At 62.3% G+C, this 109515-nt stretch carries 114 protein-coding genes, 4 tRNA genes, 25 pseudogenes and 1 riboswitch (2 of these 144 only partly in view); of the genes and pseudogenes, 93 read left to right on the top strand and 50 right to left on the bottom strand.

Translation table 11 applies throughout. The features are described 5' to 3' along the window. The 12 genes and pseudogenes from L0A91_RS09150 to L0A91_RS09095 form a co-directional block, all read right to left on the bottom strand. Window positions 1-227 carry the 5' portion of a hypothetical protein gene (locus tag L0A91_RS09150; protein WP_235244019.1) on the bottom strand. It extends 94 nt beyond the left edge of the window, so the window shows 227 of its 321 coding nt (coding positions 1-227); it begins with the start codon at window positions 225-227; its stop codon lies off the left edge, out of view. Further along, window positions 143-439, bottom strand: a complete 297-nt coding sequence (locus L0A91_RS09145) for a hypothetical protein (protein ID WP_235244018.1) — start codon at window positions 437-439, stop codon at window positions 143-145. The genes L0A91_RS09150 and L0A91_RS09145 overlap by 85 nt, the downstream gene beginning before the upstream one ends. A 128-nt stretch (window positions 440-567) precedes the next feature. Then, window positions 568-864 (bottom strand): hypothetical protein, encoded by a 297-nt coding sequence (locus tag L0A91_RS09140; protein ID WP_235244017.1) that lies wholly within the window; start codon window positions 862-864, stop codon window positions 568-570. Between the two features lie 67 nt (window positions 865-931). Beyond that, on the bottom strand, window positions 932-1819 hold the full coding sequence (locus L0A91_RS09135) for a hypothetical protein (RefSeq protein ID WP_235244015.1): 888 nt from the start codon (window positions 1817-1819) through the stop codon (window positions 932-934). Continuing rightward, a complete protein-coding gene (locus L0A91_RS09130) occupies window positions 1816-2439 on the bottom strand; it encodes a hypothetical protein (protein WP_235244013.1) in 624 nt (207 codons plus the stop codon). The genes L0A91_RS09135 and L0A91_RS09130 overlap by 4 nt, the downstream gene beginning before the upstream one ends. A gap of 176 nt (window positions 2440-2615) precedes the next feature. Further along, a pseudogene (locus L0A91_RS09125) lies at window positions 2616-2831 on the bottom strand (PDZ domain-containing protein); the annotation flags it as partial. Next, window positions 2774-3631: a S1C family serine protease gene (locus L0A91_RS09120; RefSeq protein ID WP_235246585.1), complete on the bottom strand. Its 858-nt coding sequence runs from the start codon at window positions 3629-3631 to the stop codon at window positions 2774-2776. The gene L0A91_RS09120 and the pseudogene L0A91_RS09125, both read right to left, overlap by 58 nt. A 175-nt stretch (window positions 3632-3806) precedes the next feature. Next, window positions 3807-4607 carry a cell wall metabolism sensor histidine kinase WalK gene (locus tag L0A91_RS09115; RefSeq protein WP_235244011.1) on the bottom strand — a complete coding sequence of 267 codons (801 nt, stop codon included), beginning with the start codon at window positions 4605-4607 and terminating at the stop codon, window positions 3807-3809. Window positions 4608-4654: 47 nt separating this feature from the next. Beyond that, window positions 4655-4825, bottom strand: a pseudogene (locus L0A91_RS09110) (HAMP domain-containing protein); the annotation flags it as partial. Window positions 4826-4890: 65 nt separating this feature from the next. Next, complete coding sequence (locus tag L0A91_RS09105) at window positions 4891-5394, bottom strand: hypothetical protein (protein ID WP_235244009.1); 504 nt, start codon at window positions 5392-5394, stop codon at window positions 4891-4893. Further along, window positions 5391-6095 (bottom strand): response regulator transcription factor, encoded by a 705-nt coding sequence (locus tag L0A91_RS09100; protein ID WP_235244007.1) that lies wholly within the window; start codon window positions 6093-6095, stop codon window positions 5391-5393. The genes L0A91_RS09105 and L0A91_RS09100 overlap by 4 nt, the downstream gene beginning before the upstream one ends. 53 nt (window positions 6096-6148) lie before the next feature. Continuing rightward, window positions 6149-6967 carry a pseudouridine synthase gene (locus tag L0A91_RS09095; RefSeq protein ID WP_235244005.1) on the bottom strand — a complete coding sequence of 273 codons (819 nt, stop codon included), beginning with the start codon at window positions 6965-6967 and terminating at the stop codon, window positions 6149-6151. A 133-nt stretch (window positions 6968-7100) separates the two neighbouring features. Here L0A91_RS09095 and L0A91_RS09090 point away from each other — a divergent pair, with 133 nt between their 5' ends. Further along, entirely contained in the window at window positions 7101-7835 is a 735-nt protein-coding gene (locus tag L0A91_RS09090) for a hypothetical protein (protein WP_235244003.1), read from the top strand. Continuing rightward, on the top strand, window positions 7751-7978 hold the full coding sequence (locus L0A91_RS09085; RefSeq protein WP_311197752.1) for an EamA family transporter: 228 nt from the start codon (window positions 7751-7753) through the stop codon (window positions 7976-7978). The genes L0A91_RS09090 and L0A91_RS09085 overlap by 85 nt, the downstream gene beginning before the upstream one ends. Here the strand turns inward: L0A91_RS09085 and L0A91_RS09080 are convergent. The 4 genes and pseudogenes from L0A91_RS09080 to L0A91_RS09065 form a co-directional block, all read right to left on the bottom strand. Further along, window positions 7975-8935: pseudogene (locus L0A91_RS09080) on the bottom strand (IS481 family transposase). The gene L0A91_RS09085 and the pseudogene L0A91_RS09080 sit on opposite strands and share 4 nt — an antisense overlap. A gap of 59 nt (window positions 8936-8994) precedes the next feature. Further along, window positions 8995-9777 (bottom strand): DEAD/DEAH box helicase, encoded by a 783-nt coding sequence (locus L0A91_RS09075; protein WP_235244001.1) that lies wholly within the window; start codon window positions 9775-9777, stop codon window positions 8995-8997. After that, a complete protein-coding gene (locus tag L0A91_RS09070) occupies window positions 9753-10085 on the bottom strand; it encodes a DEAD/DEAH box helicase family protein (RefSeq protein ID WP_235243999.1) in 333 nt (110 codons plus the stop codon). Before L0A91_RS09070 ends, L0A91_RS09075 begins: the two co-directional genes overlap by 25 nt. Window positions 10086-10331: 246 nt before the next feature. Beyond that, on the bottom strand, window positions 10332-10562 hold the full coding sequence (locus L0A91_RS09065) for a helicase-associated domain-containing protein (RefSeq protein ID WP_235243997.1): 231 nt from the start codon (window positions 10560-10562) through the stop codon (window positions 10332-10334). 464 nt (window positions 10563-11026) lie between these two features. After that, a riboswitch (FMN riboswitch) is annotated at window positions 11027-11157 on the top strand. Here L0A91_RS09065 and L0A91_RS09060 point away from each other — a divergent pair. The 6 genes and pseudogenes from L0A91_RS09060 to L0A91_RS09035 all read left to right on the top strand — a co-directional run bounded on the left by L0A91_RS09060 (window position 11140) and on the right by L0A91_RS09035 (window position 14961). Further along, window positions 11140-11804 (top strand): annotated as a pseudogene (locus L0A91_RS09060) (bifunctional diaminohydroxyphosphoribosylaminopyrimidine deaminase/5-amino-6-(5-phosphoribosylamino)uracil reductase RibD). It overlaps the preceding riboswitch by 18 nt. Beyond that, window positions 11702-12271 carry a RibD family protein gene (locus tag L0A91_RS09055; protein WP_235243995.1) on the top strand — a complete coding sequence of 190 codons (570 nt, stop codon included), beginning with the start codon at window positions 11702-11704 and terminating at the stop codon, window positions 12269-12271. Before L0A91_RS09060 ends, L0A91_RS09055 begins: the two are co-directional and overlap by 103 nt. A gap of 15 nt (window positions 12272-12286) precedes the next feature. Next, on the top strand, window positions 12287-12901 hold the full coding sequence (locus L0A91_RS09050; protein WP_235243993.1) for a riboflavin synthase: 615 nt from the start codon (window positions 12287-12289) through the stop codon (window positions 12899-12901). Continuing rightward, window positions 12882-13547, top strand: coding sequence for a 3,4-dihydroxy-2-butanone-4-phosphate synthase (gene ribB / locus L0A91_RS09045; protein WP_311197749.1), 666 nt, complete (start codon window positions 12882-12884; stop codon window positions 13545-13547). The genes L0A91_RS09050 and ribB overlap by 20 nt, the downstream gene beginning before the upstream one ends. After that, window positions 13544-14011 (top strand): annotated as a pseudogene (gene ribH, locus L0A91_RS09040) (6,7-dimethyl-8-ribityllumazine synthase). Before ribB ends, ribH begins: the two are co-directional and overlap by 4 nt. Window positions 14012-14030: 19 nt before the next feature. Further along, window positions 14031-14961: pseudogene (locus L0A91_RS09035) on the top strand (hydroxymethylglutaryl-CoA lyase). 13 nt (window positions 14962-14974) lie between these two features. Here L0A91_RS09035 and L0A91_RS09030 read toward each other — a convergent pair. Next, a complete protein-coding gene (locus L0A91_RS09030; RefSeq protein ID WP_235243991.1) occupies window positions 14975-15268 on the bottom strand; it encodes a GPP34 family phosphoprotein in 294 nt (97 codons plus the stop codon). 162 nt (window positions 15269-15430) lie between these two features. Between L0A91_RS09030 and L0A91_RS09025 the strand changes: the two genes are divergently transcribed. The 4 genes from L0A91_RS09025 to L0A91_RS18910 all read left to right on the top strand — a co-directional run bounded on the left by L0A91_RS09025 (window position 15431) and on the right by L0A91_RS18910 (window position 17687). After that, window positions 15431-15598 (top strand): hypothetical protein, encoded by a 168-nt coding sequence (locus tag L0A91_RS09025; protein WP_235243989.1) that lies wholly within the window; start codon window positions 15431-15433, stop codon window positions 15596-15598. Window positions 15599-15718: 120 nt separating this feature from the next. Next, the gene (locus L0A91_RS18920) at window positions 15719-16387 is read left to right on the top strand and encodes a hypothetical protein (RefSeq protein ID WP_311197748.1); all 669 of its coding nucleotides are present in this window, start codon (window positions 15719-15721) and stop codon (window positions 16385-16387) included. Then, the gene (locus tag L0A91_RS18915) at window positions 16312-17052 is read left to right on the top strand and encodes a hypothetical protein (RefSeq protein WP_311197747.1); all 741 of its coding nucleotides are present in this window, start codon (window positions 16312-16314) and stop codon (window positions 17050-17052) included. The genes L0A91_RS18920 and L0A91_RS18915 overlap by 76 nt, the downstream gene beginning before the upstream one ends. After that, the gene (locus L0A91_RS18910; RefSeq protein WP_311197746.1) at window positions 17052-17687 is read left to right on the top strand and encodes a M13-type metalloendopeptidase; all 636 of its coding nucleotides are present in this window, start codon (window positions 17052-17054) and stop codon (window positions 17685-17687) included. Before L0A91_RS18915 ends, L0A91_RS18910 begins: the two co-directional genes overlap by 1 nt. A gap of 74 nt (window positions 17688-17761) precedes the next feature. On the opposite strand, the gene L0A91_RS09015 is transcribed toward L0A91_RS18910, so the two are convergent. The 9 genes from L0A91_RS09015 to L0A91_RS08985 form a co-directional block, all read right to left on the bottom strand. Further along, window positions 17762-18427: an HNH endonuclease signature motif containing protein gene (locus L0A91_RS09015; protein ID WP_235243987.1), complete on the bottom strand. Its 666-nt coding sequence runs from the start codon at window positions 18425-18427 to the stop codon at window positions 17762-17764. Then, window positions 18424-18696 carry a hypothetical protein gene (locus L0A91_RS09010; RefSeq protein WP_235243985.1) on the bottom strand — a complete coding sequence of 91 codons (273 nt, stop codon included), beginning with the start codon at window positions 18694-18696 and terminating at the stop codon, window positions 18424-18426. The genes L0A91_RS09015 and L0A91_RS09010 overlap by 4 nt, the downstream gene beginning before the upstream one ends. A gap of 90 nt (window positions 18697-18786) precedes the next feature. Next, window positions 18787-19347, bottom strand: a complete 561-nt coding sequence (locus tag L0A91_RS17450; RefSeq protein WP_260115172.1) for an amino acid permease — start codon at window positions 19345-19347, stop codon at window positions 18787-18789. Continuing rightward, on the bottom strand, window positions 19304-19606 hold the full coding sequence (locus L0A91_RS17445; protein ID WP_260115332.1) for a hypothetical protein: 303 nt from the start codon (window positions 19604-19606) through the stop codon (window positions 19304-19306). The genes L0A91_RS17450 and L0A91_RS17445 overlap by 44 nt, the downstream gene beginning before the upstream one ends. Beyond that, complete coding sequence (locus L0A91_RS17440) at window positions 19519-20205, bottom strand: APC family permease (RefSeq protein ID WP_260115171.1); 687 nt, start codon at window positions 20203-20205, stop codon at window positions 19519-19521. Before L0A91_RS17440 ends, L0A91_RS17445 begins: the two co-directional genes overlap by 88 nt. A gap of 114 nt (window positions 20206-20319) precedes the next feature. Beyond that, a complete protein-coding gene (locus L0A91_RS09000) occupies window positions 20320-20826 on the bottom strand; it encodes a hypothetical protein (RefSeq protein WP_235243983.1) in 507 nt (168 codons plus the stop codon). Continuing rightward, window positions 20801-21691 (bottom strand): TrpB-like pyridoxal phosphate-dependent enzyme, encoded by an 891-nt coding sequence (locus tag L0A91_RS08995; RefSeq protein ID WP_235243981.1) that lies wholly within the window; start codon window positions 21689-21691, stop codon window positions 20801-20803. Before L0A91_RS08995 ends, L0A91_RS09000 begins: the two co-directional genes overlap by 26 nt. Before the next feature lie 41 nt (window positions 21692-21732). Beyond that, window positions 21733-23733 (bottom strand): helicase-associated domain-containing protein, encoded by a 2001-nt coding sequence (locus L0A91_RS08990; protein ID WP_235243979.1) that lies wholly within the window; start codon window positions 23731-23733, stop codon window positions 21733-21735. Then, a complete protein-coding gene (locus L0A91_RS08985) occupies window positions 23682-23990 on the bottom strand; it encodes a hypothetical protein (RefSeq protein ID WP_235243977.1) in 309 nt (102 codons plus the stop codon). The genes L0A91_RS08990 and L0A91_RS08985 overlap by 52 nt, the downstream gene beginning before the upstream one ends. Before the next feature lie 83 nt (window positions 23991-24073). Here L0A91_RS08985 and menD point away from each other — a divergent pair, with 83 nt between their 5' ends. Both menD and L0A91_RS08975 read left to right on the top strand, forming a co-directional pair. After that, the gene (gene menD, locus L0A91_RS08980; RefSeq protein WP_235243975.1) at window positions 24074-24913 is read left to right on the top strand and encodes a 2-succinyl-5-enolpyruvyl-6-hydroxy-3-cyclohexene-1-carboxylic-acid synthase; all 840 of its coding nucleotides are present in this window, start codon (window positions 24074-24076) and stop codon (window positions 24911-24913) included. Next, complete coding sequence (locus L0A91_RS08975; protein ID WP_235243974.1) at window positions 24870-25775, top strand: 2-succinyl-5-enolpyruvyl-6-hydroxy-3-cyclohexene-1-carboxylate synthase; 906 nt, start codon at window positions 24870-24872, stop codon at window positions 25773-25775. The genes menD and L0A91_RS08975 overlap by 44 nt, the downstream gene beginning before the upstream one ends. Here the strand turns inward: L0A91_RS08975 and L0A91_RS08970 are convergent, their stop codons facing one another. The 4 genes from L0A91_RS08970 to L0A91_RS08955 form a co-directional block, all read right to left on the bottom strand. Next, complete coding sequence (locus L0A91_RS08970) at window positions 25776-26444, bottom strand: sterol carrier protein domain-containing protein (RefSeq protein ID WP_235243973.1); 669 nt, start codon at window positions 26442-26444, stop codon at window positions 25776-25778. Continuing rightward, window positions 26441-27082 carry a GNAT family N-acetyltransferase gene (locus L0A91_RS08965; protein WP_235243972.1) on the bottom strand — a complete coding sequence of 214 codons (642 nt, stop codon included), beginning with the start codon at window positions 27080-27082 and terminating at the stop codon, window positions 26441-26443. Before L0A91_RS08965 ends, L0A91_RS08970 begins: the two co-directional genes overlap by 4 nt. An 8-nt stretch (window positions 27083-27090) precedes the next feature. Then, window positions 27091-27402, bottom strand: a complete 312-nt coding sequence (locus L0A91_RS08960) for a hypothetical protein (protein ID WP_235243971.1) — start codon at window positions 27400-27402, stop codon at window positions 27091-27093. 136 nt (window positions 27403-27538) lie between these two features. Next, on the bottom strand, window positions 27539-28081 hold the full coding sequence (locus L0A91_RS08955) for an RNA polymerase sigma factor (protein ID WP_235243970.1): 543 nt from the start codon (window positions 28079-28081) through the stop codon (window positions 27539-27541). A gap of 149 nt (window positions 28082-28230) precedes the next feature. On the opposite strand from L0A91_RS08955, the gene L0A91_RS18905 reads away from it, so the two are divergent. From L0A91_RS18905 to amaP, 4 genes are all read left to right on the top strand, one after another. After that, window positions 28231-29028, top strand: coding sequence for an Asp23/Gls24 family envelope stress response protein (locus L0A91_RS18905; protein WP_311197744.1), 798 nt, complete (start codon window positions 28231-28233; stop codon window positions 29026-29028). 502 nt (window positions 29029-29530) lie between these two features. Then, window positions 29531-29950, top strand: a complete 420-nt coding sequence (locus L0A91_RS08945) for an Asp23/Gls24 family envelope stress response protein (protein ID WP_235243969.1) — start codon at window positions 29531-29533, stop codon at window positions 29948-29950. A 64-nt stretch (window positions 29951-30014) separates the two neighbouring features. Next, complete coding sequence (locus L0A91_RS08940) at window positions 30015-30473, top strand: DUF6286 domain-containing protein (RefSeq protein ID WP_235243967.1); 459 nt, start codon at window positions 30015-30017, stop codon at window positions 30471-30473. Then, window positions 30470-31054 carry an alkaline shock response membrane anchor protein AmaP gene (amaP, locus tag L0A91_RS08935; RefSeq protein ID WP_235243966.1) on the top strand — a complete coding sequence of 195 codons (585 nt, stop codon included), beginning with the start codon at window positions 30470-30472 and terminating at the stop codon, window positions 31052-31054. The genes L0A91_RS08940 and amaP overlap by 4 nt, the downstream gene beginning before the upstream one ends. Before the next feature lie 134 nt (window positions 31055-31188). Here amaP and L0A91_RS17435 read toward each other — a convergent pair. Both L0A91_RS17435 and L0A91_RS17430 read right to left on the bottom strand, forming a co-directional pair. Further along, window positions 31189-31676: pseudogene (locus tag L0A91_RS17435) on the bottom strand (chorismate-binding protein). After that, a complete protein-coding gene (locus L0A91_RS17430) occupies window positions 31673-32509 on the bottom strand; it encodes a chorismate-binding protein (RefSeq protein WP_260115170.1) in 837 nt (278 codons plus the stop codon). Before L0A91_RS17430 ends, L0A91_RS17435 begins: the two are co-directional and overlap by 4 nt. A 37-nt stretch (window positions 32510-32546) precedes the next feature. Between L0A91_RS17430 and L0A91_RS08925 the strand changes: the two genes are divergently transcribed. The 18 genes and pseudogenes from L0A91_RS08925 to L0A91_RS08840 all read left to right on the top strand — a co-directional run bounded on the left by L0A91_RS08925 (window position 32547) and on the right by L0A91_RS08840 (window position 51588). After that, on the top strand, window positions 32547-33299 hold the full coding sequence (locus L0A91_RS08925; RefSeq protein ID WP_235243965.1) for a demethylmenaquinone methyltransferase: 753 nt from the start codon (window positions 32547-32549) through the stop codon (window positions 33297-33299). Between the two features lie 220 nt (window positions 33300-33519). After that, the gene (locus tag L0A91_RS08920) at window positions 33520-33882 is read left to right on the top strand and encodes an NADH-quinone oxidoreductase subunit A (protein WP_220121707.1); all 363 of its coding nucleotides are present in this window, start codon (window positions 33520-33522) and stop codon (window positions 33880-33882) included. A 73-nt stretch (window positions 33883-33955) separates the two neighbouring features. After that, window positions 33956-34510 (top strand): NADH-quinone oxidoreductase subunit B family protein, encoded by a 555-nt coding sequence (locus tag L0A91_RS08915; RefSeq protein WP_220121706.1) that lies wholly within the window; start codon window positions 33956-33958, stop codon window positions 34508-34510. Between the two features lie 154 nt (window positions 34511-34664). Next, window positions 34665-35363, top strand: a complete 699-nt coding sequence (locus L0A91_RS08910; protein WP_397333870.1) for an NADH-quinone oxidoreductase subunit C — start codon at window positions 34665-34667, stop codon at window positions 35361-35363. Next, window positions 35363-36703: an NADH-quinone oxidoreductase subunit D gene (locus tag L0A91_RS08905; protein WP_235243963.1), complete on the top strand. Its 1341-nt coding sequence runs from the start codon at window positions 35363-35365 to the stop codon at window positions 36701-36703. Before L0A91_RS08910 ends, L0A91_RS08905 begins: the two co-directional genes overlap by 1 nt. Window positions 36704-36861: 158 nt before the next feature. Beyond that, a complete protein-coding gene (gene nuoE / locus L0A91_RS08900; RefSeq protein ID WP_235246582.1) occupies window positions 36862-37521 on the top strand; it encodes an NADH-quinone oxidoreductase subunit NuoE in 660 nt (219 codons plus the stop codon). Next, window positions 37518-38830: pseudogene (nuoF, locus tag L0A91_RS08895) on the top strand (NADH-quinone oxidoreductase subunit NuoF). The gene nuoE and the pseudogene nuoF overlap by 4 nt, the downstream one beginning before the upstream one ends. Further along, a pseudogene (locus L0A91_RS08890) lies at window positions 38827-41286 on the top strand (NADH-quinone oxidoreductase subunit G). The pseudogenes nuoF and L0A91_RS08890 overlap by 4 nt, the downstream one beginning before the upstream one ends. Then, entirely contained in the window at window positions 41283-42686 is a 1404-nt protein-coding gene (nuoH, locus tag L0A91_RS08885; RefSeq protein WP_235243962.1) for an NADH-quinone oxidoreductase subunit NuoH, read from the top strand. Before L0A91_RS08890 ends, nuoH begins: the two are co-directional and overlap by 4 nt. A gap of 124 nt (window positions 42687-42810) precedes the next feature. After that, window positions 42811-43437, top strand: coding sequence for an NADH-quinone oxidoreductase subunit NuoI (gene nuoI / locus L0A91_RS08880; protein WP_235246580.1), 627 nt, complete (start codon window positions 42811-42813; stop codon window positions 43435-43437). Beyond that, entirely contained in the window at window positions 43434-44228 is a 795-nt protein-coding gene (locus L0A91_RS08875; RefSeq protein WP_235243961.1) for an NADH-quinone oxidoreductase subunit J, read from the top strand. Before nuoI ends, L0A91_RS08875 begins: the two co-directional genes overlap by 4 nt. Next, window positions 44225-44524: an NADH-quinone oxidoreductase subunit NuoK gene (gene nuoK, locus L0A91_RS08870; protein ID WP_235243952.1), complete on the top strand. Its 300-nt coding sequence runs from the start codon at window positions 44225-44227 to the stop codon at window positions 44522-44524. The genes L0A91_RS08875 and nuoK (L0A91_RS08870) overlap by 4 nt, the downstream gene beginning before the upstream one ends. Window positions 44525-44632: 108 nt before the next feature. Next, a complete protein-coding gene (gene nuoL, locus L0A91_RS08865; RefSeq protein WP_235246579.1) occupies window positions 44633-46492 on the top strand; it encodes an NADH-quinone oxidoreductase subunit L in 1860 nt (619 codons plus the stop codon). Next, window positions 46492-48026 (top strand): annotated as a pseudogene (locus L0A91_RS08860) (NADH-quinone oxidoreductase subunit M). The gene nuoL and the pseudogene L0A91_RS08860 overlap by 1 nt, the downstream one beginning before the upstream one ends. Continuing rightward, entirely contained in the window at window positions 48026-49555 is a 1530-nt protein-coding gene (gene nuoN, locus L0A91_RS08855; protein WP_235243950.1) for an NADH-quinone oxidoreductase subunit NuoN, read from the top strand. The pseudogene L0A91_RS08860 and the gene nuoN overlap by 1 nt, the downstream one beginning before the upstream one ends. Before the next feature lie 89 nt (window positions 49556-49644). Beyond that, window positions 49645-50583, top strand: coding sequence for a polyprenyl synthetase family protein (locus tag L0A91_RS08850; RefSeq protein WP_235246578.1), 939 nt, complete (start codon window positions 49645-49647; stop codon window positions 50581-50583). A gap of 10 nt (window positions 50584-50593) precedes the next feature. Beyond that, entirely contained in the window at window positions 50594-51379 is a 786-nt protein-coding gene (locus tag L0A91_RS08845) for a hypothetical protein (RefSeq protein ID WP_235243948.1), read from the top strand. Further along, on the top strand, window positions 51346-51588 hold the full coding sequence (locus L0A91_RS08840; protein ID WP_235243946.1) for a hypothetical protein: 243 nt from the start codon (window positions 51346-51348) through the stop codon (window positions 51586-51588). The genes L0A91_RS08845 and L0A91_RS08840 overlap by 34 nt, the downstream gene beginning before the upstream one ends. A gap of 175 nt (window positions 51589-51763) precedes the next feature. On the opposite strand, the gene L0A91_RS08835 is transcribed toward L0A91_RS08840, so the two are convergent. Genes L0A91_RS08835 through L0A91_RS08820 form a run of 5 tightly spaced genes read right to left on the bottom strand, consistent with a single transcriptional unit; the run spans window position 51764 to window position 55975 of the window. Continuing rightward, window positions 51764-53794, bottom strand: a complete 2031-nt coding sequence (locus L0A91_RS08835; RefSeq protein ID WP_235243944.1) for an MMPL family transporter — start codon at window positions 53792-53794, stop codon at window positions 51764-51766. Then, window positions 53748-54341, bottom strand: a complete 594-nt coding sequence (locus L0A91_RS08830; RefSeq protein WP_235243942.1) for a hypothetical protein — start codon at window positions 54339-54341, stop codon at window positions 53748-53750. Before L0A91_RS08830 ends, L0A91_RS08835 begins: the two co-directional genes overlap by 47 nt. 39 nt (window positions 54342-54380) lie before the next feature. After that, a complete protein-coding gene (locus L0A91_RS17425) occupies window positions 54381-54506 on the bottom strand; it encodes a hypothetical protein (protein WP_260115169.1) in 126 nt (41 codons plus the stop codon). After that, on the bottom strand, window positions 54503-55003 hold the full coding sequence (locus L0A91_RS08825) for a TetR/AcrR family transcriptional regulator (protein ID WP_235243940.1): 501 nt from the start codon (window positions 55001-55003) through the stop codon (window positions 54503-54505). Before L0A91_RS08825 ends, L0A91_RS17425 begins: the two co-directional genes overlap by 4 nt. Window positions 55004-55060: 57 nt before the next feature. Further along, a complete protein-coding gene (locus L0A91_RS08820; RefSeq protein ID WP_235243938.1) occupies window positions 55061-55975 on the bottom strand; it encodes a glycosyltransferase in 915 nt (304 codons plus the stop codon). Between the two features lie 126 nt (window positions 55976-56101). Between L0A91_RS08820 and L0A91_RS17420 the strand changes: the two genes are divergently transcribed. Beyond that, window positions 56102-56236, top strand: a complete 135-nt coding sequence (locus L0A91_RS17420; RefSeq protein WP_260115168.1) for a hypothetical protein — start codon at window positions 56102-56104, stop codon at window positions 56234-56236. 98 nt (window positions 56237-56334) lie between these two features. Here the strand turns inward: L0A91_RS17420 and L0A91_RS08815 are convergent, their stop codons facing one another. The 4 genes and pseudogenes from L0A91_RS08815 to L0A91_RS08800 all read right to left on the bottom strand — a co-directional run bounded on the left by L0A91_RS08815 (window position 56335) and on the right by L0A91_RS08800 (window position 60256). Beyond that, a complete protein-coding gene (locus L0A91_RS08815; RefSeq protein WP_235243936.1) occupies window positions 56335-56874 on the bottom strand; it encodes an EamA family transporter in 540 nt (179 codons plus the stop codon). Between the two features lie 60 nt (window positions 56875-56934). Then, window positions 56935-57312, bottom strand: a complete 378-nt coding sequence (locus L0A91_RS08810; RefSeq protein WP_235243934.1) for a hypothetical protein — start codon at window positions 57310-57312, stop codon at window positions 56935-56937. Then, window positions 57309-58382 (bottom strand): annotated as a pseudogene (locus L0A91_RS08805) (2-oxoacid:ferredoxin oxidoreductase subunit beta). The gene L0A91_RS08810 and the pseudogene L0A91_RS08805 overlap by 4 nt, the downstream one beginning before the upstream one ends. Then, window positions 58379-60256: pseudogene (locus tag L0A91_RS08800) on the bottom strand (2-oxoacid:acceptor oxidoreductase subunit alpha). The pseudogenes L0A91_RS08805 and L0A91_RS08800 overlap by 4 nt, the downstream one beginning before the upstream one ends. A 94-nt stretch (window positions 60257-60350) precedes the next feature. Here L0A91_RS08800 and L0A91_RS08795 point away from each other — a divergent pair. From L0A91_RS08795 to htpX, 18 genes and pseudogenes are all read left to right on the top strand, one after another. Beyond that, window positions 60351-60854: a low molecular weight protein-tyrosine-phosphatase gene (locus L0A91_RS08795; RefSeq protein ID WP_235243933.1), complete on the top strand. Its 504-nt coding sequence runs from the start codon at window positions 60351-60353 to the stop codon at window positions 60852-60854. Further along, window positions 60851-61030, top strand: coding sequence for a hypothetical protein (locus L0A91_RS08790; RefSeq protein WP_235243931.1), 180 nt, complete (start codon window positions 60851-60853; stop codon window positions 61028-61030). The genes L0A91_RS08795 and L0A91_RS08790 overlap by 4 nt, the downstream gene beginning before the upstream one ends. Window positions 61031-61053: 23 nt before the next feature. Further along, complete coding sequence (locus tag L0A91_RS08785; protein ID WP_235243928.1) at window positions 61054-61713, top strand: fructosamine kinase family protein; 660 nt, start codon at window positions 61054-61056, stop codon at window positions 61711-61713. A gap of 88 nt (window positions 61714-61801) precedes the next feature. Next, entirely contained in the window at window positions 61802-62158 is a 357-nt protein-coding gene (locus L0A91_RS08780) for an NADH-quinone oxidoreductase subunit A (RefSeq protein WP_220121688.1), read from the top strand. A gap of 3 nt (window positions 62159-62161) precedes the next feature. Beyond that, window positions 62162-62819, top strand: a pseudogene (locus L0A91_RS08775) (NADH-quinone oxidoreductase subunit B). Next, complete coding sequence (locus tag L0A91_RS08770; RefSeq protein ID WP_235246683.1) at window positions 62722-62943, top strand: hypothetical protein; 222 nt, start codon at window positions 62722-62724, stop codon at window positions 62941-62943. Before L0A91_RS08775 ends, L0A91_RS08770 begins: the two are co-directional and overlap by 98 nt. A gap of 100 nt (window positions 62944-63043) precedes the next feature. Next, entirely contained in the window at window positions 63044-63364 is a 321-nt protein-coding gene (locus L0A91_RS18900; RefSeq protein WP_311197743.1) for a hypothetical protein, read from the top strand. Between the two features lie 38 nt (window positions 63365-63402). After that, window positions 63403-64261 (top strand): annotated as a pseudogene (locus L0A91_RS08760) (NADH-quinone oxidoreductase subunit H). Then, window positions 64258-64749, top strand: a complete 492-nt coding sequence (locus L0A91_RS08755; RefSeq protein WP_235243926.1) for a 4Fe-4S binding protein — start codon at window positions 64258-64260, stop codon at window positions 64747-64749. The pseudogene L0A91_RS08760 and the gene L0A91_RS08755 overlap by 4 nt, the downstream one beginning before the upstream one ends. After that, a complete protein-coding gene (locus L0A91_RS08750) occupies window positions 64736-65257 on the top strand; it encodes an NADH-quinone oxidoreductase subunit J (RefSeq protein WP_235243925.1) in 522 nt (173 codons plus the stop codon). Before L0A91_RS08755 ends, L0A91_RS08750 begins: the two co-directional genes overlap by 14 nt. Further along, on the top strand, window positions 65254-65607 hold the full coding sequence (nuoK, locus tag L0A91_RS08745; RefSeq protein ID WP_235243924.1) for an NADH-quinone oxidoreductase subunit NuoK: 354 nt from the start codon (window positions 65254-65256) through the stop codon (window positions 65605-65607). The genes L0A91_RS08750 and nuoK (L0A91_RS08745) overlap by 4 nt, the downstream gene beginning before the upstream one ends. Window positions 65608-65713: 106 nt before the next feature. Beyond that, window positions 65714-66199, top strand: a complete 486-nt coding sequence (locus L0A91_RS08740; protein ID WP_235243922.1) for a hypothetical protein — start codon at window positions 65714-65716, stop codon at window positions 66197-66199. Next, window positions 66130-67608 (top strand): proton-conducting transporter membrane subunit, encoded by a 1479-nt coding sequence (locus L0A91_RS08735; protein ID WP_235243920.1) that lies wholly within the window; start codon window positions 66130-66132, stop codon window positions 67606-67608. The genes L0A91_RS08740 and L0A91_RS08735 overlap by 70 nt, the downstream gene beginning before the upstream one ends. Continuing rightward, window positions 67596-68129, top strand: coding sequence for a hypothetical protein (locus L0A91_RS08730; RefSeq protein WP_235243918.1), 534 nt, complete (start codon window positions 67596-67598; stop codon window positions 68127-68129). Before L0A91_RS08735 ends, L0A91_RS08730 begins: the two co-directional genes overlap by 13 nt. Before the next feature lie 11 nt (window positions 68130-68140). Next, a complete protein-coding gene (locus L0A91_RS08725) occupies window positions 68141-69100 on the top strand; it encodes a NuoM family protein (RefSeq protein WP_235243916.1) in 960 nt (319 codons plus the stop codon). 27 nt (window positions 69101-69127) lie between these two features. Then, window positions 69128-69544: a hypothetical protein gene (locus L0A91_RS08720; RefSeq protein ID WP_235243914.1), complete on the top strand. Its 417-nt coding sequence runs from the start codon at window positions 69128-69130 to the stop codon at window positions 69542-69544. Continuing rightward, on the top strand, window positions 69514-70575 hold the full coding sequence (locus L0A91_RS08715) for an NADH-quinone oxidoreductase subunit N (RefSeq protein WP_235243912.1): 1062 nt from the start codon (window positions 69514-69516) through the stop codon (window positions 70573-70575). Before L0A91_RS08720 ends, L0A91_RS08715 begins: the two co-directional genes overlap by 31 nt. A gap of 46 nt (window positions 70576-70621) precedes the next feature. After that, window positions 70622-71487, top strand: a pseudogene (htpX, locus tag L0A91_RS08710) (zinc metalloprotease HtpX). Here htpX and folP read toward each other — a convergent pair. Beyond that, on the bottom strand, window positions 71472-72452 hold the full coding sequence (gene folP, locus L0A91_RS08705; RefSeq protein ID WP_311197741.1) for a dihydropteroate synthase: 981 nt from the start codon (window positions 72450-72452) through the stop codon (window positions 71472-71474). The pseudogene htpX and the gene folP overlap by 16 nt on opposite strands. 93 nt (window positions 72453-72545) lie before the next feature. On the opposite strand from folP, the gene L0A91_RS08700 reads away from it, so the two are divergent. The 5 genes from L0A91_RS08700 (at window position 72546) to L0A91_RS08680 (ending at window position 75312) form a co-directional block, all read left to right on the top strand. Then, window positions 72546-72779, top strand: coding sequence for a hypothetical protein (locus L0A91_RS08700; protein WP_235243910.1), 234 nt, complete (start codon window positions 72546-72548; stop codon window positions 72777-72779). Then, on the top strand, window positions 72743-73750 hold the full coding sequence (locus tag L0A91_RS08695; RefSeq protein WP_235243909.1) for a M1 family aminopeptidase: 1008 nt from the start codon (window positions 72743-72745) through the stop codon (window positions 73748-73750). The genes L0A91_RS08700 and L0A91_RS08695 overlap by 37 nt, the downstream gene beginning before the upstream one ends. Continuing rightward, window positions 73747-74520, top strand: a complete 774-nt coding sequence (locus tag L0A91_RS08690) for a hypothetical protein (RefSeq protein WP_235243908.1) — start codon at window positions 73747-73749, stop codon at window positions 74518-74520. Before L0A91_RS08695 ends, L0A91_RS08690 begins: the two co-directional genes overlap by 4 nt. A gap of 8 nt (window positions 74521-74528) precedes the next feature. Beyond that, window positions 74529-75041 carry an ERAP1-like C-terminal domain-containing protein gene (locus tag L0A91_RS08685; RefSeq protein WP_235243906.1) on the top strand — a complete coding sequence of 171 codons (513 nt, stop codon included), beginning with the start codon at window positions 74529-74531 and terminating at the stop codon, window positions 75039-75041. 133 nt (window positions 75042-75174) lie between these two features. Further along, window positions 75175-75312 (top strand): hypothetical protein, encoded by a 138-nt coding sequence (locus tag L0A91_RS08680; protein WP_235243904.1) that lies wholly within the window; start codon window positions 75175-75177, stop codon window positions 75310-75312. Window positions 75313-75337: 25 nt separating this feature from the next. Here the strand turns inward: L0A91_RS08680 and L0A91_RS08675 are convergent, their stop codons facing one another. The 3 genes from L0A91_RS08675 to L0A91_RS08665 all read right to left on the bottom strand — a co-directional run bounded on the left by L0A91_RS08675 (window position 75338) and on the right by L0A91_RS08665 (window position 77803). Next, window positions 75338-76636 carry a hypothetical protein gene (locus L0A91_RS08675; protein ID WP_235243902.1) on the bottom strand — a complete coding sequence of 433 codons (1299 nt, stop codon included), beginning with the start codon at window positions 76634-76636 and terminating at the stop codon, window positions 75338-75340. Further along, the gene (locus tag L0A91_RS08670; RefSeq protein ID WP_235243901.1) at window positions 76633-77175 is read right to left on the bottom strand and encodes an RNA polymerase sigma factor; all 543 of its coding nucleotides are present in this window, start codon (window positions 77173-77175) and stop codon (window positions 76633-76635) included. Before L0A91_RS08670 ends, L0A91_RS08675 begins: the two co-directional genes overlap by 4 nt. Before the next feature lie 130 nt (window positions 77176-77305). Continuing rightward, the gene (locus tag L0A91_RS08665; RefSeq protein ID WP_235243900.1) at window positions 77306-77803 is read right to left on the bottom strand and encodes a YajQ family cyclic di-GMP-binding protein; all 498 of its coding nucleotides are present in this window, start codon (window positions 77801-77803) and stop codon (window positions 77306-77308) included. 82 nt (window positions 77804-77885) lie between these two features. Here L0A91_RS08665 and L0A91_RS08660 point away from each other — a divergent pair. The 3 genes and pseudogenes from L0A91_RS08660 (at window position 77886) to rocD (ending at window position 80714) form a co-directional block, all read left to right on the top strand. Next, window positions 77886-77968: transfer RNA gene (locus L0A91_RS08660), tRNA-Tyr, on the top strand. 79 nt (window positions 77969-78047) lie between these two features. Beyond that, window positions 78048-79382 carry an MFS transporter gene (locus L0A91_RS08655; protein ID WP_235243899.1) on the top strand — a complete coding sequence of 445 codons (1335 nt, stop codon included), beginning with the start codon at window positions 78048-78050 and terminating at the stop codon, window positions 79380-79382. Window positions 79383-79490: 108 nt separating this feature from the next. After that, window positions 79491-80714 (top strand): annotated as a pseudogene (gene rocD / locus L0A91_RS08650) (ornithine--oxo-acid transaminase). 183 nt (window positions 80715-80897) lie between these two features. On the opposite strand, the gene L0A91_RS08645 reads toward rocD, so the two are convergent. Genes L0A91_RS08645 through L0A91_RS08635 form a run of 3 tightly spaced genes read right to left on the bottom strand, consistent with a single transcriptional unit; the run spans window position 80898 to window position 83601 of the window. After that, window positions 80898-81494 (bottom strand): acyl-CoA dehydrogenase, encoded by a 597-nt coding sequence (locus L0A91_RS08645; RefSeq protein WP_235243897.1) that lies wholly within the window; start codon window positions 81492-81494, stop codon window positions 80898-80900. Continuing rightward, window positions 81491-82852, bottom strand: coding sequence for an acyl-CoA dehydrogenase family protein (locus L0A91_RS08640; RefSeq protein WP_235243896.1), 1362 nt, complete (start codon window positions 82850-82852; stop codon window positions 81491-81493). The genes L0A91_RS08645 and L0A91_RS08640 overlap by 4 nt, the downstream gene beginning before the upstream one ends. 38 nt (window positions 82853-82890) lie before the next feature. Beyond that, window positions 82891-83601, bottom strand: a complete 711-nt coding sequence (locus L0A91_RS08635; RefSeq protein WP_235243895.1) for a TetR/AcrR family transcriptional regulator — start codon at window positions 83599-83601, stop codon at window positions 82891-82893. A 123-nt stretch (window positions 83602-83724) separates the two neighbouring features. On the opposite strand from L0A91_RS08635, the pseudogene L0A91_RS08630 reads away from it, so the two are divergent. The 12 genes and pseudogenes from L0A91_RS08630 (at window position 83725) to L0A91_RS18875 (ending at window position 89901) form a co-directional block, all read left to right on the top strand. Then, a pseudogene (locus L0A91_RS08630) lies at window positions 83725-85052 on the top strand (acetyl-CoA C-acetyltransferase). Beyond that, a complete protein-coding gene (locus tag L0A91_RS08625) occupies window positions 85052-86572 on the top strand; it encodes a 3-oxoacyl-ACP reductase (RefSeq protein WP_311197740.1) in 1521 nt (506 codons plus the stop codon). The pseudogene L0A91_RS08630 and the gene L0A91_RS08625 overlap by 1 nt, the downstream one beginning before the upstream one ends. An 11-nt stretch (window positions 86573-86583) precedes the next feature. Then, window positions 86584-87069 carry a hypothetical protein gene (locus L0A91_RS08620; RefSeq protein ID WP_311197739.1) on the top strand — a complete coding sequence of 162 codons (486 nt, stop codon included), beginning with the start codon at window positions 86584-86586 and terminating at the stop codon, window positions 87067-87069. Beyond that, window positions 87066-87353, top strand: a complete 288-nt coding sequence (locus L0A91_RS08615; protein WP_235243893.1) for a MaoC/PaaZ C-terminal domain-containing protein — start codon at window positions 87066-87068, stop codon at window positions 87351-87353. The genes L0A91_RS08620 and L0A91_RS08615 overlap by 4 nt, the downstream gene beginning before the upstream one ends. A 66-nt stretch (window positions 87354-87419) precedes the next feature. Beyond that, window positions 87420-87492, top strand: a tRNA-Thr gene (locus tag L0A91_RS08610). Window positions 87493-87529: 37 nt separating this feature from the next. Next, window positions 87530-87603 (top strand) — tRNA-Met (locus L0A91_RS08605). Between the two features lie 49 nt (window positions 87604-87652). Then, on the top strand, window positions 87653-87823 hold the full coding sequence (rpmG, locus tag L0A91_RS08600; protein WP_220121666.1) for a 50S ribosomal protein L33: 171 nt from the start codon (window positions 87653-87655) through the stop codon (window positions 87821-87823). Between the two features lie 102 nt (window positions 87824-87925). Next, window positions 87926-88365 (top strand): annotated as a pseudogene (locus L0A91_RS19850) (MaoC family dehydratase N-terminal domain-containing protein); the annotation flags it as partial. Continuing rightward, window positions 88329-88805, top strand: coding sequence for a MaoC family dehydratase (locus L0A91_RS08590; protein WP_235243892.1), 477 nt, complete (start codon window positions 88329-88331; stop codon window positions 88803-88805). The pseudogene L0A91_RS19850 and the gene L0A91_RS08590, both read left to right, overlap by 37 nt. After that, window positions 88802-89314 (top strand): FAD-binding protein, encoded by a 513-nt coding sequence (locus L0A91_RS18885; RefSeq protein ID WP_311197738.1) that lies wholly within the window; start codon window positions 88802-88804, stop codon window positions 89312-89314. Before L0A91_RS08590 ends, L0A91_RS18885 begins: the two co-directional genes overlap by 4 nt. 43 nt (window positions 89315-89357) lie before the next feature. Beyond that, entirely contained in the window at window positions 89358-89663 is a 306-nt protein-coding gene (locus tag L0A91_RS19845) for a hypothetical protein (protein WP_397333689.1), read from the top strand. A 28-nt stretch (window positions 89664-89691) separates the two neighbouring features. Continuing rightward, window positions 89692-89901: a hypothetical protein gene (locus L0A91_RS18875; RefSeq protein ID WP_311197736.1), complete on the top strand. Its 210-nt coding sequence runs from the start codon at window positions 89692-89694 to the stop codon at window positions 89899-89901. Here L0A91_RS18875 and L0A91_RS08580 read toward each other — a convergent pair. Beyond that, window positions 89898-90927 (bottom strand): annotated as a pseudogene (locus L0A91_RS08580) (adenosine deaminase). The gene L0A91_RS18875 and the pseudogene L0A91_RS08580 sit on opposite strands and share 4 nt — an antisense overlap. Before the next feature lie 37 nt (window positions 90928-90964). Between L0A91_RS08580 and L0A91_RS08570 the strand changes: the two are divergent. The 7 genes and pseudogenes from L0A91_RS08570 (at window position 90965) to L0A91_RS08545 (ending at window position 94393) form a co-directional block, all read left to right on the top strand. Continuing rightward, window positions 90965-91893: pseudogene (locus tag L0A91_RS08570) on the top strand (ABC transporter ATP-binding protein). Next, window positions 91886-92044 carry a hypothetical protein gene (locus L0A91_RS08565; RefSeq protein WP_235243890.1) on the top strand — a complete coding sequence of 53 codons (159 nt, stop codon included), beginning with the start codon at window positions 91886-91888 and terminating at the stop codon, window positions 92042-92044. The pseudogene L0A91_RS08570 and the gene L0A91_RS08565 overlap by 8 nt, the downstream one beginning before the upstream one ends. Further along, on the top strand, window positions 92041-92166 hold the full coding sequence (locus tag L0A91_RS17410) for a hypothetical protein (RefSeq protein ID WP_260115166.1): 126 nt from the start codon (window positions 92041-92043) through the stop codon (window positions 92164-92166). Before L0A91_RS08565 ends, L0A91_RS17410 begins: the two co-directional genes overlap by 4 nt. Window positions 92167-92329: 163 nt before the next feature. Next, window positions 92330-92764 carry a hypothetical protein gene (locus L0A91_RS08560; protein WP_235243889.1) on the top strand — a complete coding sequence of 145 codons (435 nt, stop codon included), beginning with the start codon at window positions 92330-92332 and terminating at the stop codon, window positions 92762-92764. 67 nt (window positions 92765-92831) lie between these two features. Beyond that, window positions 92832-93185, top strand: a complete 354-nt coding sequence (locus L0A91_RS08555; RefSeq protein WP_235243887.1) for an ATP-binding cassette domain-containing protein — start codon at window positions 92832-92834, stop codon at window positions 93183-93185. A gap of 82 nt (window positions 93186-93267) precedes the next feature. After that, window positions 93268-93702: an ABC transporter-like protein gene (locus tag L0A91_RS08550; protein WP_235243885.1), complete on the top strand. Its 435-nt coding sequence runs from the start codon at window positions 93268-93270 to the stop codon at window positions 93700-93702. Next, entirely contained in the window at window positions 93671-94393 is a 723-nt protein-coding gene (locus tag L0A91_RS08545; protein WP_235243884.1) for an ABC transporter permease subunit, read from the top strand. The genes L0A91_RS08550 and L0A91_RS08545 overlap by 32 nt, the downstream gene beginning before the upstream one ends. 80 nt (window positions 94394-94473) lie before the next feature. On the opposite strand, the pseudogene L0A91_RS08540 reads toward L0A91_RS08545, so the two are convergent. Beyond that, window positions 94474-95691 (bottom strand): annotated as a pseudogene (locus L0A91_RS08540) (pyridoxal phosphate-dependent aminotransferase). A 162-nt stretch (window positions 95692-95853) separates the two neighbouring features. Between L0A91_RS08540 and L0A91_RS08535 the strand changes: the two are divergent. The 11 genes and pseudogenes from L0A91_RS08535 to rpsL form a co-directional block, all read left to right on the top strand. Beyond that, window positions 95854-95926: transfer RNA gene (locus L0A91_RS08535), tRNA-Trp, on the top strand. Between the two features lie 72 nt (window positions 95927-95998). Beyond that, window positions 95999-96247, top strand: coding sequence for a preprotein translocase subunit SecE (gene secE / locus L0A91_RS08530; RefSeq protein WP_397333686.1), 249 nt, complete (start codon window positions 95999-96001; stop codon window positions 96245-96247). Between the two features lie 103 nt (window positions 96248-96350). Next, a pseudogene (gene nusG / locus L0A91_RS08525) lies at window positions 96351-97103 on the top strand (transcription termination/antitermination protein NusG). 19 nt (window positions 97104-97122) lie between these two features. Then, window positions 97123-97587: a 50S ribosomal protein L11 gene (gene rplK, locus L0A91_RS08520; RefSeq protein WP_235246576.1), complete on the top strand. Its 465-nt coding sequence runs from the start codon at window positions 97123-97125 to the stop codon at window positions 97585-97587. Between the two features lie 94 nt (window positions 97588-97681). Next, window positions 97682-98395 (top strand): 50S ribosomal protein L1, encoded by a 714-nt coding sequence (gene rplA / locus L0A91_RS08515; protein WP_235243882.1) that lies wholly within the window; start codon window positions 97682-97684, stop codon window positions 98393-98395. A gap of 263 nt (window positions 98396-98658) precedes the next feature. Then, entirely contained in the window at window positions 98659-99531 is an 873-nt protein-coding gene (locus tag L0A91_RS08510) for a type IV toxin-antitoxin system AbiEi family antitoxin domain-containing protein (protein WP_235243880.1), read from the top strand. A gap of 449 nt (window positions 99532-99980) precedes the next feature. Further along, a complete protein-coding gene (gene rplJ / locus L0A91_RS08505) occupies window positions 99981-100583 on the top strand; it encodes a 50S ribosomal protein L10 (RefSeq protein WP_220121653.1) in 603 nt (200 codons plus the stop codon). 73 nt (window positions 100584-100656) lie between these two features. Next, complete coding sequence (rplL, locus tag L0A91_RS08500; protein ID WP_220121652.1) at window positions 100657-101037, top strand: 50S ribosomal protein L7/L12; 381 nt, start codon at window positions 100657-100659, stop codon at window positions 101035-101037. A gap of 457 nt (window positions 101038-101494) precedes the next feature. Further along, window positions 101495-104977: pseudogene (rpoB, locus tag L0A91_RS08495) on the top strand (DNA-directed RNA polymerase subunit beta). Window positions 104978-105112: 135 nt separating this feature from the next. After that, window positions 105113-109023, top strand: a pseudogene (locus tag L0A91_RS08490) (DNA-directed RNA polymerase subunit beta'). Between the two features lie 435 nt (window positions 109024-109458). After that, a pseudogene (gene rpsL, locus L0A91_RS08485) lies at window positions 109459-109515 on the top strand (30S ribosomal protein S12) (it continues 317 nt past the right edge of the window).

Below are 109515 nucleotides of genomic sequence, written 5' to 3'. Positions count from 1 at the left end.
GCAGCCTTCTTAGCGCTCTTGGCAGCCGACTTGGCAGCACCAATGGCACCCTGGGTAGCCAGCGTGACGCCAGCGGCAACCAGCCAGGTGTCCTTGGCGATGCCAAGGCCATCCTGTGTTGGGCGGATGCCGTCTTCACGGGTCAGGCCGGGGACACGCAGGTAGACGCCGACCAGGCCGGTGCCAAAGGCAGCCAATGCGGTGCCAGCGACGGCAGAGGGGACCATCGGTGCCAGCAAGGCTGCGCCGAGAGCAACCTCGGGTAAGCCAGGACCTCGGTGAAGTCCTTGGGCTTAACGTTCTTCAAAAACGGGTAGGCCGTTGCAGCCATGCCGTGGGTGCCCTCGGCAGTCTCCTTATCGGCGCCGATCTTGCCCAGGCCCGAGTTGAGGATGAATGCGCCGGTAGCGACGCGAAGCGGGATGTGAGTGGGGTGCATGTGCGGCTCCTCTATAGAACATGGTCAGGTCTGATCGGGTCACGGCGATGCCGCCAGGTGACTCGTCTGCTCTGATCATCCCTATAGAGCGCCGATGTTTCCACTCCGGGGCCACATTCGGGGTGTCGCTAGGGCGTCAATTCGGCAGGCAAATCTTCGGTATGCAGCACGCTGAGCCCCGAAACGGCTCGCGTCAGCACGACATAAAGTCGGCGCAACCCGGTGCGTTGGTCTGGCTCAGCGCTGACAATATTGGCCGGCTCAACCACGATGACCTGGTCAAACTCCAGACCTTTCGACAGTGAGGCAGGCACGAGATGCAACCTGGGGGCAGGCTCTGCGCTTTCTTCTCGCCCAAGAATGTCGAACGAGCGGTCGCCGAGCGCGATCGCCAAGGATTCGATCTGTTGATCGCTGGCAATCACCCCAACGTGCCTTCGTGCTGCAACACGGCATCGACTTCGTCGGCCAGAGCATCGGTCAGAGTGCTCACTAGCCGGACATCGAGGCGACCGCGGTCCTGCCGCACCGAGATCGGCGACCCCAACTCTGGAGCAATCGTCGGCAACAGCTGAGCGGCATAGTCGATGACGGCCCCCGGCACTCGAAACCCCGATCGAGGACTTCAATATGTGCCTGTGGTGCGCCAAGGTGACCGAGTGCTTGTGTCCACGATGAGGTGGCCCACGGCGTGGTGCCTTGGGCTATATCGCCCAACACCGTCAACGACCCAGATGCAGCTCGCCGGCCGACAGCCCGCAATTGCATCTGGGACAGATCCTGAGCCTCATCGACGATCACGTGGCCCAAACTCGGGGTGCGGTCAATCAGGTCGGCCAATTCATCGAGCAAGACGGTGTCGGCTGCGCTCCATTTGGCGGCACCGGGTGTCTTGGCGGGTTTGGCCCACAGCAGCATCATCCGCTCTTCGGCGGTCAACACCTCGCCAGCGGCTTCGGCTAGTGCATCGCCATCCGCAAATAGGCGATGCAGCACGGCAGCGGGAGTCACTGTGGGCCAATGCTGGCCCACATAGTCACGCACTGGTTTGCTGCGGGCCACGGCCTGCTGCACTCGGTCATCAGGAGAGTCGCCCGCCTGCTCCATCTTGCGCAACACAGCATGGGCCAAACGCTGCGGAAACATCTCACGCGCAGCGTTGTAGGCGACCTGGCGCCCGGTGAGTTCGTCCATCACCTCAGCCACCGCATACGTCGGGACGCGCCATTTGCGCACGCCACGCGGCGCGACGAGGGGCTCTTGTGGTGTTTGCAGTCGTGACCAGAGGGCTTTGCGCAAAACGGCGGCCATTCGAGCATCGCCTTTGAGCGTCGCGACGGCTGGTTCGTCAACGCTGCGGACCGGTGCCAGTGCAGTCAAACCCTGCACGGAGGTATGCCGCACGCTGGCTTCGCCAAGGAGGGCAGGACGGCGCCGATATGGGCCAAGAACGTGTCATTGGGCCCGACGACCAGCACCCCGGATCGGCTCAATTTGTCACGGAACGCATAGAGCAGCCAGGCGGCTCGGTGCAGGCCAACGGCGGTCTTGCCGGTGCCCGGGGCGCCCTGAACGCAAACGCTCATCGAGGCATCGGCGCGGACGATGCTGTCCTGCTCAGGCTGGATCGTGGCGACGATGTCGCGCATCGGGCCTGAGCGGGGGCGCTCGATCTCGTGGGCCAGGATTTGGCTGTGCAGCGGCCCAGGCTGCTGGGGTTCGGCCTGGGCAGGATCGGCTAGGGGTTCATCTTCAAAGGCGGTGATGTTGCCGCCCTCGAGGCCAAACCGGCGGCGCAGCGCCACACCCATCGGCGCTTGCGGGCTGGCCCGATAAAACGCTGTCGAGACGTCAGCGCGCCAGTCGATGACCAGCGGGTCGCCGGCAGCATCAGAGACGTAGCGACGACCGACATACCAACGATGTTGCGGTTCTACATCGTCCAGGCTCGCGCCCGCCGCCACATCTAGCCGCCCAAAAGAGTGCGGTGCCAGGGTCATCGATCAGCGACTTTGCCCGAGCAGCAAGGATGATACCCAGCTGCTCCTCGGCGATTGCATCGCCGCCGCTGGCCTGCAGCGAGAGGGTGTGCTCACGCATTCGGGCTAGCTCAGCGCGAGCTTGCCGCAGATAGTTTGCTCGCTTTTCAGCTCTGCGGCAAAGGACATCCGCCTATTTAACCCTCGTCAGGCCGCGCATCCAACGTCACGGTGTAAGCATCCTCTTCACCGTCGCGGATGACGCCCAACTCGATCTCGTCACCCGTCGAGCGTTCGCGCACCTGAGCGACCAGGCTTTCAGCGCTGCCAACGCGCTCGCCATCGATGCGCACGATCACGTCACCCGTCTGCAGGCCGACCGACTCCGCGGGAGTGCCGGGCTCAACCGAGGTGACGCCAGCGCCGGCGAGGGTGGCACCGTCAACCTGCGAGCTGGCGTTGTTGAGACCGACTCCAGGAAGGCGTGCTCAGCCGTGCCGGTCTCAATGAGTTGATCAACGATGGAGTCCACTGACCGCATCGGGATCGCAAACCCAATGCCAATGCTGCCGCTCTGGCTCGAGCCATCTGAGAGCGAGGCGATTGCTGAGTTGATGCCGATCAACTCACCATCGTTGTTGACCAGCGCGCCGCCCGAGTTGCCAGGGTTGATCGCGGCACTCGTTTGGATGGCGTTGGTGACAGTGGCGCTGTTGGCCGAGGCAGACTGCGTCGACACCGGGCGGTCCAGCGCGCTGACGATGCCGGTGGTGACGGTGCCGGACAGGCCAAGCGGATTGCCGATCGCCATCACCGGGGCGCCAACGGCAATGTCGGTGCCGTCATTGGTTTCGATGGGGCGCAGATCTGCTGGCGGATCCGTGATCTGCAAGACCGCGAGGTCTGTGGATTCGTCTTCACCGGTGACTGCGGCGGCATACGTGCGGCCATCGGCCAACGTGATGGCCACTTCGGTGGCGCCAGCGATCACGTGTGCGTTGGTGACGACATGGCCCTCATCGTTCCAAATGACGCCCGAGCCAGCCCCGGCGCCCTGCTCGGAGGCGACATCGATGGAGACGACGCTAGGGCTGACGTTGGCCGCGACACCGTCCCAATCGCTGCTGCTGGTGTAGGAGGCAGGAGTCGCAGTGTTCGTCGAGCCGTCTGCTTCGACCACGACAGGCCCTACACCTGGGTCATCAAAGTTCATCACGGCATAGGTTCCACCGGAAGCCATCAGCGCCGAAAGGACACCAACGGCGGTGATGTCGAGCCAACGGCTGCGGGGGCGAACACCCTGGGGGTATGTCATCTGGTCCTCCTTGTGGAACAAGTCGCTTTCGGTTGGTCGGGGCCATCAAGGCACCGCCTGACCGTTAACTTCATTAGAACGTGGGGAGTTCTGTTTGCTCTGTGCTTCGCCTGTGATGTGGCTGGGTGGCGCGACGAAGCTGCGAGGGCAGGTGACTCAGCGAGGTGAGCGCAACGCTGCAGCGAGAGGCGGGCTTGCGCTGTGCAGCGGGCAGCTCGATCCGGAAGGTTGCGCCGCCACCGAAGGTGGGGATGTGCCGCACGGTGCCGTTGTGTCGGCCCATGATCGAGGCCACAATCGCAAGGCCTAGTCCGGTGCCGCCGTTGCCGCGGCTGCGGGCGGGGTCAGCCCGGAAGAAGCGCTCGAAAACTCGCTCGGCAGTCTCTGGGGTGAGGCCCTCACCATGGTCAATGACCTCAACGACGCCGCGACCGTTTTGCACACCAACGGCAACCTCAACGGGCGTGCCCGGATCCGTGTGCGCGATGGCATTGGCCACCAGATTGATCAGCACTTGGCGCAGCGCGTCGTCATCGCCATTGACCAGGGGTTGGCCGCCGCCAGTGCTCAGCGGCTCCATCCGGACCTCGCGGTCGGGAGTGCGCACTCGAGCATCCTGGACGACATCCGACACCAGCACATTGAGGTCGACCGGTTCGTTGGGCAACTCCGGGCCAGTGTCCCAGCGGGTCAGCGTGAGCAGGTCTTCGACCAGGCTGGTCATCCGGGTGGCTTCACTCTCGATGCGCTGCATGGCGCCAGCGACATCTTCGGGTTTGGTGACGCCACCGACTCGGTACAACTCCGCATACCCACGGACGGTGGCGAGCGGGGTGCGCAATTCGTGGCTGGCATCGGCCAAGAACTGACGCATCCGGCTTTCAGGTCTTTGCGGACGGTGAAGGCGCGCTCCAGGTTGGCCAACATGGCGTTGAGCGAAGTGGACAGGGATGCCACTTCGTCGTTTGCTTGCGACTCGTCGATGCGTCGAGTGAGGTCGCCGGCAGCGATCGCGGCAGCGGTGTCTTCGATTCGAGTCAATGGCCGGAAGGCGCGACGGACGGCGATCCAACTGAGCAGTGCAACGGCCATCAGCGTCGCGAAGCCGGTCAGGATGGTGAGCACCCACAACTGGGCAACGGTGCGATCCACGCTGTTCAGGGGTAGAGCGATAACGATCGTGCCGACTGTGCTGCCGGCATCAGCGGAGCTGGTTTGCACCTCGGCGCCAACGACGCGCCACCGGTCGCCGCCGTTGGTGACCATCGTGAAGGGGACTGCCCGATGCGCTCGTCATCAGGCAAAATGCCGGTCAGGTCAGGGCGGTCCAGTTGGCTATTTTGCTCAATGGCGATCTGGGAGCCGCCGCCCACCGGCGTGTAGAGCCCGACATAAGTGTTGGGCAGGTTGTAGGTCAGCGAGGAGCCGCCGCCGAAGGCCGACTGGTTGTAGGCCGCGTTGCCCAGCGGAGCCAGATATTGCTCCAGCTCAACGTCGACGCGATCAGTCAGGTAGTCGCGCAACAGGAATGTCGTCAGCGACGTGGTGATCAAATAGGCCACCAACACCATCAGCACCACCACAGCCACTAGCCGTTTGGTGAGCGACAGGGCGTGGAGGCGCTGGTAAGTGAACTTTTTTGCCGACCCGAGGCGGCTCATACGTCAGCTCCGGGAGCGCGCAGGACGTAACCGACGCCGCGTTTGGTGTGGATCAGCGGCTCGCCCTGGGTGTCGATCTTGCGACGCAGGTAGGAGATGTAGGACTCAACGATCCCCATCTCTCCGCGGAAGTCGTAGTCCCAGACATGGTCCAGGATTTGCGCCTTGGATAGCACGCGACCCGGGTTGAGCATCAGGTAACGCAGCAACTTGAACTCAGTGGGGGAGACCTCGATGACCCGGCCAGCGCGGCGCACCTCGTGGCTGTCGTCGTCCAACTCCAGGTCAGCAACGACGAGCGTGGTCTCTTCGGCTGGCTCAGCGTCCTGGGTGCGACGCAGCACGGCGCGGATGCGGGCCACGACCTCTTCGAGGCTGAATGGCTTGGTCACGTAGTCGTCGCCGCCGACAGTCAAGCCCTTGAGTTTGTCATCGAGGGAGTCACGCGCGGTGAGGAAGACGATGGGCAACTCGCGGCCACGTTCGCGCAAGCGGCGCGTCACGGTGAAGCCGTCCATGTCCGGCAGCATCACGTCCATGACGGCCAAATCTGGGTCGTGCTCTTCGGCGAGCTTGAGGGCTGTCGCGCCATCAGCGGCAGCGTGCACCTCAAACCCAGCAAACTTCAGGCTGGTAGCAAGCAGGTCGCGGATGTTGGTCTCATCCTCGACGACTAAGAGGGTCGCTTCAGTAGCACTCATACCCCCAGTGTGGACCTGTTGTCTGGGAGTCGTCTGGATGTCTGCTGGATGCGCTAGCGACTGAGCGGAAGTCGCCGTGTGCTCATGAAGCGCCGCTGAGTCCCATTAATCGGATCCGTGAAGGAGATCTCGGCTGCTAACAATTGCAGGGGCTGGCTGAAGTCGTCAACCGCTAACTCCAGGTCGACGGGATAGAGCGGATCGCCAACGATCGGGATGCCGAGACCGTTGAGATGCATCCGCAATTGGTGCGTGCGACCGGTGCGAGGGGTGAGGCGATAGACGCCAAAGTCATCGAGATGAGACTCCAGCGCAACATGCGTTTCGGCATTGATCAGGGCGCCCGGGAGGACCTGAGCGCTCGGCGCTCCACGAGGCTTGCTGATGTGATTGGCCACCGTGATCGGCAGCTCAAGGTCGTCGTGGATTGGCGCTAGCGCTCGGCACGTCTTTGTCATCCCGCCGTTTTGAAATAGCGATTGATAGGGCCCACGCCAGCGCTGCTGCGTCGCACAAACCAGCAACCCCGACGTGATCCGGTCGAGGCGATGCAGCGGGGTTAACTCGGGCAGTAATAGGTTGTCGCGCAGTCTGACCACGACGCTCTCGCGGATGTGTTGGCCACGAGGGATTGAGGACAAAAAGGCTGGCTTGTCGATGACAACCAGGCGGTCATCGCGATGCACGATCTCGATCTGGCCAGGCACCGGCGTCTCGTCCGGCAGATCCCGGTGGAACCAGACAAAGGTATGCGGTGTGTAGGGGGCGCGGTCTCGCACCGGCGAGCCATCGGCATACACAAATCGCTCTTCGCGCAAGAGCCGGGTGACCTCAACGCGCTCGGTTAGCTTGTCCCGGAGCCAGGCGCCCATCGATGGCCACGGCTGCGGCTGGGAGACGTCGCGATCAGGAGTGCAAACCCACGCCGCGGACAAGCCATAACGGGTTGGCAAAGGGGAGGGCGGCGGCATCGCTAAAGTATGAACCGACATGTTGTAGATACCCGTGACCGTAGCTGCAGCGCTGTTTCAGATTCTGCGCACGTCGCGGCAACACGAGTTGCGCGGGGTGCTCGACACCACGGCTGCCGGCTTCGTCCGCTTTGCGTATGGGGTGCCGCTGGCTCTGTTGGCCAATGTGATCTTCTTTGGGGTGCTGGGGCGCACGCTGCCGGGCATACCCGCCTCGTTTTGGCCGACCATCATTGCTGCGGGCATCTCGCAGATATTGGGCACGGTGGCCTTGCTGCAGGCGTTCAAGATGCGCGATTTTGCCGTGGGCACGGTTTACAGCAAAACCGAGGTGTTGATTGTCGCGTTGATGGGAGCCGTTGGCTTCGGCATTGCGCTGCGGCCTGGCGGCTGGATTGGCGTCATCTTGGTGACGGTCGGCGTCCTGATGCTCGCGGCCAAAGGCTCCTGGCGCACGATCATCGCGGGCTCGGGGGACCCGGCAGCCTGGATGGGCCTGCTAGCGGCAGCCGGGTTTGCTGGGGCAGCAGTCGGCATCGGCGCTGCCTCGCAATCGCTGACTGGAGCGCCAGCCTTTGACCGTGCGCTGTTCACCATGGCGATCCTTCTGACGACCCAGACGCTCATCAACGGGGCCTGGCTTGTCTTCACGGACCCATCTCAGTTGAGGCGAGTCGCGCGAGCTTGGCGACCGGCCATCTGGGTCGGGCTTTTAGCCTGTTGGGCTCCTTGTGCTGGGCGTGGGGGTTCACGCTGGAGAGCGCGGTAAAGGTGCGCACGTTGGGCCAGATCGAGCTGATCATGGCGTTTGTGATCGCCCGATTCACCCTGAACGAAAAACACCAACGCGCCGACTACATAGCCAGCGCGTTGGTGTTGATCGGGGTCGTCTTAGTCACGCTGTTGGGCTAGCTGTTCTTCCCCGTGAGGTTGTGAACGCGGTCTGAGGGTGTTTGGCCGTCGATGCCGGTGTGGGGTCTGTGGTGATTGTAGTGATGGATCCAGTCTTGGTAGGTCGCTGCTCGGTCTTCGTCGCTCGCGTATGAGGCGGCGTAGGCCCACTCGGCAGCGAGGGTGCGGTTGAAGCGTTCGACTTTGCCGTTGGTCTGGGGCCGGTAGGGCCGAGTCCATCGGTGTTTGATCGTGCCGAGCGCAGCAGCGAAGTCGCGGGAGCGGTAGCAGGAGCCGTTGTCGGTCATCACGGCCGTCACCGTGATCCCCGCGGCTGGAAGAACGCGTTGGCGCGTTCCCAGAACGCGGAGGCGGTCTCTTTGCGTTCGTCGTCGAGGATCTCCGAATAGGCCAGCCGGGAGTGGTCGTCGACGGCGTGGTGGAGGAACGCGTAGCCGCGTCCCTTCTTCTTGTTGTTGCGGTTCCCGGCTTGCCGCCCCAACATGCGATGCCCGCCCCCGTCGGGGATGCGGCCCTGCTTCTTGATATCCACGTGCACGAGCTGACCCGGCTCAGCGAGCTCGTAACGGATCGGCTTCGCCCTCCGCACCCGGACACCGCTCGACTGATCGATATGGGTCAGCAACGGCATCCGAAAGCGGGCGAGGACCCGTCCGACAGTTGATCGATGCAGCCGGAGATGAAACGCGATCCGGTGCGGTCCCCACCGGCGGTTGACCCGCAATCCGACGATTCGCCGTTCGACGCGCTGCGGGAGACGCGAGGGCGACGTCCGGGGTCGGGAGCTGCGATCGACCAAGGATGCCCCGACCCGATAGCGGTCGGCCCACCGTTTCGCCGTCGCCGGTGAACACTGAAACCGTTCCGCGGCCCGACGAAGGGACCAACCCCGATCAACGATCAGGACCGCGAGACGACGACGCCCTTCCGGCGTCAAGGAGCGTTAGCGTGAGTCACGAAGACCTCCGTGTTTGGACAGTGAGTGTGGTAACCCACATCCTGCACGGAGGTCTTCGCTATCTCAGACGTTCACAACCTGCCGGGGAAGAACAGCTAGCACCCGGCTTCAACGTGTCGAGATCGTCAGCGTCGATGATCCGATAGGCATAACCCTGCTCGGCCAAGAAGCGCTGGCGGTGCGCCGCAAACTCAGAGTCCACGGTGTCGCGCGCGACGATCGTGTAGAAGTGCGCGGTGCGGCCATCACCCTGGGGCGAAGCACGCGTCCCAAGCGCTGTGCTTCCTCCTGGCGGGAGCCAAAGTGCCCGAGACCTGGATGGCCACCGAGGCTTCTGGCAGGTCAATCGAGAAGTTGGCGACCTTGAAACGACCAGCAAGCTGATCTCCCCGGTGCGGAACTCCTGGAACAACTTTTGTCGCTCGGCCACCGTCGTTGCTCCGGTGATCATCGGGGCGCCCAGCGACTCGGCCAGCTTGTCGAGTTGATCGAGATATTGACCGATCACCAAGGTCTGCTCGCCTTGATGCTTCTTGACGAGCTCGGCCACGACGCCATCCTTCACCGCCGCAGTCGAGGCAAACCGGTAGCGCTCTTCCGGCTCAGCCACCGCATACGCCATCCGCAGCGCATCGGGAAGTGAGACCCGCACCTCGACACAGTCGGCCGGCGCAATGTAGCCCTGCGCCTCAATGTCCTTCCACGGTGCGTCAAACCGCTTGGGGCCAATGAGGGAGAACACGTCGGACTCGCGGCCGTCCTCGCGCACCAGCGTCGCCGTGAGGCCGAGGCGTCGACGTGCCTGCAAATCAGCCGTCATCCGAAAAATCGGGGCCGGCAAAGGTGCACCTCGTCATACAAAACGAGGCCCCAGTCGCGAGCATCCAGCAGGTCAAGGTGGGGGTAGATGCCCTTTCGCTTCAGCGTGAGCACCTGATAGGTCGCAATGGTGACGGGGCGAATTTCCTTGCGAGCGCCGGAGTATTCGCCGATCTCGTCCTCGGTCAGCGAAGTGCGCTTCAGCAACTCTTCGCGCCACTGGCGAGCCGAGACCGTGTTGGTCACCAAGATCAGCGTCGTAGTCTTCGACTTGGCCATCGCCGCCGCACCGACCAGCGTCTTGCCAGCGCCACAGGGCAGCACGACCACGCCGGAGCCACCGTCCCAAAACCGTTAACTGCCTGCTCTTGGTATGGCCGCAGTGCCCAACCATCCAGGTCAAGGGAGATGTCGTGGGCTTCGCCGTTGACGTAGCCCGCGAGGTCTTCGGCGGGCCAGCCAATCTTGACGAGCTCTTGTTTGAGGTGGCCGCGCTCGGAGGGTGCACGCGCACGGTGTCGTCGTCGATCCGGTCGCCGATCAGCGGCTTGATCTTCTTGTGGCGAAGCACCTCGGTCAACACAGCGCGATCAGTAGTGCGCAAATTAACGTCGACTCGCCATTGACCTCTTCGCGGTCCATCGTGAGTCGGCCATAGCGGGCCATCGTTTCGGCGACATCGACCAGAAGGGCGTTCGGCACTGGGAAGCGCGAGTGCTTGACCAGCGCGTCGACAACTTGCTCGGCATCGTGGCCGGCCGCGCGGGCGTTCCAGAGGCCAAGCGGGGTGATGCGATAGGTATGCACGTGCTCGGGGCACGCTCCAACTCGGCAAACGGCGCAATGGCGCGGCGGGCCGGCTCAGAGTCGGGGTGGTCAACCTCGAGCAGAAGGGTCTTATCGGACTGGACAATCAGTGGGCCATTCATCAGGGGTATAACGCTATCTGCTGGTCTGCCTGTTCCCACCATGTGCCTTTCATCTGCCATATAACGCGAAATTTTGGGCACATGGCAGATGAGTCGGCACATGTGGCGCCATCGCGGCACACCGCAAAGCAGCCGCAAAGCAGAGCGCAAAGCAGCCGCAAAGTGCGATTCGCACTAATGAGCCCGATACGCGTGTTTGAACCCGCGAATCGAGCGCAAAAGTGCGAATCGCGATTTTGGTGGGCGGGGCTGGACGCGAGCGGGCGGGCTAGACGCGAGTGGCCGGCTCGCAGCGAAGGGGGATCGACTCAGATCGGCCACTGGGCGTATGGTTTAAGTCAAGAACGCGCTCCGGGGTCGGTGTAAGTCCGAACCGGTGGTGATAGTCCACGACCCAATCGCAGCCAGCGGTTGGTTGACCTGGTGAAACTCCAGGACCGACGGTTAAAGTCCGGATGGTAGGTAGCGCGAAGAGTGGCGACAGGTGTGGTCTATCTGCACCCGCGGTCACTCTTGGCACCTATGTGCAGACCCCGGGTGAGATGACTCCTTCGGAAGGTTGGCCGGTGACCACAGACACCTCCTGGCTTGAGCAAGCCCTTGATGCTGCCCTGCTGGGCCCTGAATCCGACCCCAACCCTCGCGTCGGCGCCATCGTCCTCGACGCCGAGGGCCAAGTCGCTGGGGTTGGCCACCACCGTGGCGCTGGCACCGTGCATGCCGAGGTCGACGCTTTGCGGCAGGCGGGCCGCGGGCAGCCGGGGGCACCGCATACATCACGCTTGAGCCCTGTGCCCACCACGGCAGGACCGCACCGTGCGCCGAGGCGTTGCAAGAAGCGGGCATTGCTCGAGTTGTGTATGCCGTCTCTGACCCCACGGCCGAGGCTGGCGGAGGTGGCGTCAAGCTCCAGCACAGTGGTCTAGAGGTCGAGCAAGTGCACTTGCCAGCGGCCGAAGAACTCGTTGAGCACTGGGCGCTCGCAGTCCGGCTGGGGCGCCCTGGGTCACCGTCAAAATGGCGAGCACGCTCGATGGCCGCATCGCCGCAGCCGATGGCAGCAGCGCCTGGATCACCTCGCCCGAAGCTCGCGCTGATGGCCACAAACTGCGGGCCGTGAGTGGCGCGATCATGGTGGGCACGGGCACGATCGCTGCCGACAACCCCTCACTCACTGCCCGGTATGACGACGGTGACCTGCTCGAACGCCAACCGTTGCGGGTGGTGATTGGGCAGCGGCCTCTCACCGGAGACGTCAAGGTCGTCAACGAGGATGCGCCAACAAAGCACTTCCAGACTCACGATGTGGCTGCGGTGCTGCGGGAGCTGTTTGGCAATGGCATCCGACGGGTCTTAGTCGAAGGCGGCCCCACCCTCATCGCGGCGCTTTGGCAGGCCGGGCTTGTCGATGAAGTCGTTAACTACATAGCCCCGGCGCTGCTCGGCGACGGCCCAAGCGCCATCTCCGGCCTAGGGATCGACTCAATGGACGGCATCGCTCGGCTCGACCTTGTCGATGTCCAGCGAGTCGGCTCAGACGTGCGCCTCACCTCGCGCCCGCGCTCAGCACACAACCACCAGCACTGAATCTCGGAGTGGCTAATGTTCACCGGCATTGTTGAAGAACTTGGCGAAATCGTGGCGATCACGCCGCACGACGACTCAAGCCAAATCCGCATCCGCGGGCCGTTGGTCACCAGCGACGCAGGCCACGGTGAGTCGATCGCCGTCAACGGCGTCTGCCTGACCGTCACCGAGCACGGCGATGGCGAGTTCAGCACCGACGTGATGGCCGAAACACTCAACGCCAGCAGCATCGGTGACCTGACAGTCGGCTCGCCGGTCAACCTCGAGCGGGCCCTGCGCAGCGATGGCCGGTTTGGCGGACACGTCGTGCAAGGCCACGTCGACACGACCGCGCAACTACTCAGCCGAGTGCCCGGCGACCGCTGGGAAGTGCTCACCTTTGCTCTGCCAAGCGATATTGCTCGGTATGTGGTGCGCAAGGGCTCCATCACGCTCGACGGCGTCTCGCTGACGGTTGCAGACCTGACGGAGGGGACCTTTTCCGTCTCACTGATCCCGACCACCCTGGACTTGACCACCCTGGGCAAACGCGAAGTCGGCGAACGCGTCAACGTTGAGGTCGACGTGCTGGCTAAATATGTGGAACGGCTGATCAGCCAGGAGGCCAATCATGACTACGCAGATCGTTGAGCAGGCGCTGCAGTCTCTGCGTGAAGGGCGACCGGTGCTCGTCCTTGACGATGCCAGCCGCGAAAACGAAGGCGACGTCATCTTGGCCGCCCAGACGATCACGCCAGCCTGGATGGGGTGGACGATCCGGCATACCTCGGGATATGTGTGTGCTCCGATGCCGGCGAGTTGGGCTGACCGATTGCAACTGCCGCTGATGGTCGTCAACAACGCCGACCCGTTCCGCACGGCCTACACCGTCACGGTGGACGCGGTCGTGGGTGTGAGCACCGGCATCAGTGCTACCGACCGCGCTCGCACCGTGTCGCTGTTGGGGGCGTCCGACACTGTCGCCGGTGACCTGATCCGGCCTGGCCACGTCGTCCCGTTGCGGGCCCGCGACGGTGGAGTGCTCGAGCGCCCCGGACACACCGAGACGGCCGTTGACCTGTGCCGACTGGCGGGGCTGACCCCGGTTGGTGCTATCGCTGAACTCGTCGATGACGAAGGCGAAATGCTGCGCGCCCCAGAGGTTGAGGCCCTCGGCCGGGAGTTTGACCTCGTGGTGCTCACCGTGGCAGATCTCATCAACTATCGGCGCCAGCGCGAGATGCCGACAGCAAAGACCCAAACACCGCAGCGTGACAGAGCAGGGAGCACAGTATGAGTGGAGCAGGAGCACCAACCTTCGCCGTCAGTGGACATGATCTGCGAGTTGCAGTGGTGTCCGCCTCATGGCACACCGAGGTCATGGATGGCCTGCGCGCCGGGGCTGATCGCGGCCTTGAGGATGCCGGCGTCACTGAGGTCACCCGCGTCGTGGTGCCGGGCAGCTTCGAGTTGCCAGTGGCTTGCGCGCGGTTGGCGAAGAGCGGCAATTTGACGCCGTTGTCGCCCTCGGGGTCGTTATCCGTGGCGGCACGCCGCACTTTGAGTATGTCTGCCAAGCAGCCACTCAGGGGCTGACGCAGGTCTCGACCGACACCGGCATACCCGTTGGTTTGGCCTTTGACCTGCGATGACGAGCAGCAAGCGCTTGACCGTGCTGGCTTGCCCGACTCGCGCGAGGACAAGGGCCACGAGGCAGTGACGGCTGCCGTCGCCACGGCCGTGACGCTGCGCGATCTCTAACAAGTGGCAGGCTGAGGCTATGACGCTGCCAATGGTGGAGCCGCAAGCCGGGATGCCCGATGAGGTCACGATCTATGAGGTCGGGCCGCGCGACGGGCTGCAAAACGAGTCACTGGCGGTGCCGACTGAGGTCAAAGCCGAGTTCATCAATCGGCTGATCGCGGCTGGCCTGCAGACGGTGGAGATCACCTCGATGGTGCCGCACAAGTGGGTGCCACAACTGGGGGACGCCGAAGAACTGCTGGCTCAACTCGGCTCGGCTGGTTTGGGGCGGCAACGGCCTGTGCTGGTGCCCAATGAGCGTGGCCTGGACCGGGCTCTCGAGCGAGGGGTGAGTGCGATTGCTGTCTTTGGTAGCGCCACCGAAACCTTTGCCCGCAAAACCTGAACCGCAGCGTCGATGAGTCGCTGGAGATGTTCGCACCGGTTGTTCGGCGGGCGCTCGATGGTGGGGCCTGGGTCCGCGGCTATGTCTCGATGTGTTTCGGCGACCCGTGGGAAGGGCCAGTGCCGATCGATCAGGTCATTGACGTCTGCTCACGCCTGATGGATCTGGGTTGTGACCAACTGTCTTTGGGGACACCATCGGTGTCGCGACGCCTGGGCATGTGCTGCGACTGCTCGATCGACTGGATGATGCAGGCATCGGGCCAGATCAAGTCGGGGTGCACTTCCACGACACCTACGGGCAGGCGCTCTCCAACACGTACGCGGCGCTCGGCCGTGGTGTGCGGGTGTTCGATGCGTCTACTGGCGGCCTGGGCGGATGCCCCTACGCCAAATCAGCCACTGGCAACCTCGCCAGTGAAGACCTGGTGTGGATGCTCGATGGTCTTGGTATTCGGCATGGGGCTGACCTTGCCGCCCTGGTCGAGACCAGCACCTGGATGTCCACGAAGCTCAACAAGCCACCTGCCAGCCGGGTCGTGAAGGCGCTCGCCGGGAGTTAGCCCGGCGTTGGGTCTAGGGCCAGGCGCTCAGGATGTCGCCGACTCCCTCGACAATCTGTGCGCCAGCACTATCGAGAACGCCTCGCGTCTTGGGAGCCTTCTGAATCCAATGGTCCTTGGCGATTTCCTCGGCCCGGGTATATATAGCGGCTGAGTCTTCGGCCGGGAAGAGTGTGGCCAGTTTGCGGACCGTCAACAACAAGGCGATCAGCGTGGCCTCGCGATAGTCCGGCTCACGCTGATCGCGCAGCACTTGCAGTAGCCCTGCACGCACCTGGCTCTCGTGCTCGCCGTTGAGTTCTGGCATTCGAGAACTGAGTGGTTGGCGAGTGACGTAGCCCCGGCCGCTAACCGCTTTGCCAGGGGCTTCTGGTGCTTTGTCCGGCGCAACCGCAGAATGGCTGGTTCAGGTGCATGGCCGTCGGCTGCATTTCGCGGTTTGATCAGGATCGGGTCAAGCCCTGGGGAGATGGCGCGCGCACGCAGTAAGAAGGTCGACGGATTGACCGGATTGTCCACGGCTTCCATAGCACCCGAGAGCACGAGATCAACGATCATCGCTGAGGCGATGATCCTGGTTTGCTCTGAGTCGTTGACGAGACTCTTCCCGTTGGCCTCGTTGAGGATGAGCAGGTAGACATCTTCAGCGACCAGCGTCTGTGGTGGTAGCAGCGAAGGGTTCATGGCATTCCGACGCATCCTCAACGGTAGCGGTTCCCGGCCCATGCCTGTCAGTGCCAGGGCTTACGGTGGGGTTATGGATTCAGGGATTAACCGCGAACATATGGACACCGCAGTCCGGCCAGCCGATGACCTCTTTGGGCACGTCAATGGTGGATGGATCGCCAACACTGAGATTCCGAGCGACCGGGGGCGCTACGGGTCATTCGACATGCTGCGCGAAGCAGCCGAGAGCAACGTCAAGCAACTTATTGAAGAAGCGGCTGCAGCCTCGCCTGACCCGCAAAGCGCTGCGGGCAAGGTGGGGGCGCTCTACGCCAGTTTTATGGACACCGACAGGCTGGCTGAGTTGGGCGCTGCACCGCTCACGGCTGACCTTAAGCTGATCAAGTCAGTCGCTTCGCCCAGCGATGTCGTGCGCACCTCGGCCATTCTGCAGCGGCACGGCATTGGCGGGCTGGCGCACATGTGGGTGACCGCAGACGCCAGCAGCCCCGAGGACTACGTCGCCTACCTGCACCAGGGCGGCATCGGCCTGCCCGATGAGGCGTATTACTTCGACGACGAGCACGCCGAGGTTCGTGAGGCATACAAGAAGTTCGTCGCAGAGCTCTTGGAATTGGCTGCCCCGGCGCTGGAGCAAGCCGGTCTCGACCTGGGGAAGACCCTGTGGGTCGTGTGTATGCGTTACAGGAGCGCATCGCGAAGTCGCACCGAGACCGCGTCGCTTCACGAGACGCAGTGAAGTCCTTCAACAAGGTCAGTGCGTCGGAGTTAGCTGATCTGACACCTGGCTGGGACTGGGCTGCCTGGGCGGAAGGCTTGGGCGCACCAGATGGCGCGTTCGCTCACGTGGTGGCGCGTCAACCTGAGGCGCTGACGGCGATTGCTCACGAGGTGACCAACACCCCGGTGGCCGACTGGCAGGCCTTCTTCGTGGTGGACCTGCTGGAGTCAGCTGCTCCCTTCTTGAGCGATGACTTCGTCGAGGTCAACTTCGACTTCAACGGTCGCACGTTGAGTGGCACCCCGGAGATCCGTGCCCGCTGGAAGCGCGGCGTTGGCTTGGTCGAGGGACACCTTGGTGAGGCTGCCGGTGAGATGTATGTCGCTCGCCACTACCCGGATGAGGCTCGTGAGCGGATGCAAGAGCTGGTGACCAACGTGCTGGAGGCCTTTCGGCGCCGGATCACTGACATGGAGTGGATGGGTCTCGAAACCCGCGAGCGAGCACTCGAAAAGCTCGATGCTTTCCGACCCAAGATTGGTCACCCGCCGACCTTCCGCGACTACTCCGACCTGGCTATCGAAGCCGACGACCTCTGGGGGAACGTCAAGCGTGGCAACGCCTTTGAGAACGCGCGTGACTTGGCCAAATTGGCGGTGAGATCGACCGTGATGAGTGGCTGATGACCCCGCAGACGGTTAACGCTTACTACCACCCGATGCTTAACGAGATCGTCTTCCCCGCGGCCATTCTGCAGCCACCGTTCTTCAACGTTGATGCCGATGACGCGGTGAACTATGGCGGCATCGGTGCGGTGATTGCGCACGAGATCGGTCACGGCTTTGATGACCAAGGCTCGCGCTATGCCGGTGATGGGTCACTCACCGACTGGTGGACTGAGGCAGACCGTTCGGCTTTTGATGAGCGTGCGCAAAGGCTGATCGCGCAGTTCAGCGAGTTGTCACCCCGTGAGGTGCCAGGCTCCACGGTCAATGGCGGGCTGACCGTCGGCGAAAATATTGGTGACCTATGCGGGCTGGAGATGTCGCTTTCGGCCTACCTGCTGGCAGCGGGCGAGGAAGCGCCACAGATTGACGGCCTCACCGGCGTGCAGCGCTTCTTTATGGGCTACGCCGCCGTCTGGCAGGGCAAGGCACGCGTCGAAGAGGCCAAGCGACTGCTCTCAGTTGACCCGCACGCGCCCGCAGACCTGAGAGGCAACACCGTCCGCAACGTCGATGCCTTCCACGAAGCCTTTGAGACAGCGCCGGGCGATGGGCTCTGGGTTGAGCCAGCTGACCGGGTGCGCATCTTCTAGAGCACGAGAATCTCTAGGTAGCGGTTGGGCTGGGCGGCATTAACGCTCACCCCAGCCGCCACGCGTTCCTAGGCCTACTGGCCTCGATGTTCAGTCCAGTGCTTATCGAGCCACTTGACCTGGCTGTCCCGAAGGCGCAACTGCAGCGGTTCATCGTGGAGTTGAGCATATTGAGGAAATTTCTCCAGCCACGGGGCAACGTCGATCCGCAAACTGCGCGGTCGCACCGCCAGCATGCCGTCGTCGAATAGTCGGTGGATGTCGCGGCGAAGCATCAAGCCACCATGTTCAAAGTGCGTGCCTAACTGGGCATAGCTGTAGAGGTGACCGGCTTCTAACACCTGGGCGGGTGCGGCACCGGTAAACGCACACAGGTTGCCCTGGGCCTTGAGTAGGTGCTCACGGAATCGCATTTGGCCTCGACGGACCCGGACCAATTCCTCAGTGAATCCTTGCGGTGCCAGGTTTAGAAGAGTCTCAGGTCGCCAGTGGAAATCAACACGGGCAGTTACACGGTCGACCGCATGAGTGACGCGCTCGTGCCCCAGGGCCCGACGAAGCGCGTCCCAATTCAGCGGACGCATGGCGTTGATGTCCCCACTGTTGACCGCGCACGCACGCAGTGCTTGTTCGTCCAGGACTCCTTCCAGCGAAACCCATGCCGCGTCATACCTTGCTCGGTATAGCTTCACCTCGGTGGTGCTACTGACTGGCTCGTTGAACTCGACGTTGCACTTCATGCAGCGGTACTTGGGGATTTTGTCTTGCGTGGGCTGATCCGTGTCCGGTTGCAGTTGGGGCAGCGGTGGAGCAGTTTGGGCCCGGATGAAGTCTCGATGTCCTCAATGACCGAGATCCCCAGCAAGCGCCGTTTATCCCACAACGCGATGGGGTCGCCAATCTCGACCTTTGAGTAGTTCGGAACGTTGCTGTCCCATGAGTAATACGCGTCGTGCTGGTCGTCATAGCCAGCATTGCCGCCGTGGCCGCGGTTGTCTCCCGCAGCCATGAGTAGCCACGCTCGTTGTGGCTCCCTGCTGTCCATACAGGCCAGCTTGGCACAGGCTGGCTAGCTCAGTTGAGTAAACCCTCACCCGTGTTAGGACGAGCGGCGCACAATCTTGTGGTCTTCGCCCAGGATCAGATACTCCATCTCCTCATCGCTGACCTTGGCCGAGGCGCTACGTCGCGATGCGAAGAAGATGAGACCCAGCACGACCCATACGCCGAGCGCCACCAAGGAGGGAGTGCTCAAGTGTGCAGGTGATCCGGGCACCATCAGCAACAGGAAGAATGACGTGCCGGTCATGGCTCCCAGAGCGGCAAGCACCTTCTTGGTTGTTGAACGCACTTCAGCCGGCACGCCCGGTTCTGCCGGGGCATTCGACCAGCGGAACAGTTTGAAGGCGGCCAAACACGTGTAGGTGTAGGCGATGGTCACGCCGATTGAACTCATGTCGACGACCCACAGCAGCGCCTCGCGGCCAAACCATGGGGCGATCAGGGTGATGGCGCAAACAAAAATGATGGCGGTCACGGGTGCTTTGCCTGGGCCACGTAGCGTCGAGAAGGCACCAGGGATGGCCTTGGCTCGCCCCATCGCAAAGAGCAGCCGACTAGCCGAGACATAGAAGCCGTTGAGTCCAGTCGAGACTCCCATCGAAACGCCGACTGCCAGAGTCAGTAGGCCGAGGTTGCCAAAGTGAGGCCAACCCGTCCGCCGTGCCCCAGGCTGGCTCGCTGGCGACCAGTTCCGTCCACGGGATGGCCGCCGCCGTGGCCAACACCATCGCGACATAGATAGCGGCCGCAGCCAAGATGGCCATCACGATCAGGCCGAAAGCCTTAGCTGGCGGGAAGTCGAACTCTTCGGCTGCCTGCGGGACGTTGTCGAAGCCGACGTAGGCCCAGGGCGCGATGGCGACGATAGCCAGGATGGCCGATACGGGCGCGACTTGCGTCGGGAAGGACGGCGACAGGTTAGACAGGGTGTGCCGGGGTGGAGCAAGACGCCGGCCACGATGAAACCGACAGCGATCAACATGACGACACAGAACGCATATTGCAAGCGCCCCGACATCGAGGAGCCACGAGTGTTGAGCAAGGCAAAGCCGATGAGAGCCAGGCTCGCGACAAACACCTCGCCTAGATACACCTGCCAGCCGGCGATCTCCCATAGCGGCACCCACTCAACGAGCCACGGGACCATGCGACGAAACAGCAGCGCTAGTGCCGAGGCGTTGAGCGCGACAATCGAGGTGTAGCCGAGCGTCAAAAACCAACCGCAAATGAACGCGTGAATGCGGCCGAAGGCCGTGAACGTGTAGGCGTATTCGCCACCGGACACCGGGAACGTGCGGATCAACAGCCCATAACTGACGGCGATCAGACACATCAGCGCGGCTCCGATGAGAAGCCCGAGGATGGTTCCCATTGGCCCCGCGGTCGCGAGCCAATCGGTCGGCAGGACGAAAGCGCCCCAACCTACGGCTGACCCCAAGCGATCGCCCAAACCCATTGAGGTTTGAGCGATCGCGTGAGTTGGTCTCGTTCTTGAGTGGTTCCACCCCAGCAGTCATAGGTGTAGACGTTAGCGGCTGACCTGGACGTCTGCTAGGGCTACTCTCCGATCTCAGCCCAGGACCGGCACCGACTTCATCGCTTCGGCGATCGCGTCATCGGAGAGATCGAGGTCCGTCATCGTGCCAGCCAAGTAGGTCTCGTATGACGCAAGATCCAGGTGGCCGTGACCGCACAGGGCCGTCAAAATGACTCGCTCTTCGCCAGCCTCCTTGGCTGCCAATGCTTCTCGCACGGCAGCGGCGATGGCGTGGGTCGGCTCCAGGGCCGGCACGATTCCCTCAGCGCGAGCAAACTGAATCGCGCCTGCGAAGCACTCGGTCTGCGGGATCGAGATTGCTTCGACCAAGCCTTGGTCATAAATGTGCGACACCAACGGGCTCATCCCGTGATAGCGCAAACCACCGGCGTGAATCGGCTCCGGCACGAAGTCGTGACCCAGCGTGTGCATCTTCATCAGCGGGGTCAGGCCAGCCGTGTCGCCAAAGTCGTAGCGGTATTCGCCCTTGGTCAGGCTCGGACACGCGGCAGGCTCAACACAGCGAATCGTCGGGTTCATCTTGCCGGCCAACTTTTCCCGCAAGAACGGGAGAAGCCAAGCCGCCAAAGTTCGACCCACCACCCGTGCAGCCCACCAACACATCGGGGACATCACCCACCTTGGCCAACTGCAGCAAGGCCTCCTCACCAATGATGGTTTGGTGGAGGAGCACGTGGTTGAGGACGGAGCCCAGCGCATACCGCGTCTTGGGGTCAGCGACGGCCTCACTCACTGCCTCAGAGATCGCAATGCCCAACGAGCCGGGGTGGTCGGGGTTTTCGGCGAGCAATTTGCGACCGAACTCGGTCAACTCCGAGGGGCTGGCGTGCACGCTGGCACCCCAGATCTCCATCATGGTCCGGCGATAGGGCTTGGCTCGATACGAAGCGGCGACCTGCCATACCTCGCACTCCATGCCGTATTGCGCCGTGGCAAACGCCAGGGCGCTGCCCCACTGGCCGGCGCCAGTCTCGGTGGTCAGCTTGGTGATGCCTTCTTGGTGGTTGTAGTAGGCCTGCGGCACCGAGGTGTTGGTCTTGTGCGACCCCGACGGGCTGACGCCTTCGTACTTGTAGTAGATCTTGGCGGGGGTGTCGAGCAACTTTTCCAAGCGGCGGGCCCGATAGAGCGGGCTGGGGCGCCACAGTTTGTAGACGTCCAACACGCCACCGGGGATATCGATGTAGCGCTCGGTCGAGACCTCTTGCTCAATCAGGGCCATCGGAAAGAGCGGCGCGAAGTCTTCTGGGCCGGCGGGCTCATGAGTGCCAGGGTGCAGCGCGGGCGGTGGTGGCACCGGCAAATCAGCCACGATGTTGTACCACTGCGTGGGCATCTCTGACTCATCGAGCAGGATTTTTGAGGCGGTTTCAGGGTTCACCATAAAGGGAACTTAGCGCCTGAAACGCGTTTTGGGAGGGCCAATCACAGACAAGTGGATTGGCTGCGGTGGATGCTATTTAGCTGGACGCGCACCTCGTATGCGGTGCAACAACAGCGTGCGCATGACGTCGCTATCGCCGACCGTGCCACGCACTCGGCCAGCCTCAACATGCGCCGGTCGGAACAGCGTCCGCTGCACTCCGCCCACATCATCCACATAGCCAATCCAGACGGACATCCCCTCCGCAGCGGCCTCGCGCAGCAGCGCAAGAGTGACGACCGGGTCAGTGCTGGTGGGCACGTCGTCTCGCTTTCGGCGCGGCGAGCGGTCTCGCCGTTGCGCATCACAGCAACGATTTGGCTCGCCACTTCTGCATCGACGCCCGCCGCAGCGATGCTGGGGCGCGCTGAACGAGAAGTGCGGTGGTGGCGACCGGAGGCCACGGTGATTCCACCATCAGCTCCTTCGGCGACCGGCCCATACTGGCGCTCGCGCAGCAGGTCCAAAACAGTGGTGGCTGGGACAGGAGTCACCACCACAGTCGGGGCAATGCGGCGGAACTGCAGCAGGTTCAAGCCGCGGTCAGCCTCCAGTCGGTCAAGCAACGCCTCGTCGTCGGAGCGCACATAGGCCGCGCACGAACCAACCCGGGCCACGCCATGGCGCCGGGAGATGTCACGCACCAGATATTCCAAAGGCTGAGGTATGCCGGTGCGACTGATCGCCGATAGCTCCGTCATCACTCGGTCGGCTGTCCAGCCGGAATCGAGCGCGCGGCGCAGGCTGGATTCGGTGATCCGATGCACGGTGGCGCCACCCCGTGACTCCACGTCGGCGAGCAATCGCATCACCTGACGGGCGGGGCCATCGAGGCGGCCGGGGGCGATTGCCGTGAGGTCCGCCTGCAACAGCACATAGTCGACGGCCTCGGGGATGTGCGTGGCCATCGCGGACCCAGCCTGCGTAAAGTCGCCGCTGACCAGAGCGCGACCAGCGGTGCTAGGCTCCACGCCCCAGCACGCCAGCCCATTCGGCTTCGCGCAACACGACATCGACACCGGGCGTTGAGCCACTCGCCCCGGCTCGGGCCATCCGGATGGGGTGATGCCAGCGGACCAATTCGACGAGGTCATCGGGCGCTGGGGCTTGGCCCATCGGCAGAGTCGACAGGGCGTGCAAAACATCCCGACGTCGAGTGCGTCCAGCTGGCCAAGAGGTGTTGACGCTGAGGGCGTTGATGCGACCGCTCTCGCTAGGTCCCACGAGCGAGGGGCTGCAGGCATCGTCCACCAGGCTTTGGCTAGGTCGGCCCAGCGCTGGGCGGGAGGCAGGTCCACCCAGTCGTCAGCCTCACCAGTCGGCATCCAGGTGGCATCGTCGGTGTCCTCGCGGGCGATCAAGCCGGCATGCTGCATCACCTCGACCAGCCAAGCGGTCTCGTCAACCGGCATCTCGAGGTGGTTGGCCAGTTTGCCAAGGTCACGCACCGATAGCCCGCCAGAGCGCAGCACCTTCGCTGGCTCGGCGCCCCATAAGTCGATCAGTTCGGCGCTGTGCACCAGCAACTCTGCGGCTCGCCCGCCAGCGGTAGCATCCACGACGTCGACATCGACCTCGGCTGCTTCTACCTCACTCGCGGCTAGAGACGGGCGCTGGTGAAGTTGACCCTCGCGCAGGACCAAACCAACCTGGCGGGGCAGGACGACGTGTGACGCGTCGACACGATGCAGCAACCCCTGCTGGATCAGGCTGCGGGCCGCTGACCCAATCGCAGTGTCGCCCTTGCTCACTGCTTCAGACAAGACCCCGGTCGCTGGCCCCCAGGTCAGCGCGTCCAACAACGCGCGACCTTGCCGGTTGACATCGCCTAGCGCTTCTTTGATCACTGCGGGCTTGGGCACATCGGGCAGCACAGGGCCAAGGCCAGCCGGGTCGCCGATCACGTCTGAGACGGTGCGCGGGACCCGCATACCCTCTGGGCTTTCCCAGGTCAGCGCCAGGTTGCTAAGTCGGTGACCATTTTTGACCAGGGCTGAGCGCACTGGCTGGCCGAGTAAGCGGGCGATTTCGGCGCGGCTGGCGGGTGCCCCACAACAACTGCTTCAAGGGTATGCAGGTGTGCCAGGTCGAGGGCGTCCAGCGCACGCTGCACGCTGGAACGGGTCGTCGCCCGTGCCGCTAGCGTCGTGACATCGGTCGGTGTGGGGCGGCCAATCAGGCCGAGCGACCAGCAACATCGCCAGATCGGCATCGCTGCGAGCGCGCAGATCATCGGCAAGGAGCGGGGCTGGTCGGGCATTCTGCCTAGGCTATCTTGACCGGGTCCCCACTTGGTGCCTCGCGCCAAGTGCAGGGGTATTTCGCTAATGGCAGGATTGGGGCGTGAATCCCGCTGAGCTGTTGGCAAGCGTCGTCGTCGACGAGATGATCCGGTGCGGCGTTCGGCACGTCGTGCTCAGCCCAGGGTCGCGCTCCGCGCCCTTGGCGTATGCGGTGGAGCAGGCCGAGCGACAAGGTCGCCTGCAACTTCACGTACGCGTCGACGAGCGATCGGCGGGATTTCTGGCGCTCGGCCTGGCCAAGGTCACTCGAGTTCCAGCCGCGGTCATCATGACGTCAGGCACGGCGGTGGCCAATCTGCACCCAGCCGTCCTAGAGGCAGATCACGCGGGTGTTCCGCTCATCGTCTTGTCTGCCGATAGACCCGCTCAGCTGCGGGGGACTGGGGCCAACCAGACAACCACGCAGCCGGGGATGTTTGGCGGCTGTGTCCGCTATGAGTTCGATCTGCCCGCCCCGGTTGGCGAGGCCAGCGAAATGCCACTGTGGCGCAGCACAATCTGCCGTGGCTACGCAGCCGCGACCGGCTCAGTCGGCACGATGGCTGGCCCAGTCCACCTAAACATTGGTTTCGCTGACCCGCTCTCGCCATCGCAGCCTGGCAGTGAATTGCCGTCGGACTTTGCTGGTCGGCCCGAATCAAAGCCATGGGTCGCTGTGGCGCAGTCAGCCGCTTCGGCACCTGAGCGGACAAAACGCCCCGAAAGGGAGAGCAAGACTCTGCTGGTCGTGGGCGATCTGCCCGACTCAGCCGACGTCGCTCGCGTGGTCAGGCACGCCGCCCGGGCTGGCTGGCCGATCATCGCCGAGCCCTTCGGGGCAGGACCCCGGAGAAGTTTTGCCGCACGGCAGCCTGTTGCTGGCCAACGAGTCGCTGCTTGAGGCCCACCCCACCCGCCGAGTCGTCACCGTTGGGCGGCTCACCCTCAGCCGCGACATCGCCACCCTGACGCGCCGGAGCGACATTCGGGTCGAACACGTGAGCGCCACCAACACCTGGGCAGACCCGGGCCATGTGGTTGAGCGGGTCACGGCGCTCAACTCTTGGCTCGCTGCCGAGCCCGCGCCTGTCGATGTGGCCTGGGCACAGGCCTGGCAATCGGCTGGCGATCGACTCGCCCGCCGACTGGCCGACTCAACGGCGGTGTCGGACGCGCACAGTCCAACCGGAGTTGATATTGCTGCGGCCACTCGCGACGCTGTCCCCGAAGGCGGCATCCTCGTCGTGGGCTCAAGCAACGCCGCCCGTGACTTGGACTACGCCCGCGCCCCGCATACCGAATCTGTGACGGTGGTCGGCAACCGCGGGTTGGCCGGGATCGACGGCACAACCTCCACGGCTGTTGGCATCGCGCTCAGCACCAAGGCGCCGACGACGCTGCTGCTCGGCGATCTCACCTTCCTGCACGACATCAATGGCCTGCTGATCGGTCCAACCGAAACGCGCCCAGACCTGAGGATCGTGGTGCTCAACGATGATGGCGGTGGCATCTTCAGCACCCTCGAATATGGCGCGGCGCGAGACGACTCATTCCAGCGACTCTTTGCCACGCCAACCGGGGCCAAACTCAGCGCCCTGTGCGCGGGCTATGGTGCCCGGCACCAGCGCGTCGGCACGGTGGCTGACCTCACTGCAGCCTTGGCCCAGGAGGCAGCGGGCATTCGAGTCATCGAGATCACGGTTGACCCGGCGCAACACCGGCAACGGCGCGCGGATCTGCGCTCTGCCGCTCAGCTCGGCTGACTAAAAGCCGATGGCGCCCATAGGCTCGATGTCGCTACGCATTGCCCGCGACAACCGAGTCAGGGCGCCGGGCGTGTGGTCCACAACTCCGTGAATCGGCGCCTGGCTCACCAACGAACGACCACCGAGGTATGCGGCAGCGAGCGCCTGGACCGGCAACTCCAGATCTGCGTCATCTTGCGTCCGCGAGCAGTGCGCTTGCCCCGCATCGTCAATCGTGAGGCGCCAACGCCCAGAGTTCCACGGGCAATATGCGTCGGCAATCCCCAAGACCACATCAACGGGAGACGCATAGCCGCGCTGAGCCAGCGCCCTCGGCACGTCGACAAGGCGTAGCCACGGTGAGTCACCTACGCGCACGTTGATGTTGCGCGGCCCACCGGCCCACCACAGCAATGGGTCGTCCATCCGGCGATCCCAGATTTTGATGCTGGTGGTGAGGTCCAGCGTCGTCAGCCGACGGGCCAGTGCAAGCAGCGCGGCGTCGCTTTCGGCAAAGATCTCGCGCATCGTCACTGAACCCGAGGCCACGCCAAGGTCAGACCAGTCCGAATCTCGGCGGAACGATGCGTAGCCAATTGGCTGCCCGTCCTGCAACACAAAAATGACCTGGACCTTTTCCTTGCTGCCCCGGGCCTTGGGGAAGTCTCGGTAGTCGTTGTTGGTCAAGCCCGCGGATCGAGTCGCGGCACCGAGCGAAACGCCCCTGCCCGCTGATGCGCTTGGTGAATCGCATCCAGCACGCCAGGCCCATCGGAAGGCAGCAAAGTCGTCTCGAGCGCGTCGGCCGCGTCGCTGATGGCTTGCGGTGCCTGCAGCGTGGCCCCATGGCTCAGTTTGTACTGCGCATCAAAGCTGGCTACCTCATAGCCAAAGCGTCCGTAGATACCGGGGTCGGACGCGTGCAACCCAGCCACCGCATACCGGCCCTCGTCGTGAACGCGATTGAGGTAGTCGCTCATCAGCGCTCGCAGCACACCACGGCGGCGCATGTCGGGATGGACGGCGACCCAGGTCAGTCCTGACATCGGAATGGGGGCCACGCCCTGGGCCATCGGCACGGTGACGCTCATATCGAAGGCGCCATAAACCCCGCCGAGCGGCGTCGCTTGCGAGGTTTGGCCGAACTCCGCCCGCGCAGGCATTTCGACAGCGCCAGTGGAATTGAAGTCGAGCGCCCCAATGGCATCGGCCGCTGTCCCGCCAGCGGTGGGGGAGAACCAGGTGGCATGTTCTAGATGCGCGAGACGATCAAGGTCGCGCTCTTCGCTGAGCCGGATCACTTCGTGCTCAGTTTTCTTGCTCATGAGGCTGTCTACACCGTCCTGATATCGCAGATGTGGACTCGAATGCTGGTGGTGGGGTTCCAGCCGGGCAACGGGCCGAGAAGCTTGGTGATGGTGCCGTCAATCCGCTGGCGAGTTTCGGCGCCGACTTCGCGCAGGTCGTCCCCATAGGTCGCCACGATCTCGACAGACACGTGGGTTAGCTGCCGTTCTTCGATGGTGAAGTCGAGCCGATCAGGCATGGCACGGAGATTGGTCAATTCTTGCCGCAGCGCCGCCCGCAGGATGCGGGAAGAAAGCCACACCTGTGACTGCTGCGCGTCGTGCTGTTGACCACGCAACGGGGCAACAAGGATCGGGCGAGCTGGGACTGTCATAGTGCGCACGCGGGAGCGCACGGACGCAGCGATCTGCGGCCACTCTTGTGAGGAGTCCTCCCGCAGGGCTTAGGTTGCCGAGCAACTGGGTCGCCCTGGTCTATCGCCATGCTTGCATCCTCTCCGTCACGGTGGCGCGGCCGCGAGCCAACATGCCTCGCACTTGATCGACTGGCAGCGCCAGCGTGTCGCCAATCTCGGCATAAGACATACCCTCTACCTCACGCAACATCCATACAGATCGCTGCCCCTCAGGCATGCCAGCCAGGACAGCGCGTAGCGCGGCTAGGACTTCGGAGTCCTCGGCGGCCCGGTCTGGATCGTGTCTGGTGGGTGCGGTCAGCTCGGCGAATTCATCGACATCAACCGGTTGAGGGCGGCGTCGACGCAAGAGGTCCATTGCTCGGCGGTGAACCAGTCGATAGAGCCACGTCTTGAGCGCGGAATCGCCGCGGAAGGTGTCGAGTGAGCGCCAGGCCGACAAGAGAGCCTCCTGCACGACATCAGCGGCGTCGTGATGGTTGCCCACCAGGCTGTGCGCATAGCCGACCATGCCGGGGCCGAATTCAGTGGTGATCTCTGCGAAAGCTGTCTGGTCCCCGAGACGGGCAGCGCGTAGCAGCCCTCTTGGTCCCTCTGCCATGCCGCCATCGCTGCCATCATGCCCAGGACCATCGTTTTTTGTGGGGTAAGGCTGTCTGTGATCTAGATCACAGAAACTTTAGCGTGACGATTTTTGTGGTCGTTGCGACTAAGCCCATGTCAGTTGAGTTGAGCCTAGAAAGGCACACAATGAGCGAGCAGCAGAAGCAGGCCAAGAACAACGAGGTCGCCAGCAAGAACGACGGACCCCTGGTCACCGAGAAGGGCAAGACCTCCATCGCTGGAGTCGTCGTGGCCAAGGTTGCTGGCATTGCAACCCGTGAGGTTTCCGGCGTCTACGACCTCGGTGGCGGCACCGCCCGTGCCCTGGGCAGCCTCCGTGAGCGCATCCCGGGCTCCAAGACCAACCTGAGCCAGGGCGTCGCAGTTGAGGTCGGCGAGAAGCAGGCCGCTGTGGACCTAGAAATCGTTGCCGATTACGGCGTCGCAATCGCCGACTTGGCCGCCGGTATCCGTCGCAACGTCATCGACTCGGTCGAGCGTATGACCGGCCTTGAGGTCGTCGAGGTGAACATCACCGTTCACGATGTGCACCTGGAGACCGAGAAGGACGACGAGCCCGCGAAGGAAGAGCAGGTCCAAGAGCCTGCCCCCGCCCCCGTGTCGAGTGATCGACTAGAGGCGACCAACGGTCAACAGCAGGACAAACCCGAGCAGCAAGCCGACCGCGTCGCCCGCACAGTATTAGCGGTTGATGGCGTCCACTCGCTGCACGGTGGCGCGATGGGTGAAGTGGGTACTTACCTGCCTGGCCGTCGCGTAGCAGGCATTCGCATTAAAGATCAGGCCTGTGAAGTGCACGTTTCACTGGAGTGGAATTCTAATATCCACGCTACGGCCCAAGCGGTCAGAGATGCGTTGCGTCCAGAGTTTCCTGGTGCCGTGGATGTTTTCATTGAAGATGTCCTGGAGCCCGAAAACGCCTGATCGGCAGGTTTATGCCTCGCGATAGCAACACTGATGCAGACCTGGCGGCGCGCCGCGCACTGCGCGCCGCCGCCAGGATGCACCATCCAGACCTTGGGGGTGACCCCGAGGTTTACATGGCGGCTGCTCAAGATATTGAACGCCGCTCTGGTTCGTCGTCTCGGACCGACGCTGGCCGAGAGCAAATCTTTGTTGTCCCCCGTCGCTTTGACCGAATCCGCCGTTTGCCGCGTACGGCTAAACGAGCGGTTACAAAGGTTCGTTCGACCCTCCCACGTTCAGTCCGGGCTCACGCCGATACGGGAACTTGTGAATTTTCTTTCCTTAGGAGCACGTATGTCTTCTGCCCTCAATGGTCTACTCATCGGCCTTCTCCTCGCCCTCGTCGTTTTGATGGGTGGCTGGGTCGGCCTTCTGCTCGCACTTGTCTTCGGTGGAGTGGGCTTCGTAGTCGCTGGTCACCTCTCTGGTGAGATCGACTTGAAGGCGCTCCGAGGCTCACGTGGCTGAGGGCGAGGCCCCGCAGGAAGCTACAGACGAAAAGACCGTCGCACTGGCCGAAGTAGAAACGCGTGGCACCCTCACGGTTAAGTCCGCGGTTGTCACCCACGTTGTCGAGCACTTGGCTCGTAAGGTGAACGGCGTAGTTTCCCGCGCTGGCACGTTCAGCGCCATCACTGGCAGTCGCAGCCCGCACGCCGACATTAGGCACAGTGGGCGCACTGCGCACGTCACGATGAACGTTGAAGTGCAGTGGCCGGCCCCCGTGGCGAGCATTGCCGAAGAGATTCGGTCCCAAATATTGACCGAAGGTGCCCGGTTGACGGGGACTGACATTCGCCAGGTCGATGTTGAGGTTGGCGTCGTCGCGCCGCCTGAGCCCGAAGCTGAGCCGGAAGCACCAGCGAGGAGGGTCCTGTGAACCAAGCTCCATCCCCCGAGCCCGTCCAGGGGCCAGTTGGCTCGCCATTCTGGTCGCCCTTAGCTTGATCGCACTCGCCGTTGTGGCAGTGCTTGATGCGCTCATAGATCAAGGCCTGATCTCGGGTGATATGAGGCTGCCCAAGGCTGTCGCGGCATTTGATGGCCTTGAGCCGACGAATACCGTCGTCGCGATTGCAGTGGTCCTCGTGTTGGTCGGTTTGTGGCTGACCATCGCCGCGTTGAAGCCAGCTAAGTTCACGCACACCGCAACGTCTGGCAATAAATCCGTTTGGATCTCTCGCACAGCCCTTGAGGGTTCCGTACGTGACGCTGCCGGGCACACCCGCGGCGTGTCTTCAGTCGGTGAGGTTTCGGCAAGAAAGTCGAAGATCACCGTCAGCATCAACACCACGGCTGACACCCAAACGGTTGCTAAGGCAGTAGAGGCAGAAGTGGTCGAGCGACTGCGTGGCCTCTCGGACGTCAAGGTTGTCGTGCGCACCCGAAAGGATTCCGCATGAGTCGAGGTCTAGCGGCTTTTGACCGCATCGTTGTCCTCATCATTGGTTTGGGCCTCATTGTCCTAGGGCTTTTTGCTCTGGACTGGCGCTATCAACTGGTTTTCGATAACTACGCAAATGATCTGAACACTGCCCCGGTCGAAGAGTTCGCGACTCAGTCGTGGTTCCCCATTGTGGCCGCAATAGTCACGGTGATCTGGGCCATCTTGGCTTTGATTTGGGTGGTGTCCCACATTCGCGCACCACGTTCCAAGCAGTACCGACTTGAGAGCAGTGACCCGACCGGTCAGCTCAAGATCGACTTACGCAGCATCGCGTCACTCGTGGCGAAGGACTTCGACGAAGTTGCCCCGGTGGCCAACGTTCGTGGTGCTGCTATTGCTGGCGAGAAGGGCTCCTACGTCCGCCTTAACGCCGACCTTGAGTCGGGCGCCTCCGGTGAGGCCGTTCAGTCGGCCTTCAGCGAGATTTCGCGCCGAGTGGACCGCTCGATGGGCAAGGAGTCCATCCCGGTTCAGGTGCTGATTGATGGAGTGAACCAATCCGTTGGCGAGCGTAAGAAGGAAGTGCGCGTCCAGTAAACCCTGGGTGCGTGGAGATAGCCCTCCACGCACCCAGTGGGGGCACATGTCCCCAAGACCAAGCCGGCGAGGTGCCGTTGACCGCCTCGCCGGCTCCGAGGTGGAGAGCCCTTCACCGTGACAAGGGTTTTCCTTTAAGGGGTGCCCAGGGCGTGCCGCATGGCAGCGAATTTAATTTCTGTCTCGGCTAATTCGGCATCGGGGTCCGAGGCAGCAACAATTCCTCCGCCAGCGAATAAGCGGATCTTCGTCCGATTTTCGCAGAATTCGCCGCAGCGCAGGGCAATGCCCCAGTCGCCGTCGCCGTTGGTGTCCATCCAGCCAACCGGTCCCGCATACCGACCCCGGTCCATTTCTTCGAGCTCGGTGATGAGTTCTGCGGCGATATTCCGTGGTGTTCCGCACACGGCGGCTGAGGGTGCAGGGCCGCAGCCAAGCGCAACGATGTCGCACCAGTCACAGCGTCGCCGATTAAGTCGCTGGCCAGGTGGTAGACGTCGGGCAGTTCCAGGACGAAAGGCTCAGTGGGGACGTCAAGGTGCGTGCAGTGCGGGCCGAGCGCTTCGGCGACCGAGCGGACCGCATACTCATGCTCCTCCAGGTCTTTGTCGCTCGAGATCAACCGCAGGCGAGGATCGGTGCTGTGGTGCCCTCCAGCTCCGGGTGTGCCTCTGGGCGTGAAGGGCCAGGGTGACTGTCGCGCCGCACCGTGCCCGCCAACACCCGGGAGCGAGCCTGAGCGTCGCGTAGTCGAACCAACATCTCTGGCGTCGCGCCGACGATGCCATCAACGGCGAAAGTCCAGGTGGCGGCATACCGAGAGTTAAGGCGACCGACCAGGGTACGGACATCAATATCGTGCTCGGCTTGGGCAACGATGTCTCGGGCCAAGACGACTTTTTCAACGTCCCCGGACTGAATGCGGCTGACCGCTTTGGCTACAACCTCGGGCCAACCCTGCGCAGTGATGGAGCCGTCAGTGAACTGGACTTCTCCGGACTGGGGGCTCCACTGGTGTGGCGCGAGGTCAGCGCGTTTGATTTCGGCGTCACGAACGGTGAGCCCGATGTCGGTGCGCCAGACTGCCCCATCGCGTCGTCCAACGATGACCTCGGGGACCACGAGGACGCTTTCGTGCTCAGAGTCATCAGCAAAAGAAAACGTCCCGAAGGTGACCAAGCCAGAGCCGAAGACGCGCACTGCGTCGCTGACATCGGCCCGAGCAACGATGTTTTTCCACCACGTCTCGGCCTCGGCAAAGCGGTCGGGGCCGGTGCCTCGGAACTCAAGGCAGCGGCCCCAGCCCACGAGGCCATGGTCTTCTCGCAGCCACGCGCTGATTGACTCGCCCGGGATGTCGGCGGGAATCAGTGACAACAGATCCACGTCAGCGCCCACGACGTCAGAGATATCAACGGTCTGGGCGTACACGGTGGGCGGAGGTGTTGCGGTCACAACCCACCACTCTAGGCCGGAGTGAGATGATAGTTGCATGCAGCGTGCCAGCCTCGACAAACAACCAGCCGAAGTCGCCTCGATGTTCGATGATGTGGCCTCGAAATATGACCTGACCAACGACGTTCTCTCGATGGGCCAAGCCCGGCTCTGGAGGCGTGCAGTAGTGAAGGCCGTGCAAGCAAAATCGGGTGAGCGAATCCTCGACATTGCTGCCGGGACAGGCACTAGTAGTGAGCCCTTTGCTGATGCGGACATCGAGATCTTGCCCGCTGACTTCTCTATTGGCATGCTGCGCGAGGGCCGTCGTAGGCGCCCTGATATGCCGTTCACCGCCGCAGATGCGCTCAACTTGCCCTTCGCTGACGACAGCTTTGATGTAGTCACGATGTCTTTCGGCCTGCGCAACGTCGCCGATGTCGATGCTGCTCTGCAGGAGTTCTCACGGGTCACCAAGCCCGGTGGACGCCTGGTTATTTGCGAGTTCAGCCAGCCGGTCATCAAGCCGTTCCGGGTGGTTTACACCGAATATCTGATGCGCGCGCTCCCCGCGGTAGCCCGCAAGATCAGCAGCAACCCCGACTCTTATGTTTATTTGGCCGAGTCGATTCAAGCCTGGCCCGACCAGCAAGCCCTGGCGGCAAGGGTCGATTTGGCTGGCTGGACCCAGGTCAGTTGGCGCAACCTCACCGGTGGGATCGTTTCGATCCACCACGCGATTAACCCTAGGCCGGGAAAGCGTGGTCATCGACCGCGTGACCGGTTGAGGGCAGGTGCCAAGTCAGGGTGACCTATCTCGACAGCGCTGCCAGCCGCCAGCGTAGAATCCGGACGCATAGTGAAATGCTTCACAGTCGGTGCCGCAGGGGTATTGAAACCCGACCGCGACCAAATCGTGATCGACCCTGCAAGCGCGCTGAGAGTGGACGGCCCTAAGATTGGGGCAGTCATGACCAGATCGTCCGGTATTACCGCGTCGATGTACCGGCACCGAAAGGAGGGTGGCAAGGATGCACGATCCTTACCTCCCGTTGCTGTTCTTCTTTGCTTTGGGTTTGCTCTTCGCCGGGGGTTCGGTGGGGGCCGGGGCTCTCATCGGCCGCAAGACGTACAACCGGGCTAAGGCCGAGGCATACGAATGCGGCATCCAGCCGACGCCACAGGCCGTCGATGGCGGGCGTGTGCCGATTAAGTACTACCTGACGGCCATGCTCTTCATCGTCTTCGACGTGGAGGTCTTGTTCCTCTACCCGTTCGCCGTAGCCTTCGACCAGGTTGGGCTCTTCTCGGTCCTCGCGATGCTGCTCTTCCTTACCGTGGTCTCCGTGCCGTTCATCTATGAGTGGAGTCGGGGCGGTCTCGAGTGGGACTGACCACCACTGCGTTCACCACTGACATGTGTATGCCGCACGTTGCACAGCGTGCTCGAAAGGACGGTTGAGAAGCATGGGTCTCGAAGAAAAGCTCCCCTCAGGCTTTCTGCTCACCTCGGTTGAAACCATGGTCGGCCAGATGCAGTCGCGGTCGATTTGGCCAGCGACCTTCGGTCTCGCTTGTTGCGCGATTGAGATGATGGCGGTCGGCACCCCCGACTACGACATCGCTCGATTCGGCATGGAGCGCTTCGCCGCTACGCCGCGTCAGGCCGACTTGATGATTGTTGCCGGCCGGGTGAGCCAGAAGATGGCCCCGGTCGTTCGTCAGGTCTATGACCAAATGCCTAACCCCAAGTGGGTTCTGTCCATGGGCGTCTGCGCCAGCTCCGGCGGCATGTTCAACAACTACGCCATCGTGCAGGGCGTCGACCACATCGTGCCGGTCGACATTTATTTGCCCGGTTGCCCGCCTCGCCCGCAGATGCTCTTGAACGCCATCTTGGAGCTCCACGAGCAGATTCGCTCCAGCAAGATTGGTGTTGACCGCGTGAAGGCTGCTCGTGCCGCCGAGGCCGCAGCGTTGAGCGCGACGCCGAAGCACGAGATGAAGGGGTTGCTGGCGTGATGACAGGGACGCGAGGAAACGCAGCGGAGCGAGCGCGGAATCGCGCCGAAGGGAGCATGGCCTGATGGGCAAAGAGAAGACGAACAAGAACAGCCCCGACAAGGGCACTCTGGGTGAGAGCCGCGAGAGCGAAGACCTCAAGACAACTGAGGCCATCAACAAGCATGAAGAGCAGGTCCCGGCCGACGCGCCAGAGCCCAGCGCGACCGTTGTTGCCCAAAAGCAGGGCATGTTTGGCTCATCGCTCGGCAACGACACTTCAGGCTATGGCGGTCTCAACCAGCCGGTGCTCTTCCCTCCGGCCAGCCAGCGTCCGTACGGCGGCTACTTCGACGAGATCGTTGACTTCCTCGCCGCCGGTGTCAGTGACTTCGACGCTGCCGTGCCTAAGGTCGTTGTGGACCGTGGCGACCTGACCCTGCACGTGAGCCCGCAGCACCTGCGCGAGGTCGCCACGGTGATGCGTGATGACGCAAACCTGCGCTTCGAAATGTGCTTGGGCGTCAGCGGCGTCAACTACCCCGAGTTGGTCGGCGAAGAGTTGCACGCTGTTTATCACTTCGCGTCAATCACGCACAACATGCGTCGCGTGCGCCTTGAACTCAGCTGTTCAGATGACCACGCGGTGCTGCCATCAATCGTGGATGTCTACCCGGCCATTGACTGGCACGAGCGCGAGACATACGACATGTTTGGCATTGTTTTTGAGGGCCACCCCGGTTTGACCCGCATCTTGATGCCGGACGACTGGCCGGGTCACCCGCAGCGCAAGGACTACCCGCTGGGTGGTATCCCGGTGGAATACAAGGGCGCATCGATTCCGGCCCCCGACCAGCGTAGGAGTTACAGCTGATGTCGACTGAAACCCAAGCAAACCAGGACCTCTTCGGTGACGACGAGACCGCTGGCGCAGTGTTCAACGCCGCTGGCGGCGACTGGGACCAAATCACCGAGGACATTGCAGCCGTTGGCGAAGAGCGCATCGTCGTCAACATGGGCCCGCAGCACCCCTCAACCCACGGAGTGCTCCGTCTCATCCTCGAACTCGATGGCGAAACTGTCCGTGAGGCCCGTGCCGGCATTGGCTATCTGCACACCGGCATCGAGAAGAACATGGAGTTCCGCACCTGGGTGCAGGGCACCACGTTCGCGACCCGGATGGACTACCTGACGCCGATCTTTAACGAGGCGGTCTACTGCCTCGGTATCGAAAAGTTGCTCGGTATCGAGGTTCCCGAGCGCGCCAGCGACATCCGCGTGCTGATGATGGAGCTCAACCGCATCGGGTCGCACCTGATCGCGATCGGCACCGGTGGCATGGAGCTCGGAGCTACCACCGTTATGACCACGTGTTTCCGTGAGCGTGAGCGGATCTTGCGTTTCTTTGAGGCAACGACCGGTCTGCGGATGAACCACGCATACATCCGCCCCGGCGGCGTCGCCCAGGACATCCCCGAGGGTGGCCTGGAAATGCTCGAGAAGGAGCTCGCCGACCTCAAGGGCGGCTTGCGCGAGCTTGAGTTGTTGCTCAACGAAAATCCGGTCCTGAAGGCCCGCACGGTTGACGTTGGCTACTTGAGCTTGGCCGGCTGTATGGCACTGGGTATTACCGGCCCGATCTTGCGCTCCACCGGCTTGCCGCATGACTTGCGCAAGTCGGAGCCGTACTGCACCTACGAAAAGTACGACTTCGAGGTCAAGACCCGCGACGACATGGACGCGTACGGACGCATTCGCATCCGGATCGACGAGATGTGGGAGTCCATCAAAATCTCCGAGCAGGCGATTGCATTCTTGCGCGAGTCCGAAGGCCAGCCCGTCATGGTTGAAGACAAGAACATTGCCTGGCCCGCTCAGTTAAGCATTGGGGCAGACGGTCAGGGCAACTCCCTTGACCACATTCGCGAAATCATGGGCACGTCCATGGAATCCCTCATTCACCACTTCAAGTTGGTGACCGAAGGTTTCCGCGTGCCACCTGGCCAGGTCTATAGCGCCATTGAGTCGCCGAAGGGCGAACTGGGCGTGCACCTGGTTTCGGATGGCGGGACGCGTCCCTTCCGGGCGCACTTCCGTGATCCCTCATTCCACAACTTGCAGGCAGCCTCGGTGTTGAGTGAAGGCGGCCTGGTGGCCGACGTCATTGTCGCTGTTGCTTCGATCGACCCCGTGATGGGAGGCGTGGACCGATGAGCCAGCACGAGCAGGAGGACATGCGCAGTCAGTTGGACGAAGCCACCGAGCGTCGCGTCCACCACAGCGTTCCGGGCTATTCCGATCACGGCCCGTTGCACCACCACACGCCGTTGCATCCCTCGGACGAGGGCTACCCGGCTGAGGTCCTGGCCAAAATGCAGGCAGACGCTGCTGACTTGATCAGCCGCTACCCGCAAAAGCGTTCGGCGCTGTTGCCGCTGTTGCACCTCGTGCAGTCAATTGATGGCTACATCACCGGCCGTGGAGTCCAGTTCTGCGCTGAGCAACTCGACCTGTCGACCGCCGAGGTTAGCGGAGTTGCCACCTTCTACACCCAGTACAAGCGCCACCCCAATGGTGAATACACGGTCGGCGTGTGCACCAACACCTTGTGCGCCGTGATGGGTGGTGACCAGATCTTTGACGAGGTCAGTGATCACCTGGGCATTGGCCATGATGAGACGACTGAAGACGGTTCCATCACCCTAGAGCGCGTTGAGTGCAACGCGGCTTGTGACTACGCCCCAGTCGTGATGGTCAACTGGGAGTTCTTCGACGACCAGACGCCAGACTCAACCAAAAAGTTGGTTGATGACCTACGGGACGGCAAAGACGTCGTTCCGACCCGTGGCGCCTCAAAGGTTTGCTCGTTCAAGCAGGTGTCGCGGGTGCTGGCTGGCTTCACTGATGGTCGAGCAGACGAAGGTGTTGGCGCCGGACCGGCCTCCCTTGAGGGCGTCAAGGTTGCCGCAAAGAACGGCTGGACTGCCCCGGCAGCCCCGACCACGTCGGATGATGAAGGAGCGGAGAAGTGAGCACCGAGCTGACACCGATCCTGTCCAAGTTCTGGGATCACCCCCAGTCCTGGACATTGGAGACCTACGAAGCCAACGACGGCTACAAGGCCCTGCGCAAGGCGCTGGACCAGCCGGCCGCAGACTTGGTCGACATGGCCAAGGGCTCCGGCTTGCGTGGTCGTGGTGGCGCAGGCTTCCCCACCGGTCTGAAGTGGGGCTTCTTGCCTCCGCCAGACGGTGGCCCCCGCTACCTCGTCATCAACGCTGATGAGTCTGAGCCCGGGACCTGCAAGGACGTGCCACTGATGATGGCCGCCCCGCACTTCCTGATCGAGGGCATGATCATCACCTCGTATGCTATTGGTTGCGAGCACGCGTTCATCTACGTGCGCGGTGAAGTCGTGCACGTCTACCGCCGCCTGATGAAGGCCGTCGAAGAGGCCTATGCGGCCGGCTACCTCGGCAAAGACATCATGGGCACCGGCCTGAACCTGGACATCACCGTCCACTCTGGTGCCGGCGCATACATCTGCGGTGAAGAAACTGCGCTGCTCGACTCCCTTGAGGGACGTCGTGGCCAGCCACGCTTGAAGCCTCCGTTCCCAGCCGTCGCCGGTCTGTACGCCCGACCCACTGTGGTCAACAACGTTGAGTCGATCGCGTCGGTTCCGCCGATCGTGTTGAACGGCAAAGACTGGTTCACCGGGATGGGCACTGAGAAGTCGCAAGGCTTCGGTTTCTTCAGCCTCTCCGGGCACGTCACCCGGCCCGGTCAGTATGAAGCGCCGCTGGGTATCACGCTGCGTGAACTGCTTGACATGGCTGGCGGCATCCGCGAGGGCCACCAGTTGAAGTTCTGGACCCCGGGCGGCTCATCCACCCCGATCTTCACCGACGAGCACCTTGACGTGCCCCTGGACTTCGACTCGGTCGCTGCGGCTGGCTCGATGTTGGGCACCCGTGCGCTGCAGATCTTCGATGAGACCACCTCGGTGGTCCGCGCCGTCTCGCGTTGGACGGACTTTTACGCTCACGAGTCCTGCGGCAAGTGCACCCCTGCCGCGAAGGCACCTTCTGGTTGAAGCAGATCATGGAGCGCCTCGAAGCAGGCCGCGGCAGCCAGGACGACATCGACAAGTTGGTCGATATCTGCGACAACATCTTGGGCCGTTCGTTCTGCGCCCTCGGTGATGGTGCGACAAGCCCCATCACCTCCGCTGTCCAGTATTTCCGCGAGGAATTCGAAGCCGGTATGCATACGCCAGCCTCCGAATTGTTCCCGCCCCAGCGTTCAACGCTGTTTGCGAAGGAGACACTCTCCGCATGAGTGAAGACAAGGTCAACCTGACTATTGACGGTCAGGAAATCAGCGTTCCGAAGGGCACGCTGTTGATCCGCGCCGCTGAAGAACTGGGTATCCAGATTCCGCGTTTCTGCGATCACCCGCTGCTTGAGCCGGTCGGCGCATGCCGTCAGTGCTTGGTCGATGTGGCGATGCCAGACCGCGAGGGCAACGTTCGCCCGATGCCCAAGCCGCAGGCCTCCTGCACGATGGCCGCCAGCGCAGGCATGGTGGTCAACACGCAGGAGTCGTCCAAGGTCGCCGAGAAGGCACAAGAGGGCGTGATGGAACTCTTGCTCATCAACCACCCCTCGACTGCCCGGTCTGCGACAAGGGTGGCGAGTGCCCGCTGCAAAACCAGGCGATGAGGAGCAACCGCTCGAAAAGCCGCTTTGAAGATGTGAAGCGCACCTATCCCAAGCCGATCAACATTTCGGCTCAGGTGCTGTTGGACCGTGAGCGCTGCGTGCTGTGTGCGCGTTGCACCCGGTTCTCCGATCAGATTGCCGGTGACCCGTTCATTGCTTTGATCGAGCGTGGCGCCCTGCAGCAGGTTGGTATCTACCAAGAGAAGCCCTTTGAGTCTTACTTCTCCGGCAACACCGTGCAGATCTGCCCCGTGGGCGCACTGACCGGTTCGGCATACCGTTTCCGCTCGCGTCCATTCGACCTGGTTTCGACCACGAGCGTCTGTGAGCACTGTGCAGCCGGTTGCTCGATCCGCACCGATCACCGCCGCGGCACGGTTTTGCGCCGGATGGCCTTGGAAAACCCAGAGGTCAACGAAGAGTGGAACTGTGATAAGGGCCGTTGGGCTTTTGCCTATGCAGCCGCTCCCGACCGTCTGCGTGACCCAGTCGTCCGCAACGCTGATGGCAACTACGAGGTTGCCGCATGGCACCAGGCCTACGAAGCCGCCGCTGCAGGTATGGCCGCAGCCAAGGTTGCTGGGGGAGTTGGAGTGCTCGTCGGTGGTCGTGCGACCGTCGAGGACGCTTACGCATACAGCAAGTTTGCTCGCGTTGCCCTGGGCACGAACGACGTTGACTTCCGCGCTCGCCCACCTCTGATGAAGAGGAGCAGTTCCTCGCATCGGCAGTCTTGGGTGCCCCTGACCCGGTGACCTATGCAGACCTGGAGAAGGCCGCTTCGGTCCTCTTGGTCGGCATTGAGCCCGAGGAAGAGAGCCCCATTGTCTTCCTGCGGTTGCGCAAGGCAAACCGGAAAAACTCAACTCAGGTCTTCAGCATTGCGCCGTTCGCCACTCGCGGATTGGAAAAGTTGGAAGGCACCTTGCTTCCAGCGGCTCCGGGCACTGAGGCCGAGGTCATCGAGGCGTTGGCTAACTTCCGCGCCACCCAGGGCGAGGCCAACGACGCTGTCGCTGAGCCCCTGCCACAGGCCAACCCGCTGCAGGTCGCTTCTGATTCGCTGACCTCGGACGCCGTGATCATGGTCGGCGAACGACTCGCCACGTCTCCTGGGGCCTTGAGCGCGATCGCATCGCTGGCCGCCCAGACCGGTGCCCGTATCGCCTGGATCCCTCGCCGTGCGGGTGAGCCGGGTGCTGGCAACCGGCGCGCTGCCCAACTTGCTGCCCGGTGGACACCCGGTCGCTGATGAAGGTGCGCGCGCACATCGGTGGCAACTGGGGCGTCGAGCTCAGCGGCAACGCTGGTCGCGACACGACCGCTATCTTGCAGGCGGCCGCAAACGGCGAATTGGCCGGTCTGGTTGTTGGCGGTGTTGACCCCAACGACCTGCCGGACCCAGTTTTGGCTCGGGCCGCGCTGGAACGTGCCTTTGTGGTCTCGCTGGAGATGCGCGAAACCGCCGTCCACGAATACGCCGATGTCATTCTTCCCGTTGCCCCGCAGCAGGAAAAGGCTGGCACCTACGCTGACTGGGAAGGCCGCCTGCAGAGCTTTGACAAGGCGATCGACTCGGCAGCGCTGAGCGACTTCGCGGTCCTTGACCGGTTGTCCTCGGCAATGGGAGTAGCGCTTCAGGCCACCTCGGTGACTAGTTTGAGGCGTGAAATGACTGGCCTTGGCACCTTCGACGGACCGGTTGCTGGCCCAGAGGTTGCCGCACCAGCCCCTGCTGACCTGGCTGCTGGACAGGCCCTGTTGTCGACCTGGCACCACCTGCTGGACGCTGGCTCTATGCAGGACGGCGAGCCGTTCTTGGCTGGCACTGCACCCACGGCGCAGGCACGCGTTTCCGCTGAAACCGCAGCCTCGATTGGCCTGGCTGATGGCCAGCACATCGTGGTGAGCAAGGGTGCCGGTTCGATCGAACTCCCTGTTGCGCTCACTGAGATGCCCGATCACGTGGTGTGGATCCCGACAAACTCGGCCGATTCGCGAGTCCGTCCAACTTTGGGCGCTGACTCTGGATCGGTTGTATCGATCGCAGCCAAGCAAGGAGGCCAGGCATGAGCTTCGCGCACCTAGCGGCATCAATGCCCGAGGTGATGGTGTCGCTGCCGATGGCAGACGGCCCCGCCGCCGACTTCAGTGACACGCCCTGGTGGTTGTCGCTGTTCAAGACTGTGCTGGTCTTCGTTTACCTGCTGCTGCAGGTCGTCGTGGTCATCTGGTTCGAGCGCCGCGTCATTGGTCGGATGCAGCAGCGACCCGGCCCCAACCGGTTTGGTCCCTTTGGTCTCTTCCAGACCTTGGCTGACGGCCTCAAGCTGATGATGAAGGAAGACGTCACGCCCAAGGGCGCGGACAAGGTGATGTTCATCATCGCCCCGCTGATGGTCGGTTCACTCGCTTTCGTCTCATTCGCGATCATCCCGATGGGTGGCGAGGTCGAAATGTTCGGCCACACTACCCCGCTGCAGTTGACGGACACGCCGGTCGCCACGCTGCTCGTGCTGGCGGTCGCTGGCGTCGGTGCTTACGGCTTTGTGCTCGCCGGTTGGTCTTCAGGCTCGACCTACCCGCTCTTGGGTGGTCTGCGCTCAACCGCTCAGGTCATCTCCTACGAAATAGCCATGGGCCTCGCCCTCGTCGCGGTGTTCCTGTTCGCCGGCTCGATGTCGACGAGCGAAATCGTCGCAGCCCAAGACGGGCTTTGGTATGTCTTCCCGCTCGCTGTGTCGTTCGTGGTCTACATCATCACCATGGTTGGCGAGACCAACCGACTGCCCTTCGACTTGGCCGAAGGTGAAGGTGAACTCGGTGGCGGATTCCACACCGAATACTCCTCGATGAAGTTCGGCATGTTCTTCCTCGGTGAGTACATCAACATGTTCACCGTCTCGGCGCTGGCCGCGACGCTGTTCCTCGGTGGCTACTACGCACCGTTCGGCCTCGGCTTGATTAATGACGGCATGTTTAACGAGGGCTACTGGGGCATCCTGTGGTTCACCGCCAAGATGTGGTCGTTCATCTTCTTCTACGTGTGGCTGCGTGGCTCGTTGCCGCGTGTCCGCTACGACCAGTTCATGAAGTTCGGCTGGAAGTTGATGATCCCGATCTCGCTGACCTGGGTCATCGTGGCCATCTTGCTGCGCTCCGCTGACGAAGGCTTCTTCGGTGAGGGCATCTGGCCGCTGGTTATCACCATGTCGCTGATCTTCGTTTCGCTGATCACCGCTGGCTGGCTCATTGGCTACCGCCTCAACATGGCTGATGAGGCTAAGGCTGAGTCCCGGAAGGTGCCTGCAGAGATCGATCCGTTTGCGGACGGCTATCCGGTGCCACCGTTGCCCGGTCAAAAGTTGATCGAGCCTAAGCCCGCACTTGCGCCCGCGTCGGCATTGGTTGTGGGTTCCGCCCATGATGCCGACACCATAACTGAAGAAAGCTCGGAGGATGACCGTGGCTGACGAGACTCAGGACAACACGAACGACGACGCTCAGAACGAAGAGATGGATGTCGCCAAGCAGGCGGGCAACTCGCCTGCCGCGACAACTGGCGATGTCACTCCACCCAGCGAGAAGACGGGCCTGATGGCCCGCATCCGCAGCGAAGTCAGTGACACCTTGGCTCCCGTCGCTGGTTTTGGCGTCACGTTCAAGACGATGTTCGCCAAAGTCGCCACTGAGGAGTATCCGGAGAAGCCGCGTCCTACGCAGCCGCGGTTCCACGGGCGCCACCAGTTGAACCGGCACGCGGATGGCCTCGAGAAGTGCGTCGGCTGCGAACTTTGCGCTTGGGCTTGCCCCGCGGACGCGATCTTGGTTGAAGGTGCGGACAACACTGATGCCGCTCGTTTCTCACCGGGTGAGCGGTACGGACGTGTTTACCAAATCAACTACCTGCGCTGCATCTTCTGTGGATTGTGCATCGAGGCTTGTCCCACGCGAGCGCTCACGATGACCAACGACTACGAGATTGCAGACCGTGAGCGGGCACCGCTGATCTACGAAAAGCACCAACTCCTCGCGCCGTTGCGTGAAGGCATGTTGCCGCCGCCGTTCCCGATGGCCGATGGCATGGAAGAGCGCGACTACTACTTGGGCCAGGTGACGGCCCCAACGCAGTCGCAAAAGGACTATGTTGGCGATCGCGATCGGGCTGCTCAGCAGGTTGCTAACGACGACGACGCTGAGTCGTCGCAGGAGGTTTACCGATGAGTGGGGGAGAAGCAACTCTCTTTTGGGTGATCGCACCCGCCATGGTGCTTGGGGCACTCGGATTGCTCTTTGCTCACAAGGCCGTGCACGCCGCCATGTCGATGGCGCTGGTCATGGTCGCGATGGGTGTCGTCTACATCGCGCAGCAGGCCGAGTTCGTCGGAGTCATCCAGATCTTCGTCTACTCCGGCGCCGTCATGATGCTGTTCTTGTTCGTCGTCATGCTGGTAGGCGTTGATGCTTCGGACTCCCTCGTGGAGACCTTGAAGGGCCAACGGCTGTGGGCATACCTGCTCGCCGCGGCCTTTGTCGTCACGGCGATGGCTGGTGTGGCCAGCGTGACCTTCCGCGAACCAGTTGGCCTCGCGGCGGTTCAAGAAGAAGGAACCGTCACGGCTTTGGCTCGGGAGATCTTTGAGCGCCAGGTCTTCGGCTTCGAAATTCTGGCCACCCTGCTGGTGATCTCGGTAATGGGCGCGATGGTGCTCGCGCACCACGAGCGCTTGCTGCCGTTGATGAACCAGCGGGCAACCTCCACCGCCACCGTGCGCTCGATGAAGTGGCTCGCAGGTAAGCCGAACCCGGGTGTGTATGCGCGTCACAATGCCGCAGACACTCCGGCTTTGCTGCCTGATGGCACACCAACGGAAGAATCCGTGCCCCGCGTGCTGGTTGCTCGCGGTCAGGTTGCCTCGGTGACCCAGTACGCGGCAGTGACGCAGACAAGCGGCGAGGACAACGTTCCCAACACTGACCTTGTGGCTGCCCCCGAAGAGGAGGGCCAGTCATGACCTTGGTCGCATACATCTATCTGGCAACGATCCTGTTCACCATTGGTGCACTCGTCGTGCTGACTCGGCGCAACACCATCGTGGTGTTCATGGGGGTCGAGCTCATGCTGAACGCAACCAACTTGGCTTTGGTGACGTTCGCTCGGATGCACGGCACGCTGGACGGTCAGGTTTACGCCTTGTTCGTCATGGTCGTGGCTGCCGCTGAGGTTGTGGTCGGGCTAGCGATCATCATGTCCATCTTCCGTGCTCGTCGAACCGCTTCGGTCGACGACTCCAACCTCTTGAAGCTGTAAGGAGCGAGCTGCGTGTCTGTCTTAGAGACCTCCGCCGGCATCGCGCTCACCGAGACACACTCGGTGACTGCCACGGCTGCTGATGGCTTCGCCTCCCTGGGCTGGCTGATGATTGCCCTGCCGCTGCTGGGCGCTGCAGTCCTCTTGATCGGTGGCAAGGCCACCAACTCATGGGGACCAATGTTCGCGACGATCATGTCGTGGGCCGCCTTTGCCGTGGGTTTGGGCGTGATCTTCCAGATGTCTGGGCGTGGTGAGGAAGAACGTGCGCTCTCGGTGCAGTTGTGGGAGTGGGTGGCTGCCGGTGACCTGAGCGTCAACGTCGGCTTGCTGCTCGACCCGCTGTCCATGGTGTTCGTCATGCTGATCACGTTTGTCGGATCCTTGATCCACGTGTACTCCCTGGGCTACATGGAGCACGACCCCGACAAGCGCCGCTTCTTCGCATACCTGAACTTGTTTGTTGCCGCGATGCTGATCTTGGTGCTCGGCGACTCCTACCTCGTGCTCTTCGTCGGCTGGGAAGGTGTGGGCCTCGCGTCCTACCTGCTGATCGGCTTCTGGAACTGGAACCCCGCGTATGCGACGGCCGCCAACAAGGCGTTCGTCGTCAACCGCATCGGTGACCTTGGTCTGATCACGGCTATGTCGGTGATGTTCGCCAGCATCGGGGCGCTGGACTACGCCACGGTCAACGAGAACGCCGCGTCCATGAGCCAGGGTGCGTTGTTGGCCGTTGGCCTGCTGTTGCTGCTCGGTGCTTGCGGTAAGTCGGCTCAGTTCCCGCTGCAGTCGTGGTTGGGCGACGCCATGGCGGGTCCAACTCCGGTTTCCGCTTTGATCCACGCGGCAACCATGGTGACCGCCGGTGTCTACCTCATTGCGCGTAGCCAGGCGATCTACATTGAGACGCCTGATGCTCGCGTGGTGGTTGCCGTTGTCGGTGCGATCACGCTGGTCTACGGTGCGATCGTCGGTTGTGCCAAGGACGACATCAAGAAGGCTTTGGCTGCCTCGACCATGAGCCAGATCGGCTACATGATGCTTGCCGTTGGACTTGGCCCGATCGGTTACACCTTCGCGATTTTCCACCTGGTGACGCACGGCTTCTTCAAGGCTGGCATGTTCCTCGGTGCTGGCTCGGTCATGCACGGGATGAATAACCGGGTAGACATGCGCCGCTACGGTGGACTGTCTCGCGCGATGAAGATCACCTGGATTACGTTCATGATGGGCTGGCTCGCCATCTTGGGTGTTCCGCCGTTTGCCGGATTCTGGTCCAAGGACAAGATCATTGAGACGGCGTTCGTCGGCGAAGGCTGGCAGCCCTGGGTCTTTGGTTTCACGGCCCTGATCGGTGCTGGCATTACCGCGTTCTACATGTCGCGCCTGTTCTTCATGACCTTCCAGGGCAAGGCCCGTTGGGAAGACGACCAGCACCCGCATGAGTCGCCGCTGTCGATGACGGTGCCGATGATGATCTTGGCCGTGGGCTCTATCTCGCTTGGCTTCATTCTTGGCCCGACAGGCATCCTAGAGTCCTGGCTCGAGCCGGTCTTCGGACACGTTGAACACGACGAGCCAGTCCTGGCAATCCCGGTGATTGTGACGTTGACGCTTGTCCTGGTGTTCCTGGGTGCAGCGTTGGCCTACTTCATGTACTGGAAGTCCGAAGTTCCGACTGAGGCTCCGGAAGGCAGTGCCCTCACCAAGGCTGCTCGTCGCGACTTGCTGCAGGACGACTTCAACGAAGTCTTCCTGCGCAAGCCAGGTGAGGGCATGGTGACGATGTTGGTCGCCACCGACCGTGACTTGATTGAAGGCGGCATGGTGGGTAAGACCACAGGCAGCCTCGCAGGGCTTTCTGACCTGCTGCGCCGCACCCAGAACGGGTTCGTGCGCTCCTATGCCATGACAATGCTGGCTGGCATTGTCGTCATTCTTGGTGCTGTTTGGGTGATGCAGTGATGACAGACTTTCCCTGGCTGACGCTTCTGCTGTTGGTGCCCATGGTGGGTGCCGCAGTAGTCGCTGGAATGCCTCGTGGTTTTGCTAAATCTCGTGAGCTTGCCATGGGTATCTCCCTGGTGACTTTGCTCCTTGGTGTGCTGATGGCATTCCAGTTCGACATCGGATCGAGCACGCAGTACCAGCTTTCCGAGGTCTACCCTGGATTCCGCAGTTCGGTGTGAGCTTCGCTCTGGGTGTTGACGGCATTGCGCTGTCGATGATCTTGCTGGGTGTCGTCCTGGTGCCGATCTGTCTATTGGCGGCCTGGAACGATGTCCCCAGTGCAGACAACCGTCGTCAGCAGACGTACTTCGCGCTGATGCTGGTGCTGGAGTCGACGATGATCGGTGTTTTTGCAGCCACCGACGTCTTCCTCTTCTATGTCTTCTTCGAAGTCATGCTGATCCCGGTCTACTTCCTGATCGGTTCATTCGGTGGCGCAGGCAGGGCGAAAGCAGCCACGAGCTTCCTGCTCTACTCGCTGCTCGGTGGCCTCATCATGCTGGTGGCTGTCATCGCCCTTTACCTGCAGGGCCCCGGTGGCACCGAAGGCTTCTTGATTCAGAACCTCACCGGGCTGCCGATTGGCGCTTCGACCGAGCGCTGGCTGTTCGCCGGATTCTTCATCGCCTTCGCTATTAAGGCCCCGATGTGGCCGGTTCACACCTGGTTGCCACACGCCGCCAGCGAGGCACGTCCCGCGACTGCCGTGTTGTTGGTCGGCGTGCTCGACAAGGTCGGCACCTTCGGCATGCTGCGTTTTTGCTTGCAGTTATTCCCCGAAGCCAGCCAGTGGGCCACCCCATTGGTGATGACTCTCGCGGTCATCTCGATCTTGGTCGGTGCCATGTTGGCCATCGGCGAGACGGACATGATGCGCTTGATCGCTTACACCTCGATCAGCCACTTCGGCTTCATCGTGCTTGGCATCTTCGCGCTCACCACGGTGAGCATGACCGGATCCACGCTCTACATGGTCAACCACGGGTTCACCACCGCAGCGCTATTCCTGATCGCCGCGATGATGATCCAGCGTCGCGGCTCGCGCCAGATCGCTGATTTTGGTGGCTGGCAACGAGTGACGCCACTGATCGCCGGGTCGTTCTTGATCGCTGGTCTCTCCGGCTTGGCTCTACCCGGGCTGAACTCCTTCGTCTCGGAGTTCATGGTCATCGTCGGAACCTTCCAGACATACCCCGTGTTTGCGGTGATCGGCACCATGGGTGTCCTACTCGCGGCCTTGTACATCCTGCTGATGTACAAGAAGGTTGCGACTGGCCCAGCGCCAGAAGAGTTTGCTGGCACGACGCCGGACATGAGTATGCGCGAGAAGTTCGTGGTGGCCCCGCTCATCGTGGCCTTCCTGGTGCTTGGGTTCTACCCGAAGCCGGTCACTGAACTGCTCGAGCCTGCTGTCCAGACCACCTTGCAAAATGTCGGCGTTTCAAACCCGGCGCCTACCAGCGTCGACGCCGAAGGGAATGAGCGCTGATGTTTGAAGCTCCCGAGATTAGCTATGCAGCGCTGCTGCCGTTGATCATCGTGTTTGTTGGCGGCTTGGTTGGCGTCGCGGTGGAAGGCTTTGCTGGCAAGGCCAAGCGTTATGCCATTCACCTACCCATAGTCATCGCCACCTTGGTGTTGGCTTTCTTGGCCATCATCATGGTGGCCCGCGACAACCAGGGGTCAACTGCTGCTGGCGCCGTCGTTATCGATGGTCCGTCGCTTTTCTTGCAGGGTCTGCTCTTGGTTCTGTCCGTGATCGGCGTCCTGGTCATGAGCGAGCGTTTCGGTGGGGAAACTCCCGACGCCTTCACCCAGGCCGGAGTTTCGACTCCTGGCTCTGCCGAAGAGGCCCTCGCGACCAAGATGGGCGCGACCACGACGGAGATCTACCCGCTGACGTTGTTCTCTATCGGCGGCATGATGCTCTTCACGATGGCCAATGACCTGCTGGTCATGTTCATCGCGCTTGAGATCCTCTCGCTCCCGCTCTACGTGCTGTCGGGCCTGGCCCGCCGTCGCCGCCTGCTCTCGCAGGAGGCAGCGCTGAAGTACTTCCTGCTCGGTGCCTTCTCCTCGGCGTTCTTCCTGTTCGGTGCCGCCTTGATTTATGGGTACGCCGGCTCGATGCGCTTCGACGTGATTGCTGCTTCGATTGGCACCGAGGTGCTGATGGATGGCTTGCTGGTCCCCGGCGTCTTGCTGGTGGCGACTGGTCTGCTGTTCAAGGTCGGTGCTGTTCCGTTCCACGCGTGGACGCCAGATGTCTACCAGGGAGCCCCGACACCGGTCACCGGCTTCATGGCGGCCTGCACCAAGGTCGCCGCATTTGGTGCCATGCTCCGCGTGTTCTACGTGGCTGTGGAAGGCGCGCGGCTCGATTGGGCACCGATCCTGGCCGTCATCGCCGCGATCACCATGATCGTCGGTGCCGTCATGTCGGTGCGTCAGACCGACGTCAAGCGCATCTTGGCCTACTCATCGATCGCCCACGCCGGGTTTATCTTGGTCGGCTTGGTGTCGCTGCAGCAGTCGGGTGTCACCAGCACGATGTTCTACCTAGTGACCTATGGCTTCATGACGATTCCGGCCTTTGCCATTGTCACGATGGTCCGCTCCTCGGGGACCGAAGCCACCCACGTGTCTCAGTGGGCTGGCCTCGGCAAGACAAACCCGTGGGTTGCAGCCGCGTTTAGCTTCTTGATGCTGGCCTTCGCAGGCATCCCGCTGACATCCGGCTTCACCGGCAAGTTCGCGGTGTTCTCTGCTGGTGTCCAGGGTGGCTACGCCTGGCTTGCCGTCATCGGCGTGCTGGCCTCGGCCGTGACGGCCTATGTCTACTTCCGGTTGATCGTGACGATGTACTTCGGCGACTCCGACGATGACACCGTGGTGATCAATGCCTCCGCGCTGACGCTGTTCGCTATCGCGTTCGGTGTTGTCGTGACGTTGTTCCTGGGCGTCGTGCCTTCGCCGATGCTCGAGGTCGCGCAACAGGCTTCACAGTTCCTGCGGTGACCTCAGAATCCCAGACACCCCAGACCGGGTCAGCCACTGCGGCTGACCCGGTCATTCCGGGTATTGACGACGATTTGGCCGACCGGATCATGGTCGGCATGGCCAAATTTGATCTACGATTGTGCGAAGTCATCGATCACGAGGATGAGTTCATTGCCGAAGCGGCCGGCCACCTGGCTGCCGCTGGCGGGAAACGATTCCGTCCGTTGTTGACCTTGTTGGCTGCAGAATTGGGCGAGGGCATTAACGACCAAGTTGTGGATGCTGCCGTAGGTGTTGAGTTGACGCACTTGGCTTCGCTCTATCACGACGACGTCATGGATGAGGCTGAGTTGCGCCGCGGGGTGCAGAGCGCCAATGTGCGCTACGGCAACGCGGTTTCTATCTTGGTCGGTGACTTACTGTTTGGCACTGCTTCATCCGTGATCGCTGACCTCGGGCCAGAGGCAGTCAAGGTGCAGGCAGCAACCTTTGTCCGCCTGTGCTCCGGTCAGATTCGTGATGAGCGGACTCCTGGCGTCGACGTTGACCCCATTGACTACTACCTGGGTGTCCTTGCCGACAAGACAGGCTCGCTAATTTCAACGGCTGCTTGGTACGGCTCGACGTTCGGTGGCGCCTCGCCGGAGGCTGTGGCTGCGGTGACCGAGTATGCAGAGAAGGTCGGCATGGTCTTCCAACTAGCCGATGACTTGCTGGATATCTCCTCCGACGCTGATGTCTCGGGCAAGACGCCCGGAACAGACCTGCGTGAAGGCAAGGCCACCCTGCCGGTATTACTGGCTCGGGCGTCGAGTGACCCAGCTGATGCTCGACTGCAGGAGTTGCTGGCTGGGCCGATCGCGGATGCTGACGAGGTCGCCGAGGCGGTGACCCTGTTGCGTGCCCACGACGCTATGGACGCTGCTCAGGCGCATACCGATCAGGTAGCCGATGAAGCGCGGGCGCTCTTGGCCAGCATCGGCGAAGGCCCCGTGATCGACGCGCTGGTCGCCCTGGTTGATGGCGTAGCCAGCCGGTCTGCCTAGGATCGGCTCTATGACTGCGACACGGGACAAGCGACTGGCCGCTGGCATTTGGGCCCTGTCCCCACTCGCTGTCCTGCTGCTAGGCGCGACCGTAATCGTGCAACCAGCGCTGATGCCGACCCATTGGGGCTTCAGCGACGAAGTCGATGCCGTTGCCACGGGTGGGGGATACCTCGCTGCCACCTTCTCCATCACCGCTGCTGCTGCGTGTGGTGCTGCAGTTGTTGGCGGATTGGCACGATTCCTGTCGAGTTGGACTTCGCGGTGGTTGATGTCCGCACTAACGACGATCGGGGGCTTCTCGGCTGCTTCGTATCTTGTCACCGCGCTCGTGACGAACCTGGCTCGGAGCCCGCAAGACGTTAGCCCTTTGTGGGTGCTGCTGACGCTGGTGATTGCTGCTGCTTGGGGCTATAGCTGCTGGGCCATTCACGGCCGCTCCATGCCTGCCCGCGCTGAGGTCATTTCAGCTATCCCTGGTCGCAGCCGGATCCCTAAAAAGGTGCGTGAGGGCGAGTTGCCGTGGTCGGCGCAGACCGCATCAGGTGTCCTCAAAGCCACAGGTTGGTTCATCGTCTTCATCGCGGTGACGTGCACGGGCATCATCCTGGCCACCGGGTCTGGCCTTTTCTCTGGCCTCTTCGTCGCGGTATCGCTTGGGCTCACCGCGGCAGCTTGCTTTTGCTGGCCTCGATGGACTTCTCCGTCACGGAAGCCGGCCTGCGAGGTCGCACCACCGTTGGTGGCATCGGCGTTTTCAACGTGCCAGCGAGTGAAGTTTTGGGCGTTGAGTTAACCAAGGTCAAGCCGATGGAGTGGGGCGGCAACGGCTTGCGGGTTTCCCGCAAAGGCACGGCTTATGTTGCCAATGGCGGCCCGGGGGTCGTGATCTATCGCGCGAGTGGCAGCAACCTGGCCATCGAGTTGAGTGATGAGTTTGCGGCGGCTGCGGCCTACGACGCGCTCCGGCTGGCCGCCAGTCAGGCAGCCAGCCCGCCGCGATGAGGCGAAATGGGACACCCGTGCATGTTTTGCAGGCCACATCGTGCCCATATTGACTCATGGTCACGGGGCGAAACTGCGCACAGACAGATGAGAGGGCCCCGCCGAAGTGGCAGGGCCCTCTCATTGTTTATCCGCGAGTAGCCACGGTGGCCGCACGAGTGATGCGCAGTAGTGACTACTTCGTGTATTCCCGCTCCAGGCTTGAGCCCTCAACGTCGACATCGGGCAGAGCTTTGTCGAGCCACTTGGGGATAAACCAAGCCTTCTCGCCCAGCAGCGCCATCACCGCCGGGGTCAGCGTCATCCGGATCAAGAAGGCGTCAATGAGCACGCCCACAGCCATACCGAGTCCGACCGGTCGGATCATCGCCAGCTCAGCAAAGATGAATCCGCTAAACACGGAGATCATGATGATCGCGGCAGCAACGACGACACGTGCGCTGTGGTTGAAGCCCTTGACGATGGCATCGTGCGCGCTGGCTCCATGCACCTTCATCTCGCGCATAGCCGACACCAAGAACACCTGGTAGTCCATCGCTAGGCCAAAGAGCACGCCGATCAGCAGAATCGGCAGGAAGCTCAAGATCGGCCCTGGCTCCGTCACACCGAAGATCGAGCTAAGGAAGCCCCACTGGTAGACCGCAACAACCACGCCGAACGCGGCAGCCAGCGACAGCAGGAAGCCAGCGGTGGCCAACAGCGGGATCACGATAGACCGGAAGACCAGCAACAGCAGGATCAGTGACAGGCCTAGGACAACCAGCAGATAGATCGGCAGCGCATCGCCCAACTGGTTGGAGATATCGATGTTGGCCACGGTCTGACCCGTGAAGCCAATCGTGGCGTCATTCGCTGCGCCGATCTCATCGCCAGCAGCATCCAGGTCGCTCACCAGTTGCACGGTGGACTCTTCTGAGGGGCCACCACTGGGGACAATCTGAAAGGCCAAGGTCTGCCGGTCATCGCTGACGCCGATCGGGGCGACGTATTCGACATTGTCGATGGCCACGAGCGCCTCACCGAGGTCGGCCTGAGCCACCTGCACCGGCAGGTCACCTTCAGCTAGCGGCTCGTCGAGCTCGGCCACTCCCAGCAGCGGGCCATTCACGCCAGCACCGAAGTTGTCGCGGATCGAGTCATACGTTTGGTATGCGGTGGACTCGGCTGGTTCGGCGCTCCCGTCGGGCAGGCCAAGACGCAGGTCCAAAGTCGGGAAGGCCAAGCTCGCCACGATGGCGAGCACGCCAACGATCGTCAGGATGGGGCGCTTGACGACGCCAGCAGCCCAACCGGTGTTGGCTTCATCATGGTGCCTGGGCTGGTGGTCAACGTCTTCATCAAGCTCGACGTCGGCTTCAGCATGCGCGCCATCGTGTTGCACCAGGCCGCGCTGCTTCTTTGGCAGGACGCGAGCCCCAACCAGGCTCAGCGCCGCGGGGGTCAACGTCAAAGCCACCAGGACTGCAACAGCCACCGTGCCAGCAGCGGCAAAACCCATCACCGTCAGGAACGGGATGCCGGTGACGAACAGAGCGGCCAGCGCAATGATGACCGTCAGGCCAGCGAAGGCCACGGCGTTGCCCGAGGTGCCGGTGGCCAGCGCGATCGAAGCCCGCAGCGGCATACCGTCCTTGAGCTGGTTGCGGTGCCTGTTCAGCAGGAACAATGAGTAGTCAATGCCGACAGCGAGACCCAACATCAGGGCCAGCACGGGGGCGGTGGAGTTCATCTCGACGAAGGTGGTGAAGGCTAGCGCGGTTCCGATACCAGCACCGACGCCGACGAGCGCCATGATGAGCGGCAGGCCAGCAGCAACGAGGCTGCCCAGCATGACGAGCAACACGATGGCGGCAATCGCCACACCAATGGCCTCGCCCGGCCCAGCGATGCTGCTGAAGTCTTGGACGATCTCAGCGCTGTAGGTGACCTCAACGTCATCGTCAGCCAGGACAGTGCCGGTCTCTGGGAGTTGGGCCGAAATATCAGGGTCGATGCTGCCAGCCTCGGACGAGAACGTCACCTGAGCCACAGCGGTGTCGCCATCTTCAGACACAAATCGCAGACCGTCAGTCAAGGTAGCCAGTCGGCGACCGGCGTCGATCTGAGCCAAACCAGCATCGATCTGTTCGGCGCCAGCGTCGGCCTGAGCCTGACCTTCATCAAGCTCGGCCTGGGCCTGGTCGAGCTCTTCGGGAAGCGGCGTCAAGCTCTCCCTGGGCGGCCGCTAGGGCCTGCTCGCCGAGGGCATCGCCAGAGGCGTCCAACTGAGCTTGCTGCTCGGCAATCTGCTCACGACCGGCGTCAATCTCTGCCTGGCCAGCATCAAGTTCAGTCTGGCCTTCTTCGAGCTGAGCCTGACCGGCCACCAACTCCTCCTGCGAGGCGTCCAGCTGATCCGTCGTGGAGTCCAGCTGCTGCTGGGTCTCAAACGGATTAGTGACGTCGTTGATGCCCTCGAGATCACGCCATTCAACAATGATGTCGTCGATCGCGCTGCGCTGAGCATCGGTGAAGGGATCATCGCTGCTGAAGACCACGGTGCCAGTGCCACCAGCGGCCGCAGGCAACTCTTCCTTGAGTTGTTCCAAGACAGCCTCAAAGCGACTGCCAGGGATCGAGAACTCATTGGTCAGGGGCTTGCTGAAGGTCGCGGCAGCGCCACCCACCACCAGCAAGATGGCGAGCCAGGCGCCGACGGTGGCCCAGGCGTGCTGGGCGCACCAGCGGCCGAGGCGGTGCAAGAAAGAGGCCATGACGGCTTCCTTTCGGAAAGTAACGAGGGGCGGGGTTGTTCAGGTCGTGGGTGAGGCTGGCGGCACGGTGCGCCAACCATCGCGAGCAAAGGTGAGGGCTATTCGCACTTCGGCGGTGAACTCTTGGCGAGCTGCCTCGTCGATGGCGCCCTGGCACTTGGTCATCCAGGTGATCTGGGCAGCCTCAAAGACATGCAGCACCGTCGTGCTGAGGTGGTGACATACAAGTCGTGTGGCTCTTTGCCGACCCGCTGGCGCAACATCTCAGACACCCATTCGGTATGCCGTTGCCAGACTTTGCCGTGCAACTCATGGTGAGGGTCCTCCGGGAAGCCCGGCGCGGCACACCAACGAGCCAAGCTCTCCGGCATGGCGTCATCGAGGGAGTTGATCAACGCCAGCAGTGGGTCTTCGGAGGCCGGGCGGGCGAGGAAGACTTCGGCAATGCCGCGCATCGGCACCTGAGTGGCATCGGCAACGACAGCGTCCAGGCCGCTGTAATAGTTGAAGAACGTGCGGCGTGAGACACCGGCTCGCTCGGCTACGTCATCAGCGGTGACGTGGTCAAAGCCATGCTCGGCAGCTGCCTGCAGGACTGCTTCCTGAATCGCTACCCGGGTGCGTCGCTTGTTGAGCTCGCGGCGGGAGGTCAGGAGAGTCACAGGTCCATCATTGGTGAAACATTGCACTGTGTGCAAACTTGCACGGCGTGAACTAGATCACAGCAGGCCCTGGATGGCCTTCACTGCGTTGCCAACACCGTCCTCGTGAGCCAACATGGCGGCCACCCGAGTCGCATCGGCGGCATAAGTGTCTGCCTTCGGTCCAGTGGTCACAGCTGTGATTTGGTCGGCCAATCGCGCTGTGCTCAGCGCTGATCGATTCAGTGGCGTTGCCGCCACGCCTAGCCGGTGCACGCGGTCGGCCCAATAAAACTGATCGCCCATGTGGCCGACAACGACCTGTGGCGCCCCGGCCCGCAAAGCCGACGCAGTAGTGCCGGCCCCGCCGTGGTGCACGACCGCATCGCACTGGGCAAACAACCAATCGTGCGGCACATCGTCAACGACGGTGACGTCATCGACCCCGATGAGGTGTTCGCCCAGACCAGCCCACCCGCTATGAATCACGGCATGCACGCCGCTGCGCCGGGCTGCCCCGGCTAGGAGTTCAGCAGTGGCTGATGGGTCGACGCTGGTCATGCTGCCAAAACCTAAATAGACGACAGATTTGTGCTTTCGCGCGGCAGCTAACTCATCGCGCAATCCTTCGGTCGCGCTGCTCGTGCTCCACGGAGCCCAATAGCCGCTGACCTTCATCTGCCGATGATCCGGGGGTGGCGGCACCACGTGTGGGCTGACCGCCATCAGCGTCGGTGTTGCCTTCATCTCCTTGATAAACCAACTAGCGCTAGTGCGGCCATGGCCCAGGCGCTTGCGAATCTCGCGACCCGGCACGCTGATCAGCGGGTAGGCGCCCCGCAGCGCCGCATACCCGGCCTTGCTGTTGATCGCAGACCGGCGACCGCCTAGAGGGCGGCAACCGAGCTTGGGCCGTTGCTGCTGGGCCAAATAGGTGCGAGCAGGCCGATCACGTGCTGCTGGCCCGCGCGGCGGCGAGGCTAAAGCAAGCATCGGCAGTCAGCACGCCGCTGATCAGCAAGTCAGCGTCGCCTGTGTGCTCCCACAACCCTTCGATGAGCGGAGAACCGAACTCGTCCAGGACTCGCCGAGTGCCAACCCTTCGCCGACGATGGTGGGGTGGCCGCCCAGCCAAGCGCGGCCGGTGGGCGAATCAGCGAGGGCCCGCACGTCAGCGTCAAGGCCTCGAACCCCGAGCCGGCAGCTGCGACCAGCTCGGCAAAGTCACGCGAAGCCAGCACGCTGACGTCATAGCCTGCATCTTTGAGGCCGACGCCGAGGGTGACAAGGGGGCAACATCTCCACGCGAGCCCCAGGCAATGAGCAACACTCGAGGCGACATAGGGCTGATTCTAGGCGGCCATGCCTCGAGCGGCGCGGGCGAGTCGGCGCGACCGGCCAACGCTGACCAGGGAGTCAGCGCTCAGCACCGCCAGTGCGACCCAGACCATCGCGAAGCCGACCCAGCGTGAGGGCTCCATGGTCTCGCCCAGCAAAAAGACAGCAGTTAGCAACTGCGCGACTGGAGTGATGAACTGCAGCAAGCCGATGGTCGTCAGCGGCACGCGCCGGGCAGCGCCAGCAAAGAGCAACAGCGGCACGGTCGTGGCGACCCCTGCGCCAGCCAGCAGTAGTGCGTGCACCCAGCCCTCGTTGCCAAACGTCAGGTTGCCCTGTTGCGCCAACACCGCAATGGCGATGGCGGCAGCGGGCGCGATGACGATGGTCTCAGCGGTGAGTGACTGCAGCGCCGACAGTGAGTTGCCGACCTTCTTTTCACCAAGCCATAGGTGGCAAAGCTCAAGGCCAGGCTGATCGAGACCCAGGGCGGCCCACCAAAGTCGACCGTGAGATAGATCGCCGCGATGGTGCCAATGCCGACGGCAACCCATTGGGCTCGTCGCAGTTTTCGTTAAGCAAAATCACCCCGAGGGCCACAGTGACCAGCGGGTTCAAAAGTAGCCCAATGATGCTTCGGTGACCCGGTCGGCCAACACAGCAAAGGTGTAGATCGTCCAGTTGCAGGCGATCAAAATGCCCGCGGTTGTCACGCCGAGGAGCACTCGCGGTCGACGCACGAGGGCGCCAATCCAGCGCAAGCGCCCCATGATCGCCAAAATGCCCAGGCACAACACGAGCGACCACAAAACACGGTTGGCCAGCACCTCCACCGCGCCAGCCGGGCGCAGCAGGTTCAGATACAGCGGGAACAAGCCCCACAGCCCGTATGCAGCCAGGCCGTAGAGCGTGCCCTTGGACTTGGTCATAGCGTCGAGGCTGGCTTGTTCGGCTGCCTCGCTAGCAGTCTGCGATGAAGACTGCGATGTCACCCGTTCACGGTCCAGGTGTCCTGCCCGTGCAGGAGTGCCTGCAAGTCATCGTCGCTGGCCGGTCCACCGGCGGAGGCACGAACGCCCTCAACCTGGGCGCGAACCTGGTCGTCATAGGTTGGACGATCAACGTTGCGGAAGATGCCCATTGGCACATGTGCCATCGTGCCGTCATCGAGGCGCGAGAGCGCGAAGGCCTGACTCGGGTCGGCTGCCGTTGCGTCGTGCACCACGATGTCGGCCTCGTCGGCGTCGCTAGCCGGGACAACCTTCATACCGGAGCCGTTGCGGACCACCACGTGGTCTTCGCCGACCTTGATTTGCTCGCCATCGACCAAGTGCGCCAGACGGGCCTTGCCCTCGTCGCGGTCCTTGATCAGCTGGAACGCGCCGTCATTGAAGATCGGGCAGTTTTGATAAATCTCGACCAGCGAGGTGCCGCGGTGCTCGGCTGCAGCCTTCAAGACCTTCGTCAGGTGCACCCGGTCGGAGTCCAAGGTGCGCCCCACAAAGTGGCTTCGGCGCCCAGGGCGAGGGAGACCGGGTTGAAGGGTGGTCAACCGAGCCGACCGGGGTGGACTTGGTGACTGCGCCCACGTCCGACGTCGGCGAATACTGCCCCTTCGTCAGGCCGTAGATCTTGTTGTTGAACAGCAAGATCGTCATGTTGACGTTGCGCCGCATGGCATGGATCAGGTGGTTTCCGCCAATGCTCAACGCATCACCATCGCCGGTGACAACCCACACCGACAGATCCTCGCGAGCGGTGGCCAGCCCGGTAGCAATCGCCGGGGCACGCCCGTGAATCGAGTGCATGCCAAAGGTGTCCAGGTAGTAGGGGAAGCGCGAGGAGCAGCCAATGCCGGAGACGAAGACGATGTTTTCGCGCTTCAGGCCCAAATCAGGCAGGAAGCCCTGCACCGAGGCCAAAACGGCGTAGTCACCGCACCCAGGGCACCAACGCACCTCCTGGTCAGAGGTGAACTCCTTCTTGGTTTGCTTTGGTGCTTCTTCGTCGACCCGGGGACTCCATGCGTGCCGGAGCCGGGCATACCAATGTCAATGCTCATGCCGTGCCCTCCTCGTTGTGCAGGACGTGCTCGTGCAGCACCTGCGCCAGGTCAGCCGATGAGAATGGCAACCCACGGACGGCAGTGTGCGACAACACGTCGATCAAGAACTTTGCGCGCAGCAGCATCGCGAGTTGGCCCAGGTTCATCTCTGGCACCACAACGCGGTCGTATGAACGCAGCACCTCTTCGAGATTGCTCGGGAAGGGATTGAGGTGGCGCAGGTGAGCCACCGCAATCGAGGTCCCGGCCGCCCGAGTGAGGCGAACTGCTGCAGAAATCGGCCCAAAGGTTGAGCCCCAACCCAACACCAGCACCCGTGCGTCGCCGGTGGGGTCATCAACTTCGAGCGGCTCAATCGTGTTGGCGATGCCATCGATCTTGGCCTGACGCAGACGCACCATCTTGTCGTGGTTGTCCGGGTCGTAGGAGATGTGACCGGTGACGTCAGCCTTTTCGATGCCGCCGATCCGGTGCTCTAGGCCAGCGGTGCCCGGGATTGCCCATGGGCGGGCCAGCGTCTCCTCATCGCGCAAGAACGGGTGGAAGACATCCTTGCCCTTGGGGTCAGTGCCATTCGTTTCGGTGGCGAACTCGACATCAAGGCCAGGCAGGTCTTCGACATTCGGCACATTCCAGGGCTCAGAGCCATAGCCAGGTAGCCATCGGAAAGCACAATCACCGGAGTCCGGTATGTCGTGGCAATCCGGATTGCTTCCACGGCAGAGTCGAAACAATCGGTCGGCGACTGTGGCGCGATGACCGCAACGGGGACTCACCATTGCGGCCGAACATGGCCTGCAGCAGGTCAGACTGCTCAGTCTTGGTCGGCAGGCCGGTGGAAGGCCCGCCACGCTGAACGTCGATGATGACCATCGGCAACTCGGTCGAGACGGCCAAACCAATCGTCTCGGCCTTGAGCGCCAAGCCAGGACCAGAGGTCGTCGTCACGCCAAGGGCACCGCCGAAGGACGCGCCGAGCGCCATGCCGACGGCTCCGATCTCGTCTTCGGCCTGAAGCGTGGTGATGTTGTAGCGCTTGAGCGCTGAGAGCGTGTGCAGGATGTCCGAGGCTGGGGTGATCGGGTAGGAACCCAACACCAGGGGCAGCCCGGAGCGGTGCGCCGACGCGACCAGGCCAAGCGCCATGGCCTGGCTGCCTGTCATGGTCCGGTAGACGCCAGCGCGCATCGGAGCAGCAGCGACCTCAAATCGGACAGCGAAGTCTTCGGTGGTTTCGCCATAGGCGTGCCCGGCCCGCAGAGCGGTGAGGTTAGCTTCGCGGATCTCGGGGACCTTGGCGAACTTTGCCTTCAGGAACGACTCAGTGCCTTCAAGCGGGCGGGAGTAGAGCCAAGACAGCAAGCCCAGGGCGAGCATGTTTTTGCCCGCTCCTTTTCTTTGCGAGTCAGGCCAAAGTCAGCCAGGGCTTCAACAGTCATAGAGGTCAGCGGAAGTGCGTGCACGTGCCACGACTCAAGCGATCCGTCGTCAAGGGGGTTGACGTCATACCCGGCCTTGGCGAGGTTGCGCTTGCTGAACTCATCGGTGTTGATGATCAGCACGGCACCACGAGGAACGTCTTGCAGGGTCGCCTTGAGCGCCGCCGGGTTCATCGCGACCAACACATCGGGGGCATCGCCGGGGGTCGAGATCTCGTGGTCAGCAAAGTGCAACTGAAAACTGGAGACGCCCGGCAGCGTTCCCTGAGGAGCGCGAATTTCGGCGGGGAAGTTGGGCAATGTGGACAGGTCATTGCCGAGGGCAGCCGTCTCTGAGGTGAAGCGATCACCTGTGAGTTGCATGCCATCGCCGGAGTCTCCGGCGAATCGGATGATGACCCGGTCCAACCGGCGTGTGGGCTTACTACTCATGATGGCCACTATCCTACGGGACCGTAGGTTAGTGCACATTGCCCGGGCGGTGGCCCTTCCGCTGTCGGGGCTTTGCGTAGTGCAAACTGGTCCCATGCGCATCGTTTTTGTCTGCTTGGGCAATATCTGTCGTTCGCCTGCTGCCGAGGCAATCTTTGCTGCTCAAGCGCAGCAGGCCGGGCTGGATGTCGAGATTGAGTCGGCCGGGACCGGGTCGTGGCACATCGGGGAGCAGCCGCATCAGGGGGCTCGGCAGGAGGCGCGATCGCGCGATATTCCTGTCGATCACCTAGGCCAACAGTTCACCTCGTCTGACTTTGGGCGCTTTGACGTCGTCGTAGCGATGGACTCTTCCAACGTGTCGGACCTGCTTGACCTTGCCCCGGATCAAGAGTCTCGCGACAAGGTTGTGCGAATGGGACAGTTCGCCCCTGATGTGCAGCGCACGGGTGTGCTTGATGTGCCTGATCCCTACGGCAAACCACAGCAGGCCTTCTCCGCCATGTTTGACCAACTGGAGCCAGCTGCTGCCGGTCTCGTGGCCGCTATTCAAGACGGCTCCGTGGCGGGCCGGGCCAGCGTTGGGGACGATCGATGAGCTTTGGCGGGTTGCCTGAAGAGTTGATTGACCCGGCTCTTATCCGACGCATTTCTCCTGTCGCTGGGGGTGGAATCGCCGAGGCCTACCGGGTGGAAACCACCGATGGCTTGGTCTTTGCCAATGCATCCGCAACGCGCCGCCTGGGCTTTTCGAGCGTGAAGCCGCCGGGCTGATTGCGCTGCGCGAGGCTGGGGCGATGGCCGTGCCCGAGGTGCTGGCCGTTCAGGACTCGGGCCTGGTGCTGGAGTGGGTTGAAGTCGACACTCACCGTCGCCACAACGACGCGGCCTTTGGTGCTGGTCTGGCCCGTTTGCACTCAGTGCGCGGTGAGCGGTTCGGCTCCATTGACGACAACACCCTCAGTTATGTGGGCTCAGTGGAGGTGACTCTGGAGCCAGCCGAGACGTGGGCTCGGAGCTATTTGGCTGGGCGAGTGCGCCCGCTGGCCCAGCGGTGCGTTATGCAACGCCGGTTGCCGGAGTCGTTGATGTCGCTGATCGATCTGCTGATCTTGCATGGCGACGAAATAGTCGGCCCATTCGAGCCGCCATCCTTGGTGCACGGCGACCTCTGGTCGGGCAACCGCTTGCGCGATGTCAACGGCACGCCATGGCTGATTGACCCCTCCGTGAGTTGGAGCAGTCGCGAGTTGGACTTTGGCATGATGACGCTCTTTGGCGGCTTCTCCCAAGAGACATTTGACGCCTACAACGAGGTTTTTCCTCTGCCTGACGGGTGGCGAGAACGCCTCGGCCTGCACCAACTGCTGCCGCTCCTGGTGCACGTCAACATCTTTGGCGATCCCTATGTGGGTCAGTTGCAGTCAACACTGGATGACCTAACGCGTGGATTGTGACTGCTTGCCGCCAAACCTTGGCCAAGCGCGGCCTTCGCCGCTGACCTAAATCCCGACCTGCGTGGGCGCTCGCGGCTAGGGTGAGCGCATGGGTGATTACGCGGTGCTGCTAGCAGTGCTGCTCTCTGGCGTCGCCCTCGTTGCTAGTGCCTACGGGATGCGCCGATTGCTCGCTCCGAGCGATCCACACCGTGCCAAACTGCTGACTTATGAGTCGGGGGTAGACCCGCAGGGCGCAGGGTGGAGCCAAGGCAGCGTCCGCTATCTGGTTTTTGCCTTCCTCTACGTGATCTTTGCCGTTGACGCTGTCTACCTCTTCCCGTGGGCACTCGTGCTGCGCAGTTCGCTGGGTGCCGTCTCGCTGGTGGAGATGGGCATCTTCCTCGGAGTGCTGGTCATTGGCCTAGGCCACGTCTGGCGCCGCGGTTTGTTGCGGTGGTGGTGAGTCATGAGCACTGACCTGCCGATGCCGCGCGTTGGCCCAGTCGCCGACAAGGCGCCCAATGCCGTCCGAATTGTGCTCAATTGGGGCCGTCGCTACTCCCTATGGGTTTTCAACTTTGGCCTAGCTTGCTGCGCGATCGAGTTCATCGCCGCCTCGATGGGCCGCCACGACTTCATTCGAATGGGCGTCATCCCGTTTGCCCTGGACCGCGTCAGTCCGACCTCATGGTCGTCTCAGGCACCGTCACCGACAAGATGGCACCGGCCATCCGACGCCTCTACGACCAAATGCCAGAGCCTAAGTATGTGATCAGTTTCGGGGCCTGCTCCAACTCCGGGGCCCTTATTGGGACTCCTACAGCGTGCTGAAAGGCGTCGACCAAATCATCCCGGTCGACGTCTACGTGCCAGGCTGCCCACCGCGGCCAGAAGCGCTGCTGCACGGCATCATCACCCTGCAGGACCAGATCAAGAACGAGTCGGCTGGTCAGGTTCGCGCGCGACGAGCGAGCATCACGGCTGGTGCCGCAACCCGGCCATCGGTTAAGCCGCCGGGGAGGGCGGATGAGCGATCACGACTGGCCAGACCTGGTGGCTCGATCGGGTGCCCACGAGGTGAGCGTGCCGCTCGCCCACTGGGCGGAGTCGGTGCGCGCGGCTAAAGCAGCCGGTTTTGACTTCTTTGATTGGCTCTCGGCGGTCGATCAAAACGATGACGAGGAGGCTCCGGGCTATGACCTCGTTGTGCACCTCATCGCTAGCGGCGATGGCTCGGTCCGCCCCTAGCCCGACTGCTGCTCAGCACCCGAGTAGCGACCGGTGAGTCAGTGGAAAGCCTGACGGAGGTTTTCGCGGGGCGGCCTGGCACGAGCGCGAAACCCACGAAATGTTTGGCACCGACTTCAGCGGGTTCAGCGATGAGCTAGGTGCTGGCCTGCGCCCACTCTTGCTCCCCGATGGTTTTGAGGGGACGCCGCTGGCTAAATCGTTCGTGCTGGCAGCGCGCGCTTCCAAACCGTGGCCAGGAGCCAAAGAGCCAGGTGAAGGTGGCCCGCAAAACCCCGGCGCGCCAGCCAAGAAGCCAACCCGACGCCGCAAGGTGCTGCCGCCAGGCGTGCCCGACCCCTCATGGGGCCGCGCTGATGAGCGATCTCCCCTGATCGTCGAGATCGTGGCCAAAGCACTGGTGGTGCTGGCCGCCTTTTGACGCTGCCACTGGTCGTTGGCCAAGCCGAACACAAAGTGATGGCACACATGCAGGGCAGACTCGGCCCCATGGAGGCCGGCTTCCACGGCATCGGCCAGCTGGTCGCAGACGGCATCAAGTTTGCCCAAAGAAGACATCACTCCCGCTGCCGCCGACCGACCCATCTTTCGGCTAGCGCCAGCCGTCGCTCTCGTTCCTTACTTAGTGGCGCTCGCGGTGATCCCGCTGTCGGCGGTCTGGGTAGCCGCTGATGTCCCGGCATCGCTGCTAGTAGTGCTGGCCGTGACCTCCGTGGGAGCCCTTGGCACCCTGATGGCCGGCTGGGGCAGTGGCAACAAATACTCCTTGATCGGCGGTATGCGGGCAGCCGCGCAACTGATCAGTTACGAGTTGCCCTTGGTGCTGGCCGCAGCCTCCATCGCGATGGCCGCCGGGTCTTTGTCGCTGATTGGCATTTCGGCGGCGTGGTCTCCGTGGTGGCTGATCTGGCAGTTGCCCGGCGCTTGCGTGTTCGTGATCGCCTCGGTCGCCGAGTTGCAGCGGACCCCGTTTGACGCGCCCATCGCGGATGCCGAGATCGTCTTTGGCCCCTATACCGAATACTCGGGTCTGCGGTTTGCCTTCTTCTTGCTTGCCGAATACGCCGGGATTGTGGTGATGTCACTGCTGTTCGCCGTGTTGTTCTTGGGTGGCTCGGCCGGGCCGTTCGAAGACACGCTGGGCCCGCTGTGGACCATCCTCAAGGCGGCCTGCATGGCATTGCTGATCATCTGGCTGCGCGTGGCCTGGCCGCGAGTCCGCGAAGACCAACTGCAAAAACTGGCCTGGACAGTGCTGCTCCCTGTGGCCCTGGTGCAACTCGCAATCACCGGCGCAGGAGTAGTGATGACCGCATGAAGGGTTTGATCAAAGGCCTGAAGACGACGGCCAAGACGCTCGTGAGCCCGACGCATACCCAGCAATATCCGCACGTCGAGCCAGAGCTGCCGGATCGGTCGCGCGGTGTCATCGCGCTGCTGGCCGACAACTGCACCTCCTGCATGTTGTGCGCCCGCGAGTGCCCGGACTGGTGCATCTATATCGACTCGCACAAAGAGACTGAAGAGCCCACGGTCGAAGGTGGCCGCGCTAAGTCGCATAACGTCCTCGATCGCTTCGACATCGACTTCTCCTTGTGTATGTATTGCGGCATTTGCATTGAGGTCTGCCCCTTTGACGCGCTCTTTGGGCTCCCGACTTTGCCTATGCCGAAGGCGACATCCGCAACCTGCTGCACGGCAAAGACCGCCTCGGCGGCTGGATGGCCCAGGTGCCAAATGACCCCCGAGTTGAAGCCCAAGGCGGCGAAGACGACGTGGCAGAGGCGGCCACGTGACCGGCGCTGATGTGATGTTTATCGGCGTCGGGCTGCTGACTACCGGCGCCGCTTGGCTGGCTGTGTTGAGCCGGTCAGTGTTGTATGCCGCGCTCTGGCTGGTCGTCACCCTGCTCGGCTTGGCCGGTTGCTACCTCGTCTTGGGGGCTGAGCTTGTCGCCCTGGTCCAGGTCTTGGTCTATGTCGGCGGTGTTGTTGTTTTGGTCCTGTTTGCCCTCATGCTGACCCGGTCGGGTGTTGGAGATGTGCAGACGTCTGTGCCGCACCGGGTGTTTGCCGGGGTGCTTAGCGCGGGGGTGGCCGTCCTGCTGGCGGTAGCCCTGACCGCATCGGTGGGCTGGGAAGCTCGCACGATTGCAGCGAGCGAGTCGGCGGAGATCGGCGCAGACATCTTTGGCGTCTGGGTCTGGCCTTTCGAATTGCTGTCGCTGGTGTTGTTGCTCGCCTTAGTCGCTGCCGTAGCAGTGGCTCGTGGTGCTGGCACGACAGAGTCTGTGCCTGAGGTGAGCTCAACATGAGCCCGGCATTGCCGATGTTGTTGGCCGCCCTGCTGGTCGGCGCTGGCCTCTATGGCGTTTTGGCTCGACGGCACGCGGTCTTGATGCTGATCGGTGTCGAGTTGCTGCTCGCCGCAGCCGGGCTGATGTTGGTCACGGCGGACTCCTTGCTTGGTGCCGAAACCGGCAGCGGCCCGGTGATCACGATCTTCATCATCACTATTGCCGCAGCAGAAGTGGTGGTCGCACTCGCCGTGTTTACCGCGCTTTACCGGTTGCGCGGCCATGTCGACCTGGACGTGCGTGCCGAGGTCGCAGATCCAGATGGCAGCGAGCTCGACGAGGTTGACGGCGAGGTGCCTGCGCGGTGAAGGCCCCCACCAGCGGTAGTTGGACCGACATCACAGTGCCCGATTTTTCGATCCCGTGGCCGAGTTTTGACTTCCTCCTGATCTTCCCGGGGAGATCAGTCACTACGTGATTGGTCTGCCGGTCATCTTCGCCATCCTCATCTGGGCTCTTCCCGCGAAGGCTTTGGGGCGCTCGGCAGTCCTGGCAGTTCTAGGAGGCGTGCTGACGCTGATCGCAGCCTTGTGGCAACTCCTCTTGGTGCCGACCGAGGGCGCAATGGTTGCCCAAACGGTCGGGCCGCTGGCCTTCGGCGATTTAGAGATTGCGTTGTTGTTGAGCACCAGCAATGTCTTTGCGATCACCGGCCTGGTCGTGGCCCTGATCGCGCTGGTCGTGCAGGTCTTTGCCCGCTGGTATCTCTGGTTTGATCCGCGTTATCGGCAGTTCGCAGCGACTGTTTCCTTGTTTACCGCGGCCATGCTGTTGGTGGTCAATTCCGGCGACGCAGTGCTCACCCTGGTGGGCTGGGAGGTGATGGGCTGGTGCTCTTACCTACTGATCGGCCACCTGTCGGCCAAGCCAGCGCCCGCCGGGCCGCGGCTAAGGCTCTGATCGTCACCAGGCTTGCCGATGTCGGATTCGTGTTGGGCATCGTTGCCCTGGCGGCGGGTGCCCAAACGACATCCTGGGAGGGCATCCTGCAGCATTGGTCCCGTTCGCCAGGCACTGCGCTCACGGTCGCGATGGTGCTGATGGTTATCGGAGTTGCCGGCAAATCTGCGCTCTTCCCCTTCCAAGACTGGCTCCCCGATGCCATGGAAGGGCCCACCCCAGCCTCTGCCCTGATCCACGCGGCCACCATGGTGGCGGCTGGGACGGTGGTGCTTGCTCAACTGCTGCCGCTGCTGCAGTCGAGTTCTGTTGCCCTGTGGACGTTGGCGATCGCGGCCAGTGTGACCACACTGTTGGCTGCGCTGTTGGCTTTCGCTCAACCTGACCTCAAGCGCTTGCTCGCCTGGTCGACTGTTTCTCAGGTAGCCATCATGTTGGCCGCCCTCACTGCGATTCCGGTCGGGGAGGGGCCTGATGTCGCGTTGCTGCACCTCACCTCGCACGCCATCTTCAAGTCGCTCTTGTTCTTGGCAGTGGGGTGGTTGGCCGTGCTGACCGGTGGGACGGTCATGGTCTATATCGCTTCCGGTGTTCGGCGTTATGGGTCGGTGCGCTGGCCGCTGGGGATGGGCTTGCTGGCGTTGGCCGGTGTGCCGCCGTTGGTCGGCTTTGTCTCAAAAGAATTGATCTTGGTCTCGGCTGAGTCCGGTGTGGCTCAAACCAATGGAGGTCCGGCCCTGCTGGTGCTGGCTGCCGTGGGTGCTGGTGCTCCGCTGACCGCTGCCTATTGCATGCGCGCTTGGCTCATCCTGGATCGTGCTTTGGACGTGCCCGTCGTGAGCGCGCCCCGCGGGCAGGAGCTCATCGACGACTTTTTCACCGAGCCTGAGGTGGTCGTCGAAGCCATCGGTGTCGAAGAAGCCGAGTCTGCTATTTCCTCATCTGCCCGCGCGGGCGTCACCACGCTTGGCGTGCTCACCGTTGTCGGTGGCCTGCTTCCTTTCAGCACCTGGTTTGAAGTGGAGCTGCACCTCAATATCCCGCTGTTGGTGTCGACGTTGGGCCTAATGGCAGCCGCTGCGCTGGCCGTTGTGGCGGCGTCTCGTGGCGTTCGCACCCGCGATGCGGCTGCTCGGCTGCCCGCGGGGCTCAGCCTGATAGCCGAGCGTGGTCTCGGTGCCGACACCGCATACCAAACTCTGGTGACTCGGCCCACGCTGAGGCTGGCGCGTTCTGTCATGTGGCTCGATCAGCACATCCTGGACAGTTATGTCCGGGGTGCGGGGATTGGCGCGAGGTGGCTGGGCCAGGCTGGGCAGGATGTCAGCCCGACCCGGCCGGCGAAATCCTTGGCTCTGCTGCTCGGTGGCGTTGGTCTGCTGGTATTGCTGGGCTGGTGGTGGGCATGATTTGGCTCTTGTTTGCGGTCCTCGCCCCCCTGTTTGGAGCACTTGGTTTGCCGCTGCTTGCTCGCTTCGTGCCAAAGGTTCCCGCACGAGCGCTGGGCGTTGGGGGTCTCGGATTTGCCATTGCCACGCTGATCGGGGTCGTGGGCACGGTGCTGGAACGCCCCGAAGTCAGTCTGGAGTGGATCCCTGCGCTGGGGGTCCGCCTTGATCTGGCAGTCGATGGCGTGAGCGCACCACTGCTGTTGCTGACCGGCCTGATGGGGGTGGTGGCTACCGCAGTGCCGGCCCACATCGACGCCGAAGACGTACCGGGGGCCGCAGTGGAGTCTTCCCGGTTGGCCCTTTACTACGCGTGCTTGCTGGGCACTATCTTCGGCGCCGTGATCTGCTTTTTGGCGGGCGACGCGATGGTGTTCTTTATTGGATTTGAGTGCGTGCTGTTGCCTATGTGGCTGCTGATCGCCCGATTGGCGACCCTGCCCCGGAAGCACTGGCTCGAGCTGCAAGTCTTCGCTTCCTGATGGTGACGGCTTTGGGATCAACGCTGATGCTGATCGGCTTGCTCGCGGTGGCTGCCAGCACCGGCACCACAAACCTGGAGGTATGGGCGCAGCTGGCTGGGGCGACCTTCTCGCGGCCTCAGGGGCTCGTGGTTGCTGGGCTATTTGTGCTGGGTTTGAGCTTTAAGGTGCCGGTCTGGCCGCTGCATACGTGGTTGCCGTGGGTGCACTCCAGCGCTCCGAGCGCCGGCTCGATCTTATTGGCCGCAGTGTTGTTGAAACTCGGCACCTACGGGTTGGTGCGCTTAGTGATCCCGGTGGTGCCTGCCGGGTTTGCAACGATCGCTCCGGTACTCGGTGGATTCGCCGTCGTGGGGATCATCTGGGCCGGGCTCGCTTGCTTGGTCGAGCGAGACCTCAAACGACTCATTGCCTGGTCCTCGATCGCACACTTGGGCTTTGTGGTGCTCGGCCTAGCCAGTGGCACCGAGGCTGGAATGCAGGCTGCCTTGTTTGGCAACGTGGCGCACGGGGTGATTTCGGCGCTGTTGTTTGTTGTGGTCGGAGCCTTGAAGCACGAATGGGGCAGCGCAGGCTTGGGCACCCCACATGCTTCCTTGCGAGAGGCTGCGCCGCACTGGGGCTTTGCCCTGATCTTTGGCCTTGCCGCCTCCATGGGCCTTCCTGGGTTGGCCGGTTTTTGGGGCGAGTTTGGCGCGATCTACGCGGCATGGGCCCCGGCACCCGGGCGGCCAGGAGGCTTCTTTGTGCTCCTCGCTGTCGGTGCCGCGGTCGGAGCAGCCTTAGCCGCCGCATACTCGGCGCGGGTTTTGCGCGAAGTCTGGGGTGGGGAACGCACCAAGCCAGCCATCGCTGACGCCGGCAAAATAGAGTTGATAGTGATTGCTGGGCTCGTCATCATCATTGTCGGCCTGGGTGTCTACCCTCGCTGCTGCTGGATTCGACCGCCCCGGTGGTCTCGACTTTCTTGACGGGAGCGCCGTGATGGTTTCGCTGCCGTGGATGACTCTTTGCCCGTCTTGATCTTGGCCGCTGGCACGGTCGCCGTGCTGGTGCTGGATATCGCCTGGCCCGCTGCCCGGCAAGCCCACCTGGCACTGATCTCGCTGACACTGGTCGCGGCTGGGGCTTCAACGATTCCCGGCGTCCGGATCAGCGCTGGGGATTCGCTCACTGCGCTCTGCGCGCCCTCGGGTGGCCTCTGTCTGTATGAGGTGAGCGCCGCTGAGTCGTTGCTCCAACTCCTGGCCTGCGTGTCTGCCCTGCTGGTGGTGCTGCTGGCTTGGCGTGATTGGGCCCACGGCGAAGGTGGTCGCACTGCTGTCCTCAGTGCCTTGCTCTTGGCGGCTACCACGGAGTTGTTGCACTTCCGGGTGTGGGCGATGTGGCCTCCTTGCTGGTCGCGATCGAGCTAGCCACCTTGCCGACAGTGGCCCTGGTCGCTCTTGAGCACCGCAGCCGTCGCCAACCCGGCGCTATCGATGCCGCGGTGGCTCTGCTCACTACATCGCTGGCCTCTTTCGCGCTGCTGGCCCTCGGCGCAGCCCTCTGGTTTGTTTCCACCGGGACCGCGATCCTGAGCCCCGAAGCGCTCGTCGGCCAGACGGGGCCGGATCGAGTGGTGCTGGCCCTCGCGGGAGTCTTTGCCTTGGCTGGCATCGCGTTCAAACTCTCGGCCGTCCCATTTCACGCTTGGACCCCCGTGACGTATGCCGCGGCCCCGCTGCCCATTACGGCCTATTTGTCGACGACGTCCAAGGTCGCTGCCGTGGGCGGGTTGCTGGTGCTCGTCCAGGCGGTGACTGGTGCGGGCGTCTCTGCAGTGGGCGTCGCGCTCGGCGTTGTCGCAGCACTCAGCCTGACTCTGGGACACGTCATCGCGCTGGTCCAGCGCGACAGTGTTGGCCTCTTGGCCTGGTCGAGCGTGGCGCAGGGCGGGTGGGTCGTGTTGCCGTTGGCGACACTCGCGCCGGGTGCGACCAGCCTCGCGGTTGGCTACCTGGTGATCTACCTGCTGGCCACGATGGCGTTGTGGATCGTCATCGTGGCGCTCGCCAACGACCCGGCCCGTCCGGACGGCACTTCCTTGCACTGGATGCGGGGGATCCTGCGCAGGCAACCAGCACTCGGTCTCGCCATGCTCTTTGCCCTCCTCACCTTGGCTGGATTACCCCCTGCGGTCGCTGGGCTGCTGACCAAGATCGGCGTGATTAGTCCCGTCGCGGCGCAGAGTTTTTGGTGGCTGGCAATCGTGGCGGCCATCAATGTGCCGCTGGGGCTGGCTGTGTATCTGCGCTGGGCATGGCTAATCCTCGATCCGCTGCCTTCGCCAGACTCGGAGGCACAGGTGGCCAAAGTCGTCTTGCCTCCGCTGTGGTCAGTTGTGCTTGGACTGCTGACTGCCACACTGATTGCCCTATCAATTTGGCCGGTGATGTTCCGATAGGGCTCGTCCTGCGGAACACCGGCGCGAGTGAAAGCGTTTCACCAACATGCACAAACACTTCAACGGCCTCAAAACCGTCTTGCTCTTCAGCTCAATCTGGGCCATTTTGCTGGGCATGGGGTCGCTCATCGGCGGCGGCAGCTATATCTGGCTGTTCGCCCTGATCGGCGTCGGCATGACCGCCTATGGGTATTGGAACTCCGACAAGCTCGCGATCAAGGCGATGAAGGCCTATCCGGTCACGCCAGAACAACAGCCTCAGATGTATGCGATTGTGCACGAGTTGTCGCAACGGGCAGGCAAGCCGATGCCGCGGCTCTACGTCTCACCGACGGCAGCCCCCAACGCGTTTGCCACCGGGCGCAACCCGGAAAACTCTGCTGTCTGCTGCACTGAGGGCATTCTGCACCTGCTGAACGAGCGTGAGTTGCGCGGCGTCTTGGGCCACGAGCTGATGCACGTCTACAACCGAGACATCCTGACCTCCTCAGTGGCGGCAGCGCTGGCCGGAATCATCACCTCGGTCGCTCAGATGTTGGTGTGGGCGAATATCTTTGGCGGCAACCGCAATGAGAACGGCAACCCGCTAGTCCTGTTGGCGATGGCATTGCTAGCCCCCATTGCTGCCAGCGTGATCCAGTTGGCGATTAGCCGGACCCGTGAGTTTGATGCTGACGAGGACGGCGCCGCCCTGACGAACGACCCCTTGCGCTGGCTTCAGCCTTGCGCAAGCTGGAGCAGGGCACCGCCGCTGCACCGCTTCGCCCAGAGCCTGAGCTGCAGAATGCCGCTCACATGATGATCGCCAACCCATTCAAGGCCGGCGACGTGAAGTCCCTCTTCGCCACGCACCCGCCGATGGATGAGCGGATCGCTCGTCTGCAAAACCAGGCTCGTCACCTCGGCCAGTAAGGCTTGCGCCGCGACGAGCAAAGGCTGGGCAGACTACTCGCCGCGAGCGTGTCGAAGGGGCGTGCGGTCTCCGCGAATGGTGGCCACCATGTCGATGGTCCGCCTGGTTGCCCGCACATCGTGGGCCCGGAAAACGGCTGTGCCCAACCACGCAGCGATAGCCGTCGCAGCCAGCGATCCTCGAGGCGGTCGTCGGCCGCTAGATCCAGCGATTCGCCGATGAAGTCCTTGCGAGAAATGGCTTGAAGCACCGGATAACCAAGGGCCACGACGTCGCCGGTATGCCGCAGGGTGACCAGGCTGTGCCGGGTGGTCTTGCCAAAATCGAGGGTGGGATCGATCAGGATGCGCTCCATGGGCACGCCAGCGGCCTGCGCTGCCTGCGCACCACGGCTCAGCGTGCGCAGCACATCACGCACGACCGCGAGTTCGTCGTCGCCCTGCTCATCGGCATACCTCATCCCGACCGGATCGGTGCGAGGCGGGAGCCCGCCGCTGTGCGAGCAGACGATGCCCGCGCCGGTCGCGGCAGCCACATGCACCAAGTCAGGGTCATGGCCGGCCCACGTGTCGTTGATCAGGTCTAGCCCCACCCCGGCAGCAGCCTGCGCCACCTCCGAGCGCCAAGTGTCCAGGCTCAGCACCAGATCGGGGTAGGCCGTTCGAGCGGCCTCAAGGAAGGGGACCACCCGGCTGATCTCCTCAGCAGCATCAACCTGCTCGCCCTCCTGCCCGGCACGCACCCCACCCACGTCAACAATGTCGGCACCCTGCTCGACTGCGAGATGCAGCGCGGCGAGCGCATCGTCCAAAGCAGCATGCCGGTTGCCAGCCCAGAACGAGTCCCTGGTCCGGTTGATGATGGCCATCACGGCGGGCTGAGCGCTCGTGAACTGGTGACCACGCAATTCGAGCGCGGGCGCGCTCGGCAGCTTCAAGGGCAGAGGTTGGTGATTCTCAGGCACGAGAGCATCTTCGCAGCACTGCTTGTCGTGCGCAGTGTTGGGACGTCTCTTGCTTAGGATTATGGGGGAGGCGGCGACCGACGCCGATGATTCATGGCTGCTTTAACACCAGACGAAGCGCAGACGCGTGCCGAGTTGCTGGATATTTCGCTGTATAACGTGCACCTCGATCTGCGAGGCGCAGCAGATCCAGAGCACGGCACATTTACGTCAATCACCACCATTTCGCTCGTGGCCGCCCACACGGGGAGACCTTCCTTGACCTGCGGGCCGAAAAGGTCCACCGCATTGTGCTCGATGGCTCCGAGGTGGATGCCGGATCACTAGCCGACAGCCGATTGCCACTGGCCTTGAGCGCCGGGGCGCACGAACTCACGGTGCACGCAGAGATGGCCTACTCCCGCGATGGGCAGGGCCTGCACCGTGCGGTCGATCCGGCCGATGGCGAGACCTATCTCTACGGGCACCTCTTCCTTGACGCGGCCCCTCGAGTGTTCGCGTGTTTTGACCAGCCAGACCTCAAGGCACCGTTCCAGATCAGCGTGCGCGCAAACCCAGAGTGGGCGGTGATTAGCAACGGGGTGATTGAGGCGACCAAGGCTGATCGTGTCGACTTTGCTGTGACCAAGCCGCTGGCCACCTACTTCGTGACGGTCTGCGCGGGGCCGTATGTCAGCGTGACCGGCGAGCACCGGGGTGTTCCGCTGGGAGTCCATGCCCGCGCCTCCCTTGCCGCTGCCCTGAAGACCCATGCCCCCGACATACTTGATGTGACCAGGGGTGCGTTGGACTACTTCGAGGACCTCTTTGGTTTTGACTACCCGTTTGGCAGTTATGACCAGGTGTTTGTGCCCGAGTTCAACGCTGGCGCGATGGAGAACCCTGGCTGCGTTACCTTCCGAGATGGTCTGCTCTATCGGGGAGTGGCGACCAGCGAAGACATCATGGGGCGATCGCTGACTGTCGCGCACGAGCTGGCACATATGTGGTGTGGCGACTTGGTGACGATGAAGTGGTGGGAAGACCTCTGGCTCAACGAGTCATTCGCCGAATACCTAGGTCACGCGGCCCTGGCGCACATCAGCGATAGCGCCGCACCGTGGGTGCACGGCAGCATCAGCCGCAAGACCTGGGGGTATGCCGCGGAGCGCGCGCCTTCCGCGCACCCTGTCGCGGCGTCAGCCGCCGACACCGAGGCGGCGCTCGCCAACTTTGACGGCATCTCCTACGCCAAGGGGCGGCTGTCCTGCGCCAGTTGGTGGCGACCATTGGCCACGAGGCTTTCGCAGCTGGCATGAAAGATCACATTGCTCGCTTTGCCTGGGGTAACGCCTCGTTGGCGGACTTTATGGACACGATGGAGCGCGCGGTTGCTGGGGGCGCTGAGAGCGTGGGGGCGTCGCGGCCCATCGATATTCGAGCGTGGATGTCGAGTTGGCTGACTGAGGTTGGTCTTGACGCACTGACTGCGGCTCGCGAAGGTAACGGCGCCCGGGTGGACAAAGTGGCCCCTGGGCAGACTGGGAGCTCTCGGGCCCACCTGAGCACGGTCGCTGCCTGGAGTCGCGAGGGCAAGGTCTGGGAACAGGAGTTGTGGCTGCCTGCAGGGACCGAGCAGGCCGAGGTTGCGACGGCTGCCGAGTCAGTCATCGTGCCGAACGCCGCGGACCTGACCTGGGCTCGAGTGGTCTTTGACGAGGAAAGCCTGGCAGTCATGCCCCAGGTTTTGCCAGTGATTGATGACGCGACTCATCGGGCAGTCATTTGGTCTGCGCTGATCGATGGTTTGGCGCAATCGCGGGTCACCCCCGCATACGTCACTGACGTGGTGTGCGCTGCTTTGCCCGGTGAAGGCGAGCCATCGATCGTGACGCACCTGGGTAGGTTCATCGGGTCGAGGCTGGTCCCGGAGTACCTGGTCGGTGACGTGGAATCTCGAGATCGGATTTCATGGGTCGGGCAGGAGTGCTGGGAGCGGGCATCCGAGCATGGAGAGTTGCAGATCGAGGCCGCTCGCCTGCTGGTGTCGACCACCAGAACGCCAATCTATTGCACCGCTGGCGGGTAGGCTGGGAGTTGCCTGCTGGCCTGGCTAATGACCGAGACCTGCGGTGGTTGATGCTGCGATCGCTGGCTACTTTGGGGCAGATTGAGCGTCACGAGATTGCGGCTGAGGCTGACCGGGACTCGTCGTTGGCTGGTCGACTGGGCGCGCTGACTGCTCGGGCTGCGCTGCCCGGCGCGGGAGACAAGCGTTGGGCGTGGGCGCAGTTGACCGGCGCTGGGCTGTCCAACCACGAGCGCAATGCGATCGGTCAAGGATTTTGGCTCAGCGGCGACCCCCAGTTACTGCAGGAGTATGTGAATCGTTTCGTGCGTGACGTTCCTGGCCTGCAGCCCACGATGGGGCCAGATGCCTTAGCTCGACTAACGATGTTGGCGTTCCCCAGGACTTTGCCATTTGAGTCGACGATGGCAACGGTGAGCGCGAGCCTCAACTCCGGGTTGTTGCCTGCTGGTGTCCGAAGGTCACTGACGGACGGTCTGTCTGTTTTGGGCGAAGTTTGGAGGGCCCGCGAGGGGGAGTAAAGATGAATGTTTCTTCTTCTTGGGGGCGGATCCACAGTGGTGACCACGACGACGGACGAGCTGGGCCAGTATTCGTTCACTGGTTTGGTGCCGGGCACCATATCTGGTCACTGAGACGCAACCGGATGGGTTCTTGAGCGGCACGGACGTTCTTGGTTCGGGCACCACTGGTGTTGGCGAGTTGGGCAACGGCGTGTTCTCCGAGATTGTGCTGGCCAATGGTGATGACGCCATTGAGCATGAAAGTGCGGCTAGTGGGCGATCCCACTAGCCGCTCTTTCGTATGCTGCTGGAGGCTATTCCAGCAGGTTGATGGCTTCGTCTGCCAGAGCGAGCACATACACGTGCTGACCGTTGACGGTGGTCACGTCGTAGATCGGGACCACGTAAGGCATGCCCATCTCCAGCTGCAAGGTGCCCGTCGATAGCTCATAGCTCTCGATGTCTGCCGTGGCTCCGATGATCGGCAGCGGCTCTCCAGCGACTGGCTCCGGTGGTTCTGGAATGTCGTCCCAGTCGATGTCCTCCCAAAACGACTCGTCCATGTAGGCCTCTGGCTCTATCCAAACCCGTCCCAGAATGGGGTCGTTTTGGCGTTCGGCGATCTGGTTCGGCGCGATCAACGCGTACTCACCCAGTGACACCTTTTCGGAAGGAACGTCGACGTTGGCGTTGACGATGCCTAATGAGTTGACCTCCACGTTGTAGTACGAGTAGGCGTCTTGACCCTCGCCAAACACGTTGACGATTCCGCCGTAGCGGTCGACCTCGAGGTCATCTGCGTCTATCTCCACACCGAAGGCGGTGAAGAGGTCCATCGATATGGCCTTCGCTTCGTCATCGGTTGGCTCCTCGTCGCCCGGGTCCTGGCACTTCTCGGCGTCCAGGATCGGCCAGCCTTCGGCTTCTGCGGGATATTCCTCGAGGTAGTCAGCCTGTTCAGAGACGTTCTCTTCGCAATACTCGGTGATGTAGTCGTTCATGTAGCCGAACGAAACCGACTGACCATTGAAGTAGGTGTACAAGCTCTCGCCGTCACCCACAAACTGTGTTTCACCATAGGCGGTGACAAGTTCACCTTCCATGCCCAAAGCTTGCGCAACAGCCGTCATAGCCTCTTCGGATGACCCGCCATCGGCTTCATACGTAAAGGCCTCCGCGGTGCCACCCTCGCTAGGCAGGTCTTCGCCGCCGGTTAGAGCCACACTGTCGCCGCCGAACGGACCAGAGGTGTAGGTGGCCCCTCCGCCGATTTCCTCGGCCGGCAGATCGAAGCCGCCAGTGAGCGGATCGACTACTTCGAGGCCACCTTGCGAGGCTGGAGTGGCGTTCCCAGGGGCGGAGTCATCGGCGGCCTGGCCAATCAAGAATCCACCGCCGCCCGCGATCAGTGCCGTGCTTGCCGCGACGGCGAGCATGGCCCGGGTCTTGTTGGCTGGTTTGCGGCCGTGCGGTTCAAAGGTGAGCGTGTCGGCCCCGTTGTCAGATGCGGAAGATGACTCAAGCTTGGCGCGGATCGCGGCACGATCTGCCGATGCGCCCCGGCCAGGGTCGGCGTCGCGTAGTTGGTTGAAGGCGTTGTCGTCGTTACTCATGATGTTCTCCTGGGCTCAGAGAGGGTTGTTCGCAGGGGTGAGTCAGATGCGGAAGCATCTTGAGTTGCCAAAGCGGTGCGGAACCGAGCACGGGCTCGGGACAGCGTTGCCGCCGCACCACCACGCGTCATACCGAGTGCGAGTGCGAGTTCTTGCCCGTCAAGGCCTTCCCACGCATTCATCAGCAGGACCTGTCGATCTCGGTCTTTCAGCTGCAGTAGTGCCGACTTCAACGACGAATTGGCCAAGTAGACATCGCACGGGTTGTCATCCTCGGTCAGTCGAGTCGCTTCGGTGTGGGCCCAGCCTTCATCGCTTAAGAGGGTCAGGCGCGGTTTGCGCCGGTAGTTCGCCAGGACGTTACTTGCCGTCTTGTACAGCCACGGCAACTCAAACTGGCTCGGGATCGCGTCGTATTTGCGCCACGCGATCGCGAACACGTCGGCGGTGAGGTCCGCGCAGTCCTGGCGTGGCGCCCGGCGTACGAAGTAGCGAAAGATCGCATCCGTGTGCTCGGCAAATAACCGTTCGAACCCCACGTCCGCGGTGTCTTCAGGCGGGCCCTCAGGTTCAAGTCCTCCGTACCAACTCACGCTCATCCCCTCCTGCATGTCGCGCCGGCTTCTTTGCCTGCGTTATTCGCCCTATGTCACACGCAGGCGGTTTGTTTCACCGTCGGTTAGTAAATTGCACGGCGGCATCGAGGTCGGCCTCGCGCAGCAACTGCTGCACAGCTTGCAGGTCGTCACGGGACTTCGAGCTAACCCGCAACTCATCGCCTTGGATCAGTGCCTTGACCGACTTGGGGCCTTCGTCGCGGATCAGCTTGGTCATCTTCTTGGCCTGCTCTTGAGTGAGACCTTCCTTCAAAGCGCCTTCGAGCCGATACTCTTTGCCCGAGGGGTGGGGCTCTCCTTCGCCAGAAAGGTCGAGGCTCTTCAGCGAGACGCCCCGTTTGACCAGCTTGGTTTGCAAGACGTCCAGCACGGCCTTGCACCGTTCGCTGGAGCTAGCAGCCATCTTGACGACCTCGCCAGAGAACTCAACCGAGGCGCCTACGTTCTTGAAGTCATACCGCTGAGCGATCTCCTTGGCAGCCTGATTGACAGCGTTGGCGACCTCCTGACGATCGACCTTGCTCACGACATCGAACGACGAATCTGCCATCTTGTCCTCCTGCTCATGGGGTGTTTACCGACGCGATTAAGTATGCAGCGCCGATGCCTGTTATTGTTTCATCCGGTTCCACGGCAGGTTGTCCGAGCGGCCAATGGAAGCGGACTGTAAATCCGCCGGCGTACGCCTACGCAGGTTCGAATCCTGCACCTGCCACTGCAAGTGAAGCGGCCAGATCCCCGAGGGACTGGCCGCTTCTGCTGTCTCAAGCGATCTGCGGCTTTACGATGTGCCTATGAGTACCCCTGCCCCGGGCCATGAACGCCTGCCTACCCGTGCTGAGCGTATGGGTCGACTTCCCTTCACTAAGAAGCACCGCAAGGTCTTGCTCGGGTCTGGAGTGGGGTGGGCTCTCGACGCGATGGACGTCGGGCTCATCTCCTTCGTCGGGGCAGCATTGGCCGCTGAGTGGTCGCTAGACAAGACTCAACAGTCCTTCCTGCTTTCCATCGGATTCGTGGGTATGGCGATTGGCGCCACTCTGGGTGGACGCCTCGCAGACCGCTACGGTCGCCGCACTGTGTTCGCCGCCACGATGGTGCTGTACGGCCTGGCCACTGGCGCATCAGCCTTTGTGACCGGGTTGGCGGTTCTGCTGCTGTTGCGCTTCATCGTGGGTCTGGGACTTGGGGCTGAGTTGCCGGTGGCTTCAACACTGGTGAGCGAACTGTCGCCCACCAAGATCCGGGGCCGGATGGTCGTCATCCTGGAGGCATTTTGGGCCGTGGGTTGGATTATGGCCGCGCTGCTGGGCTATTTCGTGGTCCAGCCTTTTGATAATGGCTGGCGCTATGCATTCTTGGTTGGCCTGGTGCCAGCTTTCTACGCGATCTATTTGCGAATTGGCTTGCCAGAGTCCCCGATCTTTCTTGAGCGGCGCGGTCGCACCCGTGAAGCCGAGGCGGTAGTCGCGTCGTTTGAAAAGTCGGCTGGGGTGCCGACAACGCCATCGCGCTCGACTCCAGCAGTCAGCGGGGCCGGGAAAGGCCAACTGTGGAGCCCGAAATATCGACGCCGCACTGCCGGGCTGTGGCTGGTTTGGTTCTTTGTGAATTTCTCCTACTACGGTGCCTTCATTTGGTTGCCCACCCTGTTGGTTGACCGCGGCTTCGACTTGGTGCGCTCGTTTGAATACGTCCTCATCATTACGTTGGCCCAACTGCCGGGTTACGCCCTGTCTGCTGTGCTGATCGAAAAGTGGGGCCGCCGACCTACGCTGGCGACCATGCTGATCGGCTCAGCGATCGCGGCCGTCGGCTTTGGCATGGCCGACTCGGTGACGATGATCCTGGTGGCTGGCTGCGCCATGTCGTTCTTCAACCTCGGAGCGTGGGGTGCCTTGTATGCGGTCACACCGGAGGTCTACCCAACGCTTGTGCGGGGCAGTGGGGCGGGAGCGGCAGCAGGATTCGGCCGCATAGCGTCGATCGTCGCGCCCCTGTCGGTGCCGATCTTCCTTGCCGCCTTCGGTCAGGTTGGGCTGTTCACGATCTTTGCGGCCGCCTTTGCGATTGCCGCGGCTGCCGCATTCTTGCTGCCTGAGCAGCGTGGCGTCGCCCTCGAGGCGTGACTGACCGCGGGCGCACGTATACCCATACTGAATAGTGCATAATATTGAGAGCAAGAACACACGAGACCTGGACTGCGCGCACCCAGGTCGTGGCCCTAGGCTGGAGACATGACGGAGACCGCGATGAACACGAATCAGTCCTTTATCGACCTGGAAGACCAGGTGGCTGCCCACAACTACTCCCCGCTGCCGGTGGTGGTGAACCAGGCCGATGGCATCTGGGTCACCGATGTTGAAGGCGACCGATATCTCGACGCTTTGTCGGGTTACTCCGCGCTGAACTTTGGCCACCGTCACCCCGACCTGGTGGCCGCAGCCAAAGACCAGTTGGACCGTTCCACGCTGACCAGCCGTGCGTTCTACAACGACCAGTTGGGCCCGTTCTGTGAGGCCCTCGGCCAGTTGGTCGGCAAAGAGTCCATCCTGCCGATGAACACCGGCGCCGAGGCCGTTGAGACTGCGTTAAAGATTGCTCGCAAGTGGGGTTACCTCAGCAAGGGCATTCCCGCCGGTCAGGCCGAGATCATCGTGATGGACGGCAACTTCCACGGTCGCACCACGACCATCGTCAGCTTCTCGGATGACCCCGAGGCCCGGGACCACCACGGTCCCTACACCCCCGGCTTTAAGGCTGTTCCGTACGGCGACTTGGGCGCGATCAAGGCTGCCATCACGCCGAACACCGCCGCCGTGCTGCTGGAGCCAATCCAGGGTGAGCAGGAGTGCAGATTCCTCCGGTCGACTTCCTGCCCGGACTGCGCGAGCTGTGCACCGAGCAGAACGTGTTGATGATCGCTGATGAGATTCAGTCGGGTCTGGGTCGTACCGGCACCACGCTGGCTTGCGTCTACGAAAACGTCGAAGCCGACATGTACACCCTGGGCAAGGCTCTGGGTGGCGGGATCGTTCCGGTCTCGGCTGTAGCCGCCAACCGTGACGTAATGGATGTCATCACGCCGGGCACCCACGGCTCGACCTTCGGTGGCAACCCGTTGGCTGCGGCTGTTGGCCACGCCGTCGTGAAGTTGCTCGCCACTGGTGAGTTTCAGAAGCATGCTGCCACCTTGAAGAGCAGTTCCGTAAGGGGCTGTCGAAGCACCTCGGCAACGGCGTCGTCCGCGTCCGCGTCCGCGGGTTGTGGGCCGGCGTTGACATCGACCCCGAGTTGATGACTGGCAAGGCTGCCTGCAAGGAGTTGGCCAAGAAGGGGTGCTGGCTAAGGACACCCACGGCTCGACAATTCGCTTGGCGCCGCCGTTGACCATCACCTCCGAAGAGTTGGCCATCATCACGGACAAGTTAAATGAGGTCATTGAGGACGCCCAGGCCTGAGACCTGAGCTCCCGCACAACCAAGGACTCCCAACCGGGGCTATCTGGTTGGGAGTCCTTTGCATGCCGCGGGCGCCTCAGAATCGTGCGTTCGCACTTTCTCCCGCTGATCGCTGCGAATTACACGCGATCAGCGGGAAAAGTGCGATCGAAGGTGTCCGTTAGCGGGTCCAGCGGTCCTCGGTCAGCATTGAGCTGCCCAGCCACTCCACCGGGAAGCCCATGCCCTCAACGAGCGGGATCGCGTCGCTGCGGAGCTCCTTGCAGCACGCATTGACCTGAGCAGTGACCGCTTGGCCCGCGTCGCCGACATCCGGTTGTGCTGCTGGAACCAGCCCGCGTCAGCCTCCAGGCTGCTCAAGCAATAGAGGTCGCACACCTGGGTCAGCAGGGCCGCAGCGTGCGGGTCTTCGCAGGCGTCAATGCCCGCGACAAAGGCCTCGAGGATGACGCGATCCATGTGTGTCCGAGCGGCCATCAGCACGTGGTCCTGCACGTCGTTGAACGTGTCGAACGAATCCTTGCCGGCCTTGCTTGCCGCCCGCATCCGGTTGGCGACGGTCTCCAAGACGTGGCGCTCGCGGTCTTCGAACATCGACAGGTGCCAGCCCCGGTCGAGCAGCGTGTCCTCTTCAGAGCGACGACTAGCGGCGTCAATGAGTCGGTTGATCAGCGGCCTGGCAGCTGTGCGTTCGATGACTGCGCCACCAAAAGACCGGGCCACGAATTGCACCATGCCCTTGGAGTCCAGGTCGCCGAAGGTTTCCTTGTAGTTGGTCAACAGGCCCTAGGCGACCAGCTGGAGCAGCACCGTGTTGTCGCCCTCAAAGGTGGCGAAGACATCGGCGTCGCGGCGCAAAGGGTGAAGCCGTTCTCGGCCATATAGCCGGCGCCACCACAGGCTTCGCGCGCCATCTGGATCTTGTCGTTGGCGAAGCGGGTGGACATCGCCTTCATCCCAGCAGCCCGCGTCTCCAACTCACGCTGCGCTTCTTGGTCCTTCTCGGGTGCCTCGCTGAGCATCTGCAGGCGCTCGACCAGTTCGTTCTGCGCAAACATCAGCGCGTATGCGGTGGCGATGGCTGGGAAAAGCTTGCGTTGGTGGGCGAGATAGTCGATGAGGAGCACCTCGGGGTCATGCCCTGGGGCCTCAAACTGGTGACGCATCGTGGCATACCGAGTCGCGATGGACAGCGCCTTGCGTGCTGCCGCCCCGCCACCAGCGGCGATGCTGATCCGGCCACGGACCAAGGTGCCGAGCATGGTGAAGAACCGGCGGTTTGGGTTTTCGATGTCGCTTTCGTACACGCCGTCTTCGGTGATGCCGCCGTAGCGGTTGAGCAGCATCTGGCGGGGGACCCGCACGTGGTCAAAGAGCAGGGTGCCGTTGTCGACCCCGGCAAGTCCGCCCTTGGCGCCGTGGTCGCCGGTGGTCACACCGGGCAGGTCGGCGCCATCCTCATCGCGGATCGGCACCATCGCGGCATGCACGCCGTGGCAGTCCTCGCCGACCCACAATTGGCCATAGACAACGGCCATCCGAGCATCTTGTCCGGCGCCACCGATGTAGGCCTTCTGGGAGAGCCGGGTCGGGCTGTTGACGACGAGTTCTGAGGTCTCGGCATCATACGTCAGGGTGGTCTGCAGGGAGGCGACGTCACTGCCGTGGCCGATCTCGGTCATCGCATAGCAGCCAGGCAAACGCACCGACATGATGTCGGCCAGGTAGGTGTCGTGGTGCCACTGGGTGCCGAGGTTAACGACGGCACCGCCAAAGAGGCCAAACTGCACACCGGACTTCACTGTGGTCGAGAGGTCGCCGTGGGCGGCCATCTCAAAGTCGACGGCTGAGCGCCCCACATCACCTAGGCCACCGAACTCCTTCGGGTAGCCACTCGTGGAAAGCCCGTTTTCGGTCAGGATTTGCAGGCTGTCCCGGCACCAATCGCGGGCCTCCTGGATTGACATGTCCGCGCGGCGCACCATGATTTCTGGCGGCAGAATGTCGCGAGCTAGGTCGCGGACATAGCCGTAGCGGCCGCCGGTAGCCACGCGAAGGCTGCGGCCCAACTCGGAGATGTTCTCGCCGGGCCCAGCGCCCGGTTCAAGGTGGGATTTGGTCGAGTCGAGGGTTGTCATGCTTCCTCCAGATGGCGTCATTGGCAGGGGAGGAATTACTAGTGGTTGCGCTGCTGATCGGGCCCGGCTTGGTGCAGAGCCGGCCCGAGCATGGCAAGAACCGCAGACGTGACGTCTTCGGCGCTGCGTTGAGAGGGTCCATGAGTCACCCAGTGATCGGCGGCGGCGCGGATGAATCCCACGATGCCGTGCCCCCAGGTGACTGCAGGATCGGTGTTGCGGCCGTTGCGCCGCAGGTGGGCGGTCAAGATGGACGACAGTTGATCGCCGATCCGGCCGGTGAGTGTGAGCACTGGGTCGTCAACGCGACTCCCACAGGCGTCTAGTGCCGCGGGGTCGAGCAGCGGGCGGCTAACCACGAAGGCGTAAATTTCGGGGTCGCGCTCAATCAACCGCAGGTATGTCTGCACCATGGCCGTCACGAAGCCCGTCACATCGGCCACAGACCCATCGGGGGCGTAGCCGGCATGATCGGCGACCTCGCCCAAGTCCTTGAGGATGAGGGCGTCCACGGCTTCAACAACGGCGACGTAGATGCCGATCCGGTCGCCGAAGTGGCGATAGAGGACGGTCTTGGACGTGCCAGCCTCAAGAGCGATTTCGTCCATTCCGACGCCGGGCCCGTGCCGCCGGATCGCGCGCAGGGTGTGCTCAACGAGTTCACGACGTCGCTCTTGGCGGTGCACCTCCCAGCGCGCGTCACGGCCATCGCGGGGAGCAGTTGTTTTGGTGCTGCTCGGGGCGTTCATGTGTCATACAGTACCTAGTACTTGCTGTATCTGCTACGTCCGGTATCGGATAAACATCAATTACTGCTACCGTCAGTACCGGTTAGTTGCCCAATGTCGCCGCACTTTCAGGAGCCTGCACCTATGACTTCCCCCGCTTCCGCGCCCGAGAGCGCATCAAACCCGGACGTCCGCAATCTTCCACGCACGGCGGTCATCGTCGGTGGAAATCGGATCCCGTTTGGCAAGGCCGGTGGAAAGTACGCTTCGGCCTCGAACCAAGACATGCTGACCGCCGCCATCGACGGCTTGGTTGCTCGGTTTGGGCTGGCCGGTCAGAGCGTGGGCGCAGTTGCCGCCGGGGCGGTCCCAGCACTCCCGCGACTTCAGCCTGACTCGTGAGTCGGTGCTCGGGTCGGCGCTATCGCCCTCCACCCCTGCCTACGACCTGCAACTGGCGTGTGGCACGGGTCTTGAGGCTGCCGTGCAAATTGCGGGCAAGATCGCCCTCGGCCAGATCGACAACGGCATTGCTGGCGGCGTCGACAGTGCCAGTGACGCGCCGATCGCTGTGAGCGAGGGTCTGCGCAAGGCTTTGTTGAAGGCAAACCACGCCAAAACCACGCCGGCCAAGTTGAAGGCGCTCGTCAGCATTCGCCCTGGCGACCTGGCTCCGCAAAGCCCGCGAAACACCGAGCCGCGGACGGGTCTGTCGATGGGTGAGCACCAGGCGATCACCACCAAGAAGTGGGAGATCTCCCGTGAAGCCCAGGACGAGTTGGCTGCTGCCAGCCACCACAACCTGGCTGCCGCTTGGGACAACGGCTTCTTCGATGACCTGGTGACTCCTTTCCTCGGGTTGGCTCGCGATCAGGGCCTGCGTCCCGACACCTCGGTTGAAAAGCTTGCGAAGTTGAGCCCGGTGTTCGGCAAGGGCGAAGGCGCCACGATGACTGCCGGCAACTCAACCCCCTCTCTGATGGCGCCAGCGTTGTCTTCTTGGCCGAACAAGAATGGGCACAGGCCAACAACTACCCGGCGCTGGCCAAGGTCGTCGACTCCGAAATGGCTGCTGTGGATTACGTCAGCGGCGACGAAGGGCTGTTGATGGCCCCGGCCTACGCCGTCCCACGGATGCTTGCCCGCCAGGGCCTCACGCTGGCCGACTTCGACTACTACGAGATCCACGAGGCTTTCGCCGGCACGGTGCTGTCCACCCTGGCGGCGTGGAGTCGCAACACTTCGCTCGCGACCGCCTTGGTCTGGATGCCCCGGTCGGTTCGATCGACCGCAGCAAACTCAACGTCAACGGCTCGTCGTTGGCCGTAGGGCACCCGTTCGCCGCCACCGGAGGGCGCATTGTTGCCTCTCTGGCCAAGCAACTGCACGCTGCGGGCCCTGGCACCCGTGGCTTGATTTCCGTATGCGCTGCCGGTGGGCAGGGCGTCGTCGCGATTTTGGAGGCCCTCTGATGGCAGATCTTTACACCACCATCACCAAGAACCCCTTGGGCAAGGCTGTGACTTCCCAGCCTGGGTTGCCGCAGCCCACCCGACTGCGCCGTGGGCGCACCGGGCCTAGCGGGCCAATTGTCCTCGGCGTCATCAAGGGCGCCTCGGTGACCGCCGATGCCCTCGAGGTTCTGGGCCAGGCTCACGAGCAGGCGCTGGTGGATACCCCCGAGTCACGCACAGAAGACGAGAATGCCCGAGCCCAGCCCCCGGCATACTCAAGCAAGATTGGCGCTCTGATCGTGGACGCCAGCAATGCCACCCAGATCGCAGATCTGGAGCAAGTGCGCGCGTTGGTGCGCCCAGCACTGAAGGCCCTTGAGTCTTCGGCACGGTTGATCATCATTGGGGCTGACCCGGCTGCCGACCAGGGTGTTGAGCACAGTGCGGTCACCCAGGCGCTAGAGGGAATCACCCGCAGCATTGGCAAGGAGATGCGCAAGGGCGGCACCGCCAACCTTGTGCGGATCCAGCAGGGCGTGACCGGGACCGCCCTGGCCTCTACCTTGTCTTTCCTCCTTGAGGGGCGTTCCGCGTATGTCAGTGGGCAGCCGATCGTGGTCGGTGCGTCGGGCTCGGTGCCTGAGGTTGTTAACCGACCTCTGGAGGGCCAGATTGTGGTCGTTACCGGGGCCGCCCGCGGCATCGGCGCCGGTATCGCCGAAACCCTGGCCCGTGATGGCGCCAGCATCGTGGCTGTTGATATCCCGGCAGCTGGGGATGCCTTGGCCAAGGTGACGAACAACCTGGGTGGCACCGCGCTACAACTCGACATCACCGGCCCCGAAGCAGGTCAGCGGATTGTTGAGCATGTTGCCAGCCGATTCGGCCAGCAGGCCAAGATCTACGGCATCGTCCACAACGCTGGCATCACCCGCGACAAGCTGCTAGCCAACACCGACGAGCAGCGGTGGGGCAGCGTCCTGGACGTCAACCTCGCCGCCCAGTTGCGGATCAATGACGTCTTGTTGACCCCAGGCTTGCCTGGTGGGCTGACTGACGGCGGTCGCATCGTGGGCGTCGCATCAACCAGTGGCATTGCGGGCAACCGAGGCCAGACCAACTATGCGGCCAGCAAGGCAGGTGTGATCGGGGTCGTGCGCTCGCTATCTGGCGAACTTAACGACCGCGAGATCACTGTGAATGCGGTTGCACCCGGGTTTATCGAGACCGAAATGACCGGCAAGATCCCGGCGGCCACTCGAGAGTTTGCGCGGCGCTTCAACAGCGTGCAGCAGGGTGGTCTGCCAGTCGACGTTGCCGAGGCAATTGGCTACTTTTGGATCCAGCCAGCCAGGCTGTTTCTGGCCAAGTCCTGCGGGTTTGCGGGCAGTCTCAGATCGGAGCGTGAGCCATGGCATCGGACCTTAATGTCGAGTTGCTCACAGAGTTGCCGCCAATCGGGCTCGCTATCGCGAAGGCCGCGGTCAGTTCACGGGGCCGCGGCGGCGCGAAGGCGGACCTGCCAGAGCGGACCGTGATGGTGGCGGATGTGAGTTTCGACATAAACGACCTCGCTGACTATGCCCACCTGGTCGGGCTAACGCTCACCAATGACGTGCCAGGCACCTACCTGCATGTCCAGACTTTTGCCCTGCAGGTGCACCTGATGGCGGCGCGAGACTTCCCGTTTGCGATGGCCGGCATGGTGCATGTCGCCAACGAGATGACCGTCTTGCGCCCGGTTGGAGTTGCCGAAAAGGTCACCCTGTCCAGCTCGGCGACCAATATGGCGCCTCATCGCTCCGGCCTGACCCTCGACCTGGTCGGCGAAGCCCGCGTTGGTGACGAACTTGTCTGGCGCGGCACCTCGACATACCTGGTCAAAGGCGCCTCGATGCCGAGCGACGGGGCTGCCGAGGCTGGTTCTCCCGAGGCTGAGACCCTGGCGGCGCTGAGGTTGCGCTGCAGCAATGGGCTCAGTGGCGGACCACGACCGACCTGGGTCGTCGGTATGCGGCTGTTGCTGGCGACGTGAACCCGATCCACATGTCGGGGCTAGCCGCCAAGGCGTTCGGCTTCCCGACAGCTATTGCACATGGCATGTGGACGCATGCCAAGGTGATGGCTGCTCTGCAGGGGCGCATCCCGGCTAATCACACCGTGTCGGTTGAGTTTCGCAAGCCGATCCTGCTTGGCTCCACAGTTGCATTCCGCGCGGGAATGACCGACGATCGAGTGGCGTTATCAGTGACGAACCGATCGGGTGACCGAGTGCACCTGACCGGTCAAGTTGTGCCGCTCGCGGACTCGATTTCATGATCACCCCCATGATTGTGTAATCTTGCACAGCGCTGCTCGCCGGTGATGTTTACTGGCGCGAAGCAGGGCCCTATAGCTCAGTCGGTAGAGCGTCTCCATGGTAAGGAGAAGGTCAACGGTTCGATTCCGTTTGGGGGCTCTGGTAGCCCACTGGTCACCTAGTGGTTCCTGCCCATGGCGGGGTAGCTCAGCTGGTTAGAGCGCACGACTCATAATCGTGAGGTCGCGGGATCGAGTCCCGCTCCCGCTACTACATTTGCATCATCCACCGTTCCAAGAAGTCGAGAGTAGGTTGCCCCGTGGCTAGCAAGAGTGGCGACATCCGCCCGAAGATCACCCTGGCCTGCACGGATTGCAAGGAGCGGAACTACATCACCAAGAAGAACCGCCGCAACACGCCGGATCGGCTTGAATTGGCGAAGTTCTGCTGGCGTTGCCGTGCACACACGCCTCACCGCGAGACCCGCTGATTTAGCGTTTCTCAACGAGGAAAAGGGCTGTCTCCCACTGCGGGGAGGCGGCCCTTTGTCGTGTCGTGGGGGCTTGTCGGCGCAGCCCGATAGGGTGAAGCCATGGCCGTTAACGAAGACTTCATGGGGCGTGAATTTCCGCCCTTGCCGCCGGTGGACGTCACTGCAGAGTGGGTGGGCGAGTTTGCTTCCTCCGTGGGGGCCACCAACGCGATGCATCACGATGCACGGGCCGCACGAGATGCCGGTTTTGACGATGTGGTGGCGCCGCCTACTTTCGCCGTGGTGATCGCCCAAAAGGCCGATGCTCAGCTGATCGAAGACCCTGAGGCCGGGATCGACTTCACCCGGTCGTGCACGGCCAGCAGTCATTCACGCACCACACCCCGATTGTTGCTGGCATGCAGATTTCGGCCGTGCTGCACGTCGACGCCGTTCGGCCCGCCGGAGGCCACGTGATGGTGACGACCCGCAGTGAGCTGAGCGATGCAGATGGTTCGCCTGTGTGCACCGCGTCATCGACCATCGTGATCCGAGGGGAGCAGTCGCGAGTGTTGACCTACTCAACGTGCAGCCGGGGCAGGAGTTGCCCGGGATCACGGTGTCCGTGGACCGAGACCGTCTGGTCGCGTATGCAAATGCCAGCGGAGACCAAAACCCGATCCATCAGGACGAAGCCTTTGCCAAGTCTGTCGGCTTGCCCAACGTTATTGCGCACGGTATGTGGACGATGGGCGCCGCCATTGAGGTCGTGACGGGCTGGACGGGTGACCCTACCTCGATCGTTTCTTACTCGACCCGCTTCACAAGCCCGGTGGAGGTGCCCGCTGACGGAGGTGCTGAGATTGTGGTGGGTGGTGTCGTCAAAAAGGTTGACGAGGCGACTGGTCGGGTCACCATTGAGGTGTCGGTGACAAGCGGGGGCACCAAGGTTCTGGGACGCGCGTTGGCGATTGTCCGCACGGCACCGGCGCAGCCGTGACGGCGACCTCGGGCGACATGCGGTTGTCCCAGATCACCACCATGCGGGTCGGCGGGCCGGGCGAAGACTTCGTGTTCGCCCAAGATGTCGACACGATCATCGAGACCGTCCGGGCAGCAGACGATGCCGGCACACCACTGCTTGTTGTGGGCGGCGGCTCCAACCTCGTCGTGGCGGATGACGGCTTTGCCGGGACTGTTCTGCAGGTGGGCACTCGTGGCATCTCCGTGGAAACAGATGACCTGTGCGGTGGTGTCATCGTGCATGTTCAGGCTGGCGAGCCGTGGGATGACTTTGTCGCTCAAGCTTGCGAGCAGGAATGGTCTGGCATTGAGGCACTGTCAGGGATCCCGGGCAGCACTGGTGCCACCCCCGTGCAAAACGTCGGTGCCTACGGCCAAGAGGTGTCGCAGACCATCTGGCAGGTCAAGGTTTATGACCGGGTCAAAAGCGGATCAAAACCCTGTTCAACGCCGATTGCCAATTTGCCTACCGACACAGCCTGCTAAAGGCGACCATCGGCGGCGAGTTGGCCCGAGCCCCCGTTACATCGTGTTGTCTGTCGCGTTCCAACTCCGGCCCACCTCAATGTCCCAGCCAGTGGCGTATGCGGCGCTGGCCCACGGTCTAGGTGTTGAGTTGGGCGAGCGGGTGCCGCTGCAGGCCGCACGCGAGGCTGTCCTGGCCCAACGGCGCAGCGCGGCATGGTGCTTGATCCAGACGACCATGACACCTGGTCATGCGGCTCCTTCTTCACCAACCCGATCATCGGCAGCGAGCAGATGGCTGAAGTTCGCTCAAAGGCCACTGCTCTCCTCGGCGACGAGGGCCCAAGCCCCCGGAGTTTCCGCAAGCTGACGGAAGCATTAAGACTTCGGCTGCTTGGTTGATCGTCAAGGCTGGGTACGGCAAGGGCTATGGCGCGCCCGCCGCGGCAACGCTTTCGACGAAGCATCCACTCGCGATCACCAATCGCGGCGAGGCAGGCAGCGAGGACGTCGTGGCCTTGGCGCGCGAGATTCGCGCGGGTGTGCTGGACGCCTTTGGTGTTGAGTTGGTGAACGAACCTGTCTTCGTCGGCCTTGAGCTGGCCTAGTTGGCGTCTGAGGCTAACCACGCCTTGATCCCGGCGTACAACTCCACCTTGGTGGCCTCTGGGGCCAGAGAGCCTTGCACAGAGGCGTGAGCCAGTTGGGCCAACTGCGCATCGTCTAGACCTTGGTCGTCGCGAGCGCTCTGATACTGCGCTAGCAAGCGAGGGCCAAAGACAAGGGGTCATCTGCGCCGAGGGCTACCTTTGCGCCGGCCTCAAGCAGTGCAGCAACCGGCACGCTGGCGAGATCTGGGTAGACCCCTAGTGCGACGTTGCTGGTGGGGCACACCTCGAAAGTCACCCCTTGCTCGATGAGTCGGGACAGCAATTCTGGATCCTCCACGGCCCGCACGCCATGACCGATGCGGTGGGGGCGCAAGTGTTCGCTGATCTCATCCAGGTGGGCCGGGCCTAACAGTTCACCGCCATGCGGGACGGCAGCCAGGCCAGCCGCATGGGCAATGTCGAACGCCCGGTGAAACTCCGTGGTGTCACCCCGGCGCTCATCGTTGGACAGGCCAAAGCCGACGACTTGGCCAGGGCCGACCCCGGCATACCGAGCGGCGAGCCGGGCCAGAGTGCGAGCATCCAGAGGATGGCGAGTGCGGCTGGCGGCGACCACAATCCCTACCTTCGTTGGTCCGGTGGCGCTCACGATGGCTGCTTCGTCGAGGACGGCTTCAAGGGCAGGGTCACACCACCCATCCCGGCGGCGTACGACGTCGGATCGATCTGCAATTCCAGCCAACCCGATCCTTCCGATGCGTCATCTTCGGCAGCTTCGCGGACCAGGCGGCGCAAGTCTGACTCATCGCGCACGCAGGCGCGGGCCGCGTCATATAGGCGCTGGAAACGAAACCAACCACGCTCGTCGGCGATGCTCAACTGCGGCGGCCAACCCGTGGACAGACCGGCCGGTAGCCGGACGCCATGCTTTTCAGCAAGGTCGGTCAATGTGGCGAACCGCATGGAACCAGTGAAGTGCAGGTGCAAATGGGCCTTGGGCAGTGACTGGAGCGAGCGCGTCATAGGACAGGAATACCTCACAAATGGCTAGGCTGACAGTGTGACAGTTATTCAAACTGCGGGCCTGACGAAGCAGTACGGCTCGTTGATAGCCCTGAATGGGCTGAGCACCACCATAGGGGCGGGGATCACGGGGCTTGTTGGCGCCAACGGTGCGGGCAAGTCGACCCTGATCAAGCTGCTATTGGGGCTCCTGACGCCCTCTTCGGGGATGCTGCCGTCTTAGGCCACGACATACGTACGCAGGGGACGGAGATTCGGCGGCTGGTGGGCTACATGCCTGAGCATGACTGCCTTCCCCCGGATGTTCGGGCGATCGACTTCATCGTGCATATGGGGCGCATGTCGGGCCTGCCGCCCAATGTGGCGCGCGAACGGGCCGCTGACACGCTTCGCCATGTCGGTCTGGCCGACGAACGTTATCGGCTGATGGGTTCCTACTCCACTGGCATGAAGCAACGCGCCAAATTGGCGCAAGCCATCACCCATCACCCCAAGTTGGTGCTGCTCGATGAGCCGACCAACGGCATGGACCCGGCCTCACGCGACGACATGCTCAATCTGGTCAGCAAAATCGGCCACGACTTTGGCATTCCGGTCTTGGTGACATCGCACCTGCTCGGTGAGTTGGAGCGAGTCAGCGACAACATCATCGTGCTGGACGGGGGCACGTTGCTGCGCAGTCAAGCCACATCGGCCTTCACCGAAGTCACTGGCGTCCTGCTGGTTGAGGTGCTGGGCGAAGACCAAAACCAGCACCGGATGGGGGAGGCGCTTGCCGCTCAAGGTTTACCGTGTCGGCCACGAGGCAACTTGATTGAGGTTGACCCGCGTGGCCTTGCGGAGCCAGCAAAGGCACGCGACACCATTCGCGACACTGCCGTTGATCTGTCCATCGGACTGGTCCGCATTCAGGCTGAGCACGGCCAGATCCAAGACATTTTCCGAGGGGAGCCTGCTCGTGGCTAGTCGCACAGGCGGTGTCATCCACGACATCGGATATCGACCGTATGAGGGCCGCCGGCTCAGCGAGGGATCGATCGCCTGGTCGCTCTTCCGCCGGGGCTACTTGAAGCATTTGGCATCGGACGATCAGCCCGCGCCAAGATTTTGCCGATGACGATGGCCGTGTTGATGCTGATCCCGGCGCTAGTGATCGTCTCGATCATCGTGCTGGTCAGCCTCGCAGAGGGTTCCTCAACTACAGCACCTACATCAACATCTTCAGCGTCGGCATCGTGATCTTTGTGTCCGGCCAAGCGCCGGTCTTGTTCACTAGGGATCTGCGCTCCGGGGCCATCTCCTCTATCTCGCACGACCGCTACCCACGTGGGCTTTCGCCCTGATTCGGTGCGCATCACTGGCCACGGCCATCTTCACCATTTCGGCGCTACCGCTGCTGTTGATGTTTATCGGGGCTGTCTCCAACGAGGCTGACTTCACCGATCAAGCAAGCGACTTCTTCCCCGCGGTGCTCTCGGTCTTGATCTTGAGTGTGATTCTCGCGTCGGTCACCGGGCTGATCAGTGCGCTGACGACCCGACGAGGGTTCGCCGTCGGTGCAATCTTGATCAGCTTGTGGGTTTCGTCGGCCTTTGTCTCCGCGGTGCAAGCCATCGCCGACTTCAACCGGATGGACGGGTTAAGCCAGTTCGTCGGTTTGCTGTCGCCATTCAGCTTGGCAGACGGGATTCAGTCGGGGCTGTTGGGCGGGACCGCGTCCTTCTTTGGCGCCCCAGAGGGCATCGGCATGATCCTGCTCTACGTGGTCACCTCCATTGCCTTGGTCTTGGGCTCACTACTGCTGCTGATCCGCAGCTATCGACGAAAGGCCAAGTGATGAGTGTTCTTGAGATCGAAAAGTCTCTCGCTGGTACGGCAACGTCGTCGCGGTTAACGACGTCTCGATGAGCATCGGCCCAGGGGTGACGGGCCTGCTTGGGCCCAATGGGGCTGGCAAGACAACGTTGCTGGCGATGATGTCGGGGTTCATGGCGCCGTCCTCAGGTTCGTTGAGCCTGGATGGCAAGCCGGTCTGGCACAACACCTCGACCTACAAGACGCTGGGCCTGGTCCCCGAGCGGGAGATCAGCTTTGGCTATCTGACCGGACGCCAGTTTGTGTTGGCCAAGGCCGAATTGCATGGGCTCAAAGACGCTGGTGCGGCCGCCGATCGTGCTCTCGCGTTTGTCGAGTTGACTGATGCCGCGAATCGCAACATCAGCACCTATTCAAAGGTATGCGGCAGCGGGCCAAGTTAGCCGCTGGGCTGGTGCATGACCCTCGGTTCTGCTGCTCGATGAGCCGTTCAACGGTGTCGACCCAAGACAGCGACTACATCTGATGGGGCTGCTCACCCGCATGGGCTCCCAGGGGCGCACGGTCCTCTTCAGCTCCCACATTCTTGAGGAAGTGGAAGAGATTGCCCGACAAGTTGAGGTCATGGTGGCTGGTCGACATGCTGCCTCCGGAGACTTTGGCGCTATCCGCCGATTGATGACCGAGCGACCCACGCAGTATTCGATCCGCAGCAGTGCTGACCGAACGCTGGCCAGCGCACTCTTAGCGCTGGCCAGCGTGCAAGGGATCAACCTCGAGCCACGCGGCGGCATCAGCGTGCAGGTTGTTGATTTCGGTGCGTTCGCGACGCAACTGCCCAGATTGGCCAAGGAGCACAACGTGTCATTGCTCGAGTTCGCACCTTCCGATGAGTCATTGAGTCGGTCTTTAACTACCTGGTGTCGACATGAGCCCGACCATCATGCGGCTTTCGGCTAGGGCAGTCTTTGGCCAGAAGCGAGTGATCCTGGTGCTGCTGCCCCCGATCTTGCTCCTCGTTTTCAGCATTTTTGCCTCGATAGTTTCGCCGTTTTCTGAGCCACTGATTGAGCCTGCCTCAGTCATCTTCGGCATGGGCATCATCTTGCCGTTGGTGGCGCTGTTGCTGTCAATGGGTGTGTTGGGGCCAGAGATCGAAGACGGATCGATCGTCTATCTCTTGGCCACGCCCACGTCTCGCTACAAGATCGCGCTCAGCAAGTATGCGGTGGCAGCCGTTGCCTCAGTCGTGCTCGGCGCGGTGCCGGTGGCCATGTCGGTGCTGATTCTTGATTTTGAGTCCTGGGGAGTGGCCGGTGCACTGTTCGTGGGCGCGACCTTGGCCAGCCTGGCCTATTGCGGGCTCTTCCTCGCGCTGACCAGTCTGGTGAAATTTTCGACGATCGCGGGCTTGGTGTACATCTTGATCCTGGAGACGCTGTTTGCTAGTTGGCTGACCGGTTTGGCTTATCTCTCGGTTGGCAAGATGGGTGGGGCTATTGCGCAGTCTCTGTCCGACGACGTGCCGGCTGTGGGGGCAACGATCAACACGCCATACGCCTGGATTGGGGTCTTTGTCGTGGCTGCCCTGGGCGTCTTGATCACTGGCCAACGGCTCAGTTCGTTCCAGCTCAAGGGCGACGTCGAATAAGTCCCACGACTGCCTAGATGCAAGAACGCCCGCACTGACCATGAAGTCAGTGCGGGCGTTCTTGTGCCGGCGGCTCGGGCCTACTTGGCCTCAGCCAGCAAAGCCTGGATGCGGCCGACACCCTCAGCAAGGTCAGTGTCACCGAGTGCATACGACAGTCGCAGATAGCCGCTGGGGCCAAGGCCTCACCTGGCACGACCGCAACTTCAGCCTCTTCAAGGATCAGCGTCGCCAACTCTGCCGAAGTCTGCGGAGTCTTGCCGCGGATCGTCTTGCCGAGCACACCCTGGACGTTCGGGTACACGTAGAAGGCACCGTGGGGGACAGGGCATTGCACGCCATCGATCTCGTTCAGCATCGAGACCATCGTGTTGCGGCGACGATCGAAGGCCAGCTTCATTTCGTCCACTGCCTCCAGTGATCCCTGCAGGGCTGCAATAGCCGCGCGCTGAGACACGTTGGCGACGTTGCTGGTTGCGTGCGACTGCAGATTCGTGGCGGCCTTGATGACGTCCTTGGGGCCGATCATCCAGCCCACTCGCCAACCGGTCATGGCATACGTCTTCGCGACGCCGTTGAGCACGACACAGGTGTCTGCCAACTCGGGCACGGCAACCGGCATGGATGGCGATGTCACACCGTCATAGAGCAAGTGCTCATAGATCTCGTCGGTGACAACCCAGATGTTGTTGGTCAAGGCCCAGCGACCAATGGCTTCAACCTGCTCCGCGGAGTAGACCGCGCCGGTCGGGTTAGACGGGCTGCAGAACAGCAGCACCTTCGTACGGTCGGTGCGGGCGGCCTCAAGCTGCTCCACGGTGACGAGGTAACCCTGGTCATCGCCAGCAAAACCTCGACAGCCTCGCCACCAGCCAACTTGATGGCTTCGGGGTAGGTCGTCCAGTACGGCGCGGGCAGAATGACCTCGTCGCCTGGATCGAGCAAGGCAGCGAAGGTGTTGTAGACAGCCTGCTTGCCACCGTTGGTGACCAAGACGTTGGCAGTCTCCACCTCATACCAGGGTCGCGCTTGGTCTTGTCGACGATCGCCTGCTTGAGCGCGGGCAGTCCGCCAGCGGGGGAGTACCGGTGGTTGACCGGGTCCTGCGCGGCAGCCACAGCGGCAGCCACGATGTAATCCGGCGTCGGGAAGTCAGGCTCACCGGCGCCAAATCCAATCACGGGAGCGCCTTGCGCCTTAAGCGCCTTGGCCTTGGCATCAACGGCCAGGGTGGCTGACTCCGCAATCGCGCTGAGGCGGGCAGAGATGCGGGAGGTGGTCTCGTTGCTCTGGGTCACCGGGCTATTCTGTCACTCGTGGCGGCTTCGCCCACATCCTGTGCTTGGATACGTGCGGTTTCGCGCTCATCGAGAGCAAGTGGATATTGGGGAAGTAGTCGCGTAGAGTACCCGTTCGGGTGTTTAGTTCACCCACGCTGGCGGCTGCCCCGCAGTCGCCGAAGGGCGCTAGCTCAATTGGTAGAGCACTGGTCTCCAAAACCAGCGGTTGTGGGTTCAAGTCCCTCGCGCCCTGCGAAATGTGGTTAATCCACAGATGGCATTCACTGCCCGTCGATGATCGGCGGCACTTTCGAGGAAGGGAGACGTGGCCAGTAGCAATGCGAATGACACCAACGGTGTCGACCGCTCTCGCTCAGGCTCAGGTCTGCCCGCTCGCCCGGCGTCGTTCGCGGCCCAGGTGATGGCTGAGCTGCGCAAGGTTGTGCGACCTACGCAGCGCGAGCTGGTGACCTACACCATCGTTGTTTTGGTGTTTGTGGCTGCGATCATGGGCTTTGTCTTCGGGCTTGACCAGATTTTCACTCGCCTGGTGGGCTTTGTCTTCGGCGGGTGAGGTTGTCCCCGCAGCCACCTGGCTCGCATTCGACACCACGCCGGTACGCCGGTGGTCATGGCCGCTCAGCGGTCGCCGTATTTTCAGGAAGAGGTTCTAGGTCATGTCGCAGGAGTTGACCCCGCAGGCCGATGAGGATGTTCCCTCGCAGGTTGAGGCGGCAGACGAAGTCGATGCGCAGACTGCAGAGGTCGATGAAGCAGCGCAGACCGAAGCCGCTGAGGCTGACATCGACGCAGCGCCCGTGGATCCCGTTGAGGAGTTCAAGGCCACCCTGCGCTCGCAGTTCGGTGACTGGTACGTGATCCACTCCTACGCGGGTTACGAAAACCGCGTGAAGCTGAACCTTGAAAACCGCATCACGTCCTTGAACATGGAGGACTACATCTTCGGTATCGAAGTTCCCATGGAGGAAGTTACCGAGATCAAGGGCGGCCAAAGGAAGGTCATGAACCGCGTCCGTATGCCCGGGTACGTCCTGGTGCGGATGGAGCTGACCAACGAGTCCTGGGGTGCCGTTCGGCACCTCCGGGTGTCACTGGCTTCGTGGGCAACGCTCACCAGCCAGCGCCGTTGAGCCTTGATGAGGTCTACACGATGCTCGCTCCGGTCTTTGAAGAGCCTGCGGCCAAAAGGGTGAAGCTGGCTCCAAGTCCGGCGGCGCCTCAGCTCGCCCGGCCCCTGAGGTCGACTTCGAGCTCGGTGAGTCCGTCACCGTTATGGAAGGTCCGTTCGAGACCCTTCCAGCCACGATTTCCGAGATCTTGCCTGAGTCGCAAAAGCTCAAGGTGCTGGTCTCGATCTTTGGCCGGAAACGCCGGTCGAATTGTCGTTCAGCCAGGTCGCTAAGATCTGATCTGTTCGTCGAACCACCCATAGCAACACAGTTCAAAGGACCCGAACATGCCCCCCAAGAAGAAAAGAAGGTCTCCGGCTTTATCAAGCTGCAGATCCAGGCAGGCGCGGCTACCCCCGCTCCTCCCGTCGGCCCGGCCCTCGGTCAGCACGGCGTCAACATCATGGAGTTCGTCAAGGCCTACAACGCCGAGACGGAAGCCCAGCGCGGCAACGTGATTCCAGTGGAGATCACGGTCTACGAAGACCGTTCCTTCACCTTCATCACCAAGACCCCGCCGGCCGCTGAGCTCATCAAGAAGGCTGCTGGAGTCAACAAGGGCTCTGGCGAACCGCACAAGACCAAGGTCGGCAAGCTGACCAAGGCCCAGGTGAGCGAAATCGCTGAGCAGAAGATGGTTGACCTCAACGCGAGTGACGCCGAAATGGCCGGCCGCATCATCGCCGGCACCGCCCGTTCCATGGGCATCACGGTCGAGGCCTGAGCCTTCGACTTAACGCTGGTCAACACTTGATCGGCACGTGGCAGGACCAGCGCTGGTCCGCTAACCACACCTCCCTCATGCTTTAGGAGCAGATATGAAGCGCAGCAAGGCTTACCAGGCCGCGGCAGAGAAGATCGACCGCGACAGCCTGTACACCCCGGTGGAGGCCATTCGTTTGGCACGCGAAAACTCCACCACCAAGTACGACGCGACCCTCGAGGTTGCCCTGCGTTTGGGCGTTGACCCTCGCAAGGCTGACCAGCTGGTCCGCGGCACCGTTAACCTTCCGCACGGAACCGGCAAGACTGCTCGGGTCCTGGTCTTCGCCAACGGCGACCGTGCAGAGGCTGCCCGCGAGGCCGGAGCTGACTTTGTTGGCTCCGACGAGCTCGTGGACAAGGTCGCCGGCGGCTGGTTGGACTTCGACGCTGTCGTCGCCACCCCAGACCTCATGGGCAAGGTTGGCCGTCTTGGTCGCGTCCTCGGCCCGCGTGGTTTGATGCCAAACCCCAAGACCGGCACCGTCACGATGGACACCGCCAAGGCTGTCTCTGACATCAAGGGCGGCAAGATCGAGTTCCGTGTCGACAAGCACTCGAACCTGCACTTCATCATCGGCAAGGCTTCCTTCGACGAGAAGTCCTTGGTCGAGAACTATGGCGCGGCCATGGATGAGGTCATGCGTTTGAAGCCGTCGGCTGCCAAGGGTCGCTACATCAGCAAGGCCACCATGGCCACGACGATGGGCCCCGGCATCCCGCTGGACTTCTCCAAGCTTGGCAAGACGCTGCTGGCTGAGTCTGAGTGATACAGATTCTCTAGACGTCTAGCCCGCAAAGGCCCCGGAGAGTATTCACGTACTCTCGGGGCCTCTTGCATGCTCCGCGCCTGCCGCACTGCCCCCGCATACCCCCACTGCCCCCGCATACACCCACTGCCCCACCCCCGCCGAATCGCACTTGTTCGCCCGAATCGCGGCAAATAGCCGCCCATGCGGCGACTAAGTGCGATCGGCCTGTGACTTGTGGACATCTCTGGGCGCATATCTCGGTGATTGGCCACGATGAATCGATGGACCGAGAAGTAGGCCAATGGTTGTTGGCTAATGGGGGTGTGGCCCGCACCAGTGATTTGCTGGGCATGGGCGTGAGCCATCAGGCCTTGCACCGGATGTTGACGCGAAGAGAGTTGACGCGACTAAATCGCGGGGTCGTGCTGTGTGGCCAATCGTGGCGCGAAGCCCAGCCCTCCGAGCGGCGCCGGTTAAGGGCCCGCTCTGCTCTAGCCATGGGCGCCGACGGTGATCTGGCGCTAAGCCATCACAGTTCTCTGGCGCTCGGCGGCGTGCCGATCTTTGGGGTCGACAATCGCTCGCATGTGATGTCACTCGACGGTGGCAGACGGCATACCAGCGAAAAAGTGGCCTTTCATGCCCCAGTCGCTACCGAGTGGCTGGTGCCTTGTGAGCAGCAGTTTCGAGTGCGGGATTCGCTCGCGGCTTTGCAGGTGTCGGATGCCTTTGGTGTTGAAGCGGGGCTGGTTTCGGCGGATGCCGTAGCCCGCGCAGGTGCCCAGCAGTCCGAGTTCACGCAGGCGCTGAGCGCTGGGCGATTCGCTCGCGGGCTGGCCCGACCGAGGCAGGTCATCGAAATGCTAAATCCAGAGATGGAGTCACCGGGGAGTCTCGCTGCCGATGGCTCTTCCACATCATGGGTATGCCAGTTGCCGAGCCCCAGGTGGAGTTCACCTTGCCCTCTGGCCGCATCGCCCGGGTTGACTTCTACTTTCGTGATCAGCGCACAGTCGTCGAGTTTGATGGCCAGATCAAGTATGCGAGGGCCGGTGACTTGTTTGCCGAGAAGAAGCGAGAAGACGGATTGCGCTCTCTGGGGCTTGAGGTTGTCAGGCTGGTATGGAGCGACCTCAGCGAGCCACAACGTGTGAGGTCACTGCTGGAGACAGCCTTTAGTCGTGCACGCCGGATGTGGTGAAGGGGGCCATTCGCAGTTATTCGCACGAATCGCACCAAGTAGCGTCGCTTTGAGCGAATAACTGCAATTCGTCTGGGCTCTGGGCTCTGGGCTCTGGGCTACGGGTTGCTGGCGGTGCGCGATGGTCAGCGCGATTTCACCGATCGCAGCACCACGGCATACTCGATTTGGAGTTCCCCACGACCGCGATACCTTTAGGTGTACCAATGACCGCCGGTCGTCTCATTTGCTTGCAAGTGAGATCGAAGGTTCCGACATGTCGGACGACCCGCGTAGGGAGCAAAGTGTTTGAGCAAGTCATGCCGATGTATGACTAACGTTCCAAGCCCCGTGACCTCTGCGCCGGGGCTTTCTTCATGTGTTGAGCCAGACAGATCGGCACCACGTGACGAAGGAGGCCCCATGGCAACACCTGAGAAGGATGCAGCCATTGCCGAGTTGAAGGACAAGTTCCTCAACTCGGGTGCGGCCGTGCTGACGGAGTACCGCGGACTTTCCGTGGCCCAGCTCACTGAGCTGCGTACCTCCATGAGTGAGCACGCGACCTACGCCGTGGTGAAGAACACGCTGACCAAGCGTGCCGCTGCCGAAGCTGGCGTGACCAGCTTCGACGAGCACCTGCAGGGCCCAAGCGCAATCGCCTTCGTTACCGGTGACCCGGTCGAAGCTGCCAAGGGCCTTCGTAACTTCGCCAAGGCAAACCCCGCACTGGTGATCAAGGCCGGCATCCTCGACGGTAACCCGTTGAGCGCCGAGGAGATCACCAAGCTTGCCGACCTGGAATCGCGCGAGACGTTGCTGGCCAAGATGGCCGGCGCTATGAACGCCTCGCTCACCCAGGCCGTTTACTTGTTCGCCGCACCGCTCTCGCAGACCGCTCGGGTCGTCGAGGCATTGCGCGCGAAGGTCGAGACCGAGGGCCCGGCTGCTGCCGATGCTCCCGCCGAGGCCACCACCGACGTCGCCGAGGGTGGCGACACGGACCCCAGCGATGGGGACAGCTGATCCTTGACCATTCGGTTAATCCAGCAAACATCACCACCAGCCACTCTTGGCACCATCAGGAAGGAACGCCCCCATGGCGAAGCTGAGCACCACTGAGCTCCTCGAAGCTTTCAAGGAAATGACCCTCATCGAGCTCTCCGAGTTCGTTAAGGAATTCGAAGACACCTTCAACGTCACCGCTGCTGCCCCCGTGGCCGCCGCTGGCGCTGCCCCGGCCGCTGCTGCCGAGGCCGTCGAAGAGCAGGACGAGTTCGACGTCGTCCTCGAAGCCGCTGGCGACAAGAAGATTCAGGTCATCAAGGAGGTTCGCGGCTTGACCTCTTTGGGTCTGAAGGAAGCCAAGGACCTCGTCGAGGCTGCCCCCAAGGCAATCCTCGAGAAGGTCGACAAGGACTCGGCCAACAAGGCCAAGGAGTCCCTCGAGGCCGCAGGCGCAACCGTCTCCGTCAAGTGACGTTGCTCCCGGCTTGACCGGGAACTGCTTAGTTCAAAGGGCGAGATCGTTTCGACGATCTCGCCCTTGGCGTTGCCGGGGTTAGTCGACAGGCGAGCGCAACTGGGGGTATGCAGTCACAAAACAAGGGGATGGGCTGCAGTTTTCCACAACAACAGCGGGGTGCCTCTCGCATATGGCGGGGACTGGGGCTATCGTTAGAGTGCGACAAGCGAGATGGGCGCAGGGGGTGCGCCGGGCCCGATTGGACGCACAGTCATGGCACGTGTACAGTAGTACTTTGCGCTGCCCTGACTCTGTCTCCAATTAGCAACAGCACCAAGCAACACGTTGCGGATGCCGGCCTCGGATCGAGATTTCCCTACTCGGAGATCCTCGCATCTTGCTGACATTCTTTGGGGATTCTACGGGGTGCGTTTGACCTAACCGCTTGTTCAGGCCCGTGGAAGGACCATCCTTGGCTGCCTCGCGCACTGCGAAGAAGACTGTGTCCAGCGCTCGGACGGCATCTGGCCGTTTGAGCTTTGCGAAGATTCGTGAGCCACTAGAGGTGCCAGACCTCTTAGCTCTACAAACAGATAGTTTTGACTGGTTGCTCGGCAACGAAGACTGGCAGGCCCGCGTGGCCGAGGCCCAGGCTTCTGGTCGGGCAGATGTGCCGGATCGTTCCGGTCTGGAGGAGATCTTCGAGGAGATCTCTCCGATCGAGGACTTCTCCGGATCCATGTCGCTGTCGTTCCGGGATCACCGCTTCGAGGAGCAAAGTACTCCATCGAAGAGTGCAAGGAACGCGACATGACGTATTCCGCGCCCTTGTTCGTCACCGCTGAGTTCATTAACAACTCGACCGGTGAGATCAAGAGCCAGACGGTCTTCATGGGTGATTTCCCTTGATGACTGACCGTGGAACCTTCATCGTCAACGGCACCGAGCGTGTCGTCGTCTCTCAGCTCGTCCGTAGCCCCGGAGTTTACTTCGAGAGCGCCTTGGACAAGACCTCCGATAAGGACGTCTTCTCCGCCAAGGTGATCCCGAGCCGTGGCGCATGGCTTGAGTTCGAGATCGACAAGCGCGACATGGTTGGCGTCCGCGTCGACCGCAAGCGCAAGCAGAGCGTCACCGTTTTGCTGAAGGCTCTCGGCTGGACCCGTGACCAGATCCTGGAGGAGTTCGGCGACTACGAGTCGATCCGTCTCACCTTGGAGAAGGACCACACTGCCGACCAGGACGAGGCTCTCCTCGACATCTACCGCAAGCTGCGTCCGGGCGAACCGCCCACCCGCGAGGCTGCGCAGAACCTGCTCGACAACCTCTACTTCAACCCCAAGCGCTATGACTTGGCCAAGGTTGGTCGCTACAAGATCAACAAGAAGTTGGGTGTCCAGGCTCCGCTGAACGAGTCCGTGCTGGGTGTCGACGACATTGTCGCCTCCATCCGGTACATCGTGGCGTTGCATGCTGGCGAGACCACGCTGTCCGTCACCAAGGACGGCGAGCGCGTCGACATGCCGATCGAAGTCGATGACATCGACCACTTCGGTAACCGTCGTCTGCGTAGCGTTGGCGAGCTCATTCAGAACCAGGTCCGCACGGGTCTTTCCCGTATGGAGCGCGTGGTTCGTGAGCGGATGACGACTCAGGACGTCGAGGCCATCACGCCTCAGACCCTGATCAACATCCGTCCCGTTGTGGCCTCCATCAAGGAGTTCTTCGGGACCAGCCAACTGTCGCAGTTCATGGACCAAAACAACCCACTGTCGGGTCTGACGCACAAGCGTCGTCTGTCGGCCTTGGGCCCGGGTGGTCTCTCACGTGACCGCGCCGGCATGGAAGTTCGTGACGTTCACACCTCTCACTACGGCCGTATGTGCCCGATTGAGACGCCTGAAGGTCCGAACATTGGTCTGATCGGTTCGCTGGCTTCCTACGGTCGCATCAACCCCTTCGGGTTCGTTGAGACGCCTTACCGCCGAGTCAAGGGTGGCGTTGTCTCCGACGACGTTGACTACTTGTCTGCTGATGAGGAAGACCGCTTCGTTATCGCGCAGGCCAACGCGCCGCTCGAGGACGACGGCAAGTTCGTCCAGGAGCGCGTGTTGGTTCGCGCCAAGGACGGCGAAGCAGTTGACGTCCCGGCCGATGAGGTCGACTACATGGACGTTTCGGCTCGCCAGATGGTGTCTGCCGCAACCGCGATGATCCCGTTCCTTGAGCACGACGACGCCAACCGCGCCCTCATGGGTGCCAACATGCAGCGTCAGGCTGTGCCGTTGGTGCGCGCCGAGGCTCCGCTGGTTGGAACCGGTATGGAGTGGCGTGCCGCTCTCGACTCCGGTGACGTTGTCCGTGCGGGCAAGGCCGGTGTGGTCCAGGAAGTGTCGGCTGACATCGTCCAGGTGACGAACGACGACGGCACCTACAGCAGCTACCGCATCGACAAGTTCACGCGCTCCAACCAGGGCAACTGCTACAACCAGCAGGTCCGGGTCAACAGCGGCGACCGCGTCGAGGCTGGCCAACTTCTTGCTGACGGTCCTGCGACCGACGGTGGCGAGATGGCACTTGGCCGCAACCTGCTCGTGGCATTCATGCCGTGGGAAGGCCACAACTACGAAGACGCGATCATCTTGAGCCAGCGTTTGGTTCAGGACGATGTCCTCTCCTCGATTCACATCGAAGAGCACGAGATCGACGCTCGCGACACGAAGTTGGGCCCGGAGGAGATCACTCGGGACATCCCGAACGTCTCCGACGACGTCTTGGCTGACCTGGACGAGCGCGGAATCATCCGCATCGGCGCCGAGGTTCGCGATGGCGACCTGCTGGTCGGCAAGGTCACGCCTAAGGGTGAGACCGAGTTGACCCCTGAGGAGCGCTTGCTCCGTGCGATCTTCGGTGAGAAGGCGCGCGAGGTTCGCGACACCTCGATGAAGGTCCCACACGGTGAGACCGGCACGATCATCGGTGTCAAGGTGTTTGACCGCGAAGAGGGCGACGAGTTGCCCCCAGGCGTGAACCAGTTGGTCCGTGTCTACGTGGCCAACAAGCGCAAGATCACCGACGGCGACAAGCTTGCTGGTCGTCACGGCAACAAGGGCGTTATCTCCAAGATTCTGCCCGTCGAGGACATGCCGTTCCTGGAGGATGGCACGCCGGTCGACATCGTCTTGAACCCCTTGGGTGTTCCGGGACGTATGAACGTCGGACAAATCCTTGAGTTGCACCTCGGTTGGGCCGCTTCGCAGGGCTGGCAGATTGAAGGCAACCCCGAGTGGGCTGCTCAGATTCCGTCCGATGCCCGCGAAGCAGCACCGCGTAGCCGCGTTGCTAGCCCGGTGTTCGATGGTGCTCGCGAAGGCGAGATCACTGGTCTGCTGGATTCGACCCTTCCGGGTCGCAGCGGCGAGCGTTCCATCGGTGCTTCGGGTAAGGCCAACTTGCTTGATGGCCGTTCCGGTGAGCCCTACCCCGAGCCCGTTTCGGTTGGTTACATGTACATCCTGAAGCTGCACCACTTGGTGGACGACAAGATCCACGCGCGCAGCACCGGGCCGTACTCGATGATCACCCAGCAGCCGCTCGGTGGTAAGGCCCAGTTCGGTGGTCAGCGATTCGGTGAGATGGAGGTGGGGCCCTTGAGGCATACGGCGCTGCCTATGCACTGCAGGAGCTCCTCACCATCAAGTCGGATGACGTGACCGGCCGAGTCAAGGTCTACGAATCCATTGTCAAGGGCGAGAACGTGCCCGAGCCCGGCATTCCTGAGTCCTTCAAGGTGCTCATCAAGGAAATGCAGAGCTTGTGCCTGAACGTCGAGGTGTTGTCCAGCGATGGCACGCACATCGACCTCCGCGACTCCGACCAAGAGGTGTTCCGCGCAGCGGAAGAGCTCGGTATCGACCTGTCCCGGCGTGAGCCGAGCAGCGTTGAAGAGGTCTGACGCACTGCGTCTTGCCTGGAGTTAGTTGCTGACCCGGCCGGGGAGAGATCAACCCCGGCCGGGGACGGCATACGCACCACGTTTGAACACACGACTATCTGAGACTTAACGAGTTCTCACGAAAGAAGGACCCACGTGCTCGACGTCAACTTCTTCGACGAGTTGCGGATTGGCCTGGCCTCCGCGGATCACATCCGCAAGTGGAGCCACGGCGAAGTCAAAAGCCTGAAACCATTAACTACCGCACCCTGAAGCCTGAGAAGGACGGACTCTTCTGCGAGAAGATCTTCGGCCCGACCCGGGACTGGGAGTGCTACTGCGGCAAGTACAAGCGTGTCCGCTTCAAGGGCATCATCTGTGAGCGTTGTGGCGTTGAGGTCACTCGCGCAGCTGTGCGCCGTGAGCGGATGGGCCACATTGAGCTCGCCGCACCTGTGACCCACATCTGGTACTTCAAGGGTGTCCCGAGCCGCTTGGGCTACTTGCTCGACTTGGCTCCCAAGGACCTCGAGAAGGTCATCTACTTCGCTGCGTACATGATCACCAGCGTGGACGAAGACGCTCGTCACCAGGACCTGCCCTCCATGGAGGCACAGATCGAGGTTGAGCGTAAGGAGCTCGAAAACAAGCGCGACGCCGACGTCGACACGCGCGCCAAGAAGCTGGAAGGCGACTTGGCCACGTTGGAGTCCGAAGGCGCCAAGGCTGACGCCCGCCGCAAGGTGCGCGACGCTGCCGAGCGTGAAATGAACCAGATCCGTCGTCGTGCTGACCAGCAGGTCGAGCGCTTGGACCAGGTCTGGGACCGTTTCCGTAACCTCAAGGTCCAGGACCTCGAGGGCGACGAGATCCTCTATCGCGAAATGCGTGATCGTTTCGGCATGTACTTCGAAGGCGGTATGGGTGCAGCTGCGTTGCAGAAGCGCCTTCAGACCTTCGACTTGGACGCTGAGGCTGTTTCGCTGCGTGAGCTGATCGCTACCGGCAAGGGCCAGAAGAAGACCCGCGCCATCAAGCGTCTGCGCGTCGTGACCTCGTTCCTGCAGACCAGCAATGAGCCTGCCGGCATGGTGCTTGAGTGCGTCCCGGTTATCCCGCCGGACCTGCGCCCGATGGTTCAGTTGGACGGTGGCCGCTTTGCGACCTCCGACCTTAACGACCTGTACCGCCGCGTCATCAACCGCAACAACCGGTTGAAGCGACTGCTTGACCTCGGTGCTCCCGAGATCATCGTCAACAACGAAAAGCGCATGCTGCAAGAGGCAGTCGACTCGCTCTTTGACAACGGCCGTCGTGGCCGTGCGGTGACCGGTCCCGGTAACCGTCCGTTGAAGTCGCTGTCCGACATGCTGAAGGGTAAGCAGGGTCGTTTCCGTCAGAACCTGCTTGGTAAGCGCGTTGACTACTCTGGCCGTTCGGTCATCGTCGTCGGCCCGCAGTTGAAGCTGCACCAGTGTGGTCTGCCTAAGCAGATGGCCTTGGAGCTCTTCAAGCCTTTCGTGATGAAGCGTTTGGTCGACCTCGACCACGCCCAGAACATCAAGTCGGCTAAGCGCATGGTTGAGCGTGGACGCTCGGTTGTTTGGGATGTCCTCGAAGAGGTCATCACCGACCACCCGGTGTTGCTGAACCGTGCACCCACGCTGCACCGTCTGGGTATCCAGGCCTTCGAGCCGCAGTTGGTCGAAGGTAAGGCCATCCAGATTCACCCGTTGGTCTGCACCGCGTTCAACGCTGACTTCGATGGTGACCAGATGGCTGTGCACCTGCCGCTTTCGGCAGAGGCTCAGGCTGAGGCTCGGATCTTGATGCTCTCGAGCAACAACATCCTCAAGCCTGCTGACGGCCGTCCGGTGACGATGCCGACCCAGGACATGATCATGGGTCTGTACCACCTGACGCTTGAGTCGGCTGGTTCGACATTGACTGGCGACGATGGCAACGAGCACCTGCGTTCGTTCAGCTCGCCGGCCGAAGCACAGATGGCCTTCGACGCTGGCACCATCAAGGTGGGCACGCCGATCCGTCTGCGCATGTCTGAGACTGCAGTGCCTCCTGGCTACGTTGCACCTGAGGGTGTCAACGTCAGCGAAGATGGCATCGCCGACAGCTACGTGCTGGAGACGACGATGGGTCGCGCGCTGTTCAACGACGCGCTCCCGCAGGACTACGCCTACGTCAACGAGATCGTCGACAAGAAGCGTCTTTCGGAGATCGTCAACGACCTGGCTGAGCGCTACACCAAGGCTCAAGTTGCTGCATCGCTGGACGCACTGAAGGACACCGGTTTCTACTGGGCAACTCGCTCGGGCACGACCGTGGCCATCTCGGATGTTCTGCCCCCGGAGAACAAGCAGCAGATCCTCTCGGGTTACGAGACCAAGGCCGCCAAGGTCCAGGTCCAGTACGAGCGTGGTTTGATCACCGACAATGAGCGCCGTCAGGAGCTCATTGAGATCTGGACCCAGGCCGGTAACGAAGTTGCCGCCGAGTTGCAGGAGAACATGCCGAAGGACAACACCATCTACAAGATGGTGACCTCGGGTGCTCGTGGTAACTGGTTCCAGTTGCGTCAGATCGCCGGTATGCGTGGCTTGATGGCTAACCCCAAGGGTGAAATCATCCCGCGTCCGATTAAGTCAAACTTCCGCGAGGGCCTGTCGGTGTTGGAGTTCTTCATCTCCACTCACGGTGCTCGTAAGGGTCTGGCTGACACCGCTCTGCGTACGGCTGACTCGGGTTACTTGACTCGTCGTCTGGTCGACGTGTCGCAGGACGTCATCATTCGTGAAGACGACTGTGGCACTGAGCGTGGCTTTGTGATGCCGATTGGTGTTCGCGGTGAAGACGGCACGTTGCGTGAGCACGATGACGTCGAGACTGCGGTCTACGCCCGCACCATCGTGTCGGACATTGAGGTCAACGGTGAGGTGCTGGTTACCGCCGGCACCGATGCTGGTGACGTCGTGATCGACAAGCTGGTTGCTGCTGGAGTCGAAGAGATCAAGGTCCGTTCGGTCTTGACCTGTGAGTCCCTGGTTGGCACATGCGCCAAGTGCTACGGCCGCTCGTTGGCCACTGGCAAGTTGGTCGACATCGGTGAGGCTGTCGGTATTATCGCCGCCCAGTCCATTGGTGAGCCTGGCACTCAGTTGACGATGCGTACCTTCCACACCGGTGGTGTGGCAGGTGACGACATCACGCTGGGTCTGCCGCGTGTTGTTGAGCTCTTCGAAGCTCGCACCCCGAAGGCTGTAGCCCCGATCGCTGAAGCGACCGGTCGCGTGCAGGTTGAGGACACGGACAAGGCACGTCGCCTGTTGCTGGTGCCGGATGACGGCTCCGAGGAGCACGCATACCCGATCAGCAAGCGTTCTACGCTGTTGATTGAGGATGGTCAGCACGTTGAGGTTGGCACCCAGCTCATTAAGGGTGCGATTGACCCCAAGCAGGTGCTGCGTATCCTCGGGCCACGCAAGACTCAGCAGCACTTGGTTGATGAGGTTCAGCGCGTGTACCGCCAGCAGGGTGTGTCGATCCACGACAAGCACATCGAAGTCATCGTGCGTCAGATGCTGCGTCGCATCACGATCATCGAGGCTGGCAAGACTGACTTGCTGCCTGGTGAGCTTGCTGAGCGTGGCCGTTTTGAGACTGAGAACCGTCGCGTGGTGTCCGAGGGCGGCCAGCCTGCCTCCGGTCGTCCCGAGTTGATGGGTATCACCAAGGCATCGTTGGCGACCGAGTCCTGGCTGTCGGCTGCTTCGTTCCAGGAGACGACGCGTGTCCTGACCGAGGCCGCTATGCAAGGCAAGTCGGACCCGTTGTTGGGTCTGAAGGAGAACGTCATCCTCGGTAAGTTGATCCCTGCTGGGACCGGCCTGCCGCGCTACCGCAACCTCACGGTGGAGCCCACCGAAGAGGCCAAGGCAGCTGCCTACGCCGTGCCGGCCTACGAGGCCTACGACGAGTACGCACAGTTCGGTCCCGGATCCGGTGAGGCTGTCCGCTTGGACGACCTGGCCGTCGATGGTGACCGCTACTGAGTAGTGCCAGTTGTCTGACCTAGTCAGGCACTGACAAACGGGTGGGTATGTCGCAACGCAAGTTGCTGGCATACCCACCCGTTGTTGTTCTGCGGGGTCACAGGTTGGTATCGAAGACGCAGCATCTTCGCAGACTTTCGCTAGTTCGTGATAGTCGGACTGATTTGGACCTCAGCCAGCCAGGCAGTAGCATCGTCTCTCGTGTGTGGACTTCTGTCTGCCCATGGTTGGCCTCGAGAGGTCAACGCCCCCTTTCGCCGGGCAGTCCATCCAAGCCGAGTTGCTCACTTTGAGCGCCTTGTTTTGGCATGGGAAGTGCGGGGGAGAGGCTTGCTAGAGATCGCTCGGGAGAGCGGTGGATCGCAGGAAGATCAAGGAGTGCGGCCTAGCTCAACAGCCAGCCGCATAGACAACAGACAACTGAGAAGAGAATCAGTGCCTACCATTAACCAGTTGGTCCGTAAGGGCCGGCAGGACAAGGTCAAAAAAGTG

This window comes from Ornithinimicrobium sp. INDO-MA30-4 (assembly GCF_021535045.1).
Taxonomy (GTDB): Bacteria; Actinomycetota; Actinomycetes; order Actinomycetales; family Dermatophilaceae; genus Ornithinicoccus.
The sequence above is the reverse complement of the archived record's forward strand: the minus strand, read 5'-3'. Positions and strand labels throughout refer to the sequence as shown.

What these genes read in the sequence shown, in the direction of transcription:
- L0A91_RS09145 (WP_235244018.1), bottom strand. Translation starts at nt 439, where the DNA reads ATGCACCCCACTCACATCCCGCTTCGCGTCGCTACCGGCGCATTCATC.
- L0A91_RS09130 (WP_235244013.1), bottom strand. Translation starts at nt 2,439, where the DNA reads ATGACCCTGGCACCGCACTCTTTTGGGCGGCTAGATGTGGCGGCGGGC.
- L0A91_RS09120 (WP_235246585.1), bottom strand. Translation starts at nt 3,631, where the DNA reads ATGAACTTTGATGACCCAGGTGTAGGGCCTGTCGTGGTCGAAGCAGAC.
- L0A91_RS09115 (WP_235244011.1), bottom strand. Translation starts at nt 4,607, where the DNA reads ATGCGTCAGTTCTTGGCCGATGCCAGCCACGAATTGCGCACCCCGCTC.
- L0A91_RS09105 (WP_235244009.1), bottom strand. Translation starts at nt 5,394, where the DNA reads ATGAGCCGCCTCGGGTCGGCAAAAAAGTTCACTTACCAGCGCCTCCAC.
- L0A91_RS09100 (WP_235244007.1), bottom strand. Translation starts at nt 6,095, where the DNA reads ATGAGTGCTACTGAAGCGACCCTCTTAGTCGTCGAGGATGAGACCAAC.
- L0A91_RS09095 (WP_235244005.1), bottom strand. Translation starts at nt 6,967, where the DNA reads ATGGGCGCCTGGCTCCGGGACAAGCTAACCGAGCGCGTTGAGGTCACC.
- L0A91_RS09055 (WP_235243995.1), top strand. Translation starts at nt 11,702, where the DNA reads ATGGCGAGCACGCTCGATGGCCGCATCGCCGCAGCCGATGGCAGCAGC.
- L0A91_RS09050 (WP_235243993.1), top strand. Translation starts at nt 12,287, where the DNA reads ATGTTCACCGGCATTGTTGAAGAACTTGGCGAAATCGTGGCGATCACG.
- ribB (WP_311197749.1), top strand. Translation starts at nt 12,882, where the DNA reads ATGACTACGCAGATCGTTGAGCAGGCGCTGCAGTCTCTGCGTGAAGGG.
- L0A91_RS09030 (WP_235243991.1), bottom strand. Translation starts at nt 15,268, where the DNA reads ATGCCAGAACTCAACGGCGAGCACGAGAGCCAGGTGCGTGCAGGGCTA.
- L0A91_RS09025 (WP_235243989.1), top strand. Translation starts at nt 15,431, where the DNA reads ATGGCGCGCGCACGCAGTAAGAAGGTCGACGGATTGACCGGATTGTCC.
- L0A91_RS18920 (WP_311197748.1), top strand. Translation starts at nt 15,719, where the DNA reads ATGGATTCAGGGATTAACCGCGAACATATGGACACCGCAGTCCGGCCA.
- L0A91_RS18910 (WP_311197746.1), top strand. Translation starts at nt 17,052, where the DNA reads ATGACCCCGCAGACGGTTAACGCTTACTACCACCCGATGCTTAACGAG.
- L0A91_RS09015 (WP_235243987.1), bottom strand. Translation starts at nt 18,427, where the DNA reads ATGAAGTGCAACGTCGAGTTCAACGAGCCAGTCAGTAGCACCACCGAG.
- L0A91_RS09010 (WP_235243985.1), bottom strand. Translation starts at nt 18,696, where the DNA reads ATGGCTGCGGGAGACAACCGCGGCCACGGCGGCAATGCTGGCTATGAC.
- L0A91_RS17450 (WP_260115172.1), bottom strand. Translation starts at nt 19,347, where the DNA reads ATGGGAGTCTCGACTGGACTCAACGGCTTCTATGTCTCGGCTAGTCGG.
- L0A91_RS17440 (WP_260115171.1), bottom strand. Translation starts at nt 20,205, where the DNA reads ATGGGTTTGGGCGATCGCTTGGGGTCAGCCGTAGGTTGGGGCGCTTTC.
- L0A91_RS09000 (WP_235243983.1), bottom strand. Translation starts at nt 20,826, where the DNA reads ATGAACCCGACGATTCGCTGTGTTGAGCCTGCCGCGTGTCCGAGCCTG.
- L0A91_RS08995 (WP_235243981.1), bottom strand. Translation starts at nt 21,691, where the DNA reads ATGGTGAACCCTGAAACCGCCTCAAAAATCCTGCTCGATGAGTCAGAG.
- L0A91_RS08985 (WP_235243977.1), bottom strand. Translation starts at nt 23,990, where the DNA reads ATGCCCGACCAGCCCCGCTCCTTGCCGATGATCTGCGCGCTCGCAGCG.
- L0A91_RS08965 (WP_235243972.1), bottom strand. Translation starts at nt 27,082, where the DNA reads ATGAGCAAGAAAACTGAGCACGAAGTGATCCGGCTCAGCGAAGAGCGC.
- L0A91_RS08955 (WP_235243970.1), bottom strand. Translation starts at nt 28,081, where the DNA reads ATGGCAGAGGGACCAAGAGGGCTGCTACGCGCTGCCCGTCTCGGGGAC.
- L0A91_RS18905 (WP_311197744.1), top strand. Translation starts at nt 28,231, where the DNA reads ATGAGCGAGCAGCAGAAGCAGGCCAAGAACAACGAGGTCGCCAGCAAG.
- amaP (WP_235243966.1), top strand. Translation starts at nt 30,470, where the DNA reads ATGAGTCGAGGTCTAGCGGCTTTTGACCGCATCGTTGTCCTCATCATT.
- L0A91_RS08925 (WP_235243965.1), top strand. Translation starts at nt 32,547, where the DNA reads ATGCAGCGTGCCAGCCTCGACAAACAACCAGCCGAAGTCGCCTCGATG.
- L0A91_RS08920 (WP_220121707.1), top strand. Translation starts at nt 33,520, where the DNA reads ATGCACGATCCTTACCTCCCGTTGCTGTTCTTCTTTGCTTTGGGTTTG.
- L0A91_RS08915 (WP_220121706.1), top strand. Translation starts at nt 33,956, where the DNA reads ATGGGTCTCGAAGAAAAGCTCCCCTCAGGCTTTCTGCTCACCTCGGTT.
- L0A91_RS08905 (WP_235243963.1), top strand. Translation starts at nt 35,363, where the DNA reads ATGTCGACTGAAACCCAAGCAAACCAGGACCTCTTCGGTGACGACGAG.
- nuoE (WP_235246582.1), top strand. Translation starts at nt 36,862, where the DNA reads ATGCAGGCAGACGCTGCTGACTTGATCAGCCGCTACCCGCAAAAGCGT.
- nuoH (WP_235243962.1), top strand. Translation starts at nt 41,283, where the DNA reads ATGAGCTTCGCGCACCTAGCGGCATCAATGCCCGAGGTGATGGTGTCG.
- nuoI (WP_235246580.1), top strand. Translation starts at nt 42,811, where the DNA reads ATGGCCCGCATCCGCAGCGAAGTCAGTGACACCTTGGCTCCCGTCGCT.
- L0A91_RS08875 (WP_235243961.1), top strand. Translation starts at nt 43,434, where the DNA reads ATGAGTGGGGGAGAAGCAACTCTCTTTTGGGTGATCGCACCCGCCATG.
- nuoK (WP_235243952.1), top strand. Translation starts at nt 44,225, where the DNA reads ATGACCTTGGTCGCATACATCTATCTGGCAACGATCCTGTTCACCATT.
- nuoL (WP_235246579.1), top strand. Translation starts at nt 44,633, where the DNA reads ATGATTGCCCTGCCGCTGCTGGGCGCTGCAGTCCTCTTGATCGGTGGC.
- nuoN (WP_235243950.1), top strand. Translation starts at nt 48,026, where the DNA reads ATGTTTGAAGCTCCCGAGATTAGCTATGCAGCGCTGCTGCCGTTGATC.
- L0A91_RS08850 (WP_235246578.1), top strand. Translation starts at nt 49,645, where the DNA reads ATGGTCGGCATGGCCAAATTTGATCTACGATTGTGCGAAGTCATCGAT.
- L0A91_RS08845 (WP_235243948.1), top strand. Translation starts at nt 50,594, where the DNA reads ATGACTGCGACACGGGACAAGCGACTGGCCGCTGGCATTTGGGCCCTG.
- L0A91_RS08830 (WP_235243942.1), bottom strand. Translation starts at nt 54,341, where the DNA reads ATGGCCTCTTTCTTGCACCGCCTCGGCCGCTGGTGCGCCCAGCACGCC.
- L0A91_RS17425 (WP_260115169.1), bottom strand. Translation starts at nt 54,506, where the DNA reads ATGACCAAGTGCCAGGGCGCCATCGACGAGGCAGCTCGCCAAGAGTTC.
- L0A91_RS08820 (WP_235243938.1), bottom strand. Translation starts at nt 55,975, where the DNA reads ATGCTTGCTTTAGCCTCGCCGCCGCGCGGGCCAGCAGCACGTGATCGG.
- L0A91_RS08815 (WP_235243936.1), bottom strand. Translation starts at nt 56,874, where the DNA reads ATGGGTTGCCGTCGGCATTGGCACCATCGCGGCGATCTATCTCACGGT.
- L0A91_RS08795 (WP_235243933.1), top strand. Translation starts at nt 60,351, where the DNA reads ATGCGCATCGTTTTTGTCTGCTTGGGCAATATCTGTCGTTCGCCTGCT.
- L0A91_RS08790 (WP_235243931.1), top strand. Translation starts at nt 60,851, where the DNA reads ATGAGCTTTGGCGGGTTGCCTGAAGAGTTGATTGACCCGGCTCTTATC.
- L0A91_RS08785 (WP_235243928.1), top strand. Translation starts at nt 61,054, where the DNA reads ATGGCCGTGCCCGAGGTGCTGGCCGTTCAGGACTCGGGCCTGGTGCTG.
- L0A91_RS08780 (WP_220121688.1), top strand. Translation starts at nt 61,802, where the DNA reads ATGGGTGATTACGCGGTGCTGCTAGCAGTGCTGCTCTCTGGCGTCGCC.
- L0A91_RS08770 (WP_235246683.1), top strand. Translation starts at nt 62,722, where the DNA reads ATGAGCGATCACGACTGGCCAGACCTGGTGGCTCGATCGGGTGCCCAC.
- L0A91_RS18900 (WP_311197743.1), top strand. Translation starts at nt 63,044, where the DNA reads ATGTTTGGCACCGACTTCAGCGGGTTCAGCGATGAGCTAGGTGCTGGC.
- L0A91_RS08755 (WP_235243926.1), top strand. Translation starts at nt 64,258, where the DNA reads ATGAAGGGTTTGATCAAAGGCCTGAAGACGACGGCCAAGACGCTCGTG.
- nuoK (WP_235243924.1), top strand. Translation starts at nt 65,254, where the DNA reads ATGAGCCCGGCATTGCCGATGTTGTTGGCCGCCCTGCTGGTCGGCGCT.
- L0A91_RS08700 (WP_235243910.1), top strand. Translation starts at nt 72,546, where the DNA reads ATGGCTGCTTTAACACCAGACGAAGCGCAGACGCGTGCCGAGTTGCTG.
- L0A91_RS08690 (WP_235243908.1), top strand. Translation starts at nt 73,747, where the DNA reads ATGAAAGATCACATTGCTCGCTTTGCCTGGGGTAACGCCTCGTTGGCG.
- L0A91_RS08675 (WP_235243902.1), bottom strand. Translation starts at nt 76,636, where the DNA reads ATGAGTAACGACGACAACGCCTTCAACCAACTACGCGACGCCGACCCT.
- L0A91_RS08665 (WP_235243900.1), bottom strand. Translation starts at nt 77,803, where the DNA reads ATGGCAGATTCGTCGTTCGATGTCGTGAGCAAGGTCGATCGTCAGGAG.
- L0A91_RS08655 (WP_235243899.1), top strand. Translation starts at nt 78,048, where the DNA reads ATGAGTACCCCTGCCCCGGGCCATGAACGCCTGCCTACCCGTGCTGAG.
- L0A91_RS08640 (WP_235243896.1), bottom strand. Translation starts at nt 82,852, where the DNA reads ATGACAACCCTCGACTCGACCAAATCCCACCTTGAACCGGGCGCTGGG.
- L0A91_RS08635 (WP_235243895.1), bottom strand. Translation starts at nt 83,601, where the DNA reads ATGAACGCCCCGAGCAGCACCAAAACAACTGCTCCCCGCGATGGCCGT.
- L0A91_RS08625 (WP_311197740.1), top strand. Translation starts at nt 85,052, where the DNA reads ATGGCAGATCTTTACACCACCATCACCAAGAACCCCTTGGGCAAGGCT.
- L0A91_RS17410 (WP_260115166.1), top strand. Translation starts at nt 92,041, where the DNA reads ATGACGATGGCCGTGTTGATGCTGATCCCGGCGCTAGTGATCGTCTCG.
- L0A91_RS08560 (WP_235243889.1), top strand. Translation starts at nt 92,330, where the DNA reads ATGTTTATCGGGGCTGTCTCCAACGAGGCTGACTTCACCGATCAAGCA.
- L0A91_RS08555 (WP_235243887.1), top strand. Translation starts at nt 92,832, where the DNA reads ATGAGCATCGGCCCAGGGGTGACGGGCCTGCTTGGGCCCAATGGGGCT.
- L0A91_RS08550 (WP_235243885.1), top strand. Translation starts at nt 93,268, where the DNA reads ATGGGGCTGCTCACCCGCATGGGCTCCCAGGGGCGCACGGTCCTCTTC.
- L0A91_RS08545 (WP_235243884.1), top strand. Translation starts at nt 93,671, where the DNA reads ATGAGCCCGACCATCATGCGGCTTTCGGCTAGGGCAGTCTTTGGCCAG.
- rplA (WP_235243882.1), top strand. Translation starts at nt 97,682, where the DNA reads ATGAAGCGCAGCAAGGCTTACCAGGCCGCGGCAGAGAAGATCGACCGC.
- L0A91_RS08510 (WP_235243880.1), top strand. Translation starts at nt 98,659, where the DNA reads ATGGACCGAGAAGTAGGCCAATGGTTGTTGGCTAATGGGGGTGTGGCC.
- rplJ (WP_220121653.1), top strand. Translation starts at nt 99,981, where the DNA reads ATGGCAACACCTGAGAAGGATGCAGCCATTGCCGAGTTGAAGGACAAG.
- rplL (WP_220121652.1), top strand. Translation starts at nt 100,657, where the DNA reads ATGGCGAAGCTGAGCACCACTGAGCTCCTCGAAGCTTTCAAGGAAATG.